This is a genomic window from Bacillus thuringiensis (assembly GCF_001182785.1).
Classification (GTDB): domain Bacteria; phylum Bacillota; class Bacilli; order Bacillales; family Bacillaceae_G; genus Bacillus_A; species Bacillus_A thuringiensis_S.
The window spans coordinates 1605377-1720719 of sequence record NZ_CP012099.1; the positions used below are offsets into that span (position 1 = coordinate 1605377).

Sequence of the window (115343 nt, forward strand, 5' to 3'; positions counted from 1 at the left end):
TATTTTTAATTATTGTTCTTGGTACGCTCGTCATAACATATTTTGCATCGAAAAAAACGAAAAATGCGAGTGAATTTTATACGGCTGGAGGGGGATTAACTGGTTGGCAAAATGGTCTGGCCATCGCTGGAGATTACATGTCTGCTGCTTCATTTCTTGGTATAGCCGGAGCAATCGCATTAACTGGGTTTGATGGATTCTTTTATAGTATCGGTTTTTTAGTTGCTTATTTAGTTGTACTGTATCTTGTTGCAGAACCGCTTAGAAATTTAGGGAAGTATACTTTGGCGGATATGATTGCAGCACGCTTTGATGCGAAAAAAGTTCGCGGAGTTGCAGCTCTTAATACGATGACGATTTCTATCTTTTATATGATTGCACAATTAGTTGGCGCGGGTGCACTTATTAAATTATTATTAGGGATTGAATATACGACATCTGTATTAATCGTTGGAACACTTATGACGGTGTATGTTATTTTTGGAGGGATGACAGCAACAAGCTGGGTACAAATTGTTAAAGCGGTACTACTAATGGCTGGTACGTTTATTATTTCTGTTATCGTTTTCGCAAAGTTTAATTTTAGTGTGACTGAAATGTTTGCACAAATGAAAACAGCTACGCCATTAAAAGATTCGTTTTTAAATCCAGGAGTAAAGTATAAAGTTGGCCTTGATACACTTTCTTTAAATTTAGGACTAGTTCTCGGTACAGCGGGATTACCACATATACTTGTCCGCTTTTTTACAGTACGTGATGCAAAAACAGCACGTCAATCTGTTGTATATGCGACGTGGTTAATTGGTGCGTTTTATATTATGACGATTTTCTTAGGGTTTGGAGCAGCAGCGTTTGTAGGAAATGAGGCAATTATTAAAGCGAATCCAGCGGGTAATATGGCAGCACCTTTATTAGCTAAAGCGTTAGGTGGGGACTTCTTATTTGCTTTCGTATCAGCAATTGCTTTTGCAACGATTTTGGCTGTAGTGGCAGGTCTTGTATTAACAGCAGCATCAGCATTCGCTCATGATTTTTATAATGAAATCATTCGTAAAGGAAAATCAACGGAAAAAGAGCAAGTATCTATGGCTCGTTATGCATCTATTGGAGTAGCGATACTATCTATCATACTTGCATTATTTGCCCAAACATTAAACGTAGCATTTTTAGTATCATTAGCATTTGCAGTTGCAGCGAGTGCAAATCTACCAGTAATTTTATTTACAATATATTGGAAGCGTTTTAATACAACGGGTGCTATTTCGGGTATGATTGTAGGTCTCGTATCAGCAATTGTTCTCGTAGCGTTGAGTCCGAATGTTTGGAACCCTGTAGCTGGAAAAGCTATTTTTGTTGGGGAAGCGTTATTCCCATATACGACACCAGGAATTATTTCAATTCCACTCGGATTTCTTGCAGCATATTTAGGAACGGTTTTATCTAGTAAGAAAGAAGATGCAGCGAAATTTGATGAAATTCTCGTGAAATCTAATACTGGTCATGGCATTAGCGATGCGTCTTCACATTAAATAAAAGAGGAGCTTTTCGATAGATAAGAAAAGCTCTTTTTTCTTTTGTCATTTTCTTGTAAATATTACTGATTTGTAAGTAGGATTTGTCTTAATTTTGTGGAATGAAAATAGCAGGGAGAAATTTAAGTCATCATGGCACCAGCGCAGCTTTTGTGAAAAATAAGTTGTTATGGAAGGTGGAATTAATGATGAAAACGAAGCAAACTGATGAATTATTAGCAAAAGATGAGCAATATGTTTGGCACGGAATGCGTCCCTTTAGTCCAAATAGCACAATGGTAGGGGCAAAAGCTGAAGGATGCTGGGTTGAAGACATACAAGGAAAAAGATATTTAGATGGTATGAGTGGCCTTTGGTGCGTAAATAGTGGATATGGAAGAAAAGAGCTTGCAGAAGCGGCTTATAAGCAATTACAAACATTATCATATTTTCCAATGTCACAATCACATGAGCCAGCTATAAAGCTTGCTGAAAAGTTAAACGAGTGGCTTGGTGGAGAGTATGTTATTTTCTTCTCAAATAGTGGATCAGAAGCGAACGAAACAGCTTTTAAAATAGCAAGACAATACTATGCTCAAAAAGGTGAACCACATCGTTATAAATTTATGTCACGTTATCGCGGGTATCACGGGAATACAATGGCGACAATGGCAGCGACGGGACAAGCGCAGCGTAGATATCAATATGAACCGTTTGCTTCAGGTTTTTTACATGTAACACCACCGGATTGTTACCGTATGCCTGAAATTGAAGGGCAGCATATTTATGATGTAGAATGTGTAAAAGAAGTCGATCGTGTTATGACGTGGGAATTAAGTGAAACAATTGCTGCTTTTATTATGGAACCTATTATTACAGGCGGGGGCATATTAATGCCACCACAAGACTATATGAAAGCTGTTCATGAGACGTGTCAAAAACACGGTGCCTTGCTTATTAGTGATGAAGTGATTTGCGGTTTTGGGCGTACAGGAAAAGCATTTGGATTTATGAATTATGATGTAAAGCCTGATATTATTACAATGGCAAAAGGTATTACGAGCGCATATTTACCATTATCTGCAACAGCTGTGAAAAAAGAAATATATGAGGCTTTTAAAGGTAAAGGAGAATATGAATTCTTCCGCCATATTAATACATTTGGTGGAAATCCAGCAGCTTGTGCATTAGCACTTAAAAATTTAGAGATTATGGAGAATGAAAATTTAATTGAGCGATCTGCACAAATGGGTTCCCTTTTATTAGAGCAACTAAAAGATGAAATTGGGGAACATCCACTTGTTGGGAATATTAGAGGGAAAGGTCTATTAGTTGGAATCGAATTAGTAAATGATAAAGAGACGAAAGAGCCAATTGATAATGATAAAATAGCAAGTGTCGTAAATGCTTGTAAAGAAAAGGGATTAATTATCGGACGCAACGGTATGACAACGGCAGGATATAATAACGTTTTAACACTAGCACCGCCGCTTATTATTTCAAGTGAAGAAATTGCCTTTGTTGTTGGAACGTTGAAGACGGCGATGGAACGTATTTAATAAATAGAGAGAGGAGCGAGCTGTAATATAAGGCTCGCTTTTGTTTAGTAGGAGGGGACTTTTAATGGAGAAATATGATCCTAACAAACATTATCACATCGGATATTATGAAGATGGATATGATTTAGAAGTGACGGCGTACAAAAGAATAAATGAACCAGTTTGGGATGCTTATATTCCGCACTATGAGGCAGACGATTTTTATAAGAAAGTGGAGGGAATGAAGCTAGGTAAATATATAGATGATTATGGCATTATGGTGTATTCATTTGAGAATGATATTGATGATAATGAAGTACGAATTATTTTTGAAAAATGGTTAAAAAAGAACGGGATTGTTTAAAGATAAAATAAAAAGGAGATTGCTATCTTATAAGATAGCAATCTCCTTTTATTATAGTAAATTTATTTACTTGCTTTCATTGCTTTATCTTTTGCACCAAAAGTGTATTTTAACATAGGTGGTGTAATCATTGTAGTTAAAATAACGACAATAACGATTGCTGTAAAGTAATCTTTTGCCAATAGACCTGAAGAAAGTCCTGTTCCTGCAATGATAAGTGCAACTTCACCACGAGAAACCATTCCAGCACCGATAATTGCAGAAGACTTAGCGTCAAATCCAGTCATTCGTGCACCGAATCCACAGCCGATTAATTTCGTTAATACAGCGATAACAGTTAATGCTAAGATGAACCAAATTTGATTGCCGATACCGTCAAATGTAATATTCATACCGATACTAACGAAGAATACGGGAACGAACATAGCGTAAGCAATTGGTTCTACTTTCTTTTCTACTTCATGTTTGTAGTTCGTTTGAGAAATAGCAATACCAGCAGCGAAAGCACCGATAATACCAGCAATTCCTAATAATTCGCCGAAATATGCGAATGAGAAACAGATGATAAGAGCCGCGCTCACGATAGACTCAGATACGCGCAGTGGTGATAACCAGCGCATAATCGCAGGAACACCTTTCCATCCGATTAAAATAATAGAAGCGAAGAATACTACTTTCTTCAAGATAACCATTGTTAAGTTAACATCATCAGTACCTAAGAAGCTCATTGCAAATGCTAATAAAATAACAACAAGAATGTCATCAAATACAGCGGCTCCAAGCATCGTCGTACTTTCACGTGTTTTCATTTTACCTAAATCACGAAGTGTTTGTACGGAAATACTAACACTTGTCGCACATAGAAGTAATCCTAAGAATACAGCGTTTCCTTGTTCCATTCCCATAACAAGACCGGAAACGTAACCACCTACGAATGGAAGAATGATACCTCCGAGTGCAACGGCTAAAGAAGAATTACGATTTGCATTTAATTCTTCTAAGTCTGTTTCAAGTCCAGCCATAAACATTAAAAGAATAACCCCGACATTACTTAATTGAGTTAGAAGCTCTGAATTTTCAATCCAACCTAATACAGCTGGACCGATAACGATACCGACAATTAATTTACCTAATACAGAAGGTTGACCTAATCTAACACTAAGATCACCAGCAAGCTTTGTACTTAATAAAATAAGTGCAATTTGAAAGAAAAATTCGAATTCCATCTGATCCTCTCCTCATCATTTTTAGTTTTATCATACGATTTCTCGGAATTTGCCTAATGAAAATATGTAAAACCCATTAAACAAAAGGGTCTGATTACAAGTTCTTTTGAACTCGTAATTTGAACCTGTAATTAATATATAATAAAATTTATTAAAAATCAATGAAAAAATAGCAGATTTTCATGATGGAATTTGATTTAGGTATGAAGGGAATGGCTATATAATAAGAAGAAATAAGGCAATATTTTTAATGAATTGGAGAAGGAAACATGTTATTAAATAAACGCTTTACAATTGGAGAAATGGCAAAAATGCATAATATCGCAGAATCTACATTGAGGTATTATGATGGAAAAGGAATTTTTCATCCGTCCATTGTTGATCCTCAAACGAATTATCGTTATTATACAATCGATCAATTTTCACTGTTAGATACGATTAAATTTTTACGTCAGTTAAATATTCCGTTAAAGGAAATTAAGAAATATATTGATGAAAGAAATCCAACATACGCACTCAATTTACTGGAAAAACAACAAGAAATGATGCTGAAGAAACAAAGAGAAATTGAATATGCTTTAGCAAAAATGGAACATAGAATTCATTTAATAAAGAAGGCGACGAAAGCGGAAACCGATCGAATACTTATTAAAAAAATACCAAAAAGAAAAATAACAGCGATTGCAGTGGCGCCGAATACGACAGATGATATGTTTGATTATTATATCCATTCGCTTCAAAAAAATATGAAGCAAATGGATGATAGTCTATTTTCAGGAGATATAGGTGTGACAATTTCCAAAAAAGCATTCATGCAAAAGGAGTTTCAAGCATATAGCAGCGTATTTATTCTTTTGGATTATATGCCTTATCAAGTACATAGTTCAGATTCAATTAAAGCTGGTATGTTTGCGTGCGCTTATCATCATGGATCATATGAAAAAACAGGTGAAACATATAAGAAATTAATGGAATACATTGATCAAGAAGGATACGAAATAAGTGGAGATTCGATTGAGATTGGATTAATTGATTGGTCTGTAACAGAAAATCCAGAGGAGCAAGTAACAGAAATTCAAATTCCAGTAATGAAAAAATAGAGTGTAGGACTTCTATTAATTACAAACCTGCATCAATTCCGATAATTAAATTTCCTATTTTTTTAATTCTCTCTTGACCTTCAAGTTACTTGAAGGTTTAAACTGTGAACAGAGCGTTGAAAAAGGAGCATAATAGTATGGAAGCAACAGAAAAATTAAGAGAAAAACCAGTTAAAAGTTTATTTATTTCTTATTTAATACCAGCCGTTCTAGGAATGGTATTAATGTCAGTGAATATTGTAATTGACGCGGTCATGATTAGTAGAGGAGTTGGGGCGAACGGTTTAGCAGGAGTAAACGTGGCTATTCCAGCGTTTTCGATTTTCTTCTCTATTTCATTATGGATCGGGATGGGCGGGGCAACGTTATATTCTATTGCATTAGGTGAAAATAAACGAGAAAGAGCAAGGTCTATTTTTACTCAATCCATGACGGTAGCAGTTGTTATCGTAGGTGTTTTAGCGGCTATTTGTTTATGGAGAATAGAAGATTTAGCGTACTTATTTGGTGCAAATGAAGTGATTTTACCATATGCGTTAGACTATTTACACGTATTACTAACATTTGGAATGATATACGTTTTAGAAAATATTTTAAGTACATTTATACGAAATGATGGAAATCCTAATTTAGCAATGGCTGGTCTTGTTGTAACAGCTGTATTAAATATACTGTTTGACTATATCTTTATTTTTATCTTTGGATGGGGCGTAACAGGTGCTGCTTCAGCGACTATTCTTTCGGCAGCGATTGGTTTCCTTGTATTATTAACTCATTTCTTTAGAAAAAGTAGTATTTTAAAGTGGACGAAATTCCATTTTGAATGGGATACTGTCAAACAAATTATGGTGATTGGTTTCCCAAGTTTTACAGCAGAAAGCACGGTTGCAATCGTAACGATTGGTTTTAATATCGCATTTGTCCAATATGCAGGAGAAGTAGGAGTAGCTTCCTATGCGATGGTGAATAGTATTCATGCAATGACATTACTATTATTCTTCGGTGTTGGAGCAGCATTGCAACCAATTGCTAGTTTTCATTACGGGGCAAATTTATCAGAGAGACTTCGTGAAGGATTGAAGTTTGCTGTGAAAATTGCAGTTGTCCTCGGAGGCGTTGCGATAATTGTCGGATTATTCTTCGGGAAATATATCATTGGTTTATTTGATGTTCAATCTCCAGAATTATTGGAGTTAACCTTAACAGGTATTAGTTTATTCTTTATCCAATACGTATTTTTAGGTTATAACATTGTGTATGGAGAGTACTTCCAATCAGTGCGACAAACAAAGAAATCAGTACTTATTATAATGAGCCGAGGATTACTATTTATCATTCCATTGTTATGGATTATGCCGAAATTATTTGGGATAAACGGAATTTGGCTCGTTATGCCAGTTGCTGAAGTAATGACAGCAATTATCGTATTTACGATGAATCGTATGAAACATCCTGTTCCATTAAATATGGCAGGAGAGAAAGAAGCGATATGATGAAGAAAATCCCCTTAAGCAATTAAGGGGATTTTCTTATTCCTTTAAACTAATCGCAAAAGATCCATCCGTTTCTTGAACAGAAGCAAAGGCAACGTTTTTAATATTTGTAATTCCTTTTTCTTTTAATTCTTTATATAACCATTTTTCATCTTTATGTATTAACTTTAAGTTATCATATTGAATTTGTGAATCGACGATAAGTGCAATTGGTAATCCAGCATACTTAACATCTATGTTTAAATCTTTTGGAGTTAATGGTACAAGTTCTCTTTTTGGTAAAATACTAATAGCTCCGTTCGCTTCTAAAATGGCGTATTCAATTTCATGAACACTTGGATATCCTGCAACGCGAAGATTAGAAAGTAGTTCGGCAATGGGATATCTACTTTTTTGTAAGTTCTCAAAAATAATATCACCATGTTTAATTAAAATGATAGGGTGTCCGAGAATAAAACGATTTAGTTTGTTGAATAGGCTTAATTTTGTAAGGAGTAAATGTAAACATGTAATAACAACCATACCGAGAAATGCTTGTAAAGCACCAGAGACGGGTATGGCCTGGAAAGCTAAATAAGATAAAAAGATTATAGCCCCAAAATCATGGGGAGTTAGTTGTGCTAACGCGGATTTACCGAGTAACTTAAGCGATAGTAAAAATAAGATGAAAAAGAACGACACGTTACATAAAAAGAGAAGCAATAGAGACACTCCTTCGTGTAAAGTTGTACTTACTATTCCCGAAAGTAATATAAATATTACCTTTCAGAGGATAATTTAGGGTTTATTGGAATTTGTCTGTATACAAACAAATAAATGGATATTATCATGAAGGAAGTAAAAGAAAATAGGAGTATATGAGTATGAGAAAGAAGAGAATAATAAAGTGCATTTTAGTTGTTATAATGATTTGCGCCGTATATGTGGGGTTTTTACAATATCACATTTATAAGCATGGACATATGAATGCAAGTGACGATGCTGAGTACATAATTGTACTAGGATCGAAAGTAAATGGAACGAAACCATCTTATTCATTGCAATATCGTATTGATAAAGCAGCTGAATATTTAAAATCACATGAGAAAACAATCGCTATCGTATCTGGAGGACAAGGAAAAGGTGAAGACATTTCAGAAGCATTAGCAATGAAACAAGGACTAATAAAACAAAACATCGCAGAAGACCGTATTATAATGGAGGACAAATCTACGAGTACAGATGAGAATATTACATTCTCAAAACCGTTAATTCCAGCCGATATGAAAAAAGGTATGATCGTAACAAACGATTTTCATATGTTTAGAGCGAAAAAAATAGCTGCCAAACAAGGTTTACAATTAGAAGGTCTTCCGGCAAAAACACCGAAACCAATCATCATTCCATCGAATGTACGAGAATATTTAGCAATTACACAGTATTGGTTTATGAATCGAATATAGTGAAAGTGATCCCGCCTGAAAATTCAGACGGGATTTAATTTGAGGAAAATCTTACAAATATGTCACATTAGTGAAAGGTAAAGCGATAGTTTCTAGAATGGTTTCCTGACATAATGAAGGTAACAAAAACTATTTAGAGGTGAATCGGATGAAAGGAAATAATATTTTATCTTCGTTATGTTACTTTAGTATCTTTTTTGCACCATTTTTACTACCAATTATCGTGTACTTTGTTGCAGAAGATGAAGTGAAATATCACGCGAAAAAAGCATTTTGGTCACATGTTTTCCCATACGTAATCTTATTTGGAGGACTAGCAGTATCAGGCATGTACGGTTTAGGTTTTAATCAATCTGACGGTGCTGGAATTGGAATGATTATCACATATGCAGTGTTCATTCTTGTAGGAATTTACTATTTCATTTGGAATATCGTAAAAGGTATTAAAGTGTTGAAAACGGCGTAATAAGACAATGAAAAATTTCATTTACCGTATTCATAGACGTTTTAAAAAAAGAGCAATTCAAAAAAAGAATTGCTCTTTTTGTGCTTATAAGTTGTGAATATTAAAAAAGATATGTTAATTTTTCATTATGAAGTGAAAAAAGGAGTGATTTTCATGAATGAGATCATACATAAGATGGAGCAACACGTTTCAGTTCGTAAATATAAAGAAGAAGCAATTCCGAAAGATGTAGTAGAAAAGATGGTGCACGCTGCGCAACATGCGGCTTCATCACATTTTGTACAGGCGTATTCTGTTATATATGTAACAGATCAAGACCTAAAGGCTAAACTAGCAGAGCTATCCGGAAATCGCCATGTGAAAGACTGCGCAGCATTTTTTGTTTGTTGTGCAGATTTAAAACGACTTGAAATGGCATGTGAAAAACATGGTACAGAAATAAAGCATGAAGGAGTGGAAGACTTTATCGTTGCGACGGTAGATGCTTCACTTTTTGCGCAAAACTTAGCGTTAGCAGCAGAGTCATTAGGATACGGAATTTGCTATATTGGTGGAATTCGTAATAATCCGAGAGAAGTGAGCGAATTGCTTCATTTACCGGATAAAGTATACCCTGTATTCGGAATGACAGTCGGTGTACCAGATGAAGAACATGGAGTTAAACCACGTTTACCAGTAGCAGCAGTTCTTCATGAAAATGGATATGATGAAAAGAAATATGATGAATTATTAAATGAATATGATGAAACGATGAACTCGTATTACAAAGAAAGATCATCAAACAAGAAAAGCGTAACATGGACGGAATCAATGAGTTCGTTTATGTCTAAAGAAAAAAGAATGCATATGAAAGAGTTTTTAAGTGAAAAAGGATTAAATAAGAAGTGAGTAAAGAGGCAAACCTGTGATGCGGGTTTGCCTTTTTTTGAAGGAGAAATACCTAAGGCCAGAAAGTTGTCTATTCTTTCTGATCTTAGGTATTTTGTTTGTTATCATATACATAGAAATAAAAATTAATAATTTTTTACAAAAGTGATAGAAAATGAGAATAAAATGCCAATAGTAAGTAAAAGCAGCTGCTAAAGGGGAACTGAGGAAGGAAGAGGCTTATGATTTTCAATTCTGAAGAGGATTTAATTATAGCTATGAAAAAACATGATCAAGATGCTTTGAAAGAAGTGATTGATCAATATGGAAAATTAATTTTGTACATTTTTCATAAATCATTAAGTACCCCTATTGAAAAACAATATGTGGATGATTGTTATAACGATGTATTTACTGTCATTTGGTTTAATATCGATCAATTTGATACAGAAAAGGGAAACTTAAAATCTTGGATGATTGGTATTACTAAATTGAAGGCATTGGAATATAAAAAGAAAGTATATAAAGAGAATAAAATCGATAAAGACGTAGAAATAGATACAGGTGTACATGATAGGTACGAAATAGAACAAGAAGAAGAGATTATGGAAATAGTTCAAGATTTAAATAAGAAAGATCGATATATTTTTTTAAAGAGGTATATTGATGGATATTCCATTGACGATATTGCGAAAGAATTAAAAGTAACGACGGATTATATATACAATCGAATTTCTCGTGGGAAGAAAAAACTTCAAAAACTGTGGAAAGGGAGTGTGTAATATGGATAAAAGATTATTATCGATGTTAAATGAGCTCCAATATTCAGAGGAAGAAATTACACGTTTAGAGAAAGAAGCAAATGAGTCTATCAATATAGATAAGTATTATGTGAAAAACGGGGAGTTATTGAAGAAATTAACGGTGCAAATGTTGGAAGAATCAGTTCGGAAAGAGTTGCAAGAAGGAGAGGAAATACAATGCGAAATATTAGTGGAAGAAGGAAGTCTTGTAAATTCTAAAGTTATACCTAATATATTAACCACAGGTGCTACATTTTATTATTACATTGTTTTAACTAATACAAGGTTACAAATTATAGCGTTAGATTGTTATTTTAAAAAGTTAAATGAATACAGTGTATTAGTAAACTCAATTCAAGCAATTTCGCAACATAAAAAAATGAAAAATGTATATGAAATTAAAATAAATAACAATTATATACAATTAGGAAGTAAGGAGTATAATCAAGAATTAACAGTTTTAATTGGAAAGCTAAAACAATGTGGAGTGAAAGAAGAGAGATATAAAGATTTCGAAAAAAGTTGGATGATTTTTTTCAATGTGTTTGTAATAGCGATAGCTGGGCTTCTAGTTTTAAAATATTTAATGTGAAAATAAAAAGCGGCATAATAGCCGCTTTTATCGTTTGGTTAGTATTTTATTTATGATTTTGTATTTTGAAAAACTTACTTATAATAAATGCAAACTTTCAATAAGAAGATACATACCCGTGCAACTTAAAAGGATGTACGTAAATATTTTGAAAATCCGTTGATTAAGCCATTTGAAAATAATTTGCCCTATATACAAACCTAGAAATACAATTGGAATAGCGTAAAAACTTGATTCCCAAATTGTTTTGTTTGTGCCAGTAAAGAGTATTTGAGTTAGTAGGCTAATGAAATATATAAATAGATAAAAAGCTAAAGTAGTTGCTCTCAATTTCTCTTTTTTCGTATCAGTTCCTGTAAAGTAACAGGGGTGGTCCTGGCATACCGATACTTGTCGTTAAAAGACCGGATAATCCGCCCACTAAGAAATCTCTAGATTTTGTTGATTTAATCTTAAAGTTGCATATTAGCATCAACGTTAATAGTAAAAGCAGGATGCTAATTGCTAATTTAAAAGTGTTGATGTTAATGGAAGTGAAAATGAAAATACCAAAAGGAACACCAACTATACTTCCGAAAATTAATCTTTTCAGTAGTATAAAATCAATATCCATTCTTATTTTCCAAATGAGTGATATGGAAATAATTAATGATAAAATGATATTTATTTGTATAGCTTCTTGTGGTAGAAATAACATGAGTAAGAAAGGTGTTGCCATAATAGAAAAGCCAAAACCTGTACTTGTTTGTAAAATAGAAGCTACTAATATAATACATATGAAAATGAATATAATTTCCAAAATAGCCCCCCTACATAATCAAATTTAATAAATATTTTAACATAAAGTGAAACTTTAATCAGTGGGGGGCTTACTGCACGGCAAATAGCCGCTTTTTATGTTGCATTTAATATTCTAATGATGATCCTGTAGTTTTAAAGTATTTTTCTCGTGAAGGAGTCATTACCCGGATTGCTAATAAACAGGAAAGGAAAAGAATGAGTAACGAGCTACTTATTACAGTAAATTGAACGGAAAGAAATTGTGCGGATGCCCCAATTGCTAAAACGAAAAAGATTTGGATGAAATTTTTTATGGAATCAAACACGCTATCGATACGTCCTATCATATATATAGGGATGTTATTTTGATAAAATGTTATAAAGCCAGTACCAGCAAATGATGAAGAAATACCAAGTAAAATGAAACCACCTGCTGCGACTATAAATGAATTTGAAAAGGCGAAAATTACATAGCCTATTGCTGTGAAAATCATACCTAATCCGATACAATGTTGAATTGGTAATCGTTTGGCAAAGAGAGAGACGAGAAATGAACCGGAAACGTAAGCAGCGCCAGTTATACTAACAAGCATACTGTATTCTATATCGGTTAAAAACAGTACTTGCCTCGTAAAAACAACTTCTTGTGAATCGAGTGCCATAGAAACAAGCATAGTCGCTTGAAATAAAACGAATATGAGAATAATGTACGTTTCTGTTCGAGCGAACGAAAAAACTTGTTTCCAATCACTTCGTAATGTTTGTACGAAAGTATTTGCAACTTCTTCGTTTTGCTTTGTTTGTAATGTAATGTTTGGCAAGAAGTAAATGAGAATGGTAGAAAGTAGAAATGAAAGTGAGTTGCAGTAAATAACAAAGGCTGCTGAGTACGTGGTGAGAAGTATTCCAGCAAGAGCTGGACCGATAATAAAAGCCCCGTTTGTACATAGGCTATTCCATGCATTAAATTGAGCGCGCTCTTCAGCTCGTATGAGCATTGTTTTATAAGTAAATGAAGCTGGATCGAAAAATGATGTAGCGATGCGAGTTAAAAAGATGAACATATAAATGGCCCAAATAGAATCAAATAATGGAATACAGCCAATGAGAGCTGCTCGAATTATATCTGTGATGAGCATAATGGACCGTTTGTTTAATCGATCTACTATACTACCAGACCATATTTTTGTAACAACAGTGGCGATTGGACCAACAATCCATAATCCTGCTACAGCAGCAGGTGAGTTTGTGCTATTTAACACCATTAAGTTTAGAGCGATGAGATACATAAAATCACCTAAACGAGAAATTCCTGTTCCCGACAATAATAATAATTTATTTTTCATGAATAAATGGCCCTTTCTTTCATTGTTTTTTAATCCTGCAGGAAATAGCGTATTCCTTTTCAGAGTTTGATTGACGAGCGGTTTTGTTTTCCCAGCGTAATAAAACTTGTGTAATCTCCCAAGTAAGCTGTTGTAATTCCTCTGGAGTTAAAAATAAATGAGATACAATATGACTACCTGTATTCGTTCCTTCTGTGCCGCTTTCTTCAATATAGAAATGAGCAGCTTTTGCTTTATAATATTTTTCAATAATCCCTCGTTTTTCCTTCGTTTCTACTAATTCAAGCAGCCCTCCATCATATAAAATTTGAACGTGATAATGTACGCTTCCAGCAGATTTATTTAGTTTAGTAGCAACTTGTTTTGCAGTAAGTGCTTCATCTTTTAAAAGGTGAAGAATTTGAATGCGAGTTGCATTGGAAATGAGCTTCTGCTGCTCAGCTGAAATAGTAAGTCTATCGTCAAACATTATGGCACCCCTTTTCTTATAATCTAAATTTATTGTACATTCTAAAAAATTAGAACGTAAGGAAAATAAATCATCTTTTTCCTCTGTATTTCGACATAAATAAAAATAGCATGTTTATAAACATGCTATTAAGTAGAAGGAGATTCTTCATTAAATTCCCCGCGATAAAACAAGAACAGCCATATAAAACTTACAAAAATACAACATATAGCTAATAAACTGCCAATCATTTGAGGAGAAAGAATTTCTAACAGCCCTCCTGTAAAAAACATCGATAACTGAATAAGAGATCCGTAAATGGAATAATGGAATGAAAAAACTTTACCCATCATATTTTCGTGTGTGTAAGTTTGAAGTAATGTCGTATCAAGTGGAACGATGATTCCTCCTGCTATGCGCATACAGAATAAAGTAATGATACCGATAATAAGTTGATCGGATAGAATGAATCCGAGAAAGAAAATTTCTTGTAATAAGTAGGCCCAACCGAATACTTTTTTCATTTTTTCTTTATTATGAGACATATAAAGATTAACGAGGAGGCTTCCAATTATAAGCCCAGTGCCTTGAACTGTATATAAAATTCCAATGTTAGTGTGGAAAATTCTCTCGGCATAGATCGTTAGAAGTAGTTGATAAGCGCCGCCAATAATGCCCCATGAAATGCCGACAAGAATTAATGTTAAAATGATTTTTGTTTGTAATATGTATGTATAACCATCTTTTATATCAGTGAAAAATGCTTTTTTCTTGTTACAAGTATTATGAGCAGGGATACTCATAGTATAAATAAAATAAGCTGAAATAAAGTATGATAGGCTATTTACTAAAAAAGCGAACTCAATATGTAAAGATTGTGCAAGTATCCCGCCCAAAGAAGCACCTATAATAGACATAAAACCAGTAATTGTACTAGAAAGAGAGTTAGCAGTTACGAAATGGTTTTGGTGTACGATATTTTTTAAGGTTGCTTGTTTAGCCGGCTCAAATAAACAAGAAAGTACAGATAAACATATATTAGCAATGAAAATAATCTCAATTTTATAGCCTGCGAGTAAGTATGTAAGGACTAGAATTCCCCGTGTAATATCGGTGAAAAACATAATATTTTTTTTAGAAAAACGATCTACAACTCCGCCAATGAAAGGACTAAGAAGAAGCGCTGGTAACCCTTTACTTATAAAAGTAAGTGCGATCATAAACGGCGATTCCGTTATGCTGTAGACAAATGTTAATAAAGCTACCGTATGAAACCAATCCCCAAGTACACTGAATGTTTGCCCATAAAATAGTTTATTGAAGTTTTTATTTGTTTTAAGAAGTGTGGAATAAGAAACTGACATAAATAGATTAATCCTTATGTAATGATGATGCTTGAACTTGTTTTTTCCATTCGCTTAAATACACTTTTTCCTCTGTAGGAAGTCCAACAGGTAATTGTGCGATCAACTCTAAACTATTTCCATCAGGATCGTTAAAGTATACGGAGGCGTGTGCCAATTCTGGAAAAACAATCGGTTCAATTGGCTCCATCCCAAAGTCTTTTCGTGCTGAAATTCCTTTTTGATTTAGCCAATATATCGCATTTTCTAAATCATGTAAGCTAACTTGAAAGGCGATATGTCGTAAAGAGGGGTGATAATGAACTTTGTATTCTGACCCTTCCCAAAGGCCGAGCCAACTTTTATTTTCTGTAATCCAAAAGAAAGCAATATTGTCTCCTCTTTTATATAATGTTAGGCCTAGTGATTCGTAAAAAGGAATAGATACTTTTAAGCTATGGACAGGTAAATGGGCTTCGTAAAGACCTTTAATCATTGTAATCCTCCTTAGTAAAATGTTTCTTATTCCATATTAAACGATATTTTGTTAGTTGAAATCGCAAATAAGAGGGATATAAATTCATACGAAAGTATGAAAAAAACAGCTCAAATATGAGCTGTTTTTCTATAGTTTTTAGTTCATTTGTCAAGGATAGGATATATTAATATCCGTATCCGCCGCCACCCCAACAGCTACATCCGATGATGATTAGAAGGATGAATAGTACGATAAGCAAAGCAAATCCACCGCCGAAACCAGCGCAACTTCCACCATAACTCATATGTTTTCCTCCTTTTTAGTAAGTTAATCTATATGGTTCATGGACTACTATATACAGTATGTTTTTTGTATAGAAAACGAGCCAGTCTCATTTATAATTAGACAAATGCCTGTAGATTCATTAGGATTGTATGTTAGTGATTTGTAAATAAATCTTTACATGATTCGTAATTTAGGCATAGAAAAATAAAAAATTGTAAAAAAAACCATTTTTTTATTTTTTTATGAGAGAATATGTACTATAATTTTACAAGTAATATTATGGGAAAAGGGAGTTTTAGTATAGAGATGGAGATGGGACAATTACAAAATAAAATAGAAAACAAAAAGAAAGAGTTAATTCAACTTGTTGCGAGACACGGATTGGATCATGATAAAGTTTTGTTATTTAGCCGAGATTTAGATATACTAATTAATAAGTTTATGAATGTAAAAGACAAAGTGCATAAATAAAAAATTTATAGTTTTTTATATTAAGATGTTTCGCGAAAGGAGAGGACCGTAATTGGAACATTTACAGGAAGAATTGTATAAACAAATAAAAGAAGAAAAAGGTACAGTTACAATTTTCTTAAAGAGTGGCGTTAGAATAGTAGGAGAAGTTGTTGGAGTAGATAAATTTACAGTTTTAATTTTAGTGGATGGAAAACAACAGCTTATTTATAAGCAGGCTGTATCAACAATAATGAAATAAGACACTCGTGTTGAGTGTCTTATTTCATTATTGCTTGCATGCCTCAACATCAATGCCGGCAGCGATTAACTTCTTTTCTCCATTTTGTTCAATGATTTTTTGTAATTTAGATAGGAAAGAATCAAAGTTTGTATGCTTTGCTACTTGGAATGTCATTTTATGTTCAATTGGTAGCCACGTATCAATATCAGCTTCGTTATGCTGGATTTTTACCTCAAGTTTATCGAGTGCATTAGCAACTTTTGCTTCGTACGTTTCTTTCGCTTCAAACTCCATCCATAAGTCATATAATTCCTCACCGAGAGAACCTGTTAATGTTTGTTTAATATTTAAAATAGCTTCTAGTTCATTTTTTTGTTTTTGTAGTTGTAATTCGTGACTATTCATTGTATCAAAAGCAGGGATATCACCAGCTTCGGCTTCGACTAGGTCGTGAATAATAACCATCTTAAGTAATTTCTCAATATTTACTTTTTGATCCAAATAAGGTTCAACTAAAATGGCCATTAGAGACATACGCCATGTATGCTCGGCAACACTTTCTTGACGTCCGTTGGAAAGCCAGCTGTGTCGCATTTCATATTTTAATTTTTCTGCTAATGCAATGACTTGTAAAATGTTGTGTTCCATCGTGAGCCTCCTCATGTTTTTATACCATAATTCTAATATAGAAATGAAATGTGTCAATTTCATGAGTATATTGCGATAAACAGATGATAAGCGTATAATACATGTTATATGTGAAAACGTATTATTAAAATAAAAAAATGTTATATGAAAATGGAAAGGAAAGGGCAGAAATATGGGAGAAAAAAATCAAGTGTTAGCTAGACCACAAAGAAGAAAAAGGAAGTTTGATATTTCTAGCCCAGTGGGCATCATAGTAGGTTTCATCATAGTGATAGCGGCGATTATGCTTGGTGGCGGTGGAATAAAAGCTTTCAAAAACTTTTTAGATATTTCATCTATTTTAATTGTCATAGGGGGAACGACAGCGACAATTGTTGTGGCATATCGATTTGGAGAAATAAAAAAATATACGAAAAGTATTTTCACTGTTTTACATAGAAGAGAAGAAGATTTAGAACAGTTAACGGATTTGTTTGTTGATTTTTCGAAAAAGTCTAAAAAGAATGGCTTGCTTTCTTTAGAGGTTGATGGAGAGCAAGTAGACAATCCTTTTATTCAAAAAGGAATTCGATTAATGTTAAGCGGTTACGATGAAGATGAATTAAAAGAAGTGTTATTGAAAGATATTGAAACGGAAGTGTATGAGTTAAGAAAAGGAGCAGCATTATTAGATAAAATTGGTGATTTTGCTCCAGCTTGGGGAATGATTGGTACGTTAATCGGTCTTATCATTATGCTCCAAAACTTACAAGATACATCGCAAATTGGTACAGGGATGGCAGTTGCGATGTTAACGACATTATATGGGTCTGTACTTGCGAATATGATTGCAATCCCTCTTTCGGAAAAAGTATATCGTGGTATTGAAGATTTATATACAGAGAAGAAGTTTGTAATAGAAGCAATTTCAGAATTGTATCGTGGACAAATCCCTTCTAAATTAAAGTTGAAACTGGATACATACGTATACGAAACAAAGGTAACAAAGGTAAAAAAGGTAAAAGGAGCAGCCTAATATTTCAAGGAGTGGTATGATGAGTAAAGGACCGCAAAAGGGATCGCCTCGTTGGATGACGACTTTTACAGATTTAACGATGTTATTATTAACTTTCTTTGTATTACTAGTTGCTACATCAAAGCAAGATGCAGTAAAATTGTCAAAGATGCTTGAAAAGTTTAGTGATACGGGGCAAGTAGATGCAAAAGTAATGGAAAATACAATACCGGATATTTCACATGAAAAAAATGATGAAAAAATGATCTCAAAAAAGAGAATGGACGAATTATATAAGAAGTTAAAATCGTATGTAGATAATAACGGTATTAGTCAAGTGAATGTATATCGAGAGGATACAGGGGTAAGTGTCGTTATAGTAGATAATTTAATATTTGATACAGGCGATGCGAACGTTAAGCCTGAAGCGAAAGGGATAATAAGTCAATTAGTTGGATTTTTTCAATCCGTACCTAACCCAATTGTTGTAGAGGGACATACAGATAGTAGACCTATTCATAACGAGAAATTCCCTTCTAATTGGGAGTTATCTTCAGCACGAGCGGCAAATATGATTCACCATTTAATTGAAGTGTATAATGTGGATGATAAAAGGCTAGCTGCGGTAGGATATGCAGACACAAAGCCAGTTGTACCAAATGATTCACCGCAAAACTGGGAAAAAAACCGTCGCGTTGTTATTTATATAAAAGAGTAGTATATTATTATTTTAATAATAAAATAATAAAAATACGAAAATTCTTTTAAAAAAATATTAAATTTTATCATTTTATTTTGTATAATGAGTGAGAATGATAAGGTGAAATATTAAGATATATTTATACATAGAAGGAGAGAATTAAAAAGAATGGCACATAAAATTTTAGTAGTAGACGATGCGATGTTTATGCGAACGATGATTAAAAACTTATTAAAAAGTAATGCTGAATTTGAAGTTATCGGCGAAGCAGAGAATGGGGTAGAAGCAATTCAAAAGTATAAAGAACTTCAACCTGATATTGTAACATTAGATATTACTATGCCAGAAATGGACGGGCTTGAAGCATTAAAAGAAATTATTAAAATTGATTCAAGTGCAAAGGTTGTTATTTGTTCTGCAATGGGACAACAAGGTATGGTATTAGATGCAATTAAGGGCGGGGCAAAAGACTTTATTGTAAAGCCATTCCAAGCGGATCGTGTAATTGAAGCTTTAACAAAAGTAGCAAATAGTTAATATAGAAGGGGTGCCACAAGGAATCAAAACAGTGATAGCGGATCGACGTGTGGCCCCCTTTTTTCTCATTATAAAACACTAAATTGTTATACATAAATGAAATGTTTGTTAGACAGGTAGGGGATAAAAATGCAAACAGATCTATTAAATATATTTTTCGAAGAGTCAGAAGAACATTTACAGTCGCTAAATGAAAATGTGCTAGTGTTAGAGCAAAATCCTGCTGATATGGATGTTGTAGGAGAAATATTCCGCTCCGCTCATACATTCAAAGGTATGTCTGCGAGTATGGAATTTACAGAGATGGCTGATTTAACGCATAAGATGGAAAATGTGTTAGATGAAATTCGTCATGGAAATATAGTTGTAAATGCGGATATTATTGATGTGATTTTTGAGTGCATTGATAATTTGGAGAAGATGGTTGCAGATGTGCAACAAGGTGGAATGGGCAATATTGATGTAGTCTCAACTAAACAGAAATTAGAAGCATTATTGAACGGCAATGTAGAAACTCCTACGGAACATATAGAGCAAAATCATATAGACAACGATGATGCAGTTTCGCATGAAGTGCATATAACAGTTGAACAGCAAGCAATTTTAAAAGCAGTACGTGCCATTATGTGTATTGAAGCATTGCAGAATGTAGGGAATATACAAAAAACAGCTCCGAGTATTGAAGAAATTGAAGCAGATGCTTTCGGATTTGAATTTACAGTATTTATGGATACTGATTGTGGTATAGAAGAATTGAAACAAGTAGTACTTCATGTTTCTGAAATTGAGAAAGTGGAAGTAAAGCAAGGAGAACCTATATCGAGGGAAGTAGCTTCTAAAAAAGTCGTTACACAAGAAGTTGTGCAAGTAGAAGGAACGCTACAACCAGCTGTGGCTACGCAGGTAGAATCACCGATAGTGGCAACGAATCAACCTAAAAGTGCTATACCAGCTAAAAGTACTACAAAAACGAAAAATGCTAAAGTGGAGAATCGTTCAATTCGTGTTCAATTAGAGAAAATCGAAAGATTAATGAATATGTTTGAAGAAAGTGTAATTGAACGTGGGCGCATTGATGAATTGGCTCAAACGATTCAAAACAAGGAGTTAATTGAACATTTAAATCGATTAGGCGATATTTCAAAAGATATTCAAAACGTACTATTAAATATGCGTATGGTGCCGATTGAAACTGTGTTCAATCGTTTCCCACGTATGGTACGTATGTTAGCGAAAGATTTAGGGAAAAAAATCGATTTACAAATTACAGGTGAAGATACTGAAGTAGATAAAATTGTTATTGATGAAATTGGTGATCCGCTCGTTCATTTAATTCGAAATGCAATCGATCACGGTGTTGAAACTGTTGAAAAACGACGTGATGCAGGTAAAAATGAGACAGGTACTATTAAATTAGAAGCCTTTCATAGTGGAAATCATGTCGTTATTCAAATTACGGATGATGGAAACGGTATTAATAAAGGGAAAGTATTAGAAAAAGCGATTAAAAATGGCGTTGTAACTGAAGCAGATGCGAATAGATTAACAGATCGTGAAGTGTTTGATCTTATTTTCCAACCAGGATTTAGTACAGCTGAAGTTGTATCAGATCTTTCTGGACGCGGTGTCGGATTAGATGTTGTAAAACATACGATTCATAGTTTAGGTGGACATTTAATTATTGATTCTGAGGAAGGAAAGGGAAGTACATTTAGAATTGAACTTCCGTTAACGTTGTCTATTATTCAATCTATGCTTGTTCAAACGAATGATAAGCGTTATGCTTTACCTCTTGGAAATATCGTTGAAGCAATTCGAATTAAGAGGGAAGACATCCAATCCTTACAAGGAAAAGATGTGTTAAATTATCGTAATCAAATTATTGAAGTGAAACATTTAAGTACTGTATTTGGTGAAAAAACAGTAGATGAGGCGTTTGCGTCATATGATGGTCAAATGGTTCCTGTGTTAATTGTTCGTAATACACATCGCAGCTATGGACTTATTGTAAACACAATTATCGGTCAAAGAGAAATAGTCTTAAAGTCATTAGGTGACTTCTTTGCAGAGAGTTCTAACTATTTCTCTGGTGCGACGATTCTCGGTGATGGACGAGTGGTCCTCATTTTAAACCCAGAAGGTTTATAATAGGAATGAAGGAAAGCTCCCCACTTGTATACAATTGGGGAGCTTTTTGGCTAATCGTTACTAATCTAATAATGGGAATACATACATATTAACGTTTTATATAATAAGTTTGCTAAAATCAAATGAGAGTTTATATTATTTGATAGAAAAACAGAAATGAGGAGGCAGGGAAAATGCCTGAGCAACACACAAAAGGGGATACGAGCACGATTGTGCTAGAAAAAGAAAATGAGCATTTAACGCCTCAAGAATGCGATATTCTTGGCGAAATTGCAAATATATCATTTGGTTCAGCTTCGACTGTATTATCAACGATTTTAAATAGGCAAGTAAGCATTACTGCTCCTCGCATAGAGTTGGTAGATTTATATGATTCAAGAGATGTCGAAGTTCCACATGTTGTATTAAACATTCATTTTACAAAAGGATTAGATATGGAAAACCTTCTTGTTCTTAAACAAGATGTTGCATTGTCCATCGCTGATTTAATGATGATGGGAACAGGTGAAGTGGAGGATGGAAAAGAACTTGGTGAATTAGAACTAAGTGCTGTACAAGAAGCGATGAATCAAATGATGGGATTCGCAGCTACATCTATGTCGGAATTCTTCCAAGATACAGTAGATATGTCTCCGCCGACGATTAATGTTGTAAAGTTATCAGAAGAAATGGAGAAAATCTCTGAAATCGATGGGAATCATACGATTGTTAAAGTGTCGTTTGATTTAAAGATAGATAATCTTGTAAACTCTAAACTTGTACAAATTGTTTCAGTTGAGCATGCGAAACAAATGGTAAATAAATTAATGCAATTATCTGGTGGAGTAGAAGAAAAAGACGAGCCAGCAGAAGTAGTGGAAACTGAGATTGTAGAAGAAGTTGAAAAAGAGCATTTAACACAAGAAGAGAAAGATGTGCTTGGTGAAATTGCAAATATTTCAATTGGTTCCGCTTCAACAGTATTGTCAACGCTTTTAAATCAGCCAGTTACAATTAGTACACCAAATGTGGAAGCAATCAATGTTCGTCATTATGATGGAGTACCAGTGCCATTTGTTATTTTAAATGTTGACTTTGTTGAAGGGCTAAAGAATGAGAATGTATTCGTATTTACGAAAGATGTCGCCTTAACAATGGTAGATTTAATGATGATGGGAACAGGAGAAGTTGATCCGGAAAAAGAGCTTACTGAATTAGAACTGAGCGGTATTAAAGAAATTATGAACCAAATGATGGGTCACGCTGCTACGGCGATGTCAGAAATGTTCCAAGAAAAAATGGACATGACGCCGCCAAATGTTAAATTTGTAACGTTAAAAGAAGAAATGGAGTATTTGGGAGAGTCAATGGAAGTGGACGAACTCGTTCAAATTACGTTCAATCTTGAAATTGGTGATCTGCTTCAATCGAAAATGTATCAAATTTTGCCAATTTATGAAGCGAAAGAAATGGTAAGGCGACTTCTGTATCCAATGGTGGAAGAAGAAGAGATTGCCACAGAAGAAATTGAGGAAGAAAAAATTGTAGAACCAGTTGTGCAACCTATTGAATTTAAAGAAGTAAAACAAATGGAACCAGTATATATGGACACGTCCATTCTACAAAATGTAGAAATGAACGTGAAATTTGTATTTGGAAGTACAGTGAAAACGATTCAAGATATATTAAGTTTACAAGAAAATGAAGCAGTTGTACTAGATGAGGATATTGATGAACCAATTCGTATTTATGTAAATGATGTATTAGTGGCGTATGGTGAACTTGTAAATGTAGATGGATTTTTCGGAGTAAAAGTGACGAAATCACTATAAGGCATTGAAATAGGAGTTTGAACTAGTAGATGAAAAACGTAAAGTTTTTTCTAATGAGTTGGCTATGCATACATGTGTGCTTGTTCTTCCCCTTGCAAAGTCAGGCTGAGGAACAAATTGAGCCAGATCAAAAAATAAATGAAGTGAATGTACAAGAAGAAAATAAGGAATCTCAAGAACCGCCAGAGCAAGTGGAAACGAAACAAGATGAAGAGAAACAAAAAGAAGCAGAACAACAAGAAGTAGCAAATAAACAATTGAGTGAAAGAAAGATAGAAACAGAACAGGGAATTATTACAGTAAATAAGCCGGAGCTTAAAGTTGGCGAAGAGGTGCGAATTGCTGTAGAACCAAATGGGAAAAACATTCAAAGTATGAAAGGTATATTGCAGTTACAAAAAAATGGCGAGCAATATGCGCAAGAAAGAATGTTATCTTTTGAGTATGATGAAGAAACGAAGAGCTGGGTTGCTAACTATAAAGCAGGGGATTTTGATTTGCAAGGTGATTGGAATCTTCAGCTCGTTCAAAGTTACAAAGAGAATGAGAAAGAAGAGCTCATAAAAAATGAAGTGAAAGTCCCGCTCATTCGTATTAAAAATGAAACGCCAACTATAGATAAAGAATTGCCAAAGTTACAGAAAGTTACTATTGATGAAGTAAAAGAGAACTTAGTTGAACGAAAACAGGGAGATTCTATACAAATACGAGTAAAAGCGTCAGATATAGAATCGGTTGTAAAAGAAGTGCGCGTTACATTAAAAGGGAAAGAAAATAAAGAGCTTTCCTTTTTATTAGACTACAACAAGCATGATATGGATTGGCAAAAAGTATTTGAAATAACAGAAGCATTGCCGGCTGGGCCATACGAATTACTTGTAGAGATAATAGATGCAGCAGGTAATAAACTTGTTGAGGAAAGTGAATATACCATTTCTGTTTTGGCGCCAAAAAACGAAGATGATAAAAAGATAGAAGAGAAAGAAAAAGAAAAAGAAGAAAAATTAGATAATAAACTAGAAAATGAATTAGAAGATAAGAAAGAAAATGAGAAGCAAGAAGATTCGAAAGTCAAAAACCCGCTTCCAGAAGAAAATTTACCAGTCGTTCAAATTCCGAAGCAAGATGAGATAGTAAATAAGTTTATAAAAGAACCGTTGAAAGAGAAAGAGGAATTTACTTACGTTATAAAAGAGCCGTTCGAAGACAACAAGGAAGTACATAAGGCGAAGGACCAAAAAGAGAAAAATAACAAACAAGTTGTCTCTAAAAAGAAAGAACAAAAAGAAGAACCGAAAGACAAGAAAGAAGAAAAAGGTGAACAGGGAGTGCAAGCTTCTGATGTGTTTACTATCATGTCAGGTTTATTCGTACTGTTTTTAGTTTTAAAGAGTAATAAAGAATGGGGCTAATTATTTCATAGTAGTGGAGGTGCTTAAATGGAGATTAAACGTACGACAATTGAAGATAAGGCGTTACAACCATTAAAACAGCCTGCAGCTATTTCGGAGCATGAAATCCAGAAAGAACGAAAGCGTAGCAATTTAGTGTTTACTGGACAGTCTAAAATTATTTCGAAAAATAATGAAATAGGTATTTTACTTGCAAGTTTAAGTGATGGAAAGATTATGAAGGAAATGCTTTCGAAAGAGATGGATACAGTGTTACAACTTTTTAAAAAGTTACATACGTTATCCGGAGAAGGTAAGCAAACAGAAAAAATATTTGAACAAGTAATTAGAAGCCTACAAGGGCTTGTTAAGCAGGCGCATATAAAAGAACTTCCTTTGTTAGATGGAACATATGATTTCGCTGAAGTACAACTATCATTTGGTAGAAAAGTACATATTCCGTTATTAGATGTGAGTGCACTTATCTCTAGAGTGGAAAGTGATTCTTCAGAAGGAAATATAAATTTGATGGTAACGGTTATTACTGCTTATATAACGAAATTGTCTAACGAAACAATTTTAATTAGCGTTACAGACCGCATTGCTAAAGATCGGGATGTAAGTGTATGGAGAGCGCTTGCGGAAATGAACATGACACAATTGTCACAGGCGTTGAAACATACGGTGCAAGAACATAAATGGTCTATGACGTTTCTTTTTCTCTTTATATGGATTGTCGGTATTATTTTAATTCGAGTTATGTAAAAAGGTCGTCACTCCATTGTGACGACCTTTTTTATATTTTTTCGTAGAAGAATGTATCAAATCGCTGAAGATTGTAACGTTCGGGTGTTAAAATTTGTTCCGTACTACCAACAAATAGTACACCGCCTTTTCGTAAAGAACGACTAAATTTTTCATAAAGTTTTACTCTTGCTTCTTCTGTAAAATAAATCATTACGTTACGACAAATAATCAAATCATAATTTGTATCGAACGACTGCATTAAAAGGTCGTGCTGTTTGAACGTAACGTTTTGTTTAATGTTTTGATGCAATGAATATATATCATTCTCTTTTGTGAAATGACGTTCTTTCAAATCATTAGGTAATTCCTTCAGAGAACGTTCTGTATATTGACCGCGTTTTGCGGTTTCTAAAATATGAAAATCAAGATCTGTTGCTTGAATTTCAAAACGAAATGGAGCTAGATGCTTTGATAAAATTAAAGAGAGTGTATAGGGTTCTTCACCAGCAGCGCAAGCGGCACTCCATACCTTTAATTTTCCGCTATTTTGTTCGAGTAATTTTGGTAGTGCTTTCGACTCTAAAGTTTGCCAGCGTTCTTTATTTCTAAAAAACTCTGAAACGTTAATTGTAATATAGTCAATAAAATTTAAAAATAAATTTTGATCAGCGCGTAATTTGTTTAAAAAATTAGTGTAGTTTTCGAAGCCTTTTCTCGAAATGAAAGCATCGATTCTACGGCGCATTCTATCTTGTTTATAAGAAGCGATATCCATATTGAATTGTTGTTTAAAACTCGCGATAAAATGATCATAATCTTGTTCAATTATCATATTTACAATGGGCACAATAATGATATTGTGCCTCCCCCTTTACATCATACGAATTTTTTGTTCAAAGCTTTTTTTCATTTGCTTTTCATGTAATCCTGGTAAATCATAAATGACAGCATCAATACCTGCTTCTTTTGCAACATCGACAGGGATGACAGATGTATGTTTGTCCCCATTATAAAAACAGAGAACTAAATCAGTGTCTTCAATAATTTGTTTAACAAAAAACATATAATCTGATCGGTAAATGGAGTCAGAAGGATGATCGAAAGCAACATATTCGGCTCCGTGTTTTTTTAAGTAATCAACGACTTCTTGAAATTCATCTGTTATTGCTTGCAATGGTTGCAGCGTGTAAAGGCATAAATTTTGAGCGAGTCTTTCATTCTCAACGAAAAAACGAAGAACCTCATTTTCAATAGATTTATAACATAATATGTAAATTTTATGTTTGTGAGCATAGTCAGTTAAAAATTTTTTAATTTCTTCTTGATCTAATGCTGTTAATTGATTTGAACCACAAAGGAAAATATTCATAGAATTGTGCCACCTCATGCTAAATTGTAACATATCTTTTATAAAAAATAACTGCAAAATATTACTGTTCAGAGTATAATTATAAATAACTGGATTTTACGATTAAGTTTAGGAAGAAATAAAAAAATAAATAGGTGATATATATGCTACGTTCTATCTCGCATAATCCAATTTTATCGCATATACCGCCTGCTACTCAAATGCCGAAAGAAGCAAATGTCAGGACAGGACTTGCATTTTCGGATAATTTGCATGCAGATCCGAAAAAAGATAAATTACTAGAACAAATGGAAGCGTTTGTCGATAATATTGGAGAAATTAAAGAGAAAATTGAAATGGAATTAACGCTTGATAATGTAATGGAATACAAAAATACAGTAAAATCATTTTTGAATTTTTACGTTGATAATGTATTGCAGTATAAAGATGTCATGTCTCGTCACCCACGTTACGGATATTCACAGAAAATGACGATTGTGAAACAGGCAGAAATGGGATTGAATGAATTAGAAGATGTTATGAATTTAATTAATACGAAAACAGGACATTTAGAAATGTTAAATCAAATTGGAGAAATCCATGGTTTAATTGTGAATTTAGTCTTGTAAAAGAAAGGAAGCTATATGTACATACAATTATATGAAAAACTCGTTATTATTCAAAAAGCGTATGAAAATATTCAAGCGCTTGGAGAGCAAATATATGAGAATTTAAAAAATAAAAATGTAAATGCAGTTCAAAAGTTGCAAGTAGAGCAATTGCAGTACATTGATGGTTTAAAAGGGTTATCAAGCTCATTTGAAGAAATGGTTGTTCATTTCTGTAAAGAACAAGGAGTTGAATCGTTTCGTGTAAGTGCGTTATTTTCGTGTTTTTCTCAAGAAGAAATTGAAAAAATGGAAGAATTACAAAAAAACGTAACTGAATTAGAAGAGAATGTAAAAATGATTCTTTTGAAAAATCAATATTACTTAAACGTACTATTAAAAACTACAGAAAGTATTGTGGATTCTGTTTCTGAATATAACTTAGAGCGAAACAATAATTCGCAAATCTTTATGAACGAACTATTGTAAAGGAGAAGTGAAGCTTTATGAGATTATCTGATTATAATACACCGCTATCAGGCATGTTAGCGGCTCAAATGGGGTTACAAACAACGAAACAAAACTTGTCTAACATTCATACACCGGGTTATGTTCGTCAAATGGTGAATTACGGATCTGCTGGAGGGAGTAAAGGGTATGCACCAGAACAAAGAATAGGGTATGGGGTACAAACATTAGGTGTTGATCGTATTACAGATGAAGTGAAGACAAAGCAATATAATGATCAAATGTCACAGTTCTCTTACTATGCATATATGAATTCTACTTTGTCGCGAGTAGAGTCTATGGTAGGAACGACAGGTAAAAATTCATTATCTAGTTTAATGGATGGGTTTTTCAATGCTTTTCGTGAAGTTGCAAAAAATCCGGAGCAATCAAATTACTACGATACATTAATTGCTGAAACGGGGAAGTTCACAAGTCAAGTAAGTCGTCTCGCGAAAAACTTAGATACAGTGGAAGCACAGACGACAGAAGATATTGAAGCGCATGTTAATGAATTTAATCGACTTGCTGCTAGTTTAGCAGAAGCGAACAAGAAAATTGGACAAGCTGGTACACAAGTACCAAATCAACTATTAGATGAACGTGATCGTATTATGACAGAAATGTCTCAGTATGCAGATATAGAAGTATCTTATGAAGCTACAAATCCTAATATTGCAAGTGTTAGGATGAATGGTGTTTTAACTGTAAATGGTCAAGATACATATCCACTTCAATTACAGAAGGATAAAAAGCCAATGTCTGTACAAATATCTGGAACGGATATCCCATTAAGTGGTGGGACAATTTTATCGGCAATTGATACGAAAGCAAAGATTACAAATTATAAAGATAATCTGAATGAGTTTGTAAATTCGTTAAAAAAACAAGTGAATAATACTATGAAGAAAGAGCTTTTTGTAGGAGAAGATGCGAAGAAACTTGAATTGAATCCTGATTTTATAAAAGATATTTCAAAAATGAAAATTTCGGCTGAAACTGCCAACAACCTTGCGGCTATTACAGATAAAGGCTATAAGGATGGACTTACATATAAGCAAGCCTTAGATCAATTTTTAGTTGGGGTAGCCTCTGATAAAAGTTCAGTAAATGCATATCAAAATATTCATAAGGATTTATTAGAAGGTATCCAGCAAGAAAAGATGAGCATCGAGGGCGTAAATATGGAAGAAGAAATGGTTAATTTAATGGCCTTCCAGAAATACTTCGTGGCGAATTCTAAAGCTATAACTACGATGAATGAAGTGTTTGATAGTTTGTTTTCGATTATTAGATAAGGAGTAGTCATGTATAGTTGGTAATTGGAAATATTTAAGGAGGAGATAGAAATGAGAGTATCTACATTTCAAAATGCAAACTGGGCAAAGAATCAGTTGATGGATTTAAATGTGCAACAGCAATACCACCGAAATCAAGTAACCTCAGGGAAGAAAAACCTTCTTATGAGTGAAGATCCACTTGCAGCAAGTAAATCATTTGCGATTCAACATTCATTGGCAAATATGGAGCAAATGCAGAAAGATATAGCGGATTCGAAAAATGTATTAACACAAACTGAAAATACTTTACAAGGTGTTTTGAAATCTTTAACAAGAGCAGACCAATTAACAGTACAAGCATTGAATGGTACAAATAGTGAAAAAGAATTGCAGGCTATTGGTGTAGAGATTGATCAAATTTTAAAACAGGTCGTCTATTTAGCGAATACAAAAGAACAAGGTCGTTATATTTTCGGTGGTGATAGTGCAGAAAATCCGCCATTTACAGAAGATGGTACGTACCAGGGTGGAAAAAATGATGTGAACTGGAAACTAAATGACGGTTATGAATTCAAAGCGTTCCGTAACGGTGAAGCATTATTATCCCCTGTTATAAAAACGTTAAAACAGATGAGTGAAGCAATGCAAAACGGTGAGCAAAAAGCACTAAAACCGTTATTAGAAGGAAATAAGCAAAACTTAGATGGCATCATTAACCGTACAACTGAAGTTGGTTCAACAATGAACACAATGGAGACGTTTAAAACAATTTTAAGCGAGCAAAATGTAGCACTTCAAGAAAACCGTAAAGAAATTGAGGATGTTGATTTAGCGGTCGCAATTTCTGATTTAGCTTATATAAACGCAACGTACGAAGCAACATTAAAAGCTGTTAGTACAATGAGTAAAACGAGTATTTTAGATTACATGTAAATGATAAGGAGTGAAAAATATGGCAGGAACAATATCTGATTATGGTGGCAGACAACAAATATGGAATTTAGGAAATAACATAATAGATACAAAGAAGTTAGTAGATTTAGAGTTACAAGCATTGGAAATGAAAAAATCCCCTTATACTACACAAAAACAAACATTAACAAATGAAAAAAACGTGTATGCAAGCATGAAAAAAGAATTTGGCAATCTTGTACAAGTGTTCAAAGATTTATCCGCATTTAAAGGTGATGAAAAGAAAATAACTCTATCCAAAGATGGCTTTATGAAAGCACAAGCGGATGCTGCTGCAATTCCTGGAACATACACGATTACAGTAGAACGGGTAGCTGAAAGACATCAAATAACTACAGCTCCACTTACTCCTTCAAAAACTCCTGAAGGTATGGAGCAAAAATTTAGTTTAGATTTAAAACTTGGAGTAGATGATGTATTTCAGATAAATGGAAAAGAAGTTAAAATCTCAAAAGATATGACGTATAAAGATCTTGTCAATAAGATAAATAATGGGAATTATGGTGCATCAGTATATACATTAGGGGATCAACTATTTTTCACATCGACTACTGCAGGAGAAGCTGGAGAGCTGAAATTAACTGATGGCGCCAATGGTTTTTTACAAAATATAGGGCTAGTTACTTCTGCGAAAAATACGGATGGAACGAATGTTGTTGCACATCAAGTGACAGGAGCAATAAACGCTGAGTATACAATAAATGGAATAAAAGGAACTAGTAAAACAAATAAGATTGATACAATTCCAGGATTAACCATTAATTTAGAAAAGGAAACTACAGAGCCAATAAAATTAACTATTGAAGATTCTGATATAAAAAATTCAATAGATTTAATAAAAAAAATGAAAGACGAGTATAATAAGGCAGTTAAAAGTTTGGATTTATTTGCTGGAGAAAATGGAGTAATGCAAGGGAATAATGTGTCATTTGCTATCAATAATGCAATGACAGGTATTTTTAAATTCTCCCAAGATGATAAGTATTTATTTTCTTTTGGAATTCAAATTGATAAAAAAGGCAATATGACTCTTGATGAAGAAAAATTAAAAACAGCTTTTAAAGAGAATCCGGAATCCACGAAACAATTTTTCTTTGGTTTAAATGGTTTAGGTCATGATACAGAGAAAAAGTTAGACGGGATATTTGGAGATGAAGGAATTATTGGGAAACGTTCTAAAAGTATTGAAAAGCAAGTAACTGATTTAGAGAGAAAAATTCAAGATATTGATACAGTTAATAAGGAAAAACAAAAAACAATTATTGATAAATATGCAAAATTAGAAAGTCAGTTAGCATTGCTTGATAGTCAGTTGAAGACAATTCAAGCAATGACAAAAACAAAAAGTGATGACTAATGAAAGCTGAGGAAGTGATTGTATGCAAGCATGGCAACGTTATATGCAAAATGATATTATGACTAGTAATCCAATTAAAAATACAATATTTATTTATGAAAGATGCATCATTGAGTTTCGTAAATTGGAAGAATTTTTAAATACATTCAAACTTCAAGAGGGTGATGAACTTCTTGAAAAGTTAGAACGTATATTTGAAGAGTTGAAGCTCCAGTTAAATCCTGATATTACGAAAGATTTATACGATAGTTTATTTGGTTTATATGACTGGATTAGCATTCAAATTCAAACGATGAAAGTCACGCGTGAAGTAAAAGATATTGATGCCATTGTGCAAGTGCTACAGGATTTAATAGATGGATACCGTGGAGCGCTTGAAAATGAACAATGATATTTATCGAACGTTTGTCGGCTGTTTTAATGAAATCGGTGAATTGCAAGTGTCAGATGAAGAGTTTGCTGAGAAGAGTGAGATGTTAAATCGTTGGATGATGACACTAGATGAAGAAAAACGTACGCAAGTTGCAGCAGAAGTAAGCCCATTCATTATTAAGGCAGCTCAGCATATTCGAGATAAGCAAAAGATTTTGGAAGAAATGATTATGGCAAATGATGGGCGAATGAAGGCTAATTCATTTTACGGTAAATATTAATAATAACGTTTGGAAACAGATTCCCCTTTTAAAAGGGGGTCTATTCCTTCGTTTAAATAAAGAACTCCGCTGATTGAGGTTTCATTTTATGACTGTGATGAAAAAATAGTAATCTAAATAATAGAAAAATGGATTTTAGTTTATAGTTCATATATTGAAATGTTGTATAGATTACTGGGTGTATACAGTTTTTTGTATTCTTTTTTATATTTTTGTATTTTTCTAAAGACAATAATGGAAAAATGGAATAAAATATGTAAGGGTACATAATAGTAAATATTTTAATAAACACATATAAGAAAATAAATAATGAAGTGAAACTTCTATCAGTGGATCATTAAGTTAGAAAAGAAAGGGTGTGGAATATGCCAGATTTAGTGAGTGATGTAAGCCATTATATGAATTATTTAGTGACGAAACGAAATACTGTTTCTAGTAATATTGCAAATGCAAATACACCTGGCTATAAAGCACAAGATGTAACATTTGCTGAGCAGATGAATAAAAGTAGTGCATTATATAAAAACAATGCGGCTGATTTAAAGAGCAATCCAGATTTATATCAAACGAATGAAATGCACTTGCCGACAGTAAATACGAAAAATACATATGCAAAGATTCAAACAAAATCAATGCAAACGAATAAAGACGGGAATAGTGTGGATGTAACGACAGAAATGCTAGATTTAATGAAAACAAATCAGTTATATGGTATTTCAATTAACGCAATTAATACACAATATGCAATTAACCAAGCGGCACGCGGACGTTAAAAGTAGAAGGAGAGACAACGGATGTTTCAGGCAATTAATGCAAGTGGCTCAGGGCTAACGACAGCGCGAAAGTGGATGGAAGTTACTTCTAACAATATTGTAAATGCGAATACGACGGCGGCTCCGGGGGCAGATTTATATGAGCGTCGTAGTGTGGTGCTAGAATCAAACAATAGTTTTGCAAGTATGTTAGATGGTGCTCCTACTAATGGAGTAAAAATAAAAAGTATTGAAGCAGACAAAACGGAAAATTTAGTGTATGATCCGACGCATCCGCACGCAAATGAAGAAGGATATGTACGTTATCCAAATATTGATGTAACTGCTGAAATGACGAATGTAATGGTTGCTCAAAAAATGTATGAAGCGAATACGAGTGTATTAAATGCAAATAAAAAAATGCTTGATAAAGATTTAGAAATCGGCCGAGGATAAGGGGGAAGATAGTAATATGAAAATCCAACCAATGTTAAATACACAACCATTTGGAGCAATTCAGTCAATTGGTGCACCGAAAACTTCTCAAACATCTGTAGTTGAGGGGAAAAAGTTTATTGATTTATTGGAAGATATGAATCAAACGCAAAACAATGCACAAACAGCAGTATATGATTTACTAACTAAAGGGGTAGGAGAAACACATGACGTTTTAATTCAGCAAAAGAAAGCTGAGTCTCAAATGAAAACGGCTGCTCTCGTACGTGATAATCTTATTGAAAATTATAAGTCACTAATTAATATGCAAATTTAGGAAAGTGGACGGGTGTGTTTAAATGGAAAAGATGAAAAATGTTATCCAATCGTTAAAAACGTGGCATAAGTTAGTAATTGGTGCTGCGCTTTTAGCGATTGTAACAGGAGCACTTTTATACTTCACCTTGCCAGATAAATATGTTGTTGTATATCAAAATTTAAATGATACAGATAAACAAGAGATTACAGCAGAATTATCGAAGTTAGGTGTCGATTATCAATTAGCGGCCGATGGTTCGATTCGTGTGCAAAAGAATGATGCTCCATGGGTTCGAAAAGAAATGAATGGGATGGGCTTACCGTTTAATTCTAAAAGTGGTGAGGAAATTTTATTAGAAAGCTCGCTCGGTTCAAGTGAGCAAGATAAAAAAATGAAGCAAATTGTCGGTACGAAGAAGCAATTGGAGCAAGATATTGTAAGAAACTTTGCGACAGTTGAAACGGCAAATGTTCAAATTACATTGCCTGAAAAAGAGACAATTTTTGATGAAGAAAAAGCAAAAGGAACAGCGGCGATTACGGTTGGAGTGAAACGTGGACAATTGTTAACAGCTGATCAAGTTGCAGGTATACAGCAAATGATAAGTGCAGCAGTTCCTGGTGTAAAGGCAGAAGAAGTAAGCGTTATTGATAGTAAAAAAGGTGTTATCTCAAAAGGGACAGATGAAGCACATTCTAGTAGTTCTTCTTCTTATGAGAAAGAAGTAGAGATGCAGCATCAACTTGAAGGTAAATTAAAGCAAGATATTGATGCAACGTTAATGACGATGTTTAAACCGAATGAATATAAAGTGAATACGAAAGTATCTGTAAACTACGATGAAGTTACACGTCAGTCAGAAAAGTATGGTGATAAAGGTGTACTTCGTAGTAAACAAGAGCAAGAGGAAAGCTCTACTGCGCAAGAAGGGGCAGATACGAAGCAAGGTGCTGGTATTACAGCGAACGGTGAAGTGCCAAACTACGGTACGAACAATAATCAAAATGGTAAAGTTGTTTATGATAATAAAAATGGTAACAAAATCGAAAACTATGAAATAGATAAAACAGTTGAAACAATTAAGAAACACCCAGAATTAACGAAAACAAATGTTGTTGTATGGGTAGATAATGATACGCTAGTAAAACGTAGAATTGATATGACAACTTTTAAAGAAGCAATTGGAACAGCGGCAGGACTTCAAGCTGATCCGAACGGTAACTTTATAAATGGTCAAGTTAACGTTGTAACTGTTCAGTTCGATCAGCCGAAAGCCGAAAAAGAGAAAGAGCCAGAAAAAAGTGGTATGAACTGGTGGTTATTCGGTGGAATTACAGCTGGCTTATTAGCAATCGGTGGTCTAGTATGGTTCTTATTAGCAAGACGTAAGAGAAAGAAAGAAGAAGAAGAGGAATATGAAGAATACTTAGCAGAAGAGGAAGTGGCTGCAAGTAATGAAAGTATCTTGGAAATTCCTGAAGAAAAAATAGTGCCAGAGCCAAAACCTGAACCAGAAGAACCGAAAGAACCAACGTTAGATGAACAAGTGCAGGATGCTACGAAAGAACATGTAGAAGGAACTGCAAAAGTAATTAAAAAATGGTTAAACGGACAGTAAGGGAGGAACAACGATGTTAGATGAAATCTCCTCCAAAGAAAAAGCTGCCATCCTTATTCGCACATTAGAAGAAGGGGTGGCAGCAAAAGTCATTGAATATATGACAGCTGAGGAAAAAGAAGTACTACTTCGTGAAATCGCAAAGTTTCGTGTATACAAACCAGAAACGTTAGAAAATGTACTAGGAGAGTTCTTATATGAACTAAATGTAAAAGAATTGAACTTAGTCACTCCAGATAAAGAATATATTCGTCGCATATTTAAAAACATGCCAGAAGACGAACTGGAAAAATTATTGGAAGATCTTTGGTATAACAAAGATAATCCGTTTGAGTTCTTAAATTCACTTACAGATTTAGAGCCACTCCTTACAGTGCTTAATGATGAATCACCACAAACAATTGCAATTATCGCTTCTTATATTAAACCGCAACTTGCGTCTCAATTAATTGAGAGATTGCCAGATCATAAACGAGTAGAGACTGTAATGGGTATTGCAAAATTAGAACAAGTTGATGGCGAATTAATTAATCAAATTGGTGAGTTGTTAAAATCGAAATTAAATAATATGGCATTTAGTGCAATTAATAAAACTGATGGCTTGAAAACGATCGTAAACATTTTAAATAATGTTTCACGAGGTGTTGAAAAAACAGTCTTTCAAAAGCTGGATGAAGTCGATTATGAGTTATCTGAGAAAATTAAAGAAAATATGTTTGTCTTTGAAGACTTACTTGGTCTTGAAGATCTTGCGCTTCGCCGTGTATTAGAAGAAATTACAGATAACGGTGTTCTTGCGAAAGCACTTAAAATTGCAAAAGAAGAAATTAAAGAGAAACTATTTACATGTATGTCTTCAAACCGTAAAGAGATGATTCTAGAAGAATTAGATGGCTTAGGACCACTTAAGATGACGGATGCTGAAAAAGCGCAGCAAACGATCACTGGTACAGTGAAAAAGCTAGAGAAAGAAGGAAGAATTATCGTTCAAAGAGGTGAAGATGATGTCCTTATTTAAAAACAGAATTCCGAAGAATTCTGTTTCTTTTTCTGAAGAAACGTATGAATTACAATTTCCAAAACCAGCTTCAGTTCAAATAGAAGAGGAAGAATTACAAGCTGATCATGCAGAACTTCGCGCCCAGCAAGAATCATTACATATGGAAATGAATCAGCTAAGGCAAGAGAAGCAAATGCTAGAACGAGAGCAGCAGCAGTTATTACAAGATAAAGAACAATTTCAAATGCATATTCATGAACAAATGGAACAGATGGAAGCAGCGCGTGTGCAGTTTCAAAAAGAACAACAAGAAACAGCATATGAATGGACAGAGTTATTATGGGATCAATCTTTTCATCTAGCAGAAAAAATCGTGAATCAAGCGGTAGATTCACGATCGCTTGATGTGTTACCTATTTTAACTGGCATCGTGCAAACATTGCCAACTTCGTTTGAAAAATTAATCATTACAGTACATCCAGAAACGTTTGAACGTATTCAAGAAGAGAAGGAGAATACGAAAGAATATTGGTTACTACAATTAGTAGAATGGAAATATGATTTCTCCCTGCAGTTTGGTGAATTTGTTCTGGAAGAAGAGAAAGAGTTCTTTGAATTTAAATTTGCACCTATATTTGCGAAACTTCGTCAGAAATGGGAAGAAGAGAAGTTATTTGAGGAGCAAAATGTATGAGTCGCCTGTTAATGAATGAGAACGAAAAATGGAATAAGTTCATTGAAACACCGCTGTATACGAAAGTAGGCAAAGTTCATAGTGTACAAGAACAGTTTTTCGTAGCAAAAGGGCCGAAAGCGAAGATCGGAGATGTTTGCTTCGTTGGAGAACATAACGTCTTATGTGAAGTGATTGCCATTGAAAAAGAAAATAATATGCTACTTCCATTTGAACAGACAGAAAAAGTATGTTATGGAGATTCAGTGACTTTAATTTCAGAAGATGTTGTTGTACCACGTGGTAATCACTTACTCGGAAAAGTGTTAAGTGCAAATGGTGAAGTATTAAATGAGGAAGCTGAAAACATTCCATTACAGAAAATAAAACTAGATGCACCGCCTATACATGCATTTGAACGTGAAGAGATTACTGATGTATTTGAAACAGGAATAAAATCAATTGATTCTATGCTAACAATTGGTATCGGTCAAAAGATTGGTATTTTTGCTGGGTCAGGTGTTGGTAAATCTACTTTACTTGGAATGATAGCAAAAAATGCAAAAGCTGATATAAACGTTATTAGTTTAGTAGGAGAACGTGGCCGGGAAGTAAAAGACTTTATTCGAAAAGAGTTAGGCGAGGAAGGGATGCGAAAAAGTGTCGTTGTTGTAGCGACGTCAGATGAAAGTCATCTTATGCAACTTCGTGCAGCGAAGCTTGCAACGTCTATTGCTGAATACTTCCGTGATCAAGGCAATAATGTATTACTTATGATGGACTCTGTTACTCGTTTTGCCGATGCACGAAGAAGTGTTGATATTGCTGTTAAAGAGTTACCGATTGGTGGTAAAACACTGTTAATGGAAAGTTATATGAAGAAGCTGTTAGAACGGTCCGGGAAAACACAAAAGGGATCTATAACAGGGATTTATACGGTGCTTGTTGATGGGGACGATTTAAATGGCCCTGTACCAGATTTAGCACGTGGTATTTTAGATGGACATATTGTATTAAAGCGTGAGCTTGCAACGCTTAGTCATTATCCTGCAATTTCAGTATTAGATTCAGTAAGTAGGATTATGGAAGAAATCGTGTCGCCACATCATTGGCAACTTGCAAATGAAATGAGGAAAATTTTATCAATTTATAAAGAAAATGAATTGTATTTTAAGTTAGGAACGATTCAAGAAAATGAAGAAAATGCTTATATTTTTGAATGTAAAAATAAAGTAGAAGGTATAAATACATTTTTAAAGCAAGGTCGATCGGATAGTTTCCAATTTGATGATATCGTTGAAGCGATACACCATATAGTATAAGGCCTCTGCCTAAGAGGTCTTATTTTTTTGTTTTTTAATATTTCACAGATTTTTTTGGAAAAAAACTATATAATAGAAAAAGAGAACGTTATAATAGGAAGGGGCTATGAAAACAGGTGGATAAACAGCAGTACGACACAATAAAATTGCAAATAAATCAAGAAAAAGAACATATTTTAAAAGAAGTGTATGAATTAACAGCTGAAAAAAGAAAAATAGAACAAAAAAAAGAATATGATTTATATGTTGTGAAATCGCGTAGTAAAGTCGTACAAACTGGGCAACGTATTATGGCGGGCATGCTTTCTTCACATACGTTTTCACCTGAAAGAATAGAAGAATGGAATCGAAAAATTAAAAAAACGGAAGGTTTTATTCAAAAAAATGAAAGCCTTTTAGAGCAAGTAAAAGAAAAAGAACGTGTCATTGATGAGATGTATCAAGAAAATTGTAAAAAGCTTGCGAAAGCACAAGAAAAGCTGGAAGAAAAAATGCTTCTGGATTTGAAAATGTGTATGAATGGATGAGGTGAATGTAGTGATACAGTCTGTATTACCGGTGCAACAAAGTTTACCTCCGCAAAAAGAAAAAGGGCTAGAAGTACAATCAAAAAATGAAGATTCTTCATTCGATCGTACGATGAGAATGGAAAATAAAAAACAGCCACAAACGGAGAAAACGAAACGAGAAGAAGCACCACCAGAAGAGAAAAAAGATTATATTCTTTCTAAAAAATCGGTAACGAAAGAAGAACCAAATGTAAAGAAAGAAGAAAAAAAAGAGACAGAACAGTTGTTATTAGCTGTATCTGAGCAAATGGTTGCAATTGAGCAATTACATGTGCAGCCGGAATTGTTATATCAATACATACAAAAAATACAAGAGCTATATAAAGAATATGGCAATATTAAACTTAATGAATTACCTGCAGCTGAATTACAACAATTACAAGAACTTCTTTCAAATATGAATATCAAAAATGCTATATGTTTAGAAGATACAATGCAAATGGTATTAAACAAAATGAAGATGCCAGAGCAAACGATGCAAGCATTGAAAGTTGTAGAAACAGAAACTTGTAATATTGCAAAGGAACAAGAAGAGTCTAAAGAGGTAGATCTTCCAAAACTTGAGAGCGATGATGCAAAGGTAGAGTTGCCAGAGGTTGATGCATTAAATGATTCGAGCTCTGCAGGTGCAGAGTTATTAAATAAAACGACGAGTACCGAACAAATAGGGAAATCAAATAGTGGTGCTGAGAAAGTTTCATTACCTGACTTAGGAAAGAAAATGGAAGCGCAAGTAGAAGCGCTGCAAAAATTTGTAGTGAAACAAGAACGTGTTTTATTCCAGTTAAATCCAGAAAAACTTGGTACATTAACAGTGTTTATGAAAAAACACGGAGATCAAATTGACGTTCACGTAGAAATGGAAAAACACGATGCGAAAAAACGTGTTGAAATCATTTTTGATGAATTGAAATTAAAGTTAAAAGAAAAAGAAATCAATATTCAAATTAGCTATTCAGATAAAGATGAAAATCGTAAAGAACAGCGAGAACAAGAGCAAAGGCAAAAACAGAAATTAGCAAATACAAATCATGAAAAACAACAATCAACAGAATTTGCGGGATTATTGGAGGAATAAAGCGTGCCAACAGTTGGGTTAAATACAACGAGTACAAATCATATTCCGTTACAAGCAGGAGCGCAAGCAAAAAACGCATCTGTTAATGGTGTACAATCGCCAGTGCAACAAACAAACGGATTATCAGCAAGTAATCAAAAAACACCCGGTATTATGGATAAAGATGATTTCCTGAAACTTTTTTTAGCAAGCTTTCAACATCAAGACCCGTTTAATGCGATGGATATGAACCAAATGATGAATCAAACGGCTCAACTATCGCTTATGGAGCAAGTACAAAATATGACGAAAGCAGTAGATAAACTACAATCAACGATGTATACGACAGCTCTTGATGGAGGGATGAAATTTTTAGGAAAGTATGTTAGAGGTATAAACAATAAGGGAGAGCAAGTGACTGGTCAAGTGGAAACAGTTCGACTTGCCGAAAATAACGATGTACAACTTATTGTTGATAATCAAGTTGTCTCACTTCGTTTTGTAGAAAGGGTTTCAGATAAACCGATAGCAGAAGCAAATCCAGAAGATGAGAAGAAAGATGATATAGAAAAAAATGAAGAGGTTAAGCAAAATTAATAAAAGGAGTGTATATAGGTTATGATTAAAGCGTTATATACAAGTATTACAGGGATGAATGCAGCACAAAATGCATTAAGTGTTACTTCAAATAATATTGCAAATGCACAAACAGTTGGATATAAAAAGCAAAAAGCTATTTTTGATGATCTGCTATATAATAATACGGTTGGTTCACGTGGGGATGGTGCTTATGCTGGTACGAATCCAAAGAGTATTGGTAACGGTGTAAAGTTTAGTGGGACATCTACAGATTTTAGTGATGGTTCTATTACTTTAACTAGTGATAAAATGGAGACAGCCATAGAGGGAAATGGTTTATTTTTAGTTGGCGATCGTAATAGCGGAAATGTAGAGTATACGAGAAAAGGGTCTTTCGGTGTATCGAAAGATAACTATGTTACAAATACAAGTGGTCAGTATGTGCTAGGGTATGGTGTGAAAACAGGAACTCAAGAAATAGATTTTTCTTCACGACCAAGTCCAATTCATATTCCAATGGGATCAGCTGTTGGTGGGATTCAAACAGATAAAGCAACAATAGGTGGAAACCTTCCTAGAAATCAAAATGCATTATCTCACGAATTCACAGTTTTTGATGAGGAAGGGAACTCGTTAACGTTACGTGTAAATATTAAACAAAAGACTACAAAAGAGACTGTAGATGGTAAAGAAGTTGAAAAGCCTGTGCCAGGTGAATATACGTATACAGTTTCTGTAAGAAATGATTCTAAAAACGAAAAAGAGTTTAAGCCGGTTGAAGGCATGACGGGCGAAAAAAATCTTAAATTTGATACATTAGGAAATCTAAAGGAGACAGATGAAGCTGTACAAAAAAATCCAGTAACTGGTGAAATTACTAAAGGTGGAACGGTTAAAATTCCTTTTGGTAAGGGACTGACACTGGACTTAAGTGGTTTAACAAATTATCCGACAGGGAAAACTATTTCTACAACAGAAGTAACGGGGCGTCCAGCTGCAATTGCAAATGACTATTCAATTTCTGACGGTGGTTTCGTTATGATGAGATATTCGGATGGTAGTATGAAGGTTGTAGGACAACTAGCTGTAGCTACATTCCCTAATTCAGGTGGATTAATGAAAACTGGGAATGGCAATTACATTGCCACACCATCAGCAGGGATTCCAGGGATAGGTGTTGCTGGTGAGAATGGTGCAGGTAATGTAAGGGGTTCAGCAAAAGAAAGTTCAAACGTAGATTTATCTGTAGAATTCGTTGATTTAATGTTATATCAACGTGGATTCCAAGGAAATGCGAAAGTAATTAAAGTGTCAGATGAAGTATTAAATGAAGTTGTAAACTTAATTCGATAATATATTATAAAGAAAGATCGTAATGTAGTAGGAAGGGTTTTTATTCGTATGACAAGACAAGAACGAATTTTACAATTGCCATTTTTCGAGAATAAACGTGAACTTGCTGAGCAAGTGCTAAAAATGGAACGAGAAGAGCATGTATATTTACCAGATCAATTTGAAATTAAGCAAGTGCCCCCGTATTCATTTGCTGAAAAGAAAGCGATTATTGGTCGTATTCATGAGTTTTATTTCGTCAGTGTTGGCAGTGATGGCGCATGGAAGTATCAACTGTTTAAGGACGAGATGAAGTGCCGTGAGTTTTTTGTTACATTATCAGGCATTACAGATCAGCAAATTGCGTTTTGGTTCAACAATATCGAGTTGCTTAAAGGCGCTTAAAAATGTTTTTAGGCTTAGGTGGCTCGGAGCTGTAAGAAGAGAACTATAGAAATCTACTGGAATGGTTGAACAATAATCTCTTTATAGCAAGCCAGTACTTTTTTATAGCCTGTGAGTTGTGACAATAGGGAAATGAAATGAGAGTATGCTAGTTTCATTTCATATGTTTGTGATGATAGATTTTTATAAAAGGAGAGGTGAGGAGGATGGCGCAAAATAAGTATCGCGTTACATTCATTTCGCCGAGTGAGGTTGAGCAGCGGACTGTAATGGCGGCGAATAGTTTGCCAGATTTAATTCGTAAAGTAGAAAGTATTATCGCAGATCCAAACGGTTATTTTGTAAATGATAAAAAAAATAATTGCTATTTTAAAGTGATTAAAGAAAATGTTACGTTTATTCAATATGAGTTACTATTTTCGGATAAGGAAATTCATATTGAAAAATTAAAACATATAGCACCGGTGGTATTAAAACGATTATTCGAAAAAATAAATGACCCGGAATTATATGCACTTGCGCTACTTGATGTTGATATAGCAACGAAAGAATATGTGCTAGCAGAAATGAATTCTGAGCTGAGAATAAGAGTAGAGACCGAGCTTTCGAAAAAATGGGAAGCAATGCCGACGGAAGTTGTAGGAGCACAAGAAGTGTTATTAGAGGCACTTGCTTCGTTTATACAAGATTAATTGTTTTTTTTATAAAATGAATCGTTCGACTATCTATATTTTTTATATAGGTAGTTGACTTTTTCGCTTTTATAAAGCTTAATAATTAGATATACGGAATTAATGGAAGGGGAGCGACACCTTTATGTCACAAGCACAAAGTATTTTATTAGAAAGCGGAACAAATGAATTAGAGATTGTTACGTACACTGTTGGTGAAAACCTATTTAGTATTAATGTAATGAAAGTACGTGAAATCATTAATCCATTCCCTGTTACAACTGTGCCAGAATCTCATCATGCAGTTGAAGGTGTTGTTCAAGTACGTGGTGAAATTTTACCTGTTATTAACTTAGCGATGGCTCTTAATTTAAAGTCAACAAAGCCACTTGATCAAACGAAATTTATCATCTCAGAATTAAACCAAATGAAAGTTATTTTCCGCGTTGATGAAGTGCATCGTATTCAACGTATTTCATGGGAACAAATTGATGAACCAGCTTCATTATCTATGGGACTAGAAGAAACGACATCTGGTATTGTAAAACTAGATGGCAAAATCATCTTACTATTAGATTATGAAAAAATTGTATGTGAAATTAGCGGCACTGGTTATGACAATAAATCAATTGCAGGGTTAGAACAAAAAACAGATCGGGCTGAAAAAGTAATTTATATTGCAGAAGATTCAGCGATGCTTCGTCAAATATTAGAAGAAACATTATCATCAGCTGGATATACGAAAATGAACTTCTTCAGCAATGGTGCAGAAGCGTTAGCGCAAATTGAAAAATTAGCGAAAGAGCAAGGCGAAAAAATGTTTGAACATATTCACTTGCTAATTACGGATATTGAAATGCCAAAAATGGATGGACATCATTTAACGAAAGTGGTTAAGGATAGTGAAGTAATGAATCGTTTACCAGTCATTATTTTCTCTTCATTAATTACAAATGAATTATTCCATAAAGGTGAAGCTGTAGGGGCAAATGCCCAAGTAAGTAAGCCAGATATTCAAGAGCTAATTGGTTTAGTTGATAAGTTAGTGTTGTAAGAAAAGCACTTTTTTAGCTGGAATAGAGGAACTAGCTATGTGTGGCAACAGTCAGTGCCTAATAGAGAACCATGCGATGTAAGACTAGAGTATGGAGTATTTTAGGTAAATGAGGCGAAAGAGCCGCCGAGATAGTTTTAGAAGAAGCGAGACTTCGGTTGAGGATTTGAAGATTGGGTTTATAACTCTATTCTGTTAGAGGTGGAAGGAATTAGCCATGTGTAAGCATTGGTTAGTTCCTTTTTAGTATTCTATACTTTAAATAGGCAGAAAAATGAAAGGTTTCTTGGGTGTTTGTCGCTGTCTGTGTGAATAATCTTCATTTAGAGATTTTCAATTTAAAAATATAACCGAACGTATTTTGGGGATTATTTTAGTGATATTTCGTGGTAACGCAAATTTTTTCGGTGAAAAAACATTCAAAATACCATATAATATAATTAAATGTAATTAATATGCAATTTTACATATTAATAAAAAACATTTTCCAAATTTTTATATTTTCTATACATTTTTGTATGTTTATTATTTGACAGATAATTTCGAACTGTTATAATATGGATATGTAAAAATTGCTATTTTCTTAAAAGACATGGGAGTCAGATGAGAATTGTGAAAGGATGAGGGGGAGTGGCACAGATTATGTATCACCACACAGCAATTAATGTATTAGGTCTTTTACAAAACATGTCAAATAATAAAATGAACGATATGCAACTAGAGGTGGAATTTAAAAAAATAGAAAAAGAATTCCAAGTAAAGTATGAAGAGTTAGTTGATTTACATAATAGAATGGTATTATTTCAAATAGATATAGAAAAAAATGGCGGGATGCGAGCATATGAAAAATCAGCAATTACATGGCTGAAGTCTGAACTAGAGCTACTATATGAAGTATATCAATTTTGTCAACGTCACAGTTTAAACATTTTAAATATTTCAAAATACGTAAGTAAAAATGAACTAAATCTTTTTCCAAAAACAGAAAGTCAATTGCAAAATACGTATTATAAATTGAAAAAACGTGAAATACCGTTTGAAAATATTGAAAAACAAAAACCAGGACGAAAGCGAAAATATATACCAGTAAAAGAGACAATTGTTGCAAGAAAACAAGAAAACGAGTACGAATTAAAAGAAGAAATCCAGCATAAAGAGGATGAAAAAAGTCTTGTAACAGTTATATCTGGTATCGTTGATAACTTTGAAACAATTAATCAATGTAGTGAAAGGAAAGAAGACGAACTACATCAGTTTATGGAAGGTATTTATAAGCTTTCTAGTATGGCAGCAGGGCGTTCTAGAGAAGCGAAGAATACACGTAGTCTAGAAAGTGAATTGCAGTCGTTACAACTGGAAAATGAAAGGCTAAAACGAGAGAAAGAAGAGCTTGTACAAGATATTAAGGGCATGACGCAGCTTTTAATTCATTTCATTACAAGTTCGGATATTGATCAAATACGTAAATTACCAACTTTCGTACAAGATTGTAAAATGGAATTACATAAACTAGGTCTATATAATGCACAAGACGGTAAAATGAAAATTATGGTTGACCGTAGTGGACAAGTTATGACAGTAACACAGTAATAAAATTTGGGTACAAAATAAAAGGGAGATACATAGTTTATATGTATTTCCCTTTTGTTTTGTATGGAATCGTTCCAAAGATGGAAGATAAATTTTTACGATTGTAGTAGTTTAGAAACCATTTGCGGAATTTGGTTCGCTTGTGAAACCATACTAAGTGCAACTTCAGTCAATATTTGAACTTTAAAAAATCACTCATCTCCTGCGCCATGTCTGCATCTTCAATTCGAGATGCAGTATCTGTTAGTGCCATACTTTGGCTATTTAAGTTTTCAATATTAAAATGTAAACGATTTATCATTGCACCAAGGTCGGCACGATGAAGTGACACACTTTGGAAAGCCTCTTCAATTTTACGGATTGCCGATCTTGCTTCTTGTTTTGTTGAAATCTTGATGTCATGTTGTGTAGGGGAAGGGGGAATAGCTTTTGATATATGTACCGTATGACCGATATCGTCTAATGAAACAGGGCTGTTTTGGTCGCCAAATACGGATAAATCATTAAACTCAGTCGTCGCGCCAATATAGCTAATTTGTTCTGTTAAAGACTGAAACTCTTTATTCAGCGAATCACGATTTGCATTTGAATTTGTACCGTTCGCAGATTGAACGGCTAAATCACGCATACGCTGCAAAATATTCGTCACAGTTTGAAGAGCAGCTTTCGCTGTTCGAAGTATTGATATCGCATCTTCATTATTACGAATTGCTACGCACATACCACTCGCTCTCGCATGCATACGAGTCACAATTGCAATGTTAGCGGGATTATCAGAAGCAGTATTTAACTTTTTACCGGTCGCCAAATGCTCCATCGCAACATTCATACGCTTCTCATTCTCATACAACGACTGTCTAGCATTCATACTTAAAACATTCGTACCAATACGCATAATAGACACTCCTTATAGATTGATATAATCAATATTCAAAAGCTAATACACGGCTATGAAGAGAAAAAGAGACTTATGCTCACTTTATCTTTTTGTTTTCATACACGGAACGAGAATAAAATAGGCCCTGACCGCTACTAAATATGGCTAGAGCTTCTCTTTAAGCTAAAAAAATCTTTCAATCTATCTATATAGAAAAAATAAACCTCTCTGCAAGCAGAGGGGTTTATTCAGGAAACTAACTCAAATGGCTTATTGTAATAATTTAGAAACCATTTGAGGAGTTTGGTTAGCTTGAGAAAGCATGCTGATTCCAGCTTCGTTCAAGATTTTGAACTTAGTCATTTCAGACATTTCTTTCGCCATGTCAGCGTCTTCGATTTGAGAAGCAGAAGCGGCCATATTAGTAGCTTGGCTGTTTACATTGTTTAAATTATGATCTAAACGGTTTAACTGAGAACCAAACGTTGCGCGCATGTCAGCTACTTTTTGGATAGCTGCATCTAGTTGTACAATGGCACCAGCAGCATCGTTATCTGCAGCTGGTGCTGGTGGTGCTGGTATTACAGGTGCTGCTGGTGCTCCAATAGTTTTTGTAAGGCCAAGTCCTGTAGCACCTGTTGTCGCATCAACAGCCGTAATTGTAAGATTATCGCTAGCTACATCAGAAAGCTGAATGCTAATATTTTTATCTGTTCCAGCCGCAGCTAATAAGCTTTTTCCATTAAAGTTTGTTTTTCCAGCGATATGATTAATTTCCTCCTGCAATTCTTTAAATTCCAGGTTTAGAGAATCTTTATCTTTGCCGTCATTTGTACCATTAGCAGATTGGGTAGCAAGGTCACGCATACGAAGTAAGATGTTAGAAATAGAATTCAAAGCAGAGTCAGTTGTACGTAAAGCAGACATAGCGTCTTGCGTATTACGTGCTCCAACGTTTAATCCGCCTTCTTTCGCACGCATACGAGTAGCGATAGCTAAACCAGCCGCATCATCAGCAGCACTGTTAATAGATTTACCGCTAGATAAACGGTTCATAGAAGTGTTCATTTTGTCTTGATTTTGGCGCATGTATTCTTGTGTACGCATGCTATTAATGTTTGTATTAATTCTCATGTTAAGAACCTCCAGTAGTTTTTAGTTATATAAAATAACCCTCTGTATTACAGAGAGTTATTTTTATTGTAAGTCATTAAATAAATTATTGTAATAATTTAGAAACCATTTGAGGAGTTTGGTTAGCTTGAGAGAGCATGCTAATACCAGCTTCGTTCAAGATTTTAAACTTTGTCATGTTAGACATTTCTTTTGCCATATCCGCATCTTCAATTTGCGAAGCGGAAGCGGCCATATTAGTAGCTTGGCTGTTTACGTTGTTTAAGTTGTGATCTAAACGGTTTAATTGAGAGCCGAATGTCGCACGCTTGTCAGCAACGGATTGGATAGCTGTATCTAGTTCTCCAATGGCACCAGCAGCATCTCCACTTTTTGCAGTAGAGGCAATAGTTTTCGTAAGATTGAGTCCATCGGCTCCTGTTGTTGCATCTACAGATGCAATTGTAAGTTTATCGCCAGATATATCGGAAAGCTGGATATCAATATCAGTTCCTTTTGCAGCTAATAAACTCTTTCCATTAAAGTTTGTTTTTCCAGCGATATGATCAATTTCTCCCTGTAATTCTTTAAATTCTAAGTTCAGGGAATCTTGATCTTTACCGTCATTTGTACCATTAGCAGATTGAGTAGCAAGATCACGCATGCGAAGTAAAATGTTAGAAATAGAGTTTAAAGCAGAGTCAGTTGTACGTAAAGCAGACATAGCGTCTTGCGTATTACGTGCTCCAACGTTTAATCCGCCTTCTTTCGCACGCATACGAGTAGCGATAGCTAAACCAGCCGCATCGTCAGCAGCACTGTTAATAGATTTACCGCTAGATAAACGGTTCATAGAAGTGTTCATTTTGTCTTGATTTTGGCGCATGTATTCTTGTGTACGCATGCTATTAATGTTTGTATTAATTCTCATGTTAAGAGCCTCCAGTAGTTTTTATTTTATATCATCAAATGGATTTTATTGTAGTAATTTAGAAACCATTTGAGGAGTTTGGTTAGCTTGAGAAAGCATGCTAATACCAGCTTCGTTCAAGATTTTAAACTTCGTCATGTTAGACATTTCTTTTGCCATATCTGCATCTTCAATTTGAGAAGCTGCTGCCGCCATATTAGTAGATTGGCTGTTCACGTTGTTTAAGTTATGATCTAAGCGATTTAATTGAGAACCGAAAGTAGCTCTATTATCAGCAACTGTTTGGATAGCTTTATCTAGATTAGTAATAGCAGTACTTGCATCTGCTGTGGTCTTAACATTGGTACCAGTAGCCGTAAGTAGTGTATCAGCTTTTGCATTAATTGATGCAATTGTAAGTTTATCGCCAGATACATCAGAAAGCTGGATATCAATATCCGCTCCTGTTGCAGCTAATAAATTCTTACCATTGAAGTTTGTCTTTTCAGCGATATGATCAATTTCCTTGTGCAATTCTTGGAACTCTAAGTCTAAAGACGCTTGATCTTTTGTCTCGTTTGTACCGTTTGCGGATTGAGTTGCAATATCACGCATACGAAGTAAGATGTTAGAAATAGAATTCAAAGCAGAGTCAGTTGTACGTAAAGCAGACATAGCGTCTTGCGTGTTACGCGCCCCAACGTTTAATCCGCCTTCTTTTGCACGCATACGAGTAGCGATAGCTAAGCCAGCCGCATCGTCAGCAGCACTGTTAATAGATTTACCGCTAGATAAACGGTTCATAGAAGTGTTCATTTTGTCTTGATTTTGGCGCATGTATTCTTGTGTACGCATGCTATTAATGTTTGTATTAATTCTCATGTTAAGAGCCTCCAGTAGTTTTTATTTTATATCATCAAATGGATTTTATTGTAGTAATTTAGAAACCATTTGAGGAGTTTGGTTAGCTTGAGAAAGCATGCTAATACCAGCTTCGTTCAAGATTTTAAACTTCGTCATGTTAGACATTTCTTTTGCCATATCTGCATCTTCAATTTGAGAAGCTGCTGCCGCCATATTAGTAGATTGGCTGTTTACGTTGTTTAAGTTATGGTCTAAGCGATTTAATTGAGAGCCAAAGGTAGCTCTATTATCAGCAACTGTTTGAATAGCTGCGTCAAGAGCCGTAATAGAGTCAGATGCGTTTTTGGTGCTTTTAACATCTCCAGTAATTTTAAGCGTAGCAGCTGTTGCATCAATTGCTGTAATTGTAAGTTTATCACCAGATACATCGGAAAGCTGAACGTCAATATTGTTTGCAGCGGCAACTCCAGCTAATAAAGTTTTTCCATTAAAGTTTGTTTTTTCAGCAATATGAGTAATTTCACCTTTTAACTCTTGAAATTCTAGGTCCAACGAATCTTGGTCTTTTGTATCATTTGTACCGTTTGCAGATTGAGTTGCAATATCACGCATACGAAGTAAGATGTTAGAAATAGAATTCAAAGCAGAGTCAGTTGTACGTAAAGCAGACATAGCGTCTTGCGTGTTACGCGCCCCAACGTTTAATCCGCCTTCTTTTGCACGCATACGAGTAGCGATAGCTAAGCCAGCCGCATCGTCAGCAGCACTGTTAATAGATTTACCGCTAGATAAACGATTCATCGCAGTATTCATTTTGTCTTGGTTTTGTCGCATGTACTCTTGCGTACGCATGCTATTAATGTTTGTATTAATTCTCATGTTAAGAACCCCCATTTTTTTATATTGATTTTTCTGTTAATTGTTAAACGTAAATATGCAAAAAAATCAATTTCGAGATTAATTGTAATCCTTGGTATATATCGTGTCAACGAATAATTGTAATTAATGAATATAAAAAAATGATAATTTCCTATTTGTTCATTTTTTTATTACAATATTATCAAAAGGATTATTGCAAACTTTTAAAAAAAACTCTAATATTAGATTATCTTTGTTTACCGAAAAGGTGATATTATGATAGTTGGAAATATAGTAAAAGAAGTGCTTGCATATAAGAAAGGGCAAATTCAGCAAAAGCTAAGTAGTCCACAAGCATTTGTTAGTAGTCGTTTTCAAGAGAAGTTGCAGAGTGAACCTGCGAAGGAGACGAAGGCTACTACGCAGCCGGCAAAAGTAGAAGATATGAGTCAGCCGGTACAATCTACGAAAATAGAAGCGGTTGTTAATAAACCTGAAGAAACTATTAATAAAGTAGAGGAAGCGAGTAAGCCTGAAGAAAAGGCTGAAACGAAGAAAGCAGATGAAGTGCAAGTTGCGCAAAAAGAGTTTGAACGACGTTTCCCAGAAACGAAAAATGAGGCTGCTGATACGTGGGAATTAACGAAGAAGTATAATATTCAAAAAATACGTTCTTCCAATGAAGGGAAGTATGAGGATATTATTGATCGCGTAAGTCGTACATACGGAATTCCGAAAACGTTAATTCAAAAAATGATTGAAGTAGAGTCTAATTTTAATCCGAAAACGGTGTCACATGCAGGTGCGATGGGACTTATGCAGCTTATGCCAGCGAATGTGAAGGAGATGGGTGTGAAGAATCCCTTTTCACCAGCTGAAAGTATTGAAGGTGGCGTGAAAGAGTTAAGCGGTTATTTAAAGAAGAATAACGGCGACTTAGTATTGGCGCTTGCTTCTTACAATGCTGGTCCTGGGAATGTGAGAAAGTACGGAGGCGTGCCGCCATTTAAAGAAACGCAAGGATATATTAAAAAAATATTAAATATCGACGTTTCAAAATAGAGAGTTTCATATATAGAGAGAACATGAAATTTTCGTGAACATGATATGGGAGTTGGCTAGATTTGAAATTACAAGATGATATTCCGTTAACAATTTATTTTGAAATCGGAAATACGAAAAAGAAAATTGAAGATCTGCTTCATATTACGAAAGGTACATTGTATCGTCTTGAAAATTCAACGAAAAATACGGTGCGTCTTATGCTTGAGAATGAAGAGATTGGAACCGGAAAGATTTTGACGAAGAATGGGAAGATGTACGTTGAAATCGTTGAATTGAAAAGGTAGGGAAGGGGATTGTCATGAGTGGCGAAAAATTAAGCCAAGAGCAAATTGATGCCCTGCTGAAGGCGGTAAATGAAGGCGAGGAAATGCCAGCTTTCGCACAAGAAGCAGGAAAGCAAGAGAAATTTCAAGAGTATGATTTTAATAGACCAGAGAAGTTCGGTGTTGAGCATTTACGTAGTTTGCAAGCGATTGCTTCTACGTTTGGGAAACAGACGTCACAGACGTTATCAGCGCGTATGCGTATTCCAATTGAACTAGAGCCTTCAACGGTTGAGCAAGTTCCATTTACGAGTGAGTATGTGGAGAAAATGCCGAAAGATTATTATTTATATTGCGTAATTGATCTCGGTTTACCAGAGCTTGGAGAAATTGTTATTGAGATTGATTTAGCATTCGTTATTTATATTCATGAATGTTGGCTTGGCGGAGATAGTAAGCGTAACTTTACGATGCGCAGACCGTTAACAGCATTTGAGTTTTTAACGCTTGATAATATATTCTTGCTTCTTTGTAAAAATTTAGAGCAATCATTTGAAAGTGTTGTTGCGATTGAACCGAAATTTGTAACGACGGAAACAGATCCGAATGCATTAAAGATTACGACAGCGAGCGATATCATTTCATTACTTAACGTAAATATGAAAACAGATTTTTGGAATACGACGGTGCGTATCGGGATTCCGTTCTTATCTGTTGAAGAAATTATGGATAAGTTAACGTCTGAAAATATTGTCGAACATTCTTCGGACAAACGTAGGAAGTATACGTCTGAAGTGGAAGTGAAAGTAAATCAAGTGTACAAACCTGTTCACGTTGCGATTGGTGAGCAGAAAATGACAATGAGTGAGATTGAACAAATTGAAGAAGGCGATATTATTCCGCTTCATACGAAAGTCTCGGATGAATTACTTGGTTATGTAGATGGAAAGCATAAATTTAATTGTTTTATTGGAAAAGATGGAACGCGTAAGGCGCTTCTATTTAAAAGTTTTGTAGAGTAGGAGGATCCATATGAAGCATGAAGTATCTCCTGTGTCATTAATGGGATTAGAAGATTTTGCAGGAAAGCGAAATGAAGCAGGTAAAGCACATATTGATACTGTTTCAGATATTTCGATTGAACTTGGTGTAAAGCTTGGAAAGTCATCTATTACGCTCGGTGATGTAAAGCAGTTAAAAGTTGGCGATGTTCTTGAAGTAGAGAAAAACTTAGGACATAAAGTAGATGTGTATTTAAGTAATATGAAAGTCGGCATCGGTGAAGCAATTGTAATGGACGAGAAATTCGGTATTATCATTTCTGAAATTGAAGCTGATAAGAAACAAGCGGCGCTTATGAAAGCGCAAAGTCAAATGCAAGATAAAGAGTAGAGGAGGAGTCATATGTCGTATATGACGACCTTATTTCAAGTCGTTTTACTGTTTGGTGCGCTCGGTTACGGTGCATATTATATGACGAAAAAGACGCGCAAACAGCAGTTTTTTAAGCAGGGTGAAAATGGCCATATTCAAGTAAAAGACGGCGTGTATTTAAATCATCAAACGAGTGCCTTTTTATTTGAAGTGGACGGAAAGCAAGTGTTCACTGTTATTAGTAATAACGGTGTGCAGTCTGTGCAATTAACCGGAACAGGAAATCAGTTTCAACAAGCACTAGAAGACGCGGTGAAGACTGAAACGAAAAAAGTAGAGGATCCATCATGAGAATAAAGAAACAGTTATCATTATTAGCCGTTATTTTCGTATTTTCTATCGTTTTTTCAATTATTTTTGTAAATCCAGCGTATGCGGCCCCGAACGGTTTTATTAATTTCGAAAATGGAAAAGAGTTTACGAGTAATTCAAGTGTACAACTATTTGCGCTCGTTACCCTTTTATCATTATCTTCTTCTATCGTTCTATTATTTACACATTTTACTTATTTTATGATCGTTCTTGGGATTACACGTCAAGGACTTGGGGTAATGAATTTACCACCAAACCAAGTGCTTGTTGGACTTGCATTATTTTTATCACTCTTTACGATGCAGCCTGTAATCGGGCAACTGAAGAGCGATGTGTGGGATCCGATGACGAAAGAGAAAATAACAGTAAGTCAAGCTGCGGAAACGACAGCTCCTATTATGAAAGAATATATGTCAAAGCATACGTATAAGCATGATTTGAAAATGATGCTGAAAGTACGCGGAGAAGAGTTGCCGAAAGATTTAAAGGATCTTTCCTTATTTACACTCGTACCATCCTTTACGTTAACGCAAATTCAAAAAGGGTTACTTACAGGGATGTTCATTTATTTAGCGTTTGTATTTATAGATTTGATTATTAGTACACTTTTAATGTACCTCGGGATGATGATGGTACCGCCGATGATTTTAAGTTTACCGTTTAAAATACTCGTTTTCGTATATTTAGGTGGATATACAAAAATTGTCGATATTATGTTTAAGACGGTCGCCTGAAGCGCTTGATGCTATGTGATAGGAGTCATATAAATGAATACTTCACCAATTATAGATATTTTCCAAACCTTTTTTTATAAAGGGGTTATGATTTTAATGCCGATTGCCGTTGTAAGTCTAATTGTCGTTATTATTATCGCGGTTATTATGGCAATGATGCAAATTCAAGAGCAAACGCTGACGTTTTTACCGAAAATGGCGAGTATTGTGCTCGTTATTATCATTTTAGGTCCGTGGATGTTCCAAGAGTTAACGATGCTTATTTTAGATTTATTTGATAAAATCCCATCGCTATTGCGTTCGTACTAAGATAGGTGAACTGAAATGAATATGGAATTATGGGCGGCGACGTTTTTTGCGTTTTGTCGCATTACTTCATTTTTATATTTTCTACCGTTTTTCTCAGGTCGATCAATTCCGGCGATGGCAAAGGTTACATTTGGACTTGCTCTTTCAATTACAGTGGCCGATCAAGTGGATGTCTCTCACATCAAGACAGTTTGGGACGTTGCAGCTTATGCAGCAACGCAAATTGTAATTGGTTTATCACTTTCAAAAATTGTAGAGATGCTGTGGAACATTCCGAAAATGGCAGGGCATATTTTAGACTTTGATATTGGTTTATCACAAGCAAGTTTGTTTGATGTAAATGCAGGGTCACAGTCCACTTTGCTATCAACAATTTTTGATATATTTTTTCTTATTATTTTTATTTCACTTGGCGGCATTAACTATTTCGTTGCCACTATTTTAAAGTCGTTTCAATATACAGAGGCGATTTCAAAATTGTTGACGACTAGTTTTTTAGATAGTCTACTCGCAACGTTATTATTTGCGATCACATCAGCGGTTGAAATTGCTCTGCCGCTTATGGGAAGTTTATTCATCATTAATTTTGTTCTAATTTTAATTGCAAAAAACGCTCCGCAATTAAATGTTTTTATGAATGCATACGTAATTAAAATTACATGTGGTATTTTGTTTATTGCGATGAGTGTACCGATGCTCGGTTATGTGTTTAAAAATATGACGGATGTATTACTTGAAGAATATACGAAACTATTTAACTTTTTCTTAACGAAGTAGGGGGACGCGCATGGCAAAGGATAATAAAACAGAAAAGGCCACCCCGCAGAAGCGTAAAAAATCGCGTGAAGAAGGGAATATTGCCCGGAGTAAAGATTTAAATAATTTATTTTCCATTCTCGTATTAGCAGTTGTCGTTTATTTCTTCGGAGATTGGCTAGGTTATGAGATTGCAAATTCCGTAGCGGTGCTGTTTGATCAAATTGGAAAAAATACAGATTCAACCGAGTATTTTTATTTAATGGGGATTTTATTACTGAAAGTATCGGCTCCGATATTAATACTCGTATATGCTTTTCATTTATTCAATTATATGATTCAAGTCGGCTTCCTATTTTCTTCTAAAGTCATTAAACCGAAAGCGTCACGTATTAATCCGAAAAACTATTTTACGAGATTGTTTAGTCGTAAAAGTTTAGTAGATATTTTGAAATCACTGTTTTATATGGGATTAATCGGTTACGTTTCGTACGTTCTTTTTAAAAAGAATTTAGAGAAAATCGTCAGTATGATTGGATTTAACTGGACTGCGTCACTTACTGAAATTATTAGGCAAATTAAATTTATCTTCTTAGCAATTTTAATTATTTTAATCGTTCTTTCTATTATCGATTTCATTTATCAAAAATGGGAGTATGAACAAGATATTAAGATGAAAAAAGAAGAAGTGAAACAAGAGCATAAAGATAATGAAGGGGACCCGCAAGTAAAGGGGAAACGAAAAAACTTTATGCATGCGATCTTGCAAGGGACAATCGCGAAGAAGATGGATGGTGCAACGTTTATTGTGAACAACCCGACGCATATTTCAGTGGCGCTTCGGTACAATAAAGAAGTTGATGCGGCGCCTATTGTCGTTGCAAAAGGGGAAGATGAGCTCGCATTATATATACGAACGCTTGCCCGTGAACATGAAATACCAATGGTGGAAAACCGTCCGCTTGCTCGTTCTTTATATTATCAAGTCGAGGAAGATGAGACAATTCCTGAAGATTTATACGTAGCTGTAATTGAAGTTATGCGCTATTTAATTCAAACGAATGAACTTGAAGTATAATAGCGCGTTTGGAGGGGATCTCTTTGTTTAAGATGGATTCTGCAAGAACCTATTTTTCTATCTTTTTAGCAGCGTCATTCGTTGTGGCGCTCTTAATTCCACTTCCACCATTTATACTTGATATCGTTATCGTTTTTCTACTAAGTATGTCAGTGCTTATTTATATGCGAGCGACAAGTATTAACGAGTGGGATGAGTTAAAGTCATTTCCGACGATGTTGTTATTAATCGGGATTTTCCGCGTATCGATTAACGTTTCGACGACGCGAGCGATTTTAACAGACGGAAATGCGGGTCATGTTATTGAAGAGTTTGGCCAGTTCGTAATTGGCGGGAACTTATTAATTGGTATCGTTATTTTTATAGTTTTAATCATATTCCAGTTTATCGTTGCAAACGGTGCGTCTCGTACAGCTGAAGTAGCAGCTCGTTTTACACTTGATTCTTTACCAGGGAAACAAATGTCTATCGATGCTGATTTAAACCAGCGTATTATTTCAGAAAAAGATGCACAAGCAAAACGAAAAAAATTAAATATGGAAACAGAGTTTTACGGAGCGATGGATGGTGCCGGAAAGTTCATTAAAGGGGACGTTATTTTCGGGATTGTCATTTTATTCGTAAACATTATTTTCGGTTTAATTGTCGGAATGATGCAGCAAGGAATGAGCTTTGCAGATGCAGCTCTTCATTATACACAGTTAACTGTCGGTGACGGAATCGTAAACCAAATCGGTTCGTTAATGCTTGCAATTTCAACAGGTATTATCGTAACGCGTGTATTTGACGGCTCACCGGATACAGTAACAGAAGGTATCTTTAAAGAGCTATTAGCACATGAAGTCGTTGTATATGCACTTGGTGGTTTATTTATTGCAATGGGTGTTTTTACTCCGCTACCGTTTTTACCATTCGCACTCGTTGGTGGAACGATTATCTTCTTAGGCATTCGTAATAAAAATCGAATAAAGAAAGAAAAAGAAGACGAGCTTCAAAAAGAATTAGAAATGATTCAAGGTGAAGATGAGCAACTGCAACAAGTGGAAGATTCATTCGGAGTATTTACGGATAAATATCCGATTATTGTAGAACTCGGTTTAGATTTAGCAGCACTTGTAAAGCAGAAAATTAACGGGGAAACAGCTCGTGATAAAGTTGTTCTTATGCGGAAGTCGATTATTACTGACCTCGGTATTAACGTTCCTGGAATTAACTTTAAAGATAATACGAGCTTTAGACCACGTGGTCGTTACATTATTCGTATTAAAGGTGCGAAGGCGGCTGAAGGTGTTTTAAAATCAGGTTATTTATTAGCACTAAAAACACCGAACGTAATGGCTGATTTAGATGCAGAACCAGCGAAAGATCCAATTTTCGGCGAAGATGGATATTGGATTTTAGAGCATATGGTGCAAGATGCACAAATGAAAGGCTATCAAGTGTTAGAGCCGCTTAGCATATTAATTACACATTTAGATGTTGTCGTAAGACGTAATCTGCATGAATTAATTCAGCGCCAACATGTAAAAGACTTAATTAACTCGCTTGAAAATGATAATGGCGTTCTATTAGAAGAGATTAAGAAGAAAGAAATTGATTTATCACTCGTTCAAAATGTTATTAAACAACTTCTAAAAGAAGGTATTTCTATTCGTGATTTACCAACAATTATTGAAGGTATTATTGACGGAAAAGAAGTGTATCAAAATCACGTTGATGGTGTGACATCATTTGTTCGTGAATGTATTTCAAAAGTTATTTGTGAAAATGCGAAAAATCCGGACGGAAAAATTTATGCAGCGCTCTTCTCTGATTCAATTGAGTTAGATGCGGATGTTGTGAATAATTCATATCAAGGTTACTTGTTAAACTGGGATTTAGATTTAGAAACACGTGTCGTTGAGCAAGTGCAGCGCGTCTTTAAGCAAGCACGTTTAATGGGAAGAGAACCAGTGTTATTAACACGTAGAAAAGATTTTAGATTTGCAATTGTAAGACTGCTAGAACGTTATCAAGTAGAAGCACAAGTACTTTGTATTAGCGAATTAGCACCAGAAATTGTTGTGGATCAAATTGCCTATATTGAATAGTAGGGGGTGAAGTAATGGAAAGTACAGAAAAGAAAGAAGCGTTAATGCGAATAAAAGCAGCTTCGAAAAATGAATTGTATCGAAAGTTATTTGACCAATATGGTACAGATTATTATTACGTTGTCGATGAAAGTGTAAAACGAAATATACCGTTTTTCTGGAAAAAGGATTATGAAATGTTAGTTGCTTTTCCAGAAGAAAAACAGGAAGAAGTGAATGAAGGTACAGCTCAATTTCATGAACAGTTAATGGATGTTGTGAATGATCCTTCAGAACAAATTGTGAAGGCCAATGGAATTCAATCAGTACTGCACAATTTAGAAAACGTAACGACTTCTATGTCATACGCGGCAATGCAAACAGGAAATAGTGAAGAATGGGCAAGAAAAAAAGAAAAACTATTAAAGCTGTTTGAAAAAGGAATTGTCGTGGTGAAACAGACGAAAGAAACGGAAGTACCGAAAAAGAAAAAAGTTGTGAAACAAGTCGTTCCGGTAAAGAAAGAAGAAGTAGTTCCAAAGAAAGAAAGTCAAGAATCTGTACCGTTTATTATTCAAAAGGTAATTCGGATGCTAGAACAAAACGATGTAGAACAATATTTCATTTATGCTTATGCTGAAAAGTTAAAAATAAAGTTTGAAAATGCAACGATGATTACGGAAGAAGAAGTTATTAGGTACATATTGGAAGATATGAAATCTCATTTCAATACGGAAAACGTCTTTGAAAAAGAAGTACAAACAATTGCATTAATCGGTCCAACTGGTGTTGGTAAAACGACGACGCTTGCGAAAATGGCATGGCAATTTCACGGTAAGAACAAAACAGTTGGTTTTATAACGACAGATCATTCGCGCATAGGGACAGTGCAGCAATTGCAAGATAACGTAAAGACAATTGGATCGGAAGTAATTGCTGTGCGTGATGAAGCTGCAATGACAAGAGCGCTTACGTATTTTAAAGAAGAAGCGCGCGTCGATTATATTTTAATTGATACAGCCGGAAAAAATTATCGTACGACAGAAACAGTAGAAGAAATGATTGAAACGATGGGACAAGTAGAGCCAGATTATATTTGTTTAACGTTATCAGCTTCGATGAAAAGTAAAGATATGATTGAAATCATTACAAACTTTAAAGATATTCATATAGATGGTATTGTGTTTACAAAATTTGATGAAACAGCAAGTAGTGGTGAATTGTTGAAAATTCCAGCAGTATCATCAGCTCCTATTGTATTAATGACAGATGGCCAAGACATAAGGAAAAATATACATATCGCTACAGCTGAACATTTAGCGAAACAAATGTTACAAACATCGTAGAAAAGAGGTGAAGAATAAGGCGCTTGCCTTATTCAAACGAATATGAACGGTCTTTATATAGGTTCTATGGGTATGATGAACTACATGCAGCGAATTAATGTTCATTCGAATAACGTTGCAAATGCTCAAACGACAGGATTTAAAGCAGAAAATATGACGTCTAAAGTATTTGATGTACAAGACACATATCGCCGCGGAGATGGGGCGGTAACAAATATCGGTTCGGTCGATTATGCTGTAGTACCAGCTGCAACACATGTGAATTTAGTACAAGGAAATATACAAATGACAAATAGCGCTACAGATTTCTTTTTAGATGACGGCGCAGCCGGCACAACATCATTTTTCGTTACTTCTAAAAATGATGAAACGTTTTTAACGAGAGATGGTAGTTTCACATTAAATAGTGATCGTTATTTACAAACATCTTCAGGTACTTTCGTAATGGGAGAGAATAATGAGCGTATTCGTATTCCGGAAGGAGCAAAGGTTGCTGTACAAGCAGACGGTACATTATATGATGAAGTAACACAAAATAATATTGCTCGTTTGCAAACAAAAACAGTAGATGCAGAAACGAATGCTCGTCTCGTGCAACGTGAAAATAAAAGCTTTACACTAGCAGAAGGAAACATTGCTAATTTACCGAACGGAACAGGAATAGTAAAAAATCATATGCTAGAAAATTCAAATGTAGATATGACGAAAGAGATGGCCGATCTTATGACGGATCAAAAGATGATTCAAGCATCACAGCGCGTTATGACGTCATTTGATAAAATTTATGAAAAAGAAGCGAATGAAATATTGAGATAAAGGACTTCCAAAAGTGGGAGTCTTTTTTGTTATTGATTTTATTACAGTTACATCATAAAATGATAATGATTATCAATATCATTTTATCTATTTTCATAAGAACAGAATTTCATAATGACAGCAATATTTGTTTAACTAAGTGAATTAAAAACAAGGGGATGGTGTATATATGTCTACAAAGAATCAACTTTGCATTGGATTATGTTTAATTTCTAGAAAGAAAGAACAAGAGAATGAGTTTAATTCCGGAATTGATGAACAAGTAGAGTTGGCACTACAGGCAGAAAAGGCTAAGTTAGATTTTGTTTTTAAAGCCGATTATTTAGTGGCGCACCCAGATTTAATTGCTCGTAATAAAGGGAATGTCATTTTAGACCCGACGTTACTGTTTACTGCTATTGCTTATGCGACAGAAAAAATTGGAGTCGTTACAACTGCTTCAACTTCGTTTTATCCACCATATATATTAGCAAGGCAATTACAATCGTTACACTGGATTAGTAACGGCCGAGTAGGGTGGAATATTGTTACATCCATTGACGGTGCTGAAAACTTTGGTGAGGAAGGGATGCCATCATCTGAGGAACGATACGCGAAAGCGGCAGAATGTACAGAGTTAGTAAGAAAACTTTGGAGGAGTCACCCTAATGAAGTATTGAAAGTAGATAATCCTGATGTTATTAGAGAGATGGTAAAGCCTATTGAGCATAATGGTGAGTACTTTAAGGTAAAAGGTCCACTTAATATTCCGCAGCATATATCAGGAGAAATGCCATTATTTCAAGCCGGTGCTTCAGAGTCTGGTCGGAATTTTGCTGCTTCTGTTGCTGATGCAATTTTTGCTGCAACGCCTGATATAGAGTCAGGTATTGAACTTCGTCAAGATTTAAGAAGAAGAGCAGAAAAACATGGCCGAAAGCAAGATGCTATACGAGTATTACCTGGATTATATTTCTTTATAGGTGATACATATGAAGAAGCGTTAGAAATGCATAGGCAAGCTCATCAACATCTCACAAAAGAGAAGAGATATGCGTTACTTGAAATGGTTCTCGGATTAGATGCGAGAGGGATTCCGCAAGAAAGTAAAATTACAGAAGAGATGCTGCCAAGTCGGGATCAAACTGTTCGCAGTAAAACTCATGCCGAGTTATTACGGAACTTCATTATTAAAAATGAACCAACAGTTGAACAAATACTAGAACGACCAGAAGTTGTTGGATCGGCTCATTGGGTTGCAGTTGGTACACCAAAAGACGTTGCGAAGCAAATTATGGATAGGTTTGAAGCAGGGGCGTTAGATGGATTTATTGCCATTCCAGGAGGACCTCCAAAGTCACTAGATCTATTCTTTAGTGAAGTCATCCCTTTATTTGTGAAGGCGGGTGTATTTAGGGAAGAGTATACAGGTTCTACTTTACGGGAGCATTTGGCGGGGAACATATTAAATACTTTACAGTTAAAATAAATAATAGTATGTAGAAAAAAGCCTTATTATAAAAGGCTTTTTTTGTTTGAAATTAAAAATTCTGAAATATAAGTTGACTGTATGAATGTTATTTTTTATATTAGTAGGTATAACTATAACTACTAAAGAGGTGAGAGTATGACAACGGCATTATATTTAGAAGATGCATACAAAACGAGTTGCGAAACAGAAGTGATAAAAGTAGAAGGGAATAAAGTATTTCTAAAAGAAACAGTTTTTTATCCAACTGGTGGAGGGCAGGAATGTGATACGGGTGTCATTGTACAAGATGGGTCTGTATTTGAAGTTGAAAAAGTAAAGAGGGAGCAGGGAGAAATAGTTCACTATATAAAAGGTGAAGCTCAAGTAAAATTAGGTCCAGTTAAATTAGAGATGAATTGGGAAAGACGTCATAATTTAATGCGTCATCACTCTTTACTGCATCTTATCGGAGCTGTTGTTTATGAAAAGTATGGAGCACTATGCACCGGAAACCAAATTTACCCTGATAAAGCACGTATCGATTTTAATGAGTTACAAGAGTTATCGAGCGTGGAAGTAGAAGAAATTGTTGAGGAAGTGAATAAACTTATTGAGCAAAATAAAGAAATTTCCACTCGCTATATGAGCCGCGAAGAAGCAGAAAATGCTGTAGGAATGATTAAAACAGCAATAAATCTCCTGCCAACTACTATCCAAGAAATCCGCATTGTTACAATTGAAAATTTAGACGAACAAGCTTGTGGAGGCACACATGTGAAAAATACGAGTGAAATAGGAACACTTGTTATTGATAAAGTAAAAAGTAAAGGGAAGCAAAATCGTCGTTTTGAAGTAAGGGCGATTTAGATTGTGAGGGGTTACCGATGGATGAAATTATAAAGGAATTACAAAAGTTAGGATTTTCCCAGTATGAATGTAAAGCGTATATTGGATTGTTAAAACACTCCCCAGTAACAGGCTATGAAGTGAGTAAGCAAACAGGAGTACCTCGTTCTATGATTTACGAGGTACTCGGTAAGTTAATGGATAAAGGAGCGGTGCATATTGTACCTTCTGAACCAGTTAAATATGTACCAGTACCAGCTACCGAATTAATGAATCGAATGCGAAAAGACTTTGAAAAGTCCTTTGAATTTTTAGATGAGAAATTAAATTGTTTAGAACAAGAGCGACAAATAGATGTAATTTCGCATATTCGCTCAAATGATCGTGTTTTAAAAGAAATATGCAATATAATTAATAGGGCAAAGGAAGAATTATGGATTTCTGTATGGGAAGAACAAGTGCATGAAATTGAGCCATACATTCATCAAAAGGAAGAGGAAGGCGTACATATATTTTCAATCTTATTTGGAGCTCCAGAAACAAAAATAGGAGCGACGTTTCACCATAATTATATGACGCCCCACGTTGTTGAAAAGAGAATGGGTGGTCATTTAACTGTTATTGCTCGTGATGGAGAGGAAGTATTAATTGCGAACTTCTCAAATGATAGCACTTCATGGGCCGTTACAACGTATGACCCAGCGCTAGTTCTCGTTGCGACAGAGTATGTGCGGCACGATATTATGGTTGAAGAAATCACAAAGGAATTTGGAGCTGATAAGTTAGATACGTTATGGCGTGAAAATATAGATTTAGTTCATGTCGTAACAGGAAAACGAACTTTAGAAGGAATGGAGGATGATAAGGATGAGTAAAGCTGAGGCACATGTAGCTTTGCAGAGCGATGATACATTTCAGCAAGGAGTAAAAGATTGTTTACCAACTGTATTTGGTTATTTGAGCATCGGTATAGCAGCTGGTGTAATTGCAAAAACAGCAGGTTTTTCTATCATTGAAATTGCATTTATGTCCACTTTAATTTATGCAGGTTCTGCCCAATTTATATTAGCTGGTATGTATGCAGCCGGTGCTCCTGCTTCCGCAATTATTTTCACTGTATTTTTTGTTAATTTACGCCATTTATTAATGAGCGCAGCGCTTGCACCGTACTTTACGAAAATTCCTCTATTTAAAAACTTAATCATCGGTTCGCAAATTACAGATGAAACTTTCGGCGTTGCAGTGCAGCATGCAGCGCAAAAAGGATATTTAGGTGAAAGATGGATGATTGGGCTTAACGTAACAGCGTATTTAAATTGGATACTTGCTACCATTATTGGTGGGCTATTTGGTGAGTGGATACCAGATCCACATACATACGGGATGGATTATGCATTACCAGCGATGTTTATCGGATTATTTGTTCTTCAGCTCATAAGTAGTAAACCAAAACTAGTAATTCATTTAAGTGTTGCAATTGTATCGATTATTATCGCATACGTTTCACACCTATTTATGCCAGATAGTATAGCGGTTATTATCGCAACATTACTAGCTGCGACGATTGGAGTGGTGATTGAAAAATGGAAATGAGATTAGATGTATTATTACTTTTACTAGCAGCAGGAGCTGTTACACTCGTGCCACGTATTTTACCTCTACTCGTATTTAGCAAACTACAAATTCCTGACTGGGGTTTAAAATGGTTAAATTACATACCAATTGCGATATTAGCAGCGCTTTTAGCACAAGTTTTATTTATGCATGAGACGATGCAGTGGGATTATCTTATTGCAGCAATCCCAACATTTCTTGTTGCAATATATACTCGTAGTTTATTAGGTACAGTATTAACGGGAGTGGTTGTGATTATTTTGTTACGTTTCTTTTTCTAAAAAGGATTACGCTCATATAATAGCGAAAAGTGTAATAACATGAAAAATATAGGGGTGGTGTTATGATACTTTTAACGATAGGAGCAATTTTGTTAACGTTGTTTATTTTCTTTATTCTCGGTTTTATTACATTTATGATGTTTGTTGATAAGGCGACGCCTCAAATATATTATACACCTTGTGAATCAGTGACAGTGAAAGCTAAAGGTAAACATAGAAGGAAGAAAAGTTGAAAGTTGGCTTTTCTTCCTTCTTCTATTACATCCCCGAAAGAACTAACAACAACAGCCCAAATAAAAAACTAATAAAGGAAAGAAAACCAATACATATCGAGAACACACGATTATTTCTCCATTCGCGCCAGCAAACGATAAATCCTAAAATACAAAGGAAAAACCAAATGGGCAGGAATATGAACTCGCTAACTTTCTCGGGGAGTAACGAATAAAAAGTTGTTACATATAAGATCCAATTTGTAAAAAATAAAATGCAAATGATAATAGATTGTAAGTAGGGGCGGTTGAAAAATCTCCTTTTTTTTACGGTTTTAAAAATGATAGTTAGCGCTGAGATAAAGGCAATGAGTATGAAAACAAGTAAGAGTAATGTCAGCGTCATTTGATTCTCCTTTATAAGATTGTTTTTATCACGCATGGGCAGTAAGATCCACACCTTAAAACTCAACGTAAGAAAAGAGATTAGGTGGGGGATGAACCCCCCACTGATTGAAGTTTCACTTTACAAGAAATGAATCTATTAAATTGTATGCTTGTTTTGTAGAGTGCCTGTTATATTTTTCAGTGTACGGATTTAGAAATCCATGTTCACCGTGTAGTTGTTTTATTTCTAATAAAGGATTTTTTTGTTGCTGCAATGTTTGAATTAAAGAGGATACTGAAAAACTAGCTTCTTTTTCAGGGAATATAAGTAGTGTAGCGCATGTAGGCTTTATGTGAACATAGTCGCGTATACGAGAACCGTAACATCCGATAATAAAATTTATTTTCGGATTGTTACTACATAGCCATGAGACGGTAGCTCCAACGCTAAAACCGATAAGACCAATATGTGTATAACTACTAGAAAGATGAGAAATGAATTCTTCAATTTGCTTTTTTCCATAATCAAATCCAATATGATTTACAAAATGTTCATATGCTTTTTCTTCATCACTATAATGAAATGCATGTTGCGATTGTAGAAGGTTAGGACAGAATACGTCTATATGAGATGAAGTAAAGTGGTTGGTAACGTGATGCATATGGTCGTTCACACCATATATTTCATGAACAATAACGAGAGCTACTTTTTTCTTCATAGTTATATTGTGCCTCTTTGAAACTTAAATTCTTTCTCAACAAGGCAGATACGCAGGTGGAAGTTTTCATACCATTGCTCACGACCTCTTTTTTTCGCTTCTTTATGTAAGACGTTCTTCTTCCAATTTTCAATCGCATCAAGTGATTCCCAATAAGAAATTGTTATTCCTAGTCCAGAATTACCTCGTGCACTTTCTACACCTAAAAATCCAGGTTGTTGCTTTGCAAGTTCCTCCATTTTTCCGGCAACGGTATTATAGTCTGTTGTATCATTTGATAAATTAGAAGTGAATATCACCGCATAATAATGATTCGCCTTTTGTGAAGCATTTTCCATATAAATTCCCCCTTTAATAAGTATTTTAGCATGTAAAAAAGAAAAGAAGCAGTACGCTTCTTTTCTTTTTTTACGCTGTGAATTTTAATCCAGCATATATTTTACGACCCTTTTTTTGAATCCAACATACTTGTGCATTTTTCTTTTGAATATTACGTTCTTCCATTGTTACTTGTATAATTTGGTCAATCACAAGAGGGATGTTCGTTTGTACTTGGCACCCACCTGTACTATAGTCGATAATGGTCGCTTCAATCGGCATTCCATTCATATGCAATGTTCCAGAAGACATCAGTTGCTCACGTATATGTTGCCTGCGAAATTGTCTTGGTGCTTTTTTGGTATTTTTTATGAAAGGTGCAATTGCTAGTGTAAGAAATGCTTTATCGTACACCTTTTCCACCCGGTCATTAACCGGTTTACTAAATAGATGAAGAATGAGTTTACAATATTGCTCATGGGATACATCATCAAATGATACACCAACTTGTACAGAATTTTCTTGTCTCCGAATCCATTTTTTTGTACTATGAATCTTTTCTACCTCGCCAAAAGATAGCGTATAGGAAGATAGACTTGATAAAGTTTCAAATGGAATGGAGGGATCTAATTCAAAACGTGCCCCCGTTTCACTAATATCAAGGACATGGCAAGAAATGATCATATCTTCGGCATATAAAGTACCTGGTAAATTTACTACGAAACGTTCTGAATTTCGAAAACGCGGTCTTTCAAATGCTACAAATAGTGAAGTAACAATAGCTATCCCGTTGTATAGTACCCAGAAAATATTAATATATAAGCTTTCTCTTTCAATATGATATTGCTCAGGATATAAGAGCATAAGTGTTGCTCGAATCAGTGCAATAATTGTTAAAATGAGTAATACGAGGTGAGGGACGCTTGTAATCCATAAAAAATGCCTTGTATTATTTTGAACTCCCTTTCTTGTTACATGAAATTGGAACTTTTTACGTAAGAAAGTTTCTGATAAAATAGCAAATCCCATATAAGGAGCCATAGCAACTTCGTACACATGACTCCACGTAGTTGTGCGTTTCTTATTAGAAACAGCTTTGAAAATAAGCTGTGATGTTAAAAAGGCAGGTGCCCAAAACATAAATAAGTGCATGAAATTAATTTCTAAACTATAAATATCAAATACTAAAAATAATAGCGGTGCTAGTAAAAATATCATTTTATAAATACCGAAAAACCAATAATGGATTCCATCTGCATATAAAAGACGCTGCATAAAAGATAATCCTTTTATAGTGAAAGGATTCCATTTCTTTACGACTTGAATATTCCCTCTACACCAGCGGTCACGCTGTTTTAATAAATCACTAAATGTTTCTGGGGATAATCCAACAGCTAGTGTTTCATTGACAAATATAGTTTCCCATTTGTTAGCTTGTAGTAGCATACCAGTTGCCATATCTTCAGTAATAACTCCAGTCGCAAATCCTCCAATTTCTTCAAGCGCAGTGCGACGAAATAGGGCGTTACTACCAACATACATCGTAGCATTAAAGCGATCTTTTCCTTCTTCTAACTGCCGCATAAAGAAATCTTGTTCATTGGCGATGTTATCTTCAAAAAACAAATTATATTGGAGAGGATCAGCATTATAAAAAACTTGTGGTGCTTGAACGAATACAACATTATTTTTAGAAAAATAACCAATCGTTCGCTCTAAAAAGTTAGCTCGTGGTATCATATCAGCATCCATTGTTACGATAATATCACCTTTTGAATGAAGCATCGCATGATTTAAATTTCCAGCTTTTTCATGCTTATTTTCGGTGCGAGTTATGTGCTGAACAGAAAACTCTGCCGCAAGTTGCTTTACACTTTCACGGCGCCCGTCGTCACAAATATAAATGTTTAGTAACTCTTTCGGATAAGTAATCAACGTACAGCCAGCTACAGTACGTTTTAACAAATCGATCGGTTCATTGTAAGTTGCGATAAATATGTCGACAGTAGGTAGTTTTTCAAAATTGGATAATGGTATTTCTTTTCGTTTATATGGTTTCCATGAAACAATGCTGAAAACGATAGATTGTAAGTAACCAGCCCATTCTGTAATTAACAATATAATACCAGCGATAATACTTATGAGATTAATAGTTGGTAACGAATAAAAAGTTCGCCAAATAAGATAAATAGCATTACAAATGAGAAATAGAATAATAAGTAATTTTTTTGACCATAAATATTTGTGTGCAAGGGCGTAAGTAATAATGATTACGAAAAAAATAATACCTAAACCTTCGTATATAGAAAGGCTCATACAATTCCTCCTTTATGTATAGAGTGGGAAAAATAAAAATATATTATTCGTCTATAGAGATTTAATTATTTCCAGATTATACAATATCACAAAATATAGGGTTAGAGTATAAATTTTACATTTTCTTATTATAAGCTTAAAAAAATTAGAAGAAATAATAGTTGTATTTTTGATTCATAAGAAAAATGCCACTTCAAAAGAGAAGTGGCATTTCTTATATTTCCTCTAAGCTATTAACTGGAACAGTTAATTCGCGTCCTGGGTTTTTTACTTCATATATGCGGGCGGTTTCATTGCTTTCATCGACGTGTTGAATCATAACAGGCATGCCTTGAAAACTGACATTGGCTTGTTCCGCTGACACAGAAAGCTCTATTGCACGTTGTATATTCATTTATATTCCTCCCATCATTATTATCTTTGCTAAAAAAGAGGAATAATATACCATTTAGAGACATTCTTAAAGTTTTTGTATTATTTGTAATGTTTCTTTAATAAATGAAGAAAAGATGGAATCAGGATAACCATCTATCGTTTGAACTGCTTCTTTTGCTTCTGTCAGAGCAGCTGGTTTATCTTGAAGTTCTATATGACACAGGGCACGATATGATCCAGCTGTTAATAACCATGACTGATCAAGTGGATGACTCATATAATCTGGAATATTAGCACGTTTTAATGTTTCTAAAGCTTCCTCGTAACGTTTTAAACCATACAGAGATTTTCCTTTTTCAAGATAATACAATCCATCGTCTTGAAAAATCGGTACATCTTTTAGTTTTTCTCGGAATTGTTCTAAATGTTCTAATGCAATTGTATATTCATTCGTAACGGTATTGTAGTAATAAGCTTTTAATATATCTATATTTGCAGCGGATAAAGTATCTTCTGTAAAAATGGCAAATTGCTCCGATTTTTTTATGTAATATAAATATCGCTCTTTATCTGTTGTAATGATTTTTTGATAAGATAAAATACGGTAAAATTCATCTGTTTTATAATAAACTTGATGTTTTTTTGAAAATGCAAGTGCATCTAAAATGATTTTTTCACATTTTTCATAATTACCATATGCGAGTAAAATAATTGCTTCTTTTAAATATAATTGTATATGTGTAATAAGATCCATTTCTAAATTCTTCGTTTTATATTCATCGCGAATTTTGGTAATCAACTGTAAACATTCTTTATATTTTTTCCGTTTGTAGAGCATATAGTAAAACAGTAGTTTCGTTTCAGTACTTTCGCGATACAAAGTATATTTTTCAAATATAGAAACAGCTGTTTCAACGTAATATTCAATATTGTAATCGTTCATAATAGCCGCTCCAGTTATGAACTGTTTATATAAACGTGCTGTATTTAAAGTAAGAGGTAGTTCTTTTTGAACGATAGGTAGTAAAGTTTCATATACTTCATCGCATTTATTTGCTTTTATTAATGGCTCCATTTTTTGAATGAGTGCTACAATTTCTACATCATCTTCTTCTAATAAAAAACTCGTTTCACATCCAAGTTTTTCAGCAATATATTGTAATGTTTTCATGGAAGGCGTAGCTTTTCCATTTTCAATTTGGCTGAGCATACTTTTTGTCAGTTCTGAACCTGCTAGTTCTGTTTGCGTAAGCTTTTTTTCTTTTCGCAATGCTTTAATTTTTTCTCCGAGAGTAGTCATATTGTAGCTCCTTTATGAATAAAAAGTTAAATGTGATTAAACTTTTGGTTGTAAAAGTTGGAAAGTTGATTATATAATAAGTTTAACACAATTTAACTTTTAAGGGGAGAGAGTCAAAAATGGGAGATATAAGTATAGGACAACATGATTCAAGAATGAAGATTGCAACGAGAAATATCATTTTAATGATGATTGGAAAAATGACGTCTTTATTAGGCGCAGGTATTTATACGTTCGCAATGGGGTTATATGTATTAAAGACTACTGGTTCAGGGATGGGGTTTGCAATTACGCTCGTTTGCGGATCACTTCCAAGGATGATCTGTGGTCCAATTGCTGGTGCTGTAGCAGACCGTGTGAATCGAAAATGGCTTGTCATTGGTACTGATTTATTAAGTAGTTTAACGATGCTTAGTATGTTTATTCTTGCTACTATATTTGGACCATCACTTCTTTTTATTTATATTTCAGCAGCATTATTATCAATTTGTGCAAGTTTTTATTCCGTTGCATTAACTTCGTCTATTCCGAGTTTAGTAGATGAAGGACGTATTCAAAAAGCGAGTGCTTTAAATCAAACGGCGGCTTCTTTATCAAATATTTTAGGGCCGATTATTGGCGGAGTTGTATATGGTTTCTTTTCAATTAAATCGTTTTTCCTATTAAATAGTATTACGTTCTTTTTAGCAGTTATTTTGCAATTATTTATCGTATTTGATTTATATAAAAAAGAAGTGGCTGAGAGTACAGAGCATTTCTTGACGAGTATAAAAGAAGGTTTTTTATATGTAAAAAGACAACGTGAAATATATGGTTTAATGAAAATAGCATTGTGGGTAAACTTTTTTGCGTGTGGTCTAACAGTTGCACTTCCATACATTATCGTCCATACATTGCATTTATCTTCAAAGCAACTCGGTACTGTAGAGGGAATGTTAGCAGTCGGGATGTTAATGGGAGCGATTGCTTTATCAGTGCGTAAAGAAGTGAATAATCCGTTTCGTTCTATTTATACTGGACTGTTTTTGTTTGCAGGTTTAAGTTTATGTACAGTCTTTCCGTTGTTAGTTATCATTCCAAAATTAGCAAGTTTTATTTACTATATTGCTTTTATGATGTTAACTGGTATAGCAATTATGATTGTAAACATTCCAATGCAAGTACATATGCAAAAAACGACAGACCCGAGCTACCTAGGGCGTGTGTTTGGCCTACTTGAAACAATTGCGACTGCAATCGCACCACTTGGTATGATTGTATATGGACTACTATTAGATATGTTGCCAACTAGCATTGTTATGATGACAATAGGCGGAGGTTTATTGTTAGTTGTATTAGTTGGAGTAAAGCAACATATGGCGAAAAAACAAGTAGATGTGTCCGCTTAAAAATAAGAAAATAATAAAAATTTGACTTATTATTATAAAAATGACTAAATTGGTATTTTAGTTTTTGAAACTCTTTTTCATGTATGTTAAAGTAAAGTGAGCTTGCAAAGAAAAGGAGACAACAGCATGAAAAAATTAAGTTTTGTTATGCTTTTTCTATTAGTCGTAATGGCTGGATGTAGCAATTATGACACATATATTGAAACAGGTATGCAATCATTGAAAGATGAAAAGTATAGTGATGCAACAATGTGGTTCGAAAAAGCAGAAAAAGAGAAATCAGGAAATGAAGCCAAACCATATAAAGAAGTTGCTGAGAAAATGGATCACGGAGCAACAGCATTAAAAGACGGTAAGTATTTAGAAGCGAAAGACATTGCAAATGAAGTGTTACAAAAGAAAAAAGATGATGGACTTGAAAAAGCCGTAACATCAAATGCAGAGAATATGCTTCAAAAAGCAAAAGATGTGGAAGAGAAAGTAAATGAAAGAGTGGCAAAGCGTAGAAAGGTAGAAGAAGAAGGAATCGATAAAATTATTAAAGCTGTCGATAGTATAGATGAAGTGAAAGAAAAAGAGAAGAAAGTATCAGAAGCATTAGATAAGGCTGAAGAGGCGCAAGCAAAAATTGAGGCAAAGAAAAATAAATAGATTTATAGTTTAAAAGGCTGTCGTGCATAACGACAGCCTTTTAATTTTTTGTTGCAAATGAAGTGATGCTCTGTAGTAAAAAAGAAATGATTTTAGAATTCCATCTGTCCTCATGATGAATCGTATAAATGTTACGCTGAAATTCAAATTCAGGGATTGGTATATAGCATAGCTCATTTCGTTGTATTTCTTGCTCGATAGCAAGTTTAGAAATAAAGGCAATTCCATTACCATATTTTAAAATTTGTTTCATCGTTTCTAATGAGTCTAATTCAATTTCAGATTGGAATGTAATGTTGTGCGCTAACGTCCATTGTGTAAGTAAATCTCTCGTTGTAGATGGATTACGATGCAATAGTATGCGTTCCTTTTCGATATTTTGTAACGATACATTGTCTTTCTTTGAAAAATGATGTTCTTTGGAAAAGGCAAGAACAAGTGTATCGGGCATTATATTCGTTTGTTTTAAAAGTGGTTCATCAAATGGAGCAGCGGAAATTATCCCAAGATCGATTTCGTGATTTTGTAGCATCATTCGAATTTCAGGGGCTGTTTTCACTAGTAGTGTTATTTTTATATTTGGAAATTCACATTGAAATTGATGAACGACTTCTGGCAAAAGATAAGTCGCTGGTACATAACTAGCACCAATTGTTATAGCACCTTTATGAAAATCTTTAAACTCTTGCGTGACACGTCTAGCTTCTTTCATAAGTGCATCTATTTTAGAAGCATAATGATGCAAAGCCTCACCAGCTTCTGTTAAGAAATACCTTCCAGAACGTAATTCGAATAAAGACACACCGAGTTCTTCTTCTAAGCTTTTTATATGAAATGTAATAGTTGGTTGTTTAACGCCAAGTTTTTCTGCAACGATTGTAAGCTTTTTGTATTTCTTAATAAGTACTACAATTTCTAATTTTAAGAGATTCATTATGAATTGCCGCCTTTTTTATTTTAACTATAGAAAAAATCTATAGAAATAAATAGTTTATTAAAAGTTTTTTAATTTAATCTTTACAGTACATTAACATTCATTATAAATCTTCCATATAGAATGAAAGCAGGTTAAGAATGAGGGGAGAGAGGTGAAGCAATGGATATTAAAATTAGTGGATTAGAAAAGACATTTGGAAAAACACAGGCGTTAAAGCCGTTGCAGATTGTAATGAAACAAGGGGAATTCACTACACTTTTAGGGCCTTCGGGGTGTGGAAAAACGACTTTACTTAGAATGATAGCAGGGCTTGAAGAACCGGATAAGGGAGAAATATATTTTGGAGACCAGTGCATGTATTCTGCTACAAAAAAGATAAAGACATCTCCTCATGAACGGAATATCGGTATGGTATTTCAAGATTTTGCTTTATGGCCGCACATGACTGTTTTTGAAAATGTTGCATTTGGTTTAAGGGCTACAAAGCAAACGAATCATTTACGAGAAAAAGTAGAAGATGCGATAAAGCGAGTTCGCTTGCAAGGTATGGAGAAAAGGTATCCACACGAACTTTCTGGTGGACAGCAACAACGTGTCGCATTCGCTAGAGCAATTGTAACAAAACCTCATTTTATTTTGTTTGATGAACCACTAAGTGCACTCGATGCAATTTTGCGAGAAGAAATGAGAATAGAGCTTATGGATATCGTTCATTCCATTGGTTTAACTGCACTGTATGTCACTCACGACCAAACAGAAGCAATGTCAATGTCAGACCAAATTATTGTCATGAAACAAGGAGAAGTATTACAAAAAGGAACACCGGAAGATATTTATGTGAAACCGTCTCATGAATTTGTTGCCAAATTTATTGGTAAGGCGAATTGGCTTGTAGAGGGTAAGAAAATGATTCGTCCAGAGCATGTGAGTTGGACAAAAAATGATGTGTGCGAAATGTATACAGGTGAAATTAAGCACGTTACATATGTAGGGGAACGTTATGAAGTGAAAATAAATATGGGGACTTTAGGCATTTGGACAGCCTATAACAATAGTAAGCTAAGCATCGGGAAACCAGTATCGTTATATGTACCAAAAAAATGTATTCATCATATAGGGGGAGAATCGTATGAAGAAATTCAGTTCGCTTAAGTCTTTATTTGTATGTACTTTACTATTTTCTACTGTAGTAACAGGTTGTAGTTCAAAGACAGGTAATGCAGATGCAAAGAGTAAAAATTCGAATGAAAAGAAAATTGTTGTATATAGTGCAGGACCAAAAGGATTAGCAGAAAAAATACAAAAGGACTTTGAAAAGAAAACTGGTATAAAAGTGGAAATGTTTCAAGGGACAACTGGAAAAATTTTAGCGAGAATGGAAGCTGAAAAGAAAAATCCAGTCGTTGATGTTGTCGTACTCGCTTCTTTACCAGCGATGGAAGGATTAAAGAAAGAGGGGCAAACGTTAGCTTATAAAGAAGCGAAACAAGCTGATAAGCTTCGTCCAGAATGGTCAGATGATAAAGGAAATTATTTCGGGTATAGTGCTTCAGCATTAGGAATTGTATACAATACAAAAAATGTGAAGACAGCACCTGAAGATTGGAGCGATATAACGAAAGGAGAATGGAAAGGGAAAGCGAATCTTCCAGATCCAGCACTTTCAGGTTCAGCATTAGATTTTGTAACAGGATACGTGAAAAAGAATGGACAAGATGGATGGAATTTATTTGAGCAGCTTAAGAAAAATGAAGTTACAGTAGCAGGAGCAAATCAGGAAGCGTTAGCCCCAGTTGTGACAGGTGCGAAAGATATGGTCATTGCGGGTGTTGATTATATGACGTATAGCGCAAAAGCAAAGGGTGAACCTGTTGATATTGTATATCCAAAAAGCGGAACAGTTATTAGCCCACGTGCAGCGGGGATTATGAAGGATAGTAAAAATGTTGAAGGTGCAAAAGAGTTTATTGATTATTTATTATCCGATGATGTACAAAAACAAGTTGCTAAAGCGTATTTATTGCCTGGTAGAACAGATATAAAAGCTGAAAATAGACCAAATGTAGAAGAGATTCCAGTATTAAATATTGATTGGAAAACAGTTGAGAAAGAGCAAGATGAAATAGGAAAACAATTTAAGAAAGTATTTCAATAAGATGGTGATTCCATGGTAAATCGATTCGTATCAGTAAGACAAGTTGGAATGACGGTAGCGTTATTACTTGTGGTGATGTTAATCGTCATTCCACTTTTTCTTATTTTATTTTCTAGTGTATATGAAAATAGCAGTTGGAATTTTTTAAAGCCTTTTGAAGTGATACAGAGTGGTGGATTAGCTGGGATTTTTCTAAATTCGATGCTTCTAGGTGTACTCGTTGTAATAGGAGCTACAATATTTGCATTTCCATTGGCGTTTATTATGAGCAAAACAGATGTAGGAAAGTATAGTAAGTTAGATATTGTTTTTATGATTCCATTTATGACACCGCCGTATATTGGATCGATGGGCTGGATTTTGTTCATGCAACCTAACGGATATTTTGAACAATTTCTTCCGATGCTAAAGACAGTTTCATCATCGTTTTTTAGTTTAGGAGGTATGGTCTTAATTATGAGCCTGCATTTATTCCCATTCCTTTATTTCATGCTGAAAAATACGTTACTTCAGATTGGGAGTAGTAAAGAAGAAGCTGCAGCAGTTCATGGCGGAAGTTTTTTCTATCGTTTAAGAAAAATAATATTGCCGTTATTAGTATCAAGTTATGTAATGGGTGCTTTACTCATTTTCGTAAAGACGATTGCTGAATTTGGAACACCGGCTACATTCGGACGTAGAATAGGATTTCACGTATTAACATCAGAAATTCATAAATTTATTTCGAGTTGGCCAATTGATTTTAGTAGTGCAACAGCATTATCTTCTTTATTACTTAGTGCTTGTATGCTCATTTGGTATATGCAAAATGTATTGAATCGAAAGTATTCATATGCAATGGTTAGTGGAAAAGGTGTGAAATCTAAAAGATATACTTTGTCTATATTTACGCGCGTTGTAGCATGGATGTATGTAATTGGTTTATTAATCGTATCAATTGGAATTCCATACTTTTCTATACTTATTGCTTCTTTGTCAAAATTAAGAGGCGGCGGATTACATGTAAATAACTTAACAACAAGCCATTATGAGGCATTGTTTACGATGGGATCTCCGGGATTAGAGGCTTTATGGAATAGTTTTCTTTTTTCGCTCGTAACAGCGATTATTGCGGTAATTATTGGAGTCTTTTTGGCACTTATGATTCGAAAGGGGAAAAAATCCTCTGAAAAGTGGCTTGATATGTGCGGTATGTTACCGAATATGGTACCAGGAATCGTTATGGTTGTAGGTCTTATTTTGTTTTGGAATTCACCATATATGCCCCTGTCAATTTACAATACACCAATCATGGTTATCGTAACGTATGTTGTTCTGTTTTTACCTTACACGGTGCAATATGTAAAATCATCACTTGGACAAATTGATGATTCTCTCATGCAGGCCGGAAGTATTTTTTCAGGAAATTATATTTATATTTTTAGAAAAATAATATTGCCTCTTATTATCCCGGGTATTCTTGCTGGATGGGCGATGACATTTACAATTTCGATAAGAGAGTTAGTAGCATCGCTTCTCGTATTACCTCCATCAGTAGAAACTTCAGCAACATTTATTTTTGCTCAATTTGAACAGGGTGAAGTATCTATAGGAATGGCGATGGCCGTTGTTTCTGTTGGACTTACAACAATATGCTTATTACTGCTGCAACATATGGAGCAAAAACGAAAAGGGGTAGCATGATGAGAGTGGAAGTATGGGGAGGAGCAGGAGAATACGGTCGCTCCTGCTATTTTGTAAAAAATAAAGAGGCGAAAATAGTATTTGATTGTGGTATTAATCGATCTTATGAGGATAGTTATCCAAAAATAGAGAGAGAAGCTGTTCCGTTTTTAGATGCGGTATTTTTATCACATATTCATGAAGATCATACGATGGGTTTACCTTTATTAGCGAAGTATGGCTATAAGAAAAAAATTTGGACGACTCGTTATACAAAGGAGCAACTGCCGTTATATTATGAAAAATGGAGAAACTATAATGTGATGAAAGGGTGGAATTTACCTTATATCGACCAAAATATAAAAGATTTAAATTATGTATGTATTGATGAGATTAGCAATCCAAATGAATGGGTACAAATTACTCCTACATTGCGGTTTCAATGGGGATATAGTGGGCATGTATTGGGAGCTGTTTGGTTTTTAGTTGATATGTATAATACATACGTATTTTATTCAGGCGACTATTCAGCAGAGTCTAATATACTACGAGCTAATTTACCTGAGAAATTGGATCACAATATAAAAGTTGCAATTGTAGATGCCGCTTATCACACAGATGATGTTTCGCAAAATGAAAGATTAGACGATCTATGTGCAGAAATTGAACGAGTTATGCAAAATAAAGGAATAGCATTATTACCGCTGCCACAACTTGGTAGGGCGCAAGATATAGTATTGTATTTATATGAACGATATAAAGAATTTCCTCTTATAGTAGATAAAGAAATCTTGGCTGGATTTGAAGAGATGTTCGTATACAAAGATTGGATAAAAAATAATGAAGAACTTAAATGGGTTATGAAGAGTCTAAAAAGAAACATAATAGTTATGGATAATGACATTTGTATGCAAAATAGTTACGGAATAGTTGTAATGAGTGATGCGAATATGCAAACGAAACGAGCACAGTTATACTATGAACAGCTTCGGAATGAAAAACGGAATTCCGTTATTTTTACTGGGCATATTGCTAAAGGGAGTTTTGCAGAAAGAGTTATGAAAGAACATGTAAGGAGTACATGTAGGGTGAATCGAGTTTCGTATAAAGTTCACCAAAGTATAAGAGACGTTAAAAAGATGTTAAATACATTATTACCAGAACATACGGTGCTAGTGCACGCTTTGAAAGAGGATACGGATCGATTACAACAAAAGCTAAGTACAGCAGGATATGAAAATGTATATTCACTTGCAATGGAACGTATAGAAGTCAGTTAAAATGTAAAGGGGATAGGTATATGAAAAAAGTATTTGTATTCGTAAGCATTTTCTTTTGTTGTTTCCTTTATAACGTTAAGGAAGGGTTTACTGCTAGTCCAATGAAACCTAGTTTTGAAGTGAAGTTATTATTGAAGCCAGAACAAGTATTAGGTTATAACAAAGAGATGAAGCAAGAGGTGCTAGAACATTTCCAGGTTGGTACAAAATATGAAAGAATACAAGTGCAATTTTTAGATACTGCGAATAAAAGTTTAAGTGATGAAGGTTGGTTTGCTAGAATTCGAAAAAAAGAATTTAGTAAAGATTTTGAACTAACATATAAAAAAAGATACCCTATTCAAAATGGTGTAATTCAAGATGCACTAGAAGTAGCTAAAAAAGAAGGATTCGATAGTAATACGGATAGTTATGAGGCGGAAATAGATTGGGGATTTGAGAAGAAAACATTAAGCATTTCAAATAAGAAAAGCTACAGTGCTAAAGGATATGGGGTACTTGATTTACCAAATGAACAAGCTGCTCAAAACATGTTAATAGAAAAGTTACCAGGGAAAATGAACAAATGGTTGTATACAAATTGGGGAGAAGAGATGTTAAAGAATTCCCGTATTTACGGTCCTGTATTAATGAAACGATATATAGGAGAGTTTGAAAACATAAAAGCAAATATTGAAATTTGGCCATTAAGTAATACCGGAAAATTAGAAGATGACTTCGTAATAGAAGTGTCATTTAAAACAAATGAAGAAAGTATTGCGACAAAACAAAGGGAATTATTAATGGGGAGTTTAGAGAAAAAAGACTGGTTGTTACCGAAAGATAGTTTAAAGACAGAGCTTATTTTTCAGTAAATGAGAAAAAAGGAATCCATATTTCGTGGATTCCTTTTTATATATGAGTATTAAGCTAAATCATGTACAGAGATAATAAAGTTGTTTAATTTACAATAAAGTCATTTAAAAAATAATATAGTTGTTTAAAAATCCTTCTTCTACTAACGAGGCAGGTTAGTGGAAGAAATAGCAAGTGGGTTTAACTAGGAGAAGTGTCGATGACATTAAAGAAGACACCGAGGTGTCTTCTGTTTTTTAAATTAAAAATATCGATAAATTAGGATTTATTTACTTAACATTATACTTATTTTCGGACCGAGGCATCTAATCGGTGAGTATATACAAACCAAGTAATGCTTGCTGTTAATAATGTTGACGAAATTAAAGCTGTAAGAACACTATATGTTTGCCAAATAAGTATCGTTGACCAATCGAGGGCAAAAAACATTATACACTGGGCAATCGTAGCGATTAGGAAAATAATTGTTACGATTGTTCTCTTTTTTGTCATTGGCTGCTGCTCATTCGTTTTCCTTTTTCTTAATCCTAAGAAAAATAACAGAACGGCTAATAGGCAAAGAATAATTGTGGTAGACGACAAAATGATGTCCAAAAGCTGTGTGCCGCTTATCTCATATGACTGAGTTAGATTGCCGTTTAATATATTTTTAACTTTTAGTACCAGGTTTATATTGGTATTTGCGCCGTTGCTCAGTAAGCAGATGGCTGTTCTTTCATTTGGCAGTATGGCTACTTCGGTACTAAAATTTGGATTACCCCCAGTGTGTTCTATAAACGTTTGTTCGGCGTTTACCGACCAACCTGCCGCATAATACATATCATTGACAGCCGAAACAGACATATCACCCCTATGTGATTTTTCGATAGCCCTGTGAAATATTTCGGGTATGTCCTGCACAATACCCATCTGTATGCCCATCCAACGCGCCATATCTTTTGTATTAGAAATGATATAGCCGGCAGGTTTATTCCCAGCATAATCCGGAGCGTTAAATGGAGTTGTTATAAAAAAGGAAGAACGGTAGCCCTGTGCTAACTGTCCAGTGGCTTGAGCATCTTCTTTATAAACATACGTCTGGTGAAGACCTAAGGGTATAAATACCTGCTCCTTCATAAAGTCTTCATAGCTTTGTCGTGATACAATCTCAATAACCAAACCCAATACGTCATAATTAACGGTTCCATAGTTATATTGTTCACCGGGAGAGAACGCTAATTCTGCATCTACCAGCGTTTCCACGGTCTTTTGCAACATATCAGGCGTATTACCTTGTGGAATATTTTGAAGATGTCTAATATTTGTTAGGCCGCTGGTATGGTGAAGAAAGTTATTTAGTGTAAGGTTTTGCATATCAACAGGTTTACCTTGATACTTTAACGTAAACCAAGGTAAATATTTTTGGATAGGGTCAGTCATTGATAGCAGCCCTTGCTCTTCCAATAGCAAAATCCCCATACCAGTAAAAGCTTTACTCACCGAGGCCAACTCATAGAGTGTATTTTCACTTGCAGACAGTCCCTTTTCAAGATCTGCATACCCAGAAGAAAAGTAGAACACTTCACCATCAGCAAGTATTGAGAGTGACATTCCAGGCACACCTGACGTACGACAGGCATCATCTAGCAATGCTTGTATTGCCACAGATTTCGAATCTGACAACGCATAACTTTGTGTTGCGAATCCTGAGAATAATATAAATATCGTTAATACAAAAACAATAGTCTTTTTCATACACTCTCCTTTCTGAAGAATTATAAGGGTATAAATAACTTATTTTTATAACTATAAACTAAATTCTGATTTATATTTCTATTTATCTATATAATATCAAATAATTGTGAAGAGTTACACTTAAACTAACGGGGGCGTTAGTTTAATAAGAAGTAAACAACTTTATTATTCATTTTTTAAGCATTACATAAGCAGATGGATATAATTTGAAACAACTTTAAAGAGCCTTGCTGCATATAGAATGTAGTAAGGCTCTTATCTTTTTTAGTCAAAATTCAATAACTTTATTATCACTATACAAATCAGCTGATACGAACATATCACTGTTTTGAAGATTTTTAGAGCGTAAACTATAAGCAACTACCTTCTTTTTATATTGTTTTACAACATCAACATGCTCTTCATGACTGTAAATATAAAATGTGAAATCTTTTTTACCACGTTTTGCATTGATAATTAAAGGAGTGCCTTCATTATGGGGTGGTGCATAATAGCGATCTAAAAATAAACCTTCGTTAAAATCATGAATAATTTTTGATTTCTTTTCGCCTTCTACGTTATTTCCGTGAATTGTAATAGTCACATTCTCTTCGTCAAGTTGTGGATGTGTTTCGTACTTGCTAATAATGGATTCAATAACAGTGTTAGGAAGGCTAGAAACGATAATTTTAAATGCTCCAAATACAACTAACATCACAATAAACCAAGTCGTCATAGTATATCATCCCCTTTATTCTATTTAATAATATAACTCATATGGTAATAGTACATATGGTGAAGTTTTGTATAATTTGTGAAAAATATGCCATTTTTACGAACGAAATGTTAGAAAAATCAATTTTGTTACAAAAAGTTGAAATTGAAGTATTTTAAAAGAAAAAGGTTTATAATAAAAATATAACTAATAACCACATTACTAATTATAAGGAAGTGTAACTATGAGTACTGTAGCAATCGTATATGGTATTATTCTTTCCACAATTATTGTTTTGTTTTTCGTTGGGGTCTCACGTTATATTCATAAATGGAAAGAAGGCGTTGCGAAATTAAATCACATTGAAGAAGAACTTAGTGATTTAATGTTACATCATGGTAAGTAAAATTTTTCAACTAAACAATGTGAAGAATATCACAAAACATGCTTTCCTAATGAAGGCATGTTTTTTTGTTGTTTAAGAAAAGAAGTGTTTTTGTATAAATAATCTAATTATTACTTAAAAAGGGAAATTTATTTAGTATAATATATAATATGTTTATTTTAGGGGGAGTATCATGAGGGGATTAAAAGTTGTTGGAATTATAGCTGGAATTACTATAGTAGGCTGTATAGCTTTCTTTTCAGTGAAGGAATATGTCAATTCTAAAGAAGACTCTAATTATGTGCTAAATTACATAAAAGAACATAAGGATGATAAAACAACTTCTTTAATTGTTAAAAGAAATGGTGAAACATTGACATCAATAAATGAAAAAGAAAAACTACCGCTAGCAAGTATGTCGAAAATCGTTATAGCAATTGAATATGCTAAGCAAGTAGCTGAAGGGAAAATAAGAAAAGACGAGCAAATTTCATTGAAAGAATTAGAAAAATACTATGTGAAAAATACTGATGGTGGTGCACACCCTGCATGGCTAGATGATGTAAAAGTTAAAGAGTTAGTGAAGGGTGGTCAAACTTCTTTAGAAGAAGTAGTGAAAGGAATGATCCATTATAGTTCGAATGCGAATACATCATATTTATTGGACAAGCTTGGAGCAGCGCGGATAAATGAAAGTTTGAAAGAGTTAGGCTTAAATAGTCACGATGAATTTTATCCAACGTATACAGGGGCATTATATATGAGGGGCTATGTTGAAAAAGAACTGCATATTCCTCAAAATAAAGCATTGGACAAGCTACGTAATATGTCTAATGATGAATATGTTAAGCATGTATGGCAAATACATGAATGGATGAAAGACGAGAAAGAATGGACAAAACGCGAGATATCGTTAAAAGCCGATATGGACTTTCAGCGTATTTGGTCAGATCGGTTTATAGGTGCAAATGCGAAGGATTACATGAGTTTACTGGAAAAGATAAATAGCAGAAATTATTTTACACCACAAATGCAAGGTGAGATTGAGAATATATTTAAAGGAACCGTAGGAGAGGGTATGTTCGAATTTGCTGGACAGAAAGGTGGTTCTACGGCATTTGTATTAACAAATAGTTTCTATGGTACTGATAAAAAAGGGAATAAGATTGAGATTGTCTTTATGATGAACAATTTGAGTGAAAAAGCATTTGAAAAACTTCTAAGTAATATGGATTACTTTATTCGAGATATTGCCATAAGTGAGGAATTCAGAAATAAATTATAATGAAATAATTTTATGAAGTGACCCCTAAAAGTTAGACACGGTTATTTCATTAGGCAGCTTGATAAAAGTGAGTCCGGTATTGTACCGGGCTCATTTTTAATTTTGCCTTAATCCGTTTCGTATTATAATAATCTATATATTTTTCTAATTCTATTTTAAAGTGCTCTACATTTTCAAATTCTTTTATGTAGAGGAACTCCGACTTCATAATCCCAAAGAAATTTTCTATTACTGCGTTGTCGTAACAGTTTCCTTTTCGAGACATACTCTGGACGATAGCTCTTGATTCAAGTGTCCGGACGTACTGTCTCATTTGATAATGCCATCCTTGATCCGAATGCATCAGTAGCTGGTGGGTTTCGGGTAAACGTTCCAATGCTTTCTCTAACATGTCTGAAACAAGCGAATACGTCGGTCTAGAACCAATTGTATAGGTAATAATTTCACCATTATACAAATCTAATACAGGTGATACATACAGTTTTTCTCCAAACAATTTAAACTCTGTGATGTCTGTTACCCACTTTTGATTCGGTGCATCTGTATGAAAATTACGCTCTAAAATATTAGGTGCAATTCTACCGACTTTTCCTTTATAGGATTTATATTTCTTCATACGCACAACACACTTTAACCCAAGCTCTTTCATAATGCGCTGAACCTTCTTGTGGTTCACTTTCTGGCCACGATTCGTTAATTCATCACGAATGCGACGGTAACCATAACGACCTTCATTTTCCTCATAAATCGCTTTAATCTCAGCTTTCAAATCGGCATCTACATCTGGACGATTCATTTTCTTTACTAAATCATAATACGTGCTTCGAGGAATAGTAGCTAGCTCCACGAGTGCTTTGACCGAATATTTATGCCTTAATTCATAGACTACTTGCGCTTTGTCTTGTTTTGTGATTTTTCCTTGTTTTGAACTAAGGCATTTAACTTTTTTAAGTACTCATTTTCCATCTCAAGCTGTTTAATGCGTGCTTCAAGTGCTTCGACTGACCCTTCAGCTAAAGGTTGTTTTAATTGTTTATTTGAATCTTTTTTCATGGATGGACGCCCCTTTTTCTTAGATTGAAGGGCATCAATTCCTTGTGTTTCGAGCTGTTTTTTCCAAACAGAAATCGTTGAAGGGGCAGGAATATTAAAGATAGCTGCCGTCTCAAATAAGGACATACCGTTTTCAATCATAAAGTTTAGTACGTCTAGTTTAAATTGTTGTGTGTAATTTGTACATCGTTTTAGAAAAGCTTCCAGACCATTCTGTTTATATTGGTTTACCCAATTCAAAATGATTGTGTCACTTATACCGAGCGATCTACCCAGTTCTCGATAACTTTCATTTCCGTTCAAATAACGTAGAACGATTTGTATTTTTTCATCAGCTGTAAATTTAGCCATAGAAAAACTGCACCTCCAATTGTTAGACTGTGTCTAACAATTGGGGTGCAGTTCAATGCAAAGTGCTCTTTTTTAATACAGGATTTTCCAATCTTGTTATTGAATATAAATTGAAAATAAGAAAGGAGGTTGAAAAATGACAACAATATATTTCGTTCGCCATGCCCATTCTACCTATACAAAAGAAGAACGGGAGCGACCTTTATCTGAAAAAGGGTACTTAGATGCAGAGAATGTAACACGCTTATTAAAAGATAAACATATTGATGTTGTGATTTCTAGCCCGTATAAAAGAGCAATCCAAACTGTACAAGGAATTGCGCATACATATAAATTATCAATACAAACAGAAGAAGATTTGCGTGAAAGATTATTGAGCACAGAGCCGGTATCAAATTTTAATGATGCTATGCAGAATGTGTGGGAAGATTGGAGTTTTGCATACGAAGGCGGAGAATCGAATGATGTCGCACAAAGGCGCGCTGTAATATGTATGCAAAATATATTAAAACAATATGAAGGTAAGAATATTGTAATAGGTACGCATGGAAATATTATGGTATTACTTATGAATTATTTTAATTCGAAATATGACTTTGAGTTTTGGAAAACACTTCATATGCCTGATGTGTATCAATTAAAATTTGATAAAAATCGTTTCATTTCTGCTGAAAGAATAGAGAAAACAGGTCATCGGTTAAATATTTTGTAAAAGTTTATCAAAAAAAGAGGAAAGAGAGAAGTTATTGTAGAAGTATGACTTTGTAACATAAAAAATATATGTTAAAGGAGGCTGTTTACATGTTTGAGAAAGAGAAAGAAGGGCTTATTGAAGTTCAAAACGTATATGAAATTGCACCAGAAGATGGAACAATTATTGGTATGGCAACGGAAGAAGAAATGGAAATTGCTGCTGAACTAGAGTTACAGTACTATGCCCATTCTCGTTTGTTAGAAGCAAATATTCAGTTAGACGGTTCCTCCTACAAAGAGTTACTTCAGGAGTTCCAGGAGTACGAAAGAAAATCAATGAGCTTTTGGCGAGCGATACATAAACGTTTAGCTGTGCCATGGGCGTGGGTACTACGTATTGATGTTGCGAATGGCCCTATATATGTAAGTAATGGAAGTTCATATTACGAAGAAATCGATGATGAAGAAGATTATGAATAGATAAGTAAGGAAGCAGCTTTAGTTGCTTCCTTTTTTTATTTGTAAGAAATGAATTGCCTCAATAATAATATCTGGTCGATCATTTTCTATACCGTGACTAGCATGTTCGGCAAGAATATATTGGTTGTTAGTTGAGAGGTGTAATTGTTCGTGAATTAGTTCTTGCCACATTGCTTCAAGTTGTGTTGCTTCCACTTTTGGCATGCCGCCATTAGTCAATTGAGTAATAGAATATTGAGGATCTCTACCGATAACGATTAATGGTATTTCTAATGTTTTACATAGCTCTTTTAGTGAGAGAGCACAGTTTTTCCACTCCGATAGTTCAGAAGCTGTCGCTTTATATAATGAAGACGAGGTAGAGAATTCAATTTGCTGTTTTGATTGATCGGTGAGCACAGGTTTTAGTTCATTATAAAGTGTGTCTACATCCATTTTGGAATATATATTATATTTTTGAAACCAAACATCATCAGAATCAGTTTGATCAGAAATTGGTAAATGAAGTTCATCTAAACGGTTTAAGTTCATCGAAGTAGAATCAACTAAAATAAGTGCTTGCAGCTTATCTTCATGTAACATCGCAAAATGTTGTGCACATAATCCTCCATAGGAATGACCGATTAGAATAAGTGGTTCTTGAATAGTTAGTTTGTTTATTAATATATATAGCTCTTTTGTAACTTGCCTTATTGTACGCGGCTGATTGCCTAAATCACTTTTTCCGTAACCTGGGCGATGGTATGAAACGACTGTAAAGTGCTCTGAAAGCTTTTCTATAATAGGAAACCAATCATAAAATGAGCAACTCATTCCGGTTTGAATGACTACAGTTTGTTTACCACTTCCTTTTATATGTACTTCTATATTTTGCCCCATTATTTCTACAAATTTATGAATGTTAATTCCTCCTAAGCTTGAAATAATTTTTGACAAGCAAAAACGATACACCAAACACCTATACCGAGTAGGACAGATGTACTAAGTGTAAATGAATTTTTCAAACCAATATAGACGATAAATAATAGTAGTGCTGATGCGGGGAATCCATATAATACCCCTAAAGCAAATTGACTCAATTCTTGTTTATTCCCGCCTTCGAATGAAATCCAAAATAGACTAAGTAAACTCACGAGAGGAAGGGCAGCAATAAAGCCACCTATCGTACTGTAATGTTTAGCGACTTCAGTGATAATGCCGATAATAAGTGCCGAAACGATTACTTTAACGAGGAAATGCATATTTTGCCTCCTTCGCTAATAACGAAAATGCTTTTTCAATTAATTGTTGTTCTTCTTTTGATAACTGTGATTCTAATATTTTTATCTTTTCTTTATCTAGTAAAGTATGTTTTTCTAATACTTCAATTCCTTCAATTGTTAATGTAAGGTTTACAACTCTTTCATCTTTTTTATTTCGCTCTTTAATGATGAAGCCCTTTTGAATAAGGCGCTTTATGTGTTCAGACGCTGTGTTATGAGAAAGACTAAGCTCAGTAGCGACTTTTCCAATTGTTATATCTTTCTCACGAGAAACGATTTGTAAAATACGAATTGCTTGGTGGGAAAGGTTGTCCTCGTATTCGTATCGTAAGTGATAATAAATGCTCTCCCAATGTTGATTAATGTTGTTCATAATAATAAATCCCCTTTTTATATCGTATAGTAAGATATATTCGTTCTTTTAGAAATAAAATCCTTTTATTTGGATAAAAAATGTTGAAAAAGTTTATTTTTATTGAAATATAAGGTAATCTATGTGTAAAGGTATACATTTAGCAAGAGAGAGGATGATAGCTGTGAATACATTCAAATGGATTAGTCATGAACAGATGTATGTAGATGAAATACATGTTGAAAAATGTGGTCCTCTTTCAGTCGGCGTATATGGGGGAAATCAAGAGAGTGATGCATATGAACGAGGAGATGCGGTGCTGGCTTGGTGGGATCCTGAATTACAATTTGAATTTGTTATGATTTTTGATACACATCACAAAACAAAAAATATAGATTATATAATAGAAGCGATTTCGGAAAGAAAAGAAAAACTAAAAGAGTTATTCTCATATCCAATACATTTAGCTTTCCATCATACACATATGTACTTATTAGCGTTATTTACAGATGAGTTATTTATTAAAAAGTGTGATCAAGATGATGAGGAACTCGCTTGCTTAATTTGTTTACGAAAAGGCGAATTTTTATATTGGTTATCAGTTGGTGATTGTTTCGCGTATTTATTCCATTCTGAGAAAACGAAAAATGGAAAAGGACGATTAAATAAACGGAAGAATTACGAATATATTGGCAGGAAAAATATTTTTGCAGCAAATACACCTTGCTTTACGTCAGGTGTAAGAGGATTAGAAAAAGGAATGAATCACATTGTAATGGCAACGGACGGTATTTTAGAGTGTGACAAACGAAGGTTTGATGATGATCAATCTTTAGTAGAAATATTGCACGACGGAAATAGCTTGCAGATTGAGCCCGTATTAACAAATGTACTGCAGTGGAAAGGTAGAGACTGTGCCACGATTATTGGATGGTCTATTGATACTGATAATAAACAATGTGCTAATTAATATAAAAGGAGTTCAAGGTTTTTATCCTTGAACTCCTTTTTGTTAAGCAATATGGATGTGATATGTTTTCAACCATTCATTTACTTGTAGCATATACTCCATGGCACTTCTTGCCTCAAAATTGTTAATTTCTTTATTACTTTGATCAGCAATTGAAAGTAAGATGGAATGGTTAATAAGTGAGAAAATAGGATTGTTTTTATTGTTACACATATCAAGTGTTAAATTACGGATTGTTTGTAAGTAGAGTGGATCTTGTGAAGTTGGATAAGCGCTTTTTCTTCTATTGCGTACATCGTCAGGTAAAGCTGGTTGTAGTGCTCTACGTAAAATGCCTTTTTCAATATTATCAATACTTTTTATGTTGAAAGGAACATTCCATAAATATTCAACTAATCTATAATCACAAAACGGTACACGAACTTCAAATCCAACAGCCATACTCATGCGATCTTTACGGTCAAGTAAGAAAGGAAGGAATCGTGTTAAAAATAAATAAAACATTTGACGTTGTTTCGCGGATTTTTTACTTTCGCCTTCAAGAGTAGGTACTTCAAGTATCGCCTCTTGGAATCGTGTATCAATATAGTCTTCTAGATTACATTGGTTACTTACTTCATTTAGTAGAAGAGGAGATGTATTTTTCCAATTTGTTAGCCAAGGAAACTTATCTACATATAGTAGTTCTTCTTGATGAAACCAAGGATATCCACCGAATACTTCATCAGCCGATTCGCCGGATAAAGCTACGGTCGCATCTTTTTTCATTTCGCAAAATAGTAAATATAGTGAAGTTTCCATTTCACCAGCACTCGGTAAATCTTTTGCATGAAGGGGAACGAATAATTGATTTGCTAATTCTTCAGCATTCACAATAATATCATGATGTGCTGTCCCGACATGTTCAGAAACGCGTTTTACCCAAGGTGCATCTAAACCAGTGCGAGCAAATGTCAGTTCGAAATCTTTTGCGCTATTTACAAAGTCAACAGAATACGTATGAAGTGTTTTATTTTCAGCAGCAAATTCTTTACCCGCAAGTGCAGTAATACCGCTAGAGTCTAATCCGCCTGATAACATACAAACGAGAGGAACATCGGCAATTAATTGTCTTTTTACTGTATCTTGTAAAATAGATAAAATATGCGAAGATGTATCTTCTATAGAGTCTGTATGGAACTTACTTTCTAAATTCCAATACTTCGTAACTACTTTTTTATGACGTGTAAATGTTATAGAATGTCCAGCACGTACTTCTTGAATATGTTTAAAGACGCCACATCCTGGAGTGCGAAATAAGCCTAATCCAAATACTTCATTTATTCCATCCGCATCAATTTCAGCAGGGACAGATGGATGCGCTAATAATGCTTTAATTTCAGAGCCGAAAATAATACTGCCATTTCTTTCTGTAAAAAAGAGTGGTTTTACACCTAAATGATCTCGTGCTAAAAACAATTGTTGCTTCTGATCATCCCATAAGGCAAAAGCGAAAATTCCGTTTAAATGTCGTACGCAGTCTTCTTTCCATTCTAAATAAGCATGTAGTAATACTTCTGTATCTGAATGGGTTTCAAATGCATGCCCACATTTTTGAAGCTGCTCTTTAAGTTCACGGAAATTATAAATTTCTCCATTATAAGTAAGAGCATACGTATAATCACCAGCACGGAATGTCTGCGGCTGTGTCCCGCCTTCTGGATCAATTACAATTAAACGCCGGTGTGCAAAGGCCGCATGAGGTGAAAACCAAAATCCTTCAGCATCCGGACCACGATGCTGGATACTATTTGCCATCTTTTTTAAAATAACATGTTGATTTGAAAGGTCTTCTTTCCAATCTACCCAACCTGTAATTCCACACATACATATCTCATCTCCTAAATTAAAATAGTAGATTAATGAAATAAAATGTACACCAAGTTAAAAAATGACTATATAAATAGTGTACTACATGAATTAAATTACAGACTTGAGAAAATTTTCTTTGAACGCATAGTTATGTGAGACAATGGCTAAGGGAAAGTATTCCATTACATACAAAAAATAAAAAAGATGAGAGAAAAAATTTTCTCAGACGTTATATAGGGTGTAAAAGCTTTTACAAAACAATAAGGGGAATCGCTACATGAAATCAAATGAGAAAAATTTTATAAAAAGATTACAGCGGCAAAAAGAAGACGCGTTAGAATTTGTTGTCGATACATACTTACCACTCATAAAGGGGATCACGCATAAAGTTCTACTTCCCATTCAAAATGATGGACTCATAGAGGAATGTATAAACGATATATTTCTTTCCATTTGGAATAACGCAAATAAATTTCATGGAGAGCCGAGTGATTTTAAAAAGTGGATTGCAGCGATTGCGAAGTTTAAAGCAATTGATTATTACCGAAAATCGACTAAAACAGTAGAAATCATTTCAGATGAGTTTTATATCAGTACAGAAAAATCAGCAGAAGACGAATTAATCGTTATGGAAGATAGGGAAGAATTATTGAAGCTCATTAATCAATTAGAACCGCTAGATCAAAAGGTGTTCATTATGAAATATTTACTTGGTATGAAGACAGAGGAAATAGGTGACAAGTTAGGATTAACTCGGGCAGCAATTGATAATCGAGTGTACCGGGGGAAAAAGAAACTACAACAAAATGCTACGAATATTAGTTTTGGAGGTAGTGCAATATGAAAGACATTTATGAACTATTAAATGATATTGATATAGACGAAAAAGAACTAGAAGAAATTGAGGCTTCTGAAATTGAAAAAGAAAAAGTAAAACGAAATGTAAAACAATCGATACGTACGAAGAAAAAGATGAAAAGTTGGAAAAAAGGTGTCGCTGCTGCATCTATTTTAGTAGGATTATCAGTTGCAACACTCGGTATCGGATTTCCTACATATGCGGGGGGATTGCCAATTGTCGGTGACATATTCCGATTTTTAGATAATGGTAGAACAGGGTTATATGAAAATTATAAAGAATTTTCGACTGAGTTGAATATGACGAGAGAGAGTAATGGGATTAAGATTACACTCAATGATGCTGTTTTTAATGGAAGAACTGTAACGATAACATATTCTATTGAAAGTGATAAGGATTTAGGAGAAAATCCAAATGTAATAGAATTTTTACAAATTGCCGGATTTAATGGTACGACTGGTAGTTCTAAAATTACAAAAGTGGATGACAAGAAATACGTAGGTATGAGTACAGCAACTGATGTTGATGGTATAAAAATGGATGCTGCAAATGTCAAGTGGGAGATAGATAAGATAGAAACAGTAGATGGAACACAATCAATTAAAGGGAACTGGAATTTTGAGCTTTCTTTAAATGCGATGGACAGTAAAGAAGTGAAACTTAAAGGAAGTTCTGAAAATGAATTAATAAAAGTAAATATAAACAAAATGGAAGTAACCCCGATGTCCTTTATCGTTTTTTACAATCAAGAAGAATCTAAGGCGTTAAGAAGTATATGGGATAGTGCAGATGTTGAGTTAGAAATAAAAGATGATTTAGGAAATCATTATACTGGTGAAGGAAATGGCGGAAGTAGTACAGTAGCAGAGCCACATAAAAGTAGTTGGAGTGCCACCTTCCAAAAACTAAACGAAAATGCAACAAAGCTTATCGTTACACCTCGCGTGCACTTGCGAGTACATACACCTGAAAATCATGGTGGAGTAGAGTATGTGAATGGGAAAGAGAAGAAAATAGAAGTGCCGAAAAAAGAAGCGAAGAGTAAAGATATTGTGTTAGATGATATTGTCATTGATTTAAAGAAATAAAAGAGAGACTGCCTAAAATCATTTAGGCAGTCTCTTTTTCGTTAAGAACTAGTAACGAGCAATGCATGCGGATGCTGCGTTTTATATTCATCTTTCCACGGAATATTTAGTTGTTCCCACGATTCGCCGCTATCATTGGATTGAAAGACGCCATTGTTATTTAACGTGTAAAACGTATGTGGTTCAGCCTTGTTTGTCGCAAACATCGAAATGACTGTACCGATTGCAGATGGTAGTCCTTGTTGTACTTGCTGGAAAGGAGTATCTTTCGTTTTTCGATAAATATAAGATTCATAAGGGATACGGTGATGAGCGAGATCAGCACTCGGTGCAGCTGAAACGAGAATCGTATTGCAATCAGCTGGATCGATAGCCATGCTGTATAAATAATGATGTTCAAGTCCTTCACTGCATGAGATCCAGCTGTTTCCATTGTTATAACTTTCAAGATATGCGCGATCAGGTCCGCCCATAAATCCGTCACCACATGATGCATAAAGGCGATTTGGTGCTTCAGGGTGCATAAGTAATTGATGAGCATCGATAGGAGCACCGAATTTTTTATCGATCCATGTATGTCCTTTATCATTACTTTGAATAACAGCACCAGCTTCGATTGAAACGTGTATTGTATTAGGGTTGTTTGGGTCAACTGTAATCCAGCGTACGTGATGGGTAAAAGGTCTAGGCGGAAATGCCCACGTATAAGAAGATAATAATGATTTCATATTTTTAAGTTCAGTCCACGTTTCACCACCATTTTCAGAGCGAAATAAAGCGCTCGGTTCTGTGCCGACATAAACGACCCCATATCCGTTAACTTGTTCATTTGAGCTTATTGTTATGGAAGTGATAGAGGAGTGCAAAATACCATCTTCTTTAGGAAAATCAAAGTAACGATAGGAATCCCCAATTGGTCGCCAAGAATCCCCACCATCATCGCTTAACCATAAACCTCGTCCAAATGTTCCGCAATATACACGGTTTGGGTGGAGCGGATCAACAGCGATACAGGTAGGTTGCATATTTTGTAAGTGGTAAGTCGTTTCATAGTTATCATATTGTTCTTTCACTACAACAAGTTCACGTTCCATACAGAGAAATAAACGTTTCATTTAAGTAACCTCCTTAAAAATTCTTTCATTAGTAAACAATATGAAAATAAAAAAGAAGTAGTCTTGTTTTATTTGAGAAAAAGGGATTGTTTAAAAAGTAGCGAAGTGTGTATACAGAGGAAGCGGGCGTTTACAATCGGTCAATTCGGGATAAAGATGGGGGAGTTTGTTTCATACTAACATACAGATATTGTACTTAAAGGAGTATAAGTATGGGACATTCGCATGATTATGGTCATTCAAAAAATAAAAAGGCGTTACTAATTGCCTTCCTACTAACAACAAGTTTTATGATTGCAGAAGTTGTTGGTGGATTTGTAACAAATAGCTTAGCACTACTATCTGACGCGGGGCATATGCTAAGTGATGCAGTATCTTTAGCTTTAAGTTTACTTGCGTTTAAGCTCGGAGAAAAAACAGCAACAACTGTGAAAACATATGGATATAAGCGAGTCGAAATGTTAGCAGCATTATGTAACGGTGTCGTTCTTATTGTCATTTCGGTATACATTTTTATTGAAGCAATCCGTCGTTTTAAAGAACCAGTTGAGATTGCTAGTAATGGGATGCTCATTATTGCAGTCCTTGGACTGCTTATTAATATTTTATCAGCTTGGATATTAATGAGAGGCGGAGATGTGAAAGGTAATTTGAATTTAAGAAGTGCTTTCTTACACGTACTAGGCGATCTATTGGGTTCCGTCGGAGCGATTATTGCTGCGTTACTTATTAAATTTTTCGGATGGACTGCTGCAGATACGATTGCTAGTATTCTTGTGTCTATTTTAGTCATTATTAGTGGATGGCGTGTAACACGTGATACGGTTCATATATTAATGGAAGGTGCACCACAGCACATAAATGTTGAAGAGGTAAAAAGTACATTATTAAATATTCCGATTGTAAAAGAAGTTCATGATTTGCACATATGGTCTGTCACATCGGATTTTCAAGTATTAACTTGCCACTTGATTATTAAAGGTAATGAAACGCAAAGTGTATTAAAAGAGGCTACGGATGTATTAAAGGAGAAGTTTCATGTAGAACATGTCACCATTCAAGTAGAAATGGATGGTGAATTTCATCATGATGAGACAACTTGCAAAGTATGAAAGAAAAAGGATAAGAAAAAGTGTCATAACATTTTTCGCACGGCATACATATATATAATGTGGCCACAAATACTTTGCAAGGTAAATATTTCATGAAATTACTTTACTTATAAAGAGTCATCTTTTATAATCAAAAGTGGTAATTGATAAAGATTATCATTTTCAATGATCGTAGAAAGGAGTTTTTTAAAAGATGAGTAGTCAACTCCGTTTTGCTGTTGAAAATCGTAAGAGGCATTTAATTGATGAGTTAATTGGAGCAGGTGTGTTTAAGATTCGCGACCGACAATTATACGAGCTGTCTTTAGAGGAATTGGAAAAAGAGTACGAAGATATGGAAGATTATGCGAATATTCAGGCGTAGCTATATAGATTAGTAAAAGGAGAGCTGGTTACGATTTTGTGTAACCAGCTCTCCTTTTATTTCGTAGAAATTATTTTTTGTATTTCTTTCATGGGACGGAGCCAGTTTTGAGTCATTATTTGTTCCATTTGTTTTTCGTCCTGCTTTTGTAATGCTTGAATGATAGAGTGATGTTCTTCAATAGATTGACTTGCTGGAACAAAGTTTTGGAAAAATAAATATTCAAGACGTAAAACGTGAAGTTGCATATTTTCTAGAAAGGGTTCAATATATTGGTTTTTAGCAATAGAAGAAATTGTATTGTGGAATTGTATATCTAATTCTAAAGCTTGTTTTGCATTTTTTTTCTCTATAGAGTGCTGAAAATGATTATTTATTTCAGAAAGTAGTTGAATATCAGCGTCTGTAATGTTTTGAAGAGCTTGCTTTCCTATTATAGAGTGAAGACCAGCCATCGTTTCATAAATGATAGATACGTCGTCTAACTTAATAGGAGAAATTTTCGTTTTTTGCCCTGGTACCATTTCCACTAATCCAGAAAGTTCTAATATTTGAAGTGCTTCCCTTACAGGTGTTCTGCTTACTCCTAGTGCCTCAGCCAATTCCCCATCATTAATTTTTTCATTGGGCTTTAGTACACCTTCAATAATCCAATTTTGTAGTTGATTTAAAACGAGTGATTTTGCTGAAATTCTTCCTGGTTTTTTATAATTTTGAGGGACAGGCATAGTGAATTCAATCCTTTCATTGTATATTTTCCTTTTTTGCATGAACAAGCTTTAATTTTTGTTTCCCTTCATCCGGCTTTTGGCTTAAGATGAGCACCATTACAATGACACAAAAAGCGCCTAATAACTGAAAAGATTGAAATGGCACGTGCAATATAAGTACAGAAGAAATAATAGCTGCGAGTGGTTCTGTGCAACCAAATAATGTTGTTTCTTTCGGAGTCAGGTATCGTATGCTGTCTAAGTATAAATAAAAGGCAATAAGTGTCCCGAAAATGACGACAAATGTGATGAGCGGTAGGGTACTTATTTTTACATATTTCATAGTTGATAATAAAATGAATTCGTTTGTAGAAATAAAGTGCACAATCGTTACACCAATACCCCCAATAATCATGCCCCATCCAACGATAACAGAGGAAGACCATTTTTCTAACAATTCCTTTGAATATAAACTATAAAAAGCGAGAGATAATCCAGATAAAATACCCCAAATAATAGCTGGTGTAGAAACAGCCAAGTTATGAACAGACCCGTTTGTTAGTAAGAGAAAAGTGCCTACTAATGAAAGAGTAATTGAAATGAAATCAATTTTTGATGGACGAACGTTCCATTTGAAAAGCAAGTATACAGTGATGAATATAGGAGCTAAATATTGTAATAATGTTGCCACGGCAGCATTTCCTTCTTTAATTGAAGCGAAATACGTATACTGTACAGCAAGCATACCGAATAGACCAAACAAAATCATTTTAATAGCATCAGATTTTTGCTTCCAAATACCAAATATCTCTTTTTGTCTCGTTCCGAATGAGGAAATCATGAGCAAAATAATTCCAGATATAAGTAAACGGATCGTAACTAACCATTCTGTTGAAACATTGTCATATTGAAAAAGTTGTTGTGCAGCTGTACCAGACAAGCCCCATAAACAAGCACCGATTATGACCATTATAATTCCTTTTAATCGATTTGAATCCATATGATCTAAAATTCTCCTTTCTAAAAATACAAATTGAATACAATATGCAATATATCACAGAATGACTTTTTAATAAACTGAAATTTCTAATTAAAAATTTTTTTATGTATAGTAAAATATTGTAGAGGAGGGGGGAGGATATGTTAGCAGGATTTTTAGTTTGTTTATTTGTAGGGTTACTTATCATTTTTTTAGGGTATCAAATACATGTGAAAAAGAGGTTGTTTTTGCTAGCAGGATATCAAGAAGAAACGTTTGTTGGAGATAAAAATAAATTAGCGAAGCTTTCAGGAGCATTTTCTTATATAGTTGGAGTTGCTACTATAATATTACCGCTTGGCTTAGAAAAAATAGGTGATGTAGTTGGTATCGTATATGCTATATTAATTGTTTTAGGTACAGTTGTATTTATAATTAAAGCAAACTTATTAAATAAGAGTACTATAAAGTAAAAAGGCTTCATTCTACTGAAGCCTTTTATTAATTGTTATGAAGTATAAGTAAAAGCCGGAATAGGATCAATAAATGTATTCCACTTTTGTTCCATTTCCTTTTCTGTTAATAGACAATCATCTAATGATTGTTCAATCACAGAACGATTCATATCAATACCGATAAATACGAGCTCAGTTATTCGATCTCCATATTGTTTATCCCAGTTTTTCAATACTTCTGGTTCTTCTACAATCATTTGATTTCTTTCAGTTTCAGGTAATGCGGCTATCCATTCACCGGCTCCTTGAATTGTAATAGAGGAACCTGCTTGAGATAGAAGTCCTATCATATTATTACGAGATGCAAGCCAGAAGAATCCTTTCGCTCTTACAACATCTAAAGGCCATTTTTCTAGCCAATTCATAAGGCGCTCGGGATGGAAAGGATATTTGCGACGGTAAACAAAGGAATTGATACCGTATTCTTCCGTTTCCGGTGTATGATGTTCACTATTTAATTCTTGTATCCAGCCGGCCGATTGACTAGCGTCTTCATAATTAAATAGATTTGTGTTTAAAATTTCTTGTAATGGTACTTTACTAAACGAAGCTTCAAGAATTTTTGCATTAGGATTTAATTTTTTTAGTAAATGATGAAGCTCTATCACATCTTCTTTTTCTAGCAAATCTATTTTATTAAGAATAATTACGTTTGCAAACTCAATTTGATCTATTAATAAATCAATAACTTCCCGGGTATCATTCTCATCGATTGCTTGTTTTCGGTCTAATAAACTTTCTCCGTCTGCAAAATCATCCCAAAATCTATTTGCATCTACAACTGTAACCATCGTATCGAGGCGACAATTTTTCGTTAAATCAATGTTAAGAACTTCGTCTGTATAAGTAAACGTTTGAGCAACTGGAATAGGCTCACTTATACCAGAAGATTCAATAATAATATAGTCAATATCACCATTTTCAACAAGACGATTCACTTCTATCATTAAATCTTCTCGTAGTGTACAACAAATACAGCCATTTTGAATTTCTACTAGTTTTTCCTCCGTACGTGAAAAACCACCCTTTTTTATAAGAGATGCATCAATGTTTACTTCGCTCATATCATTAACGATGACAGCTACTTTTAAGTTATTCTTATTAGTCAAAATGTGATGTAGTAAGGTAGTTTTTCCAGATCCTAAAAAACCACTTAATACAGTGATAGGTACTTTTTTCATGAAATGATCTCTCCTTTAAATCGTAATGATTACGTTTTATGTTAAACGATGGGGAAAGAAAAAGCAAGAATAAATCATAATGATTACGATTTAAGAATAGAAATAGACTATAAAATTTGTGCTGTAGTATGAAGCATTTGGACAAGCACATGTTTACATATAAATAAAATGGAGGCGAGAAGCTTGGTCTTTAATAGAGTTTCAAAAGAATTAATAGGCATAGCTCTTATCGCTATGTTTCTCTTTTTATTATTTTTTGTAGATTTTACACGTCTAGCAAATTTGCACAAAAATATGCCACAGGAATGGTTGAATGTGAATACAGTATTTTTAAGTATCATTTTTGAAGCAATACCCTTTATTTTATTAGGGGTAATTGTTTCTTCATTTATTCAAGTGTTTGTGACGGAAGATATGATTCAAAAAGTAATGCCGAAATCTCCGATTGTTGCAATGATTCCGGCAGTATTTGTGGGAGTTCTTTTTCCAATGTGTGAATGTGTCATTATACCAATTGTAAGAAGGCTCATTCAAAAGGGGTTACCACTTCATGTAGGCATTGTTATTTTACTGAGTGCACCCATTATGAATCCAGTTGTTCTTTTATCTACTGTATATGCGTTTCCAAAAAATGATTATGTAGTATATGCACGCTTTGGGATAACAATTTTAGTTGCTCTATTCATAGGTCTAATTGTGTATTATTGCTATCGCGAAAGAAATGTTTTAAAAGATGTAGAGGTTTCAGTTCAAACAAGCAGAAAAAAGAGTTGGAAAGATGTTATGAATCATATTGTAGATGAGTTTTTTGATACTGGTAAGTATTTATTGATTGGTGCTTTTTTAGCAAGTGTATTTCAAACGTTTTTTGATCGGAATGTACTGGATACAATAGCACATAACGAAGTAATTGCCCCCTTTATTATGATGGGATTTGGTTATGTTTTATCAATTTGCTCTGCAGCAGATGCTTTTATAGCGGCATCTTTTGGACATGTTTTCTCAGTAAAGGCACTTCTCGCATTTCTTGTGTTTGGGCCTATGCTTGATATGAAAAATACGTTAATGCTATTTGCATATTTTCAAAAGAGATTTGTATTCTTTTTGATAGGAATTGTGATTGTATCTGTGTATACCATCATGCAAATCATAATGTTATAGGAGGTGAGAAAGAATGGAGAAAGAGGAGCAGAAGGCATATCATCGCTATATTCGTGGCATTATTTTAATTGGTTTAGCAATGCTCTTATTTAAACTACTTGTAACAGGGAATATTTATAATTTTATCGCTCCAAAAATGATTAAATTTACGTATATAGCTTTTGTAGTGATTTTAATTTTTGGTACTGTACAAGTTTGGGGAGATGGAAGAGAGAAACAGCATGATTGTAATTGTTGTAAACATCATACAACATCAAAATCAGGGATAAAAAGTTTCTTTGTATATGTTTTATTTGTTGTTCCGATAGTTAGTGCTTTTCTCTTTGGAAGTGTAACAATTGATGGAAGTTTAGCAGGAAAAAGGGGTATGAATCAAAGTGTACAGGCGAGAAGTCTGGAAAGGAATGAAAAAGAGGGGGAACAGGTTAATTTTGATGGGCGAGAAGTATCCGTTGATCCAGAAGAAACATCAAATTTATCAACGACTTATAAAACGGAAGAGCAAGTAGTAAAAAGTATGTTAGGACAGAGTAAACTACAAGTAAAGGATAAGGACTATGTTCAAACAATGAATGTAATTGGTCAAAATGTTAATTGGTTTAAAGGGAAAGAAATTACATTCTTAGGGTTTATATATAAGGATAAGGATGTGACGGGTAATAAAGCAGTAGTGGCTCGATATGGCATAACTTGTTGTATTGCGGATGCATCAGTCTGGGGGATGATTGTTACCGGGCAAAATGTTGAAAAAATATCAGAAGAAACATGGGTGAAAATAACAGGATTATTAGATGAAACGACATATAAAGGAACAGTCTTTCCACTTGTAAAAGTAAACAAAATCGAGAAAATTAATAAGCCAACTGACCCATATGTATATGATGCTTTACCGCAATAGAAAAGAATAAATTCTTCATATTTTCATGAAATAGAATCATAATCAAGGCGATAAAAAAATAAAGATAAGAGTAATTTGGTTTGTTAAAAATATGTGCAGAAGGAGTTATGCGATGAACTGGGTTACTCATAAACCATCATTTGAATTTGAAACATTTAGTCCTATTATTCGGTCACAATCTGCGTGGAGTGGACATTTAGATTTTGCATATGACTTAGTACGATTTGAAAAACCAGAAACTTTAGTTGAGTTAGGTACACATCTAGGTGCTTCTTTCTTCAGTTTTTGTCAGGGAGTAAAAGATGGAGGGTTATCGACTAAATGCTTTGCAGTAGATACTTGGGCTGGAGATGGGCATACAGGTCCATATGGAGAAGGGGTTTTTCAAATAGTAGAAAAAGTAGTGAGTGATAACTACCTTAATATAGGAAATTTAATTCGATCTACTTTTGATGATGCTGTAGACCGGTTTCAAGATGAAACGATAAATCTTTTGCATATTGATGGCTATCATACGTATGAAGCTGTTTCTCACGATTATAACACTTGGCTACCGAAAGTCGCGAAAAACGGTATTGTATTATTTCATGATATTGAAGTTAGAAGTGGTGATTTCGGCGTATATAAGTTTTGGGATGAGGTAAAAGCGAAGTACCCTCATTTTCAATTTGCACATTCATATGGACTGGGAGTGTTATTTCCGAAGGGTTGTAGTGATAAGTTTGAGGAAATACTTAAAAATAAAGAAGAAATACAAAATATGTATAAATAAAGGTAGGGCATGCATCATTTTAATGATGTGTGCCCTATTTTTGTGTGGAAAATAATCGTGTGAATTAAAAAGCGAAGATAGTTGTAAAAAGTTTTGTTGCAGCAAATATTAAAAAAGTTAGTATGGGATTGTTCTTTGTAAATAAAGTGAAACTTTAATACGTTTATGTCAATCCGGGATTTTACAGTAGTTAATTTCTTAACTAGGTGCTTTGCACTTACTGAATTTTGATACAAGGGTCTTATTGACCGAAAATATCGGGATAAATAAAAATACAACATTTTTTATATTTTTCATTGCGAAAAACGTAATCTACTTTTACAATAGAAAGGGTTGTGAATATATTATACTGGAAAAATAAATCGAAATAATATGAAAATTTTGTTTTGTCTTCGCTAATTGTATATTACATACATGTAAGACGACATACGTCATGTTATCGACTTGTAAGGAGAGAAAAAAATGAAAAGTGTAAGATTACCATCGATGCTAGAAATCATAGTTCTTTTATTACTATTTCTTGCTGTTGTCTTTTCCTTCCAAACGATTTTTGATCTCCCAATTCAATTAGCGCTATTTATTTCATGGTTTTTAGTAATTGCGCTTGGATTAAGATTAGGATTTCGTTATCAAGAATTGCAAGATGCAATTACGAAAGGGATTTCTAACGGATTAGAAGCAATACTGATTTTAGTTGCAGTAGGTGCTTTAATTGGAACATGGATTGCTGGTGGGGTAGTACCAACATTAATCTATTATGGATTAGAATTTATTCACCCTAGCATATTCCTATTAGCAACATTAATTATTTGTTCTATAACTTCTATCGCAACAGGAACGTCTTGGGGAACAGTGGGAACAGCAGGTATTGCTATGATGGCGATTGGTGAAGGACTTGGTTTACCACTTCCGCTTGTTGCTGGTGCAGTTCTTTCAGGAGCTTATTTCGGCGACAAATTATCACCACTTTCTGATAGCACAGTTCTTGCAGCTTCTATGGCGAAAGTAGATGTTATTGCTCACGTTCGAGCTATGCTCGTATTAGATGTTCCAGCTTATATTATTACTAGTATTATGTTTACTGTAGCTGGTTGGATGTATGGCGGCGATAATGTAGATTTGAATCGAGTAGAATTTTTAAAAGAAGCTTTATTAAAGCAATTTGATATTAAAATATGGATGCTTATTCCAGCGGTCATTGTTATCGTTCTATTAGCGATGAAGAAACCGTCTATGCCAACAATTGCAATGGGAGCTTTAATTGGTGCAATTTGGGCAACTCTTTTCCAAGGGATGAACTTTGGAGAGGCGATTGGAACAGCTTATAACGGATTCTCAATTCAATCTGGTGTTGAGTTTGTTGACAAGTTATTAAACCGTGGTGGAATTAACGGCATGCTTGGCTCAGTAGCCGTTATTATTTTCGGTTTAGGATTTGGTGGATTACTTGAAAAATTAGGTGTTTTAAAAGTAATCGTATCAAAATTCGAGAAGAAATTAAATTCTGCAGGTAATGTAACATTGTCTACATTAATCGTGGCATTCTTAGCTAATATATTTGGTTGTGCGATGTATGTATCACTAATTTTAACACCAAAAATTATGGAAGATAGCTATGATAAATTAAAAATAGACCGTCGTGTATTAGCGCGTAACTCAGAAGTAGGTGGAACGTTAACTTCAGGTATGGTTCCATGGTCTGATAATGGTATTTTTATGGCTGGTATTTTAGGTGTAGCAACGTTTTCATACGTTCCGTTTATGTGGTTAAGCTTCGTATCGTTAATTTTAGCAGTTATTTATGGATATACAGGCAAATTCATCTGGTATGTAGATGATGCAGATAAAGGAAAGCAAGCATCATAAAATAAAAATCACCTTCTACAATATGTAGAAGGTGATTTTTATTTTTTAATAGCATTTTCTGAAGTTATTTCATTCTCGTATTTAGCAATTTTTTGTTGTATCTTTTTTAAGTTTTTTTCAGTGTCTTGAATGAGCTGTAAGACATTGGTCTCTTGTTGTTTCATTAATTCCAGCCGTTGAAAGATAGTAGATTCTCCTTCCATAGACCAGTCGATAAATTGTTTTATTTTTTGAATTGGCATACCAGTGTTTTTTAAACACAAAATCATCTCTAAATATTTCAGTGCTTCTTCGTCAAAAACTCGATCTCCTTTTTCATTTCTTTGAAGAAAAGGGAACAGTCCTTGTTTATCGTAATAACGTATTTGAGAAATAGTTAAGTGTTGCATTTTGGCGACTTGCCCAATTGTATAATACATATCATTCATCCTTTTATTACCAAGGTATAATGCCATCTTTATTTAGTATTTTACCATTATAATTTGTTTCACTTAATGCATATTTAATAATAATTTTAGCACTTTCAGTGGTTGTATGGCCACCAGGGGAATTTCCATTAAGATCCGTAGTTGTAAAACCAGGAGTTACCCCAAAAACTTCTGGTCCGTTAGTACCAAGTTCTTTACTAAAAGCTAACGTTAAAGCATTAATAGCTGTTTTGGAAGAATTATATCCCAGTGTATTAATTGGATGTGTTTCACCATTAGCAAACATTGTTAGTGAGGCCATGTCAGTTGTTACATTTATGATTTTACTGTTGCTTGATTTCTTTAATAATGGTAAAAAGGCTTGCATCATTTGGAAAGTTCCAAAAAAGTTAACTTCAAATCCTTGGCGTAAAGTTTCAATATTTAATTCACTAGGTAGCGTATTGAAGTCTAGCGCTATGCCTGCGTTATTAATTAATAAATGTAAGTGGTCAGTCGTTTCGTAAATTTTCTTTGTTGCTTCTTGAATGGATTGTGCATTTGAAATATCTACTTGAATATAGGAAACGTTTGAAACATTTAAAGATTCTACGGCTTGTTGTCCAAGTTGTTCATTACGAGCACCTAAAAATACGTGATAATCTTTTTCTGCTAATTGACGAACAAGTTCATATCCAATTCCTTTATTCCCACCTGTTATGAAAGCATATTTTTTCATATTGAATTCCTCCAGTAGTGTTATAGTAGGTTACAAGGAAAAGGATATAGCCTAAACTTAAGTTTAGGTCAAGAGAAATTTTTAAAAATAAATATAGAATATCTATATATAAGATTGAGAATTCTTATCATTTAAGAGAAAGTCTGTTATTATAAGAGATGTAGGTATTATATTTTCAAGGGGATGAAAACATGGAGTACAGAATTGAAAGAGATACAATAGGAGAAATAAAAGTTCCAGCTGATAAATTATGGGCAGCACAAACACAGCGTAGTAAAGAAAACTTTCCAATTGGAACAGAGCAAATGCCGCTTGAAATTGTAAAAGCATTTGCAATTTTAAAGAAGAGTGCAGCGCTTAGCAATCAAAAATTAGGAAAGCTATCAGAAGAAAAAGCAGAAGCGATTGTAGAAGCTGCTGATGAAGTGATTGCAGGGAAATGGAATGAACATTTTCCGCTTGTCGTATGGCAAACAGGTAGTGGTACACAGTCAAACATGAATGTGAATGAAGTAATTGCAAATCGTGGGAATCAAATTTTGAAAGAGAAGGGATCTGACGTACATATTCATCCGAATGATGATGTGAACATGTCACAAAGTTCAAATGATACATTTCCAACGGCGCTTCATGTAGCTTGTGTAATCGCAGTAGAAAATCACGTATTACCAGCAATTACGAAATTAAAAGAAACTTTAGCAGAAAAAGTAACTGCATTTGAACATATTATAAAAATTGGTCGTACACATTTACAAGATGCAACGCCGTTAACTTTAGGGCAAGAAATTAGCGGATGGCACCGTATGCTTGAGAAAACAGAGCGTATGATTGCAGAGAGCAATACATATATGAAAGAGTTAGCAATTGGTGGAACTGCGGTTGGAACAGGTATTAATGCTCATCCTAAATTTGGTGAGATGGTATCAGAGGAAATTAGTCAATTTACAGGTAAACAATTTGTTTCTGCACCAAATAAGTTCCATGCATTAACGAGCCATGATGAAGTTGTATATACTCACGGCGCATTAAAAGCATTAGCTGCGGATCTAATGAAGATTGCTAACGATGTACGTTGGCTTGCAAGTGGTCCACGTAGTGGTCTTGGAGAAATTATTATTCCAGCAAATGAACCAGGAAGCTCTATTATGCCAGGTAAAGTAAATCCAACGCAAAGTGAAGCATTAACGATGGTTGTAGCGCAAGTGATGGGGAATGATGCAACAATCGGATTTGCTGCGAGCCAAGGTAACTTTGAGTTAAACGTATTTAAACCTGTTATTGCTTATAACTTCTTACAATCAGCTCACTTATTAGCGGATGCAATTGTTTCGTTTAATGACAATTGTGCAGTTGGTATTGAAGCAGATGAAGAAGTAATTAATGAAAATGTGAATCGTTCACTAATGCTTGTAACAGCGCTAAACCCACATATCGGATATGAAAATGCAGCGAAAATTGCGAAGCATGCTCATAAAGAAGGATTAACTTTAAAAGAAGCAGCATTGCAATCTGGACTACTAACAGAAGAGCAATTTGATGAAATTGTAGATCCAAAGAAAATGATTGCTCCAAAAGAGTAATAGAAAAAGCCAAGGTTCTTAGTATAGAATCTTGGCTTTTTTGATGTTCATTTTTATGTTTCATCTACTTGCAATACTGCAAGCTTCAAAAAATATTATTTGTTAGCAGGCGTATTCATTACTTTCATCTGTGGGCAGTTCTCTTTTAAGAGTGAAATGAACTTTTCTTCTTCTTGGGGTACAAAAACTGTTACTGAGTCAAATAAATTGTAATGGATTTCTAATTGCTGTCTAGTCCATTTTTTTGAATGAAGTTTTTTACCGGAGTATTTAACGTGACGAATGTCTTCAAATGGAATTTCAGTATGAAATATGAAACCGTGTTTTACAATAAGAGATGATGCAGTTATATTGTAGTGAGAAAAATAGAATGAAGAAAGATTCACGACATTTAATAGCATCATGAGAGTGAAAAAAATAGAATGTTCATTTTGGAAGAATAACGAAACGAAAAAAATAATTATAAATAATGTAATGAAAATGACGTGGAATGGATTTTTTTTCGCTTTAAACTTCAAGTTAGTCACCTCGGTATACTTGTTCTTTAACTAAATTAAATCATAACATTGTGATAAAACGTGTGAATATGCAGAATTGCATATTCGCACGTTTTATTATTCATGTAAAATTTCTTGATGGGATAAATTCAAAAGAAGTTTTGTAATAGTGGAGTGACATGAAGTGACTTACAAGAATAGAAAGATAGCGTTAGTCATAATTGGTTGTATGATGATTATGAGTAGTTGCGCTAATAAATTTGTTGAAGATAGAAACCGAAAGCATGTATTTGTACAAGCAAGTAAGGTTTTAGTAGAGACTGTAAATAGAATATATAAAGTGAAACTTTAATCAGTGGGGGTCTTACTGCCCATTAATGCGGGATAAAAAGTAAAAGGTGTTTTCTTATACGGAAACATCTTTTTTGTAGTTAAAATTGAATACTGAAGTTTTGGAATGAGTGAATACCGGTTCCATATTTACTAATCGCATAAGTATTCCGTGCAATTTGCTTAACGATAAACCAAGGGTCTTGAAGAATATTCATGTTCTATTCCACATCATATAAAATGAATTTGTATAAACACATTCGCTTTTCGTTGTATTAAACCCTTTCGATAGATGTTTTTATAAAAGTTTATAAAATGGGTAAACGAAACATTGAAATGTTTATTTGTGTTGTGATAAGATGATGAAGTGATAATAAACGTTATAGTAATTCGTTTGGTTTTTAAATAAACATTTTGAAGGAGTGTTTAGTGTGATTGATATTTCGGAGCAGTTTTGGGATGCGTCAATAGAGGAATTAAAGAAAGGGTATGTGTTTGATGAAGAAAAAGAGGAGTACATTTGCTTAGCTTGTGGTGAAAGATTTATTAAAGGTGTTATTTATCAAGATAACCAAGTTTTGTATGAAGCAGAGAAATTCGTCCAATTGCATATTCAAAATGAGCATACGTCTATGTTTGATTATTTATTAAATATGGATAAGAAATTTACTGGTTTAACAGATTTACAAAAGAAAATGGTTCAATTTTTCCATATGGGACTGAATGATAAAGAAATAGTAAAAGAGATGGATGGCGGAAGTACATCAACAATTCGTAATCATCGATTTACACTGCGAGAGAAAATGAAGCAAGCAAAAGTATTTTTAGCGCTAATGGAATTATCAGAAGAAAAATCAAAAGTACAAACGAAATTTGTACCAATTCATAGAACAGCAACGATGGTGGATGATCGATACAATATTACGGAAGAAGAAAATGATGAAGTATTAAAAGCTCATTTTACAGAAGGATTAGATGGACCTCTTTCTAAATTTCCGAAAAAACAAAAGCGTAAATTAATTATATTACGTCATTTAGTAAAGAAGTTTGATAGTAATAAAAAGTATACTGAAAAAGAAGTAAATACAGTGATAGAAAATGTATACCCTGATTTCGTAACTTTAAGAAGATATTTAATCGAATATGGATTTTTAGATCGAACAGCCGATGGAAGTCAATATTGGGTGAAGTTATAATCATGCGAAAAGAAAATGAATAGAAGCACAGTATAATAACAACTATACAAAGAGATAGATATTGAAAAAAGATTTTTAATAAAAGGAGAAATGAAATTTGAAACCACCTGCAGATAACAATAAAGAAGGTGCGGAGTCGCATAAGTTGGAAAGTGAGAGTAAACCGATTTGGAAATCGATGTCGATGTTTTTAGTACCGTTATTATTAAGTAATGTACTACAATCAGTTGGACAATTATTTGGTATGGTAGTAGTAGGAAGATGGCTTGGAGTTAATGATTTAGCGGCTATATCAGCATTTTTTCCTTTGTTCTTTTTACTTGTTTCATTCGTAATTGGAATAGGTTCGGGTAGTTCTATTTTAATTGGTCAGGCGTTTGGTGCTAAAAACGAAGATCGTTTAAAAGCTATCGTTGGTACGACGTTGACATTTACCTTTATTATTGGAGTTGTGTTAGCGATAATAGGCAGTATTTTTGCGATGGATATTATGCGTCTAATGGGAACGCCAGAAAATATTATTGAAATAAGTGTACATTATGCACGGATTTTATTTATATCGATGCCAGTATTATTTTTATATTTCGCATACACAACATTTATGAGAGGTACAGGAGATTCTAAAACGCCATTTTACTTTTTAATTGTAAGTACAGCGCTAAATATGATCTTATTACCGATTCTTATTTTTGGATGGTTAGGAGCTCCGAAATTAGATGTGTATGGAGCAGCCTATGCCTCTGTTATATCCACAGTTATTACGTTTATTGTCATGCTCGTGTATTTAAAGAAGAAAAATCACCCATTACAACTAGATGGAACGGTTAGAAAATATCTTCGAATGGATGGGGAGTTATTAAAGTTATTGTTAAGGCTCGGTATTCCAGCGAGTATTAATATGATATTAGTTTCATTATCTGAAATTGCGGTAATCGCATTTGTAAATCGTTACGGATCGGATGCAACAGCTGCTTACGGCGTTGTGAATCAAGTTGCAAGTTATGTACAAATGCCAGCAGTTAGCCTTGGTATTACAGTTTCTATTTTTGCAGCACAATCAATTGGGGCGAATCAATTTGATCGATTGCAGAAAGTTGTGAAGGCCGGAATTATTATGAACTACGTCATCGGTGGTGTGTTAATATCTCTTATTTACTTATTCTCAAGAGATATTTTATCACTATTTTTAACGAGTCAAACTACAATTGAAATTGCTCATAGCTTAGTTATGATTACGTTATGGAGTTATTTAATTTTCGGTCATGCACAAATTATTAGTGCGACAATGCGAGCGAGCGGTACAGTACTTTGGCCAACTGTTATTGGAGTTGTTTCAATTTGGCTTGTAGAAGTACCCGTAGCATATTATCTTTCTTACCATACAAGTCTTGGAATAGAAGGCATCTGGATCGGGTATCCAGCAGCATTTATTGTCAGCTTAATATTACAGTATGCATATTATAAGCTTTCATGGCAAAAGAAACGAATTACACGATTAGTTAGTTAAATAGAAAAATGTCCCTAAGTTATTAGACTTAGGGACATTTTTTCGTAAGTGCAGGTTTACAAATAGCTTTTTAAAGTTATATCAAAATGTTGTCTAATGAGTGTTTTATCACTCATATAAAACTCCCACGCTTTTTCCGGTTCACCGATAATCTCAAAGGATTCCTCTGTAATATATAAAGCGCAATTATCCTCCAGTGCAATTCCTTCTATATTCCCTTGATGATTTTGTAAAAAGGAATGGAAGGCGTTCATTCTGTTTAATTGATTATAATGTGGACAAAATCTTTTATTAACAATCCCCCATCCGTTACTCTCTATATAACCAGCACCTTCATAATCTGATCGGATACTAGACGTGAACCAACACATAGCACCAGCGCTATAACCAGCAATAAGTGTTCCTTGTTGCAGAGCCAATAATAATTTTTCATCGAGTCTATGTTCTTTCCATTGCGTAAGCATGTGAATATAGTTCCCGCCACCTAGATAAATTAAATCGGCTGAATGAATCATCTCGTCTATTTCATACTTAGAAGGTGAATCTGTTGTAGTACGTAAAATTTGTACTTCACAATGTAATTGTTTTTCAAACGTGTCTAAAAATAATTTTATATAGCTTTCATCATCATGACTAGCCGTTGGAATAAACAATATTTTTGGGTACTGTTTATTTGTTAATTCTATAAGGCGTTCATTAATAGGCAAGTGATTTGAATCTTGTAAATCACCGCCACCAATGACAGCTAATTTCATAGTAAAGCACCACCTAATCATTTTTGTTATATAAAAATTCGATAGAAGAGAGTTACATTCCTTCCGTAATGTAATCAATAATTAGAAAATATAGCTTAAGTATATCGGAATAGTAAAGAAAACACTGACTATATATATCAATGAATTAAAAACCTTTCATTGATATATAATATTTCATACTAATGTTTCAAAATATGGAAAAAATATGTTTAAATAGATATAATGACGCATTAATTCATATTGAATTTATGCTTATATTTTAAAAGGGCATCGGAAATAATAGTGATTTTCCAAAACGGTTTTTACTTTTAATAGGAACTTGTATTACAATATGGTAAAATTATTTCAATATATTTATTTAATATGAAATACAAAGAGGGAGCGTGAAAAAAGTGGATTTTCGATTTGAATTTACAACGAAGCTGAAAGAATACTTAGACGATGAGAAGGATGAAAAAATAATAAAAGATGGACACAGAGATGTAATTTTTCACTATTTATATGCGTTAGAGACTGAAATTGGCGTTGTTAAAAATCCTAATTTTACTTTTTTTGCATCAGGAAGACGTTCACATATAGTGTTAGAAAACGTTGAATTTAAAACAGAAGTAAATGTAAAAAGTAATATAATTGAAATTACAAAAATCGTGGATAATGTAGCTATTCCATTAGATACTATCGTAGCGAAAGATCGGGAATTATTTGCACTTGGGCGTAATGAGAAGTTTAGTGTGCAAATATTAGAGCAGTATCTCTTTGATACATTTGGAGATAAGTTAGGCTTATAATGAATAGAATGAGGTACGTATTTATAGGTAGTGAATTTTAGTTTATATTACTCGTGTTTGACCTCTCATTTAATTTGTACTACAATTCGTAGTGTGAAAGGAGTCATACGATGTTTACGCAAAACTATAGGTTAAATGAGCAAGGATTAAATCATTTCTTTGGACCGCTTGAAGCGAAGATTATGGAGATTATTTGGTCTACTGAAGGTATTACTATTAAAGAAGTCCAGCAGAAATTAAGTGAAGAATCGTCTGTGAATTTTAATACTGTTATGACAGTTATGAACAGGCTAGTAGAGAAATTACACCTAGAAAAACAGACTGTAAAAAGAAGTGGCATATATCGTGCTATACAAACGAAAGAAGAATTCTTATCCAATCAAACGAAGAAAATGACACAGGAATTAGTGGGGGAATTTGGAGATTTAGTTGTAACTCATATGATAGATGAGTTAGAGCAGGCTGATCCGAATTTAATAAAAAAATTAGAAGACAAATTGAATCAGTTAAAAAAAGAGGATCGATGAAATGAAATGGCAAATGCGTAAAATCGTATTGTTAGCGCTCATTGTTAGTACCCTCTTTTTCAGCTTGTTATTGTATTACGTTACATATCCATTTCTTTTTCAAAATAAGGCATTCTTCCTTTCAAAGTTTTGCTTGTTTCAGTTAGAAAAACATATGAAAGAACTATCAATGGTTCGTATTATAATAGCTGGGTTATTATTAATTACTGTATTGACCGTGTGTAAAAGAATTTGGCGGCAATTTTTTCGTGGTAAAAAATTACAAAAAGCACTTATCCCATTCATTAGAAAAGGGAAACAAATACATATACTGCCGACTGCGGAAGTTGCAGCGTTTACAATTGGATTATTCCGTCCGAAAGTTGTCATGTCGGAAGGTTTGCTTCAGACGTTTTCAGATGAAGAAATTGATGCAATTATTTTCCATGAAGAATATCATCAAAAGAATTGGGATCCGCTAAAATTATTTTGTTTTACGTTATTAGCAGAAGGAATGTTGTACATTCCGATATTAAAAGGATTGTTACAACGATATCATACGTATCAAGAGTTAGCAGCAGATAAATATGCGATGCAAAAAATGAAGTCTTCATTTGAGTTAGGTAGTGCGTTATTAAAATTAATTAAAATAAAGACAATGGAAAATCGATGTGTTACAGCTTCATTTGCAAAAACAGCAATAAATTTACGAATCGAGCAAGTGTTAAATGAAGAAGTTGTGAAGCTTAATATCCCGTTACATACGAATTCGGTATATGTAACAATAGGTTTATTCTGTGTGTCGATTGTACTTATTGTCGGAGAGTGCATATAGCCTCTTTTTTTAAGAATAAACACTACTCTATGTAGTGTGAGTTAAGGTGTTGTCATTTATGTCATCATGCTTTTTACCGCTATATACATCTTATTTATCATATATTACAGGTGTTTTATTGTATACAAATCAAATGATGGAAATCACAGCGTTCATTATTCGTCTATTTGGTGTGGAGTTACAGGATTTTAAAATAAGGAGGAAAAAGAGTGAAGAAACTAATTGCTATTATACTAGTAGGGGCACTCGTTTGGGCGGGGATCAATTTTTATAATTCAAAGAAAGAAGAGAAGGAAAGAAGAGCGAAACAAGCAGAGTTACAAGAGAAAGAAGTATTACCACAAGTAGGTTTTAAAGCACCTGGCATCACATTAAAAGGATTAGACGGAAAGTTGCAGTCGTTAAATGATGCAAAGGGAAAACCGTATATTATTAATTTTTGGGCATCATGGTGTGGGCCGTGTGAAATGGAGGCACCTGACTTAGTTCATATGTATGATAAATATAAAAAGGATGTTGAAATTTTTGCGGTGAATGCAACTGTTAGTGACCCAGTACAAGAAGCAAGCGCATTTGCTAATCGCTATGGGTTTGAGTTTCCTGTTCTATTAGATATGGACGGAGTAGCTGGACTAGATTATAAAGTATTCTCTTTACCGACGACATTTTTTGTTAATAAAGATGGAATTATAGTAGATCATGTACGAGGTGTATTACCACCAGATCAATTAGAAAAGAAATTTAAGAAATTGATTGAGAATTAAAAGGAGATTTCGTGACGATGGAGTGGATCGTGAGGTTACAACCCATATCTCTTATAATTGGAAGTCTATTTGGATTTATGTTGATGAAACGAAAGATGAGGCATCAAAATGTATTATATGAAAAAATGATGGATGCCGTAACAAATGCTTTTCTTATCATCGTATTTGTATGGAAGTTTGCACCAGCAATTTTAAATCCTGTATGGGCTTTTGTGGCGCCAGTGCAAGCAATATTAGCTGTTGGAAGTATGCAACATATTGTAGTAGGATGCGTGATTGCGAGTGTATACATTGTTTGGAAAAGTAAAAAGGAGCAATTTTCGCTTCGTATTTTACTTGATGCATTGCCTTTTGGTCTGTGTGTGAGTATTATCTTTTATTTTCTATTACATCATGAAGTAGGTGCACAAACGACACTACCATGGGGAATGAAAATATATGAATCTAAACTTTTATATCACCCTATTTTCGTATATGAGATCATCCTTGCTCTTTGTATAATGGGCTTGTTATGGATGAAAAATGAAAGGCTCGGAAATGGAAAGAATATAAGTGTTTTTCTAATTGTTGAGGGGTCTTCACATATCATTATTTCAATCATTAGTGAACAAAATTCAGTTTTATTCGGTCTATCAATACAGCAAATAATGAGCTTTTGTATTATTAGTTTAGGGATTTTGTTGATACCGAAAAAATAAAAATAGCCATGTACAGAGAGTATCTGTGTATGGCTATCTTTTATAAGCGTATTTCTTCATCATATGCTAAATCATTATATTGTAGAAATCTAAAAACCCCTTTATTAGGGGTTTTTAGGTTTCTATAGGTCTGCATGTGTTTCTTGTTTATCTGTATCCCATTTTGGAAGTTGTTTTGCTTGTTGACTTTCAGTAAAATTATTAAATCCAAAAGCAAGTATGCATGTAAAGGTTAAAATAGCTAAACTAATCTTTTTCATTATCTTAGTGCCTCCTTAGTTAATAATTTTTGTTTTGCTTCGTAAGTTTTGAAAAAATATTTTTGAGATTTCTCTATTTTATTCACTTTATGAAATTCTACTGCTAATAATTCGTAATATTCTTGTACATAATCGTATAATTCTTTACTGTTAAAATATGTAGTGCCTGCAATGATTGCGTTTTCTAAGTCGTCTAGAATACCAGTGTGTTGTGTTTTTAAGATAGTGAAATGGTGTTTATATTCTTGATTATTTAATTCATTACAAATTTCTAAGCCTTTTTGAACCCAATCGTTTGCAAGTTCTTTTTCATTTAAACTAAAATGTTCTTTGGCTTGTAGAAAATTGGCTTTTAGGTGTTTAGGTAATTTGTTTGTAACTATTGTAAGATGTCTAATAGCAAGGGTTGATAGATTTTGAGAAGAGTAGAGCCAACCTAAGTTATTTCGAACTTTTAAGATTAGTGTGTCGTCTTTCAGTTTTTGTAAAATATTGATTGCTGAATTATAGTTCTCTTCGGCTTGCTCGAATTGTTTTAAATAAACAGAACATGAGCCTAAAATATTTTCGCATAGAGCTATTTTAATTTCATAACGTGGATATTTTGAGAAGATCTCTTTAGCTTGATTTGCATAATTGATTGCTGTAAGTGGTTTGTTTGTATGGTGATTAAATATAGCGAATTTATATTTATATTCAGCTTCTTCTAGTTCGCCTGGTACATGTTTTAAAAGGGATTCAGCTTTTTCGTATTCTTTTTTTGCTTCATCATAATTTCCAATAATGGTAGCATGTTCAGCTTTAAAAAAGTGATAATAATAAGTAATAAAGTCTTCAGTTATTGGATTGTCTAAACGCACAATTTGACTAAAAGTATCATACTTAATGTTTGTCCAATCGGTTAGGACCTTATATTTAAAGTTTAGTAGGGAGTAGTAAAGCGATAGATTTTGATCAGCTTCAATTTTATTAATCTGTTCCTCTATTTTTTCTTTTAATTGTTTCGCTTCAATTAACTGCTCCGCTACCATTACTTGATATAAAATGTTTAATTCGTTGACAATCTGTTCATGTTCTTTTAATAACACACTCATTATATATTCTCCCATCCGATAAAAGTATCCTAATTTAATTATTTCTATAATAGCAAAACAGAAGAAGTATAAGAATGATTTTACCATATTTTTCAACAAAATTCTGAAAAATCAATTAACTTCCATATAAATATTACAAATGCCTCTGGTAGTGGTGGGATGAATCTGACTCATGATACGTTAACATCAATGGGGGAGGGATAGTTTCACTTGTAAATATGTTTTTAGTAGGATTGTTCGGATTGGGTCCAACT

The 115343-nt window shown here is 34.2% G+C and carries 128 protein-coding genes and 2 pseudogenes (1 of these 130 cut by a window edge); 90 read left to right on the plus strand and 40 right to left on the minus strand.

Features of this window, described 5'->3' with window-relative positions:
• From AC241_RS08455 to AC241_RS08465, 3 genes are all read left to right on the plus strand, one after another.
• Positions 1 to 1529: the 3' portion of a solute symporter family protein gene (locus AC241_RS08455; protein WP_016082206.1), read on the plus strand. Its footprint begins 22 nt before the window's first position; 1529 of the gene's 1551 nt are visible here — the last part of the coding sequence; the start codon falls outside the window, past its left edge; it ends in the stop codon at positions 1527 to 1529.
• Between the two features lie 191 nt (positions 1530 to 1720).
• Entirely contained in the window at positions 1721 to 3070 is a 1350-nt protein-coding gene (locus AC241_RS08460) for an aspartate aminotransferase family protein (RefSeq protein ID WP_000850960.1), read from the plus strand.
• Positions 3071 to 3134: 64 nt separating this feature from the next.
• The gene (locus AC241_RS08465) at positions 3135 to 3413 is read left to right on the plus strand and encodes a DUF3986 family protein (RefSeq protein WP_029441887.1); all 279 of its coding nucleotides are present in this window, start codon (positions 3135 to 3137) and stop codon (positions 3411 to 3413) included.
• 62 nt (positions 3414 to 3475) lie between these two features.
• On the opposite strand, the gene AC241_RS08470 is transcribed toward AC241_RS08465, so the two are convergent.
• Positions 3476 to 4639: a cation:proton antiporter gene (locus AC241_RS08470; protein ID WP_016082205.1), complete on the minus strand. Its 1164-nt coding sequence runs from the start codon at positions 4637 to 4639 to the stop codon at positions 3476 to 3478.
• Positions 4640 to 4908: 269 nt separating this feature from the next.
• On the opposite strand from AC241_RS08470, the gene AC241_RS08475 reads away from it, so the two are divergent.
• Positions 4909 to 5739 carry a MerR family transcriptional regulator gene (locus AC241_RS08475; RefSeq protein WP_050843130.1) on the plus strand — a complete coding sequence of 277 codons (831 nt, stop codon included), beginning with the start codon at positions 4909 to 4911 and terminating at the stop codon, positions 5737 to 5739.
• Positions 5740 to 5876: 137 nt separating this feature from the next.
• Complete coding sequence (locus AC241_RS08480; protein WP_050843133.1) at positions 5877 to 7232, plus strand: MATE family efflux transporter; 1356 nt, start codon at positions 5877 to 5879, stop codon at positions 7230 to 7232.
• A 36-nt stretch (positions 7233 to 7268) separates the two neighbouring features.
• On the opposite strand, the gene AC241_RS08485 is transcribed toward AC241_RS08480, so the two are convergent.
• Complete coding sequence (locus AC241_RS08485) at positions 7269 to 7934, minus strand: DUF421 domain-containing protein (RefSeq protein ID WP_000923922.1); 666 nt, start codon at positions 7932 to 7934, stop codon at positions 7269 to 7271.
• A 161-nt stretch (positions 7935 to 8095) separates the two neighbouring features.
• Between AC241_RS08485 and AC241_RS08490 the strand changes: the two genes are divergently transcribed.
• The 5 genes from AC241_RS08490 (at position 8096) to AC241_RS08510 (ending at position 11402) form a co-directional block, all read left to right on the plus strand.
• Complete coding sequence (locus AC241_RS08490) at positions 8096 to 8674, plus strand: YdcF family protein (protein WP_050843135.1); 579 nt, start codon at positions 8096 to 8098, stop codon at positions 8672 to 8674.
• Between the two features lie 148 nt (positions 8675 to 8822).
• Positions 8823 to 9140 carry a magnetosome magnetite crystal formation protein family gene (locus tag AC241_RS08495; protein ID WP_016513067.1) on the plus strand — a complete coding sequence of 106 codons (318 nt, stop codon included), beginning with the start codon at positions 8823 to 8825 and terminating at the stop codon, positions 9138 to 9140.
• Between the two features lie 153 nt (positions 9141 to 9293).
• Positions 9294 to 10028 (plus strand): oxygen-insensitive NADPH nitroreductase, encoded by a 735-nt coding sequence (gene nfsA / locus AC241_RS08500; RefSeq protein WP_050843138.1) that lies wholly within the window; start codon positions 9294 to 9296, stop codon positions 10026 to 10028.
• Between the two features lie 221 nt (positions 10029 to 10249).
• Positions 10250 to 10789, plus strand: coding sequence for a sigma-70 family RNA polymerase sigma factor (locus tag AC241_RS08505; RefSeq protein ID WP_050843140.1), 540 nt, complete (start codon positions 10250 to 10252; stop codon positions 10787 to 10789).
• Position 10790: 1 nt separating this feature from the next.
• Positions 10791 to 11402, plus strand: coding sequence for a flagellar motor switch protein FliG (locus AC241_RS08510; protein ID WP_050843142.1), 612 nt, complete (start codon positions 10791 to 10793; stop codon positions 11400 to 11402).
• A 78-nt stretch (positions 11403 to 11480) separates the two neighbouring features.
• Here the strand turns inward: AC241_RS08510 and AC241_RS08515 are convergent.
• From AC241_RS08515 to AC241_RS08540, 6 genes and pseudogenes are all read right to left on the minus strand, one after another.
• Positions 11481 to 12201, minus strand: a pseudogene (locus AC241_RS08515) (sulfite exporter TauE/SafE family protein).
• A gap of 106 nt (positions 12202 to 12307) precedes the next feature.
• Positions 12308 to 13528, minus strand: coding sequence for an MFS transporter (locus AC241_RS08520; RefSeq protein ID WP_000791674.1), 1221 nt, complete (start codon positions 13526 to 13528; stop codon positions 12308 to 12310).
• 19 nt (positions 13529 to 13547) lie between these two features.
• Positions 13548 to 13997, minus strand: a complete 450-nt coding sequence (locus AC241_RS08525; RefSeq protein ID WP_000459090.1) for an ArsR/SmtB family transcription factor — start codon at positions 13995 to 13997, stop codon at positions 13548 to 13550.
• 128 nt (positions 13998 to 14125) lie between these two features.
• Entirely contained in the window at positions 14126 to 15340 is a 1215-nt protein-coding gene (locus tag AC241_RS08530; RefSeq protein WP_050843144.1) for an MFS transporter, read from the minus strand.
• A gap of 7 nt (positions 15341 to 15347) precedes the next feature.
• Entirely contained in the window at positions 15348 to 15815 is a 468-nt protein-coding gene (locus tag AC241_RS08535; RefSeq protein WP_016082195.1) for a VOC family protein, read from the minus strand.
• Positions 15816 to 15981: 166 nt separating this feature from the next.
• The gene (locus AC241_RS08540) at positions 15982 to 16101 is read right to left on the minus strand and encodes a YjcZ family sporulation protein (protein ID WP_000120179.1); all 120 of its coding nucleotides are present in this window, start codon (positions 16099 to 16101) and stop codon (positions 15982 to 15984) included.
• A 233-nt stretch (positions 16102 to 16334) separates the two neighbouring features.
• Here AC241_RS08540 and AC241_RS08545 point away from each other — a divergent pair, with 233 nt between their 5' ends.
• Positions 16335 to 16553 carry an aspartyl-phosphate phosphatase Spo0E family protein gene (locus AC241_RS08545; RefSeq protein WP_016082194.1) on the plus strand — a complete coding sequence of 73 codons (219 nt, stop codon included), beginning with the start codon at positions 16335 to 16337 and terminating at the stop codon, positions 16551 to 16553.
• 52 nt (positions 16554 to 16605) lie between these two features.
• Positions 16606 to 16794, plus strand: a complete 189-nt coding sequence (hfq, locus tag AC241_RS08550) for an RNA chaperone Hfq (protein ID WP_016082193.1) — start codon at positions 16606 to 16608, stop codon at positions 16792 to 16794.
• 27 nt (positions 16795 to 16821) lie between these two features.
• On the opposite strand, the gene AC241_RS08555 is transcribed toward hfq, so the two are convergent.
• Complete coding sequence (locus AC241_RS08555; protein ID WP_016082192.1) at positions 16822 to 17424, minus strand: HD domain-containing protein; 603 nt, start codon at positions 17422 to 17424, stop codon at positions 16822 to 16824.
• A 172-nt stretch (positions 17425 to 17596) separates the two neighbouring features.
• Here AC241_RS08555 and AC241_RS08560 point away from each other — a divergent pair, with 172 nt between their 5' ends.
• From AC241_RS08560 to AC241_RS08590, 7 genes are all read left to right on the plus strand, one after another.
• Positions 17597 to 18439 carry a MotA/TolQ/ExbB proton channel family protein gene (locus AC241_RS08560; RefSeq protein ID WP_050843146.1) on the plus strand — a complete coding sequence of 281 codons (843 nt, stop codon included), beginning with the start codon at positions 17597 to 17599 and terminating at the stop codon, positions 18437 to 18439.
• Positions 18440 to 18458: 19 nt separating this feature from the next.
• Positions 18459 to 19136 carry an OmpA family protein gene (locus AC241_RS08565; protein WP_016082190.1) on the plus strand — a complete coding sequence of 226 codons (678 nt, stop codon included), beginning with the start codon at positions 18459 to 18461 and terminating at the stop codon, positions 19134 to 19136.
• 150 nt (positions 19137 to 19286) lie between these two features.
• The gene (locus tag AC241_RS08570) at positions 19287 to 19655 is read left to right on the plus strand and encodes a response regulator (protein WP_000940568.1); all 369 of its coding nucleotides are present in this window, start codon (positions 19287 to 19289) and stop codon (positions 19653 to 19655) included.
• A gap of 129 nt (positions 19656 to 19784) precedes the next feature.
• Positions 19785 to 21803, plus strand: a complete 2019-nt coding sequence (locus AC241_RS08575) for a chemotaxis protein CheA (RefSeq protein WP_050843147.1) — start codon at positions 19785 to 19787, stop codon at positions 21801 to 21803.
• Positions 21804 to 21976: 173 nt separating this feature from the next.
• Positions 21977 to 23614, plus strand: coding sequence for a flagellar motor switch protein (locus AC241_RS08580; protein ID WP_050843148.1), 1638 nt, complete (start codon positions 21977 to 21979; stop codon positions 23612 to 23614).
• Positions 23615 to 23643: 29 nt separating this feature from the next.
• Positions 23644 to 25026, plus strand: coding sequence for a hypothetical protein (locus AC241_RS08585; protein ID WP_050843150.1), 1383 nt, complete (start codon positions 23644 to 23646; stop codon positions 25024 to 25026).
• A gap of 27 nt (positions 25027 to 25053) precedes the next feature.
• A complete protein-coding gene (locus AC241_RS08590; protein WP_016082186.1) occupies positions 25054 to 25770 on the plus strand; it encodes a hypothetical protein in 717 nt (238 codons plus the stop codon).
• 31 nt (positions 25771 to 25801) lie between these two features.
• Here the strand turns inward: AC241_RS08590 and cheR are convergent, their stop codons facing one another.
• Both cheR and AC241_RS08600 read right to left on the minus strand, forming a co-directional pair.
• The gene (gene cheR / locus AC241_RS08595) at positions 25802 to 26584 is read right to left on the minus strand and encodes a protein-glutamate O-methyltransferase CheR (protein ID WP_000582875.1); all 783 of its coding nucleotides are present in this window, start codon (positions 26582 to 26584) and stop codon (positions 25802 to 25804) included.
• A gap of 39 nt (positions 26585 to 26623) precedes the next feature.
• Positions 26624 to 27121, minus strand: a complete 498-nt coding sequence (locus AC241_RS08600) for a flagellar motor switch protein FliG (protein ID WP_001020110.1) — start codon at positions 27119 to 27121, stop codon at positions 26624 to 26626.
• Between the two features lie 143 nt (positions 27122 to 27264).
• Here AC241_RS08600 and AC241_RS08605 point away from each other — a divergent pair, with 143 nt between their 5' ends.
• From AC241_RS08605 to AC241_RS08710, 22 genes are all read left to right on the plus strand, one after another.
• A complete protein-coding gene (locus tag AC241_RS08605) occupies positions 27265 to 27729 on the plus strand; it encodes a YaaR family protein (protein ID WP_000946323.1) in 465 nt (154 codons plus the stop codon).
• A gap of 15 nt (positions 27730 to 27744) precedes the next feature.
• Positions 27745 to 28197 carry a hypothetical protein gene (locus tag AC241_RS08610; RefSeq protein WP_050843153.1) on the plus strand — a complete coding sequence of 151 codons (453 nt, stop codon included), beginning with the start codon at positions 27745 to 27747 and terminating at the stop codon, positions 28195 to 28197.
• Positions 28198 to 28214: 17 nt separating this feature from the next.
• Entirely contained in the window at positions 28215 to 29513 is a 1299-nt protein-coding gene (gene flgK, locus AC241_RS08615; RefSeq protein ID WP_001239702.1) for a flagellar hook-associated protein FlgK, read from the plus strand.
• A 51-nt stretch (positions 29514 to 29564) separates the two neighbouring features.
• Positions 29565 to 30428, plus strand: a complete 864-nt coding sequence (locus AC241_RS08620) for a flagellar hook-associated protein 3 (RefSeq protein WP_050843155.1) — start codon at positions 29565 to 29567, stop codon at positions 30426 to 30428.
• Positions 30429 to 30447: 19 nt separating this feature from the next.
• A complete protein-coding gene (locus AC241_RS08625) occupies positions 30448 to 31824 on the plus strand; it encodes a flagellar hook-associated protein 2 (protein ID WP_050843157.1) in 1377 nt (458 codons plus the stop codon).
• Positions 31825 to 31846: 22 nt separating this feature from the next.
• Positions 31847 to 32215, plus strand: coding sequence for a flagellar export chaperone FliS (locus tag AC241_RS08630; protein ID WP_050843160.1), 369 nt, complete (start codon positions 31847 to 31849; stop codon positions 32213 to 32215).
• Entirely contained in the window at positions 32205 to 32477 is a 273-nt protein-coding gene (locus AC241_RS08635) for a hypothetical protein (RefSeq protein WP_001058075.1), read from the plus strand. Before AC241_RS08630 ends, AC241_RS08635 begins: the two co-directional genes overlap by 11 nt.
• 365 nt (positions 32478 to 32842) lie before the next feature.
• A complete protein-coding gene (flgB, locus tag AC241_RS08640) occupies positions 32843 to 33250 on the plus strand; it encodes a flagellar basal body rod protein FlgB (protein ID WP_016077909.1) in 408 nt (135 codons plus the stop codon).
• Positions 33251 to 33271: 21 nt separating this feature from the next.
• On the plus strand, positions 33272 to 33685 hold the full coding sequence (flgC, locus tag AC241_RS08645; RefSeq protein ID WP_000484680.1) for a flagellar basal body rod protein FlgC: 414 nt from the start codon (positions 33272 to 33274) through the stop codon (positions 33683 to 33685).
• Positions 33686 to 33701: 16 nt separating this feature from the next.
• On the plus strand, positions 33702 to 34001 hold the full coding sequence (fliE, locus tag AC241_RS08650; RefSeq protein WP_000701682.1) for a flagellar hook-basal body complex protein FliE: 300 nt from the start codon (positions 33702 to 33704) through the stop codon (positions 33999 to 34001).
• Between the two features lie 22 nt (positions 34002 to 34023).
• Positions 34024 to 35601, plus strand: a complete 1578-nt coding sequence (locus AC241_RS08655) for a flagellar M-ring protein FliF C-terminal domain-containing protein (RefSeq protein WP_029441905.1) — start codon at positions 34024 to 34026, stop codon at positions 35599 to 35601.
• 13 nt (positions 35602 to 35614) lie between these two features.
• Complete coding sequence (gene fliG / locus AC241_RS08660) at positions 35615 to 36619, plus strand: flagellar motor switch protein FliG (RefSeq protein WP_029441906.1); 1005 nt, start codon at positions 35615 to 35617, stop codon at positions 36617 to 36619.
• On the plus strand, positions 36606 to 37295 hold the full coding sequence (locus AC241_RS08665; protein ID WP_000051688.1) for a FliH/SctL family protein: 690 nt from the start codon (positions 36606 to 36608) through the stop codon (positions 37293 to 37295). Before fliG ends, AC241_RS08665 begins: the two co-directional genes overlap by 14 nt.
• The gene (gene fliI / locus AC241_RS08670; RefSeq protein ID WP_050843162.1) at positions 37292 to 38596 is read left to right on the plus strand and encodes a flagellar protein export ATPase FliI; all 1305 of its coding nucleotides are present in this window, start codon (positions 37292 to 37294) and stop codon (positions 38594 to 38596) included. Before AC241_RS08665 ends, fliI begins: the two co-directional genes overlap by 4 nt.
• Before the next feature lie 116 nt (positions 38597 to 38712).
• On the plus strand, positions 38713 to 39123 hold the full coding sequence (locus AC241_RS08675) for a hypothetical protein (protein WP_000360860.1): 411 nt from the start codon (positions 38713 to 38715) through the stop codon (positions 39121 to 39123).
• Positions 39124 to 39133: 10 nt separating this feature from the next.
• Positions 39134 to 40243 (plus strand): flagellar hook-length control protein FliK, encoded by a 1110-nt coding sequence (locus AC241_RS08680; RefSeq protein WP_050844814.1) that lies wholly within the window; start codon positions 39134 to 39136, stop codon positions 40241 to 40243.
• A 3-nt stretch (positions 40244 to 40246) separates the two neighbouring features.
• Positions 40247 to 40819 (plus strand): flagellar hook assembly protein FlgD, encoded by a 573-nt coding sequence (locus AC241_RS08685; protein WP_001143457.1) that lies wholly within the window; start codon positions 40247 to 40249, stop codon positions 40817 to 40819.
• 21 nt (positions 40820 to 40840) lie between these two features.
• A complete protein-coding gene (gene flgE, locus AC241_RS08690) occupies positions 40841 to 42154 on the plus strand; it encodes a flagellar hook protein FlgE (RefSeq protein ID WP_000588310.1) in 1314 nt (437 codons plus the stop codon).
• 48 nt (positions 42155 to 42202) lie between these two features.
• Positions 42203 to 42538: a DUF3964 family protein gene (locus tag AC241_RS08695; protein WP_000198176.1), complete on the plus strand. Its 336-nt coding sequence runs from the start codon at positions 42203 to 42205 to the stop codon at positions 42536 to 42538.
• Positions 42539 to 42744: 206 nt separating this feature from the next.
• Positions 42745 to 43230, plus strand: a complete 486-nt coding sequence (locus AC241_RS08700) for a hypothetical protein (RefSeq protein WP_000068302.1) — start codon at positions 42745 to 42747, stop codon at positions 43228 to 43230.
• 124 nt (positions 43231 to 43354) lie between these two features.
• Entirely contained in the window at positions 43355 to 44263 is a 909-nt protein-coding gene (locus tag AC241_RS08705; RefSeq protein WP_000075943.1) for a chemotaxis protein, read from the plus strand.
• A 642-nt stretch (positions 44264 to 44905) separates the two neighbouring features.
• Complete coding sequence (locus AC241_RS08710; protein WP_050843163.1) at positions 44906 to 45853, plus strand: DNA-binding domain-containing protein; 948 nt, start codon at positions 44906 to 44908, stop codon at positions 45851 to 45853.
• Positions 45854 to 45948: 95 nt separating this feature from the next.
• Here the strand turns inward: AC241_RS08710 and AC241_RS08715 are convergent.
• The 5 genes and pseudogenes from AC241_RS08715 to AC241_RS08735 form a co-directional block, all read right to left on the minus strand.
• A pseudogene (locus AC241_RS08715) lies at positions 45949 to 46748 on the minus strand (flagellin N-terminal helical domain-containing protein).
• A gap of 252 nt (positions 46749 to 47000) precedes the next feature.
• Positions 47001 to 47864 (minus strand): flagellin N-terminal helical domain-containing protein, encoded by an 864-nt coding sequence (locus AC241_RS08720; RefSeq protein WP_050843165.1) that lies wholly within the window; start codon positions 47862 to 47864, stop codon positions 47001 to 47003.
• Positions 47865 to 47949: 85 nt separating this feature from the next.
• The gene (locus AC241_RS08725) at positions 47950 to 48774 is read right to left on the minus strand and encodes a flagellin N-terminal helical domain-containing protein (protein ID WP_050843167.1); all 825 of its coding nucleotides are present in this window, start codon (positions 48772 to 48774) and stop codon (positions 47950 to 47952) included.
• A gap of 45 nt (positions 48775 to 48819) precedes the next feature.
• Complete coding sequence (locus tag AC241_RS08730; RefSeq protein WP_050843168.1) at positions 48820 to 49635, minus strand: flagellin N-terminal helical domain-containing protein; 816 nt, start codon at positions 49633 to 49635, stop codon at positions 48820 to 48822.
• A gap of 45 nt (positions 49636 to 49680) precedes the next feature.
• Entirely contained in the window at positions 49681 to 50496 is an 816-nt protein-coding gene (locus tag AC241_RS08735) for a flagellin N-terminal helical domain-containing protein (RefSeq protein WP_050843170.1), read from the minus strand.
• Positions 50497 to 50751: 255 nt separating this feature from the next.
• Here AC241_RS08735 and AC241_RS08740 point away from each other — a divergent pair, with 255 nt between their 5' ends.
• From AC241_RS08740 to AC241_RS08825, 18 genes are all read left to right on the plus strand, one after another.
• A complete protein-coding gene (locus AC241_RS08740) occupies positions 50752 to 51537 on the plus strand; it encodes a lytic transglycosylase domain-containing protein (RefSeq protein ID WP_050843172.1) in 786 nt (261 codons plus the stop codon).
• A 62-nt stretch (positions 51538 to 51599) separates the two neighbouring features.
• Positions 51600 to 51824, plus strand: a complete 225-nt coding sequence (locus AC241_RS08745) for a flagellar motor switch protein FliN (RefSeq protein WP_000775712.1) — start codon at positions 51600 to 51602, stop codon at positions 51822 to 51824.
• A 14-nt stretch (positions 51825 to 51838) separates the two neighbouring features.
• Complete coding sequence (gene fliM / locus AC241_RS08750) at positions 51839 to 52825, plus strand: flagellar motor switch protein FliM (RefSeq protein WP_000012361.1); 987 nt, start codon at positions 51839 to 51841, stop codon at positions 52823 to 52825.
• Positions 52826 to 52835: 10 nt separating this feature from the next.
• Entirely contained in the window at positions 52836 to 53195 is a 360-nt protein-coding gene (gene fliN, locus AC241_RS08755) for a flagellar motor switch protein FliN (RefSeq protein ID WP_000680010.1), read from the plus strand.
• Between the two features lie 12 nt (positions 53196 to 53207).
• On the plus strand, positions 53208 to 53528 hold the full coding sequence (locus tag AC241_RS08760) for a hypothetical protein (protein WP_000121178.1): 321 nt from the start codon (positions 53208 to 53210) through the stop codon (positions 53526 to 53528).
• Positions 53525 to 54283, plus strand: a complete 759-nt coding sequence (locus tag AC241_RS08765; protein WP_050843174.1) for a flagellar type III secretion system pore protein FliP — start codon at positions 53525 to 53527, stop codon at positions 54281 to 54283. Before AC241_RS08760 ends, AC241_RS08765 begins: the two co-directional genes overlap by 4 nt.
• Positions 54284 to 54316: 33 nt before the next feature.
• On the plus strand, positions 54317 to 54592 hold the full coding sequence (locus AC241_RS08770; RefSeq protein WP_001098080.1) for a flagellar biosynthetic protein FliQ: 276 nt from the start codon (positions 54317 to 54319) through the stop codon (positions 54590 to 54592).
• A gap of 15 nt (positions 54593 to 54607) precedes the next feature.
• Positions 54608 to 55369 carry a flagellar biosynthetic protein FliR gene (locus tag AC241_RS08775; protein ID WP_001055695.1) on the plus strand — a complete coding sequence of 254 codons (762 nt, stop codon included), beginning with the start codon at positions 54608 to 54610 and terminating at the stop codon, positions 55367 to 55369.
• Between the two features lie 10 nt (positions 55370 to 55379).
• On the plus strand, positions 55380 to 56426 hold the full coding sequence (gene flhB / locus AC241_RS08780; RefSeq protein ID WP_050843177.1) for a flagellar type III secretion system protein FlhB: 1047 nt from the start codon (positions 55380 to 55382) through the stop codon (positions 56424 to 56426).
• A 23-nt stretch (positions 56427 to 56449) separates the two neighbouring features.
• Positions 56450 to 58516 (plus strand): flagellar biosynthesis protein FlhA, encoded by a 2067-nt coding sequence (gene flhA / locus AC241_RS08785; RefSeq protein ID WP_050843180.1) that lies wholly within the window; start codon positions 56450 to 56452, stop codon positions 58514 to 58516.
• Between the two features lie 14 nt (positions 58517 to 58530).
• The gene (gene flhF, locus AC241_RS08790) at positions 58531 to 59841 is read left to right on the plus strand and encodes a flagellar biosynthesis GTPase FlhF (RefSeq protein ID WP_000446182.1); all 1311 of its coding nucleotides are present in this window, start codon (positions 58531 to 58533) and stop codon (positions 59839 to 59841) included.
• Between the two features lie 42 nt (positions 59842 to 59883).
• A complete protein-coding gene (locus AC241_RS08795) occupies positions 59884 to 60657 on the plus strand; it encodes a flagellar basal-body rod protein FlgG (protein WP_080990760.1) in 774 nt (257 codons plus the stop codon).
• 169 nt (positions 60658 to 60826) lie between these two features.
• On the plus strand, positions 60827 to 62125 hold the full coding sequence (locus AC241_RS08800) for an NtaA/DmoA family FMN-dependent monooxygenase (protein WP_050843182.1): 1299 nt from the start codon (positions 60827 to 60829) through the stop codon (positions 62123 to 62125).
• A gap of 138 nt (positions 62126 to 62263) precedes the next feature.
• Positions 62264 to 62974 (plus strand): alanyl-tRNA editing protein, encoded by a 711-nt coding sequence (locus AC241_RS08805; protein ID WP_029441915.1) that lies wholly within the window; start codon positions 62264 to 62266, stop codon positions 62972 to 62974.
• 17 nt (positions 62975 to 62991) lie between these two features.
• Positions 62992 to 63828 (plus strand): TrmB family transcriptional regulator, encoded by an 837-nt coding sequence (locus tag AC241_RS08810; RefSeq protein WP_029441916.1) that lies wholly within the window; start codon positions 62992 to 62994, stop codon positions 63826 to 63828.
• On the plus strand, positions 63821 to 64546 hold the full coding sequence (locus AC241_RS08815) for an AzlC family ABC transporter permease (RefSeq protein WP_016082166.1): 726 nt from the start codon (positions 63821 to 63823) through the stop codon (positions 64544 to 64546). Before AC241_RS08810 ends, AC241_RS08815 begins: the two co-directional genes overlap by 8 nt.
• Positions 64537 to 64848, plus strand: coding sequence for an AzlD domain-containing protein (locus AC241_RS08820; RefSeq protein ID WP_000425944.1), 312 nt, complete (start codon positions 64537 to 64539; stop codon positions 64846 to 64848). Before AC241_RS08815 ends, AC241_RS08820 begins: the two co-directional genes overlap by 10 nt.
• Before the next feature lie 62 nt (positions 64849 to 64910).
• Positions 64911 to 65081, plus strand: coding sequence for a DUF3951 domain-containing protein (locus AC241_RS08825; RefSeq protein WP_000602245.1), 171 nt, complete (start codon positions 64911 to 64913; stop codon positions 65079 to 65081).
• Positions 65082 to 65106: 25 nt separating this feature from the next.
• On the opposite strand, the gene AC241_RS08830 is transcribed toward AC241_RS08825, so the two are convergent.
• The 6 genes from AC241_RS08830 to AC241_RS08855 form a co-directional block, all read right to left on the minus strand.
• On the minus strand, positions 65107 to 65466 hold the full coding sequence (locus AC241_RS08830; RefSeq protein WP_050843184.1) for a hypothetical protein: 360 nt from the start codon (positions 65464 to 65466) through the stop codon (positions 65107 to 65109).
• A 115-nt stretch (positions 65467 to 65581) separates the two neighbouring features.
• Positions 65582 to 66166: a dienelactone hydrolase family protein gene (locus tag AC241_RS08835; protein WP_050843186.1), complete on the minus strand. Its 585-nt coding sequence runs from the start codon at positions 66164 to 66166 to the stop codon at positions 65582 to 65584.
• Positions 66167 to 66168: 2 nt separating this feature from the next.
• Positions 66169 to 66504 (minus strand): antibiotic biosynthesis monooxygenase family protein, encoded by a 336-nt coding sequence (locus AC241_RS08840; protein WP_050843188.1) that lies wholly within the window; start codon positions 66502 to 66504, stop codon positions 66169 to 66171.
• 70 nt (positions 66505 to 66574) lie between these two features.
• Positions 66575 to 68800 carry a glycosyltransferase gene (locus tag AC241_RS08845; RefSeq protein WP_050843190.1) on the minus strand — a complete coding sequence of 742 codons (2226 nt, stop codon included), beginning with the start codon at positions 68798 to 68800 and terminating at the stop codon, positions 66575 to 66577.
• A 214-nt stretch (positions 68801 to 69014) separates the two neighbouring features.
• Positions 69015 to 69194, minus strand: a complete 180-nt coding sequence (locus tag AC241_RS08850; protein ID WP_001025734.1) for an H-type small acid-soluble spore protein — start codon at positions 69192 to 69194, stop codon at positions 69015 to 69017.
• Between the two features lie 66 nt (positions 69195 to 69260).
• Complete coding sequence (locus tag AC241_RS08855) at positions 69261 to 70475, minus strand: helix-turn-helix domain-containing protein (RefSeq protein ID WP_029441921.1); 1215 nt, start codon at positions 70473 to 70475, stop codon at positions 69261 to 69263.
• Positions 70476 to 70594: 119 nt separating this feature from the next.
• On the opposite strand from AC241_RS08855, the gene AC241_RS08860 reads away from it, so the two are divergent.
• A complete protein-coding gene (locus AC241_RS08860) occupies positions 70595 to 71863 on the plus strand; it encodes an MFS transporter (protein ID WP_016082160.1) in 1269 nt (422 codons plus the stop codon).
• A 126-nt stretch (positions 71864 to 71989) separates the two neighbouring features.
• On the plus strand, positions 71990 to 72514 hold the full coding sequence (locus AC241_RS08865) for a COG3014 family protein (RefSeq protein ID WP_050843193.1): 525 nt from the start codon (positions 71990 to 71992) through the stop codon (positions 72512 to 72514).
• A gap of 40 nt (positions 72515 to 72554) precedes the next feature.
• On the opposite strand, the gene AC241_RS08870 is transcribed toward AC241_RS08865, so the two are convergent.
• On the minus strand, positions 72555 to 73448 hold the full coding sequence (locus AC241_RS08870) for a LysR family transcriptional regulator (RefSeq protein ID WP_043936912.1): 894 nt from the start codon (positions 73446 to 73448) through the stop codon (positions 72555 to 72557).
• A 162-nt stretch (positions 73449 to 73610) separates the two neighbouring features.
• Here AC241_RS08870 and AC241_RS08875 point away from each other — a divergent pair, with 162 nt between their 5' ends.
• Genes AC241_RS08875 through AC241_RS08895 form a run of 5 tightly spaced genes read left to right on the plus strand, consistent with a single transcriptional unit; the run spans position 73611 to position 79402 of the window.
• Positions 73611 to 74603 carry an ABC transporter ATP-binding protein gene (locus tag AC241_RS08875; protein ID WP_016082158.1) on the plus strand — a complete coding sequence of 331 codons (993 nt, stop codon included), beginning with the start codon at positions 73611 to 73613 and terminating at the stop codon, positions 74601 to 74603.
• Positions 74581 to 75606, plus strand: a complete 1026-nt coding sequence (locus AC241_RS08880) for an ABC transporter substrate-binding protein (protein WP_050843195.1) — start codon at positions 74581 to 74583, stop codon at positions 75604 to 75606. Before AC241_RS08875 ends, AC241_RS08880 begins: the two co-directional genes overlap by 23 nt.
• A 12-nt stretch (positions 75607 to 75618) precedes the next feature.
• Positions 75619 to 77289 carry an ABC transporter permease gene (locus AC241_RS08885; protein WP_050843197.1) on the plus strand — a complete coding sequence of 557 codons (1671 nt, stop codon included), beginning with the start codon at positions 75619 to 75621 and terminating at the stop codon, positions 77287 to 77289.
• Positions 77286 to 78548, plus strand: coding sequence for an MBL fold metallo-hydrolase (locus AC241_RS08890; protein WP_050843199.1), 1263 nt, complete (start codon positions 77286 to 77288; stop codon positions 78546 to 78548). Before AC241_RS08885 ends, AC241_RS08890 begins: the two co-directional genes overlap by 4 nt.
• 20 nt (positions 78549 to 78568) lie before the next feature.
• Positions 78569 to 79402 (plus strand): hypothetical protein, encoded by an 834-nt coding sequence (locus AC241_RS08895; RefSeq protein WP_050843201.1) that lies wholly within the window; start codon positions 78569 to 78571, stop codon positions 79400 to 79402.
• A 286-nt stretch (positions 79403 to 79688) separates the two neighbouring features.
• Here AC241_RS08895 and AC241_RS08900 read toward each other — a convergent pair whose 3' ends face one another.
• The gene (locus AC241_RS08900; protein ID WP_048565278.1) at positions 79689 to 81137 is read right to left on the minus strand and encodes a serine hydrolase domain-containing protein; all 1449 of its coding nucleotides are present in this window, start codon (positions 81135 to 81137) and stop codon (positions 79689 to 79691) included.
• 268 nt (positions 81138 to 81405) lie between these two features.
• Positions 81406 to 81852 (minus strand): YfmQ family protein, encoded by a 447-nt coding sequence (locus AC241_RS08905; protein WP_029441929.1) that lies wholly within the window; start codon positions 81850 to 81852, stop codon positions 81406 to 81408.
• A gap of 41 nt (positions 81853 to 81893) precedes the next feature.
• Between AC241_RS08905 and AC241_RS32760 the strand changes: the two genes are divergently transcribed.
• From AC241_RS32760 to AC241_RS08915, 3 genes are all read left to right on the plus strand, one after another.
• Entirely contained in the window at positions 81894 to 82010 is a 117-nt protein-coding gene (locus tag AC241_RS32760; RefSeq protein ID WP_001987133.1) for a hypothetical protein, read from the plus strand.
• Positions 82011 to 82075: 65 nt separating this feature from the next.
• On the plus strand, positions 82076 to 82237 hold the full coding sequence (locus tag AC241_RS08910; protein WP_000108701.1) for a hypothetical protein: 162 nt from the start codon (positions 82076 to 82078) through the stop codon (positions 82235 to 82237).
• Positions 82238 to 82409: 172 nt separating this feature from the next.
• Positions 82410 to 83501 carry a serine hydrolase gene (locus AC241_RS08915; protein WP_001214676.1) on the plus strand — a complete coding sequence of 364 codons (1092 nt, stop codon included), beginning with the start codon at positions 82410 to 82412 and terminating at the stop codon, positions 83499 to 83501.
• A gap of 49 nt (positions 83502 to 83550) precedes the next feature.
• Here the strand turns inward: AC241_RS08915 and AC241_RS32765 are convergent.
• Positions 83551 to 84905, minus strand: a protein-coding gene (locus tag AC241_RS32765) for an IS3 family transposase (RefSeq protein ID WP_098630116.1) whose coding sequence is annotated in 2 segments (ribosomal slippage) — positions 83551 to 84452 and positions 84452 to 84905 — 1356 coding nt in all. Because the reading frame shifts where the segments join, the coding sequence is not laid out codon by codon here.
• Positions 84906 to 85041: 136 nt separating this feature from the next.
• On the opposite strand from AC241_RS32765, the gene AC241_RS08930 reads away from it, so the two are divergent.
• Both AC241_RS08930 and AC241_RS08935 read left to right on the plus strand, forming a co-directional pair.
• Positions 85042 to 85617, plus strand: a complete 576-nt coding sequence (locus AC241_RS08930; protein WP_050843203.1) for a histidine phosphatase family protein — start codon at positions 85042 to 85044, stop codon at positions 85615 to 85617.
• Between the two features lie 89 nt (positions 85618 to 85706).
• A complete protein-coding gene (locus tag AC241_RS08935) occupies positions 85707 to 86078 on the plus strand; it encodes a hypothetical protein (RefSeq protein WP_000461779.1) in 372 nt (123 codons plus the stop codon).
• 18 nt (positions 86079 to 86096) lie between these two features.
• Here AC241_RS08935 and AC241_RS08940 read toward each other — a convergent pair whose 3' ends face one another.
• Genes AC241_RS08940 through AC241_RS08950 form a run of 3 tightly spaced genes read right to left on the minus strand, consistent with a single transcriptional unit; the run spans position 86097 to position 87713 of the window.
• Positions 86097 to 87029: an alpha/beta fold hydrolase gene (locus tag AC241_RS08940; RefSeq protein WP_155417055.1), complete on the minus strand. Its 933-nt coding sequence runs from the start codon at positions 87027 to 87029 to the stop codon at positions 86097 to 86099.
• Entirely contained in the window at positions 86990 to 87319 is a 330-nt protein-coding gene (locus AC241_RS08945) for a DUF3147 family protein (RefSeq protein ID WP_000545616.1), read from the minus strand. The genes AC241_RS08940 and AC241_RS08945 overlap by 40 nt, the downstream gene beginning before the upstream one ends.
• Entirely contained in the window at positions 87303 to 87713 is a 411-nt protein-coding gene (locus tag AC241_RS08950) for a MarR family winged helix-turn-helix transcriptional regulator (RefSeq protein WP_016082148.1), read from the minus strand. The genes AC241_RS08945 and AC241_RS08950 overlap by 17 nt, the downstream gene beginning before the upstream one ends.
• A gap of 121 nt (positions 87714 to 87834) precedes the next feature.
• On the opposite strand from AC241_RS08950, the gene AC241_RS08955 reads away from it, so the two are divergent.
• Positions 87835 to 88662, plus strand: a complete 828-nt coding sequence (locus tag AC241_RS08955) for a PP2C family serine/threonine-protein phosphatase (RefSeq protein WP_002040904.1) — start codon at positions 87835 to 87837, stop codon at positions 88660 to 88662.
• Positions 88663 to 88704: 42 nt separating this feature from the next.
• On the opposite strand, the gene asnB is transcribed toward AC241_RS08955, so the two are convergent.
• Positions 88705 to 90528: an asparagine synthase (glutamine-hydrolyzing) gene (gene asnB, locus AC241_RS08960; protein WP_029441934.1), complete on the minus strand. Its 1824-nt coding sequence runs from the start codon at positions 90526 to 90528 to the stop codon at positions 88705 to 88707.
• Between the two features lie 262 nt (positions 90529 to 90790).
• On the opposite strand from asnB, the gene AC241_RS08965 reads away from it, so the two are divergent.
• Complete coding sequence (locus AC241_RS08965) at positions 90791 to 91357, plus strand: sigma-70 family RNA polymerase sigma factor (protein ID WP_016122244.1); 567 nt, start codon at positions 90791 to 90793, stop codon at positions 91355 to 91357.
• Positions 91354 to 92460: a DUF4179 domain-containing protein gene (locus tag AC241_RS08970; RefSeq protein WP_048565283.1), complete on the plus strand. Its 1107-nt coding sequence runs from the start codon at positions 91354 to 91356 to the stop codon at positions 92458 to 92460. Before AC241_RS08965 ends, AC241_RS08970 begins: the two co-directional genes overlap by 4 nt.
• A 41-nt stretch (positions 92461 to 92501) precedes the next feature.
• Here the strand turns inward: AC241_RS08970 and AC241_RS08975 are convergent, their stop codons facing one another.
• The gene (locus AC241_RS08975) at positions 92502 to 93575 is read right to left on the minus strand and encodes a WD40/YVTN/BNR-like repeat-containing protein (protein WP_029441936.1); all 1074 of its coding nucleotides are present in this window, start codon (positions 93573 to 93575) and stop codon (positions 92502 to 92504) included.
• Between the two features lie 212 nt (positions 93576 to 93787).
• Here AC241_RS08975 and AC241_RS08980 point away from each other — a divergent pair, with 212 nt between their 5' ends.
• Together AC241_RS08980 and fbpA are read left to right on the plus strand one after the other, a co-directional pair.
• Entirely contained in the window at positions 93788 to 94687 is a 900-nt protein-coding gene (locus tag AC241_RS08980) for a cation diffusion facilitator family transporter (RefSeq protein ID WP_050843205.1), read from the plus strand.
• 193 nt (positions 94688 to 94880) lie between these two features.
• The gene (gene fbpA / locus AC241_RS08985; protein ID WP_000098302.1) at positions 94881 to 95051 is read left to right on the plus strand and encodes a Fur-regulated basic protein FbpA; all 171 of its coding nucleotides are present in this window, start codon (positions 94881 to 94883) and stop codon (positions 95049 to 95051) included.
• A gap of 56 nt (positions 95052 to 95107) precedes the next feature.
• Here fbpA and AC241_RS08990 read toward each other — a convergent pair whose 3' ends face one another.
• Positions 95108 to 95779 (minus strand): GntR family transcriptional regulator, encoded by a 672-nt coding sequence (locus tag AC241_RS08990; protein ID WP_050844820.1) that lies wholly within the window; start codon positions 95777 to 95779, stop codon positions 95108 to 95110.
• A 16-nt stretch (positions 95780 to 95795) separates the two neighbouring features.
• Entirely contained in the window at positions 95796 to 96761 is a 966-nt protein-coding gene (locus AC241_RS08995) for a DMT family transporter (RefSeq protein WP_016082141.1), read from the minus strand.
• A gap of 140 nt (positions 96762 to 96901) precedes the next feature.
• Here AC241_RS08995 and AC241_RS09000 point away from each other — a divergent pair, with 140 nt between their 5' ends.
• Complete coding sequence (locus AC241_RS09000; protein ID WP_050843207.1) at positions 96902 to 97213, plus strand: DUF3784 domain-containing protein; 312 nt, start codon at positions 96902 to 96904, stop codon at positions 97211 to 97213.
• 35 nt (positions 97214 to 97248) lie between these two features.
• On the opposite strand, the gene AC241_RS09005 is transcribed toward AC241_RS09000, so the two are convergent.
• On the minus strand, positions 97249 to 98436 hold the full coding sequence (locus tag AC241_RS09005) for a GTP-binding protein (protein ID WP_050843209.1): 1188 nt from the start codon (positions 98434 to 98436) through the stop codon (positions 97249 to 97251).
• Positions 98437 to 98604: 168 nt separating this feature from the next.
• On the opposite strand from AC241_RS09005, the gene AC241_RS09010 reads away from it, so the two are divergent.
• The 4 genes from AC241_RS09010 to nhaC all read left to right on the plus strand — a co-directional run bounded on the left by AC241_RS09010 (position 98605) and on the right by nhaC (position 103133).
• On the plus strand, positions 98605 to 99597 hold the full coding sequence (locus AC241_RS09010) for a permease (protein WP_196303427.1): 993 nt from the start codon (positions 98605 to 98607) through the stop codon (positions 99595 to 99597).
• A 13-nt stretch (positions 99598 to 99610) separates the two neighbouring features.
• Positions 99611 to 100495, plus strand: a complete 885-nt coding sequence (locus tag AC241_RS09015) for a TIGR03943 family putative permease subunit (RefSeq protein WP_029441940.1) — start codon at positions 99611 to 99613, stop codon at positions 100493 to 100495.
• A 112-nt stretch (positions 100496 to 100607) separates the two neighbouring features.
• Positions 100608 to 101267 (plus strand): class I SAM-dependent methyltransferase, encoded by a 660-nt coding sequence (locus AC241_RS09020; protein WP_001104670.1) that lies wholly within the window; start codon positions 100608 to 100610, stop codon positions 101265 to 101267.
• Between the two features lie 462 nt (positions 101268 to 101729).
• On the plus strand, positions 101730 to 103133 hold the full coding sequence (gene nhaC, locus AC241_RS09025; protein ID WP_000843986.1) for a Na+/H+ antiporter NhaC: 1404 nt from the start codon (positions 101730 to 101732) through the stop codon (positions 103131 to 103133).
• Positions 103134 to 103171: 38 nt separating this feature from the next.
• Here nhaC and AC241_RS09030 read toward each other — a convergent pair whose 3' ends face one another.
• Together AC241_RS09030 and AC241_RS09035 are read right to left on the minus strand one after the other, a co-directional pair.
• Positions 103172 to 103552 (minus strand): MerR family transcriptional regulator, encoded by a 381-nt coding sequence (locus AC241_RS09030; protein WP_016082136.1) that lies wholly within the window; start codon positions 103550 to 103552, stop codon positions 103172 to 103174.
• 16 nt (positions 103553 to 103568) lie between these two features.
• The gene (locus AC241_RS09035) at positions 103569 to 104279 is read right to left on the minus strand and encodes an SDR family NAD(P)-dependent oxidoreductase (protein WP_016082135.1); all 711 of its coding nucleotides are present in this window, start codon (positions 104277 to 104279) and stop codon (positions 103569 to 103571) included.
• Positions 104280 to 104470: 191 nt separating this feature from the next.
• Here AC241_RS09035 and fumC point away from each other — a divergent pair, with 191 nt between their 5' ends.
• Positions 104471 to 105859, plus strand: coding sequence for a class II fumarate hydratase (fumC, locus tag AC241_RS09040; protein ID WP_016082134.1), 1389 nt, complete (start codon positions 104471 to 104473; stop codon positions 105857 to 105859).
• Positions 105860 to 105954: 95 nt separating this feature from the next.
• On the opposite strand, the gene AC241_RS09045 is transcribed toward fumC, so the two are convergent.
• Positions 105955 to 106377: a PH domain-containing protein gene (locus AC241_RS09045; RefSeq protein ID WP_016082133.1), complete on the minus strand. Its 423-nt coding sequence runs from the start codon at positions 106375 to 106377 to the stop codon at positions 105955 to 105957.
• A 163-nt stretch (positions 106378 to 106540) separates the two neighbouring features.
• Between AC241_RS09045 and AC241_RS34735 the strand changes: the two genes are divergently transcribed.
• From AC241_RS34735 to AC241_RS09060, 3 genes are all read left to right on the plus strand, one after another.
• Positions 106541 to 106708: a hypothetical protein gene (locus AC241_RS34735; RefSeq protein WP_016082132.1), complete on the plus strand. Its 168-nt coding sequence runs from the start codon at positions 106541 to 106543 to the stop codon at positions 106706 to 106708.
• Positions 106709 to 107117: 409 nt separating this feature from the next.
• The gene (locus tag AC241_RS09055; protein ID WP_016082130.1) at positions 107118 to 107882 is read left to right on the plus strand and encodes a DUF2087 domain-containing protein; all 765 of its coding nucleotides are present in this window, start codon (positions 107118 to 107120) and stop codon (positions 107880 to 107882) included.
• A gap of 97 nt (positions 107883 to 107979) precedes the next feature.
• Positions 107980 to 109389, plus strand: coding sequence for an MATE family efflux transporter (locus AC241_RS09060; protein ID WP_029441942.1), 1410 nt, complete (start codon positions 107980 to 107982; stop codon positions 109387 to 109389).
• Positions 109390 to 109445: 56 nt separating this feature from the next.
• Here the strand turns inward: AC241_RS09060 and AC241_RS09065 are convergent, their stop codons facing one another.
• A complete protein-coding gene (locus AC241_RS09065) occupies positions 109446 to 110144 on the minus strand; it encodes a peptidase E (protein ID WP_016082128.1) in 699 nt (232 codons plus the stop codon).
• A 392-nt stretch (positions 110145 to 110536) separates the two neighbouring features.
• Here AC241_RS09065 and AC241_RS09070 point away from each other — a divergent pair, with 392 nt between their 5' ends.
• From AC241_RS09070 to AC241_RS09090, 5 genes are all read left to right on the plus strand, one after another.
• Positions 110537 to 110932, plus strand: a complete 396-nt coding sequence (locus AC241_RS09070) for a DUF3942 family protein (protein ID WP_000347524.1) — start codon at positions 110537 to 110539, stop codon at positions 110930 to 110932.
• A gap of 110 nt (positions 110933 to 111042) precedes the next feature.
• On the plus strand, positions 111043 to 111459 hold the full coding sequence (locus AC241_RS09075; RefSeq protein WP_016082127.1) for a BlaI/MecI/CopY family transcriptional regulator: 417 nt from the start codon (positions 111043 to 111045) through the stop codon (positions 111457 to 111459).
• A 1-nt stretch (position 111460) separates the two neighbouring features.
• Positions 111461 to 112273 (plus strand): M56 family metallopeptidase, encoded by an 813-nt coding sequence (locus AC241_RS09080; protein ID WP_016082126.1) that lies wholly within the window; start codon positions 111461 to 111463, stop codon positions 112271 to 112273.
• A 209-nt stretch (positions 112274 to 112482) separates the two neighbouring features.
• On the plus strand, positions 112483 to 113037 hold the full coding sequence (locus AC241_RS09085; RefSeq protein WP_016082125.1) for a TlpA family protein disulfide reductase: 555 nt from the start codon (positions 112483 to 112485) through the stop codon (positions 113035 to 113037).
• Between the two features lie 17 nt (positions 113038 to 113054).
• A complete protein-coding gene (locus tag AC241_RS09090) occupies positions 113055 to 113735 on the plus strand; it encodes a prolipoprotein diacylglyceryl transferase family protein (RefSeq protein WP_029441944.1) in 681 nt (226 codons plus the stop codon).
• A gap of 122 nt (positions 113736 to 113857) precedes the next feature.
• On the opposite strand, the gene AC241_RS34740 is transcribed toward AC241_RS09090, so the two are convergent.
• Together AC241_RS34740 and AC241_RS09095 are read right to left on the minus strand one after the other, a co-directional pair.
• Complete coding sequence (locus tag AC241_RS34740) at positions 113858 to 113995, minus strand: hypothetical protein (protein WP_000724012.1); 138 nt, start codon at positions 113993 to 113995, stop codon at positions 113858 to 113860.
• The gene (locus AC241_RS09095; protein ID WP_043936887.1) at positions 113995 to 115089 is read right to left on the minus strand and encodes a response regulator aspartate phosphatase; all 1095 of its coding nucleotides are present in this window, start codon (positions 115087 to 115089) and stop codon (positions 113995 to 113997) included. The genes AC241_RS34740 and AC241_RS09095 overlap by 1 nt, the downstream gene beginning before the upstream one ends.
• Between the last annotated feature and the right edge of the window lie 254 nt (positions 115090 to 115343).

Excerpts from the sequence above, each read along its gene's own strand:
- fliE (WP_000701682.1), top strand. The coding sequence starts at position 33,702 with ATGAAAATCCAACCAATGTTAAATACACAACCATTTGGAGCAATTCAG.
- AC241_RS08585 (WP_050843150.1), top strand. The coding sequence starts at position 23,644 with ATGAAAAACGTAAAGTTTTTTCTAATGAGTTGGCTATGCATACATGTG.
- AC241_RS08885 (WP_050843197.1), top strand. The coding sequence starts at position 75,619 with ATGGTAAATCGATTCGTATCAGTAAGACAAGTTGGAATGACGGTAGCG.
- fumC (WP_016082134.1), top strand. The coding sequence starts at position 104,471 with ATGGAGTACAGAATTGAAAGAGATACAATAGGAGAAATAAAAGTTCCA.
- AC241_RS08855 (WP_029441921.1), bottom strand. The coding sequence starts at position 70,475 with ATGACTACTCTCGGAGAAAAAATTAAAGCATTGCGAAAAGAAAAAAAG.
- fliN (WP_000680010.1), top strand. The coding sequence starts at position 52,836 with ATGAAGCATGAAGTATCTCCTGTGTCATTAATGGGATTAGAAGATTTT.
- AC241_RS08620 (WP_050843155.1), top strand. The coding sequence starts at position 29,565 with ATGAGAGTATCTACATTTCAAAATGCAAACTGGGCAAAGAATCAGTTG.
- AC241_RS09030 (WP_016082136.1), bottom strand. The coding sequence starts at position 103,552 with ATGTATTATACAATTGGGCAAGTCGCCAAAATGCAACACTTAACTATT.
- AC241_RS08760 (WP_000121178.1), top strand. The coding sequence starts at position 53,208 with ATGTCGTATATGACGACCTTATTTCAAGTCGTTTTACTGTTTGGTGCG.
- cheR (WP_000582875.1), bottom strand. The coding sequence starts at position 26,584 with ATGATAATTGAACAAGATTATGATCATTTTATCGCGAGTTTTAAACAA.
- AC241_RS08915 (WP_001214676.1), top strand. The coding sequence starts at position 82,410 with ATGAGGGGATTAAAAGTTGTTGGAATTATAGCTGGAATTACTATAGTA.
- AC241_RS08970 (WP_048565283.1), top strand. The coding sequence starts at position 91,354 with ATGAAAGACATTTATGAACTATTAAATGATATTGATATAGACGAAAAA.
- AC241_RS08525 (WP_000459090.1), bottom strand. The coding sequence starts at position 13,997 with ATGTTTGACGATAGACTTACTATTTCAGCTGAGCAGCAGAAGCTCATT.
- AC241_RS08605 (WP_000946323.1), top strand. The coding sequence starts at position 27,265 with ATGCTACGTTCTATCTCGCATAATCCAATTTTATCGCATATACCGCCT.
- AC241_RS08770 (WP_001098080.1), top strand. The coding sequence starts at position 54,317 with ATGAATACTTCACCAATTATAGATATTTTCCAAACCTTTTTTTATAAA.
- AC241_RS08625 (WP_050843157.1), top strand. The coding sequence starts at position 30,448 with ATGGCAGGAACAATATCTGATTATGGTGGCAGACAACAAATATGGAAT.
- AC241_RS34740 (WP_000724012.1), bottom strand. The coding sequence starts at position 113,995 with ATGAAAAAGATTAGTTTAGCTATTTTAACCTTTACATGCATACTTGCT.
- AC241_RS08630 (WP_050843160.1), top strand. The coding sequence starts at position 31,847 with ATGCAAGCATGGCAACGTTATATGCAAAATGATATTATGACTAGTAAT.
- nhaC (WP_000843986.1), top strand. The coding sequence starts at position 101,730 with ATGAAAAGTGTAAGATTACCATCGATGCTAGAAATCATAGTTCTTTTA.
- flhB (WP_050843177.1), top strand. The coding sequence starts at position 55,380 with ATGGCAAAGGATAATAAAACAGAAAAGGCCACCCCGCAGAAGCGTAAA.
- AC241_RS08980 (WP_050843205.1), top strand. The coding sequence starts at position 93,788 with ATGGGACATTCGCATGATTATGGTCATTCAAAAAATAAAAAGGCGTTA.
- AC241_RS08905 (WP_029441929.1), bottom strand. The coding sequence starts at position 81,852 with ATGACGACTTGGTTTATTGTGATGTTAGTTGTATTTGGAGCATTTAAA.
- AC241_RS08705 (WP_000075943.1), top strand. The coding sequence starts at position 43,355 with ATGTCACAAGCACAAAGTATTTTATTAGAAAGCGGAACAAATGAATTA.
- AC241_RS09015 (WP_029441940.1), top strand. The coding sequence starts at position 99,611 with ATGGAGAAAGAGGAGCAGAAGGCATATCATCGCTATATTCGTGGCATT.
- flgK (WP_001239702.1), top strand. The coding sequence starts at position 28,215 with ATGAGATTATCTGATTATAATACACCGCTATCAGGCATGTTAGCGGCT.
- AC241_RS08830 (WP_050843184.1), bottom strand. The coding sequence starts at position 65,466 with ATGACGCTGACATTACTCTTACTTGTTTTCATACTCATTGCCTTTATC.
- AC241_RS08765 (WP_050843174.1), top strand. The coding sequence starts at position 53,525 with ATGAGAATAAAGAAACAGTTATCATTATTAGCCGTTATTTTCGTATTT.
- AC241_RS09005 (WP_050843209.1), bottom strand. The coding sequence starts at position 98,436 with ATGAAAAAAGTACCTATCACTGTATTAAGTGGTTTTTTAGGATCTGGA.
- AC241_RS08545 (WP_016082194.1), top strand. The coding sequence starts at position 16,335 with ATGTACTATAATTTTACAAGTAATATTATGGGAAAAGGGAGTTTTAGT.
- AC241_RS08950 (WP_016082148.1), bottom strand. The coding sequence starts at position 87,713 with ATGAACAACATTAATCAACATTGGGAGAGCATTTATTATCACTTACGA.
- AC241_RS08655 (WP_029441905.1), top strand. The coding sequence starts at position 34,024 with ATGGAAAAGATGAAAAATGTTATCCAATCGTTAAAAACGTGGCATAAG.
- AC241_RS08800 (WP_050843182.1), top strand. The coding sequence starts at position 60,827 with ATGTCTACAAAGAATCAACTTTGCATTGGATTATGTTTAATTTCTAGA.
- AC241_RS09080 (WP_016082126.1), top strand. The coding sequence starts at position 111,461 with ATGAAATGGCAAATGCGTAAAATCGTATTGTTAGCGCTCATTGTTAGT.
- AC241_RS08495 (WP_016513067.1), top strand. The coding sequence starts at position 8,823 with ATGAAAGGAAATAATATTTTATCTTCGTTATGTTACTTTAGTATCTTT.
- AC241_RS08480 (WP_050843133.1), top strand. The coding sequence starts at position 5,877 with ATGGAAGCAACAGAAAAATTAAGAGAAAAACCAGTTAAAAGTTTATTT.
- AC241_RS08825 (WP_000602245.1), top strand. The coding sequence starts at position 64,911 with ATGATACTTTTAACGATAGGAGCAATTTTGTTAACGTTGTTTATTTTC.
- AC241_RS08895 (WP_050843201.1), top strand. The coding sequence starts at position 78,569 with ATGAAAAAAGTATTTGTATTCGTAAGCATTTTCTTTTGTTGTTTCCTT.
- AC241_RS08735 (WP_050843170.1), bottom strand. The coding sequence starts at position 50,496 with ATGAGAATTAATACAAACATTAATAGCATGCGTACGCAAGAGTACATG.
- AC241_RS08720 (WP_050843165.1), bottom strand. The coding sequence starts at position 47,864 with ATGAGAATTAATACAAACATTAATAGCATGCGTACACAAGAATACATG.
- AC241_RS08535 (WP_016082195.1), bottom strand. The coding sequence starts at position 15,815 with ATGATTAAAGGTCTTTACGAAGCCCATTTACCTGTCCATAGCTTAAAA.
- AC241_RS08910 (WP_000108701.1), top strand. The coding sequence starts at position 82,076 with ATGAGTACTGTAGCAATCGTATATGGTATTATTCTTTCCACAATTATT.
- AC241_RS08460 (WP_000850960.1), top strand. The coding sequence starts at position 1,721 with ATGAAAACGAAGCAAACTGATGAATTATTAGCAAAAGATGAGCAATAT.
- flgB (WP_016077909.1), top strand. The coding sequence starts at position 32,843 with ATGCCAGATTTAGTGAGTGATGTAAGCCATTATATGAATTATTTAGTG.
- AC241_RS08520 (WP_000791674.1), bottom strand. The coding sequence starts at position 13,528 with ATGAAAAATAAATTATTATTATTGTCGGGAACAGGAATTTCTCGTTTA.
- AC241_RS08610 (WP_050843153.1), top strand. The coding sequence starts at position 27,745 with ATGTACATACAATTATATGAAAAACTCGTTATTATTCAAAAAGCGTAT.
- AC241_RS09075 (WP_016082127.1), top strand. The coding sequence starts at position 111,043 with ATGTTTACGCAAAACTATAGGTTAAATGAGCAAGGATTAAATCATTTC.
- AC241_RS08835 (WP_050843186.1), bottom strand. The coding sequence starts at position 66,166 with ATGAAGAAAAAAGTAGCTCTCGTTATTGTTCATGAAATATATGGTGTG.
- flgE (WP_000588310.1), top strand. The coding sequence starts at position 40,841 with ATGATTAAAGCGTTATATACAAGTATTACAGGGATGAATGCAGCACAA.
- AC241_RS08995 (WP_016082141.1), bottom strand. The coding sequence starts at position 96,761 with ATGGATTCAAATCGATTAAAAGGAATTATAATGGTCATAATCGGTGCT.
- fliM (WP_000012361.1), top strand. The coding sequence starts at position 51,839 with ATGAGTGGCGAAAAATTAAGCCAAGAGCAAATTGATGCCCTGCTGAAG.
- AC241_RS09000 (WP_050843207.1), top strand. The coding sequence starts at position 96,902 with ATGTTAGCAGGATTTTTAGTTTGTTTATTTGTAGGGTTACTTATCATT.
- fliI (WP_050843162.1), top strand. The coding sequence starts at position 37,292 with ATGAGTCGCCTGTTAATGAATGAGAACGAAAAATGGAATAAGTTCATT.
- AC241_RS08975 (WP_029441936.1), bottom strand. The coding sequence starts at position 93,575 with ATGAAACGTTTATTTCTCTGTATGGAACGTGAACTTGTTGTAGTGAAA.
- AC241_RS08540 (WP_000120179.1), bottom strand. The coding sequence starts at position 16,101 with ATGAGTTATGGTGGAAGTTGCGCTGGTTTCGGCGGTGGATTTGCTTTG.
- asnB (WP_029441934.1), bottom strand. The coding sequence starts at position 90,528 with ATGTGTGGAATTACAGGTTGGGTAGATTGGAAAGAAGACCTTTCAAAT.
- fliG (WP_029441906.1), top strand. The coding sequence starts at position 35,615 with ATGTTAGATGAAATCTCCTCCAAAGAAAAAGCTGCCATCCTTATTCGC.
- AC241_RS32760 (WP_001987133.1), top strand. The coding sequence starts at position 81,894 with ATGGTAATAGTACATATGGTGAAGTTTTGTATAATTTGTGAAAAATAT.
- AC241_RS09010 (WP_196303427.1), top strand. The coding sequence starts at position 98,605 with ATGGAGGCGAGAAGCTTGGTCTTTAATAGAGTTTCAAAAGAATTAATA.
- nfsA (WP_050843138.1), top strand. The coding sequence starts at position 9,294 with ATGAATGAGATCATACATAAGATGGAGCAACACGTTTCAGTTCGTAAA.
- AC241_RS09065 (WP_016082128.1), bottom strand. The coding sequence starts at position 110,144 with ATGAAATTAGCTGTCATTGGTGGCGGTGATTTACAAGATTCAAATCAC.
- AC241_RS09035 (WP_016082135.1), bottom strand. The coding sequence starts at position 104,279 with ATGAAAAAATATGCTTTCATAACAGGTGGGAATAAAGGAATTGGATAT.
- AC241_RS09090 (WP_029441944.1), top strand. The coding sequence starts at position 113,055 with ATGGAGTGGATCGTGAGGTTACAACCCATATCTCTTATAATTGGAAGT.
- AC241_RS08665 (WP_000051688.1), top strand. The coding sequence starts at position 36,606 with ATGTCCTTATTTAAAAACAGAATTCCGAAGAATTCTGTTTCTTTTTCT.
- AC241_RS08870 (WP_043936912.1), bottom strand. The coding sequence starts at position 73,448 with ATGAATCTCTTAAAATTAGAAATTGTAGTACTTATTAAGAAATACAAA.
- AC241_RS08935 (WP_000461779.1), top strand. The coding sequence starts at position 85,707 with ATGTTTGAGAAAGAGAAAGAAGGGCTTATTGAAGTTCAAAACGTATAT.
- AC241_RS08955 (WP_002040904.1), top strand. The coding sequence starts at position 87,835 with ATGTGTAAAGGTATACATTTAGCAAGAGAGAGGATGATAGCTGTGAAT.
- AC241_RS08695 (WP_000198176.1), top strand. The coding sequence starts at position 42,203 with ATGACAAGACAAGAACGAATTTTACAATTGCCATTTTTCGAGAATAAA.
- AC241_RS08580 (WP_050843148.1), top strand. The coding sequence starts at position 21,977 with ATGCCTGAGCAACACACAAAAGGGGATACGAGCACGATTGTGCTAGAA.
- AC241_RS08945 (WP_000545616.1), bottom strand. The coding sequence starts at position 87,319 with ATGCATTTCCTCGTTAAAGTAATCGTTTCGGCACTTATTATCGGCATT.
- AC241_RS08865 (WP_050843193.1), top strand. The coding sequence starts at position 71,990 with ATGAAAAAATTAAGTTTTGTTATGCTTTTTCTATTAGTCGTAATGGCT.
- flhF (WP_000446182.1), top strand. The coding sequence starts at position 58,531 with ATGGAAAGTACAGAAAAGAAAGAAGCGTTAATGCGAATAAAAGCAGCT.
- AC241_RS08575 (WP_050843147.1), top strand. The coding sequence starts at position 19,785 with ATGCAAACAGATCTATTAAATATATTTTTCGAAGAGTCAGAAGAACAT.
- AC241_RS08805 (WP_029441915.1), top strand. The coding sequence starts at position 62,264 with ATGACAACGGCATTATATTTAGAAGATGCATACAAAACGAGTTGCGAA.
- AC241_RS08475 (WP_050843130.1), top strand. The coding sequence starts at position 4,909 with ATGTTATTAAATAAACGCTTTACAATTGGAGAAATGGCAAAAATGCAT.
- AC241_RS08820 (WP_000425944.1), top strand. The coding sequence starts at position 64,537 with ATGGAAATGAGATTAGATGTATTATTACTTTTACTAGCAGCAGGAGCT.
- AC241_RS08795 (WP_080990760.1), top strand. The coding sequence starts at position 59,884 with ATGAACGGTCTTTATATAGGTTCTATGGGTATGATGAACTACATGCAG.
- AC241_RS08470 (WP_016082205.1), bottom strand. The coding sequence starts at position 4,639 with ATGGAATTCGAATTTTTCTTTCAAATTGCACTTATTTTATTAAGTACA.
- AC241_RS08875 (WP_016082158.1), top strand. The coding sequence starts at position 73,611 with ATGGATATTAAAATTAGTGGATTAGAAAAGACATTTGGAAAAACACAG.
- AC241_RS08900 (WP_048565278.1), bottom strand. The coding sequence starts at position 81,137 with ATGAAAAAGACTATTGTTTTTGTATTAACGATATTTATATTATTCTCA.
- AC241_RS08890 (WP_050843199.1), top strand. The coding sequence starts at position 77,286 with ATGATGAGAGTGGAAGTATGGGGAGGAGCAGGAGAATACGGTCGCTCC.
- AC241_RS08565 (WP_016082190.1), top strand. The coding sequence starts at position 18,459 with ATGAGTAAAGGACCGCAAAAGGGATCGCCTCGTTGGATGACGACTTTT.
- AC241_RS08990 (WP_050844820.1), bottom strand. The coding sequence starts at position 95,779 with ATGCCTGTCCCTCAAAATTATAAAAAACCAGGAAGAATTTCAGCAAAA.
- fbpA (WP_000098302.1), top strand. The coding sequence starts at position 94,881 with ATGAGTAGTCAACTCCGTTTTGCTGTTGAAAATCGTAAGAGGCATTTA.
- AC241_RS08490 (WP_050843135.1), top strand. The coding sequence starts at position 8,096 with ATGAGAAAGAAGAGAATAATAAAGTGCATTTTAGTTGTTATAATGATT.
- AC241_RS08590 (WP_016082186.1), top strand. The coding sequence starts at position 25,054 with ATGGAGATTAAACGTACGACAATTGAAGATAAGGCGTTACAACCATTA.
- AC241_RS08725 (WP_050843167.1), bottom strand. The coding sequence starts at position 48,774 with ATGAGAATTAATACAAACATTAATAGCATGCGTACACAAGAATACATG.
- AC241_RS08965 (WP_016122244.1), top strand. The coding sequence starts at position 90,791 with ATGAAATCAAATGAGAAAAATTTTATAAAAAGATTACAGCGGCAAAAA.
- AC241_RS08600 (WP_001020110.1), bottom strand. The coding sequence starts at position 27,121 with ATGAATATTTTCCTTTGTGGTTCAAATCAATTAACAGCATTAGATCAA.
- AC241_RS08840 (WP_050843188.1), bottom strand. The coding sequence starts at position 66,504 with ATGGAAAATGCTTCACAAAAGGCGAATCATTATTATGCGGTGATATTC.
- AC241_RS08850 (WP_001025734.1), bottom strand. The coding sequence starts at position 69,194 with ATGAATATACAACGTGCAATAGAGCTTTCTGTGTCAGCGGAACAAGCC.
- AC241_RS08465 (WP_029441887.1), top strand. The coding sequence starts at position 3,135 with ATGGAGAAATATGATCCTAACAAACATTATCACATCGGATATTATGAA.
- AC241_RS08845 (WP_050843190.1), bottom strand. The coding sequence starts at position 68,800 with ATGAGCCTTTCTATATACGAAGGTTTAGGTATTATTTTTTTCGTAATC.
- AC241_RS08570 (WP_000940568.1), top strand. The coding sequence starts at position 19,287 with ATGGCACATAAAATTTTAGTAGTAGACGATGCGATGTTTATGCGAACG.
- AC241_RS08700 (WP_000068302.1), top strand. The coding sequence starts at position 42,745 with ATGGCGCAAAATAAGTATCGCGTTACATTCATTTCGCCGAGTGAGGTT.
- AC241_RS08510 (WP_050843142.1), top strand. The coding sequence starts at position 10,791 with ATGGATAAAAGATTATTATCGATGTTAAATGAGCTCCAATATTCAGAG.
- AC241_RS08740 (WP_050843172.1), top strand. The coding sequence starts at position 50,752 with ATGATAGTTGGAAATATAGTAAAAGAAGTGCTTGCATATAAGAAAGGG.
- AC241_RS08930 (WP_050843203.1), top strand. The coding sequence starts at position 85,042 with ATGACAACAATATATTTCGTTCGCCATGCCCATTCTACCTATACAAAA.
- AC241_RS08505 (WP_050843140.1), top strand. The coding sequence starts at position 10,250 with ATGATTTTCAATTCTGAAGAGGATTTAATTATAGCTATGAAAAAACAT.
- flgC (WP_000484680.1), top strand. The coding sequence starts at position 33,272 with ATGTTTCAGGCAATTAATGCAAGTGGCTCAGGGCTAACGACAGCGCGA.
- AC241_RS08880 (WP_050843195.1), top strand. The coding sequence starts at position 74,581 with ATGAAGAAATTCAGTTCGCTTAAGTCTTTATTTGTATGTACTTTACTA.
- AC241_RS08530 (WP_050843144.1), bottom strand. The coding sequence starts at position 15,340 with ATGTCAGTTTCTTATTCCACACTTCTTAAAACAAATAAAAACTTCAAT.
- AC241_RS09095 (WP_043936887.1), bottom strand. The coding sequence starts at position 115,089 with ATGAGTGTGTTATTAAAAGAACATGAACAGATTGTCAACGAATTAAAC.
- AC241_RS08560 (WP_050843146.1), top strand. The coding sequence starts at position 17,597 with ATGGGAGAAAAAAATCAAGTGTTAGCTAGACCACAAAGAAGAAAAAGG.
- AC241_RS08635 (WP_001058075.1), top strand. The coding sequence starts at position 32,205 with ATGAACAATGATATTTATCGAACGTTTGTCGGCTGTTTTAATGAAATC.
- AC241_RS08810 (WP_029441916.1), top strand. The coding sequence starts at position 62,992 with ATGGATGAAATTATAAAGGAATTACAAAAGTTAGGATTTTCCCAGTAT.
- AC241_RS08860 (WP_016082160.1), top strand. The coding sequence starts at position 70,595 with ATGGGAGATATAAGTATAGGACAACATGATTCAAGAATGAAGATTGCA.
- AC241_RS08815 (WP_016082166.1), top strand. The coding sequence starts at position 63,821 with ATGAGTAAAGCTGAGGCACATGTAGCTTTGCAGAGCGATGATACATTT.
- AC241_RS08710 (WP_050843163.1), top strand. The coding sequence starts at position 44,906 with ATGTATCACCACACAGCAATTAATGTATTAGGTCTTTTACAAAACATG.
- AC241_RS08730 (WP_050843168.1), bottom strand. The coding sequence starts at position 49,635 with ATGAGAATTAATACAAACATTAATAGCATGCGTACACAAGAATACATG.
- AC241_RS08555 (WP_016082192.1), bottom strand. The coding sequence starts at position 17,424 with ATGGAACACAACATTTTACAAGTCATTGCATTAGCAGAAAAATTAAAA.
- AC241_RS09020 (WP_001104670.1), top strand. The coding sequence starts at position 100,608 with ATGAACTGGGTTACTCATAAACCATCATTTGAATTTGAAACATTTAGT.
- AC241_RS08775 (WP_001055695.1), top strand. The coding sequence starts at position 54,608 with ATGAATATGGAATTATGGGCGGCGACGTTTTTTGCGTTTTGTCGCATT.